This window comes from Halobaculum sp. P14, assembly GCF_051195155.1.
Lineage (GTDB): Archaea > Halobacteriota > Halobacteria > Halobacteriales > Haloferacaceae > JBNTKA01.
The window spans coordinates 1-106966 of record NZ_JBNTKB010000005.1; the positions used below are offsets into that span (position 1 = coordinate 1).

The 106966-nt window shown below is 70.7% G+C and carries 114 protein-coding genes and 6 tRNA genes (1 of these 120 cut by a window edge); 69 read left to right on the forward strand and 51 right to left on the reverse strand.

What is annotated here, in order from left to right:
* Nucleotides 1-231 precede the first annotated feature (231 nt).
* The 3 genes from ACQUS7_RS10245 to ACQUS7_RS10255 all read left to right on the forward strand — a co-directional run bounded on the left by ACQUS7_RS10245 (nucleotide 232) and on the right by ACQUS7_RS10255 (nucleotide 2012).
* Nucleotides 232-693: a cupin domain-containing protein gene (locus ACQUS7_RS10245; RefSeq protein ID WP_435146799.1), complete on the forward strand. Its 462-nt coding sequence runs from the start codon at nucleotides 232-234 to the stop codon at nucleotides 691-693.
* 108 nt (nucleotides 694-801) lie between these two features.
* Nucleotides 802-1152, forward strand: coding sequence for a DUF5827 family protein (locus ACQUS7_RS10250; RefSeq protein WP_435146802.1), 351 nt, complete (start codon nucleotides 802-804; stop codon nucleotides 1150-1152).
* A complete protein-coding gene (locus ACQUS7_RS10255; protein WP_435146805.1) occupies nucleotides 1149-2012 on the forward strand; it encodes an ATPase in 864 nt (287 codons plus the stop codon). The genes ACQUS7_RS10250 and ACQUS7_RS10255 overlap by 4 nt, the downstream gene beginning before the upstream one ends.
* A gap of 27 nt (nucleotides 2013-2039) precedes the next feature.
* Here the strand turns inward: ACQUS7_RS10255 and ACQUS7_RS10260 are convergent, their stop codons facing one another.
* The 3 genes from ACQUS7_RS10260 to ACQUS7_RS10270 all read right to left on the reverse strand — a co-directional run bounded on the left by ACQUS7_RS10260 (nucleotide 2040) and on the right by ACQUS7_RS10270 (nucleotide 5136).
* Nucleotides 2040-2645, reverse strand: coding sequence for a DJ-1/PfpI family protein (locus ACQUS7_RS10260; protein ID WP_435146807.1), 606 nt, complete (start codon nucleotides 2643-2645; stop codon nucleotides 2040-2042).
* Nucleotides 2646-2740: 95 nt separating this feature from the next.
* On the reverse strand, nucleotides 2741-3484 hold the full coding sequence (locus ACQUS7_RS10265) for a sporulation protein (protein WP_435129185.1): 744 nt from the start codon (nucleotides 3482-3484) through the stop codon (nucleotides 2741-2743).
* 56 nt (nucleotides 3485-3540) lie between these two features.
* Nucleotides 3541-5136 carry a cryptochrome/photolyase family protein gene (locus ACQUS7_RS10270; RefSeq protein WP_435146809.1) on the reverse strand — a complete coding sequence of 532 codons (1596 nt, stop codon included), beginning with the start codon at nucleotides 5134-5136 and terminating at the stop codon, nucleotides 3541-3543.
* A gap of 129 nt (nucleotides 5137-5265) precedes the next feature.
* Here ACQUS7_RS10270 and ACQUS7_RS10275 point away from each other — a divergent pair, with 129 nt between their 5' ends.
* Both ACQUS7_RS10275 and ACQUS7_RS10280 read left to right on the forward strand, forming a co-directional pair.
* On the forward strand, nucleotides 5266-6264 hold the full coding sequence (locus ACQUS7_RS10275; protein ID WP_435129190.1) for a TIGR04024 family LLM class F420-dependent oxidoreductase: 999 nt from the start codon (nucleotides 5266-5268) through the stop codon (nucleotides 6262-6264).
* On the forward strand, nucleotides 6261-7307 hold the full coding sequence (locus ACQUS7_RS10280) for a DUF7351 domain-containing protein (RefSeq protein ID WP_435146811.1): 1047 nt from the start codon (nucleotides 6261-6263) through the stop codon (nucleotides 7305-7307). Before ACQUS7_RS10275 ends, ACQUS7_RS10280 begins: the two co-directional genes overlap by 4 nt.
* On the opposite strand, the gene ACQUS7_RS10285 is transcribed toward ACQUS7_RS10280, so the two are convergent.
* From ACQUS7_RS10285 to ACQUS7_RS10295, 3 genes are all read right to left on the reverse strand, one after another.
* Nucleotides 7277-7900 (reverse strand): proteasome subunit beta, encoded by a 624-nt coding sequence (locus ACQUS7_RS10285; protein ID WP_435146813.1) that lies wholly within the window; start codon nucleotides 7898-7900, stop codon nucleotides 7277-7279. The two genes, ACQUS7_RS10280 and ACQUS7_RS10285, sit on opposite strands and share 31 nt — an antisense overlap.
* A 104-nt stretch (nucleotides 7901-8004) precedes the next feature.
* Complete coding sequence (locus ACQUS7_RS10290; protein ID WP_435146816.1) at nucleotides 8005-8685, reverse strand: 6-hydroxymethylpterin diphosphokinase MptE-like protein; 681 nt, start codon at nucleotides 8683-8685, stop codon at nucleotides 8005-8007.
* Nucleotides 8686-8832: 147 nt separating this feature from the next.
* Nucleotides 8833-9990, reverse strand: a complete 1158-nt coding sequence (locus ACQUS7_RS10295; RefSeq protein WP_435146818.1) for a dihydropteroate synthase — start codon at nucleotides 9988-9990, stop codon at nucleotides 8833-8835.
* A 139-nt stretch (nucleotides 9991-10129) separates the two neighbouring features.
* Between ACQUS7_RS10295 and ACQUS7_RS10300 the strand changes: the two genes are divergently transcribed.
* The gene (locus ACQUS7_RS10300) at nucleotides 10130-10717 is read left to right on the forward strand and encodes a hypothetical protein (protein ID WP_435129205.1); all 588 of its coding nucleotides are present in this window, start codon (nucleotides 10130-10132) and stop codon (nucleotides 10715-10717) included.
* A complete protein-coding gene (locus tag ACQUS7_RS10305) occupies nucleotides 10714-11442 on the forward strand; it encodes an RNA methyltransferase (protein ID WP_435129208.1) in 729 nt (242 codons plus the stop codon). Before ACQUS7_RS10300 ends, ACQUS7_RS10305 begins: the two co-directional genes overlap by 4 nt.
* Here the strand turns inward: ACQUS7_RS10305 and ACQUS7_RS10310 are convergent, their stop codons facing one another.
* A complete protein-coding gene (locus ACQUS7_RS10310; protein ID WP_435146821.1) occupies nucleotides 11443-11889 on the reverse strand; it encodes a MaoC family dehydratase in 447 nt (148 codons plus the stop codon).
* A gap of 242 nt (nucleotides 11890-12131) precedes the next feature.
* Here ACQUS7_RS10310 and ACQUS7_RS10315 point away from each other — a divergent pair, with 242 nt between their 5' ends.
* The 15 genes from ACQUS7_RS10315 to rpsB all read left to right on the forward strand — a co-directional run bounded on the left by ACQUS7_RS10315 (nucleotide 12132) and on the right by rpsB (nucleotide 22114).
* Entirely contained in the window at nucleotides 12132-13970 is a 1839-nt protein-coding gene (locus ACQUS7_RS10315; RefSeq protein ID WP_435147162.1) for a glutamate--tRNA ligase, read from the forward strand.
* Nucleotides 13971-14157: 187 nt separating this feature from the next.
* Nucleotides 14158-15630, forward strand: a complete 1473-nt coding sequence (locus ACQUS7_RS10320; RefSeq protein ID WP_435146823.1) for a CoA-acylating methylmalonate-semialdehyde dehydrogenase — start codon at nucleotides 14158-14160, stop codon at nucleotides 15628-15630.
* A 325-nt stretch (nucleotides 15631-15955) separates the two neighbouring features.
* Nucleotides 15956-16039: transfer RNA gene (locus tag ACQUS7_RS10325), tRNA-Ser, on the forward strand.
* Between the two features lie 20 nt (nucleotides 16040-16059).
* Nucleotides 16060-16578 carry a 30S ribosomal protein S13 gene (locus ACQUS7_RS10330; protein WP_435129217.1) on the forward strand — a complete coding sequence of 173 codons (519 nt, stop codon included), beginning with the start codon at nucleotides 16060-16062 and terminating at the stop codon, nucleotides 16576-16578.
* Nucleotides 16575-17099, forward strand: coding sequence for a 30S ribosomal protein S4 (locus ACQUS7_RS10335; RefSeq protein WP_435129220.1), 525 nt, complete (start codon nucleotides 16575-16577; stop codon nucleotides 17097-17099). The genes ACQUS7_RS10330 and ACQUS7_RS10335 overlap by 4 nt, the downstream gene beginning before the upstream one ends.
* A complete protein-coding gene (locus tag ACQUS7_RS10340) occupies nucleotides 17100-17504 on the forward strand; it encodes a 30S ribosomal protein S11 (RefSeq protein WP_435129223.1) in 405 nt (134 codons plus the stop codon).
* A 3-nt stretch (nucleotides 17505-17507) separates the two neighbouring features.
* On the forward strand, nucleotides 17508-18260 hold the full coding sequence (locus tag ACQUS7_RS10345; RefSeq protein WP_435129226.1) for a DNA-directed RNA polymerase subunit D: 753 nt from the start codon (nucleotides 17508-17510) through the stop codon (nucleotides 18258-18260).
* A 139-nt stretch (nucleotides 18261-18399) separates the two neighbouring features.
* Nucleotides 18400-18484 (forward strand) — tRNA-Leu (locus ACQUS7_RS10350).
* A 65-nt stretch (nucleotides 18485-18549) separates the two neighbouring features.
* Complete coding sequence (locus ACQUS7_RS10355) at nucleotides 18550-18906, forward strand: 50S ribosomal protein L18e (RefSeq protein WP_435129229.1); 357 nt, start codon at nucleotides 18550-18552, stop codon at nucleotides 18904-18906.
* Complete coding sequence (locus ACQUS7_RS10360) at nucleotides 18903-19340, forward strand: 50S ribosomal protein L13 (RefSeq protein WP_435129232.1); 438 nt, start codon at nucleotides 18903-18905, stop codon at nucleotides 19338-19340. The genes ACQUS7_RS10355 and ACQUS7_RS10360 overlap by 4 nt, the downstream gene beginning before the upstream one ends.
* Nucleotides 19334-19732 carry a 30S ribosomal protein S9 gene (locus ACQUS7_RS10365; RefSeq protein ID WP_435129235.1) on the forward strand — a complete coding sequence of 133 codons (399 nt, stop codon included), beginning with the start codon at nucleotides 19334-19336 and terminating at the stop codon, nucleotides 19730-19732. Before ACQUS7_RS10360 ends, ACQUS7_RS10365 begins: the two co-directional genes overlap by 7 nt.
* A 12-nt stretch (nucleotides 19733-19744) precedes the next feature.
* Nucleotides 19745-19939: a DNA-directed RNA polymerase subunit N gene (locus ACQUS7_RS10370; RefSeq protein WP_222607868.1), complete on the forward strand. Its 195-nt coding sequence runs from the start codon at nucleotides 19745-19747 to the stop codon at nucleotides 19937-19939.
* On the forward strand, nucleotides 19939-20121 hold the full coding sequence (locus ACQUS7_RS10375) for a DNA-directed RNA polymerase subunit K (protein WP_435129238.1): 183 nt from the start codon (nucleotides 19939-19941) through the stop codon (nucleotides 20119-20121). Before ACQUS7_RS10370 ends, ACQUS7_RS10375 begins: the two co-directional genes overlap by 1 nt.
* The gene (gene eno / locus ACQUS7_RS10380; protein ID WP_435129241.1) at nucleotides 20118-21329 is read left to right on the forward strand and encodes a phosphopyruvate hydratase; all 1212 of its coding nucleotides are present in this window, start codon (nucleotides 20118-20120) and stop codon (nucleotides 21327-21329) included. Before ACQUS7_RS10375 ends, eno begins: the two co-directional genes overlap by 4 nt.
* Nucleotides 21326-22114: a 30S ribosomal protein S2 gene (gene rpsB / locus ACQUS7_RS10385; protein WP_435129244.1), complete on the forward strand. Its 789-nt coding sequence runs from the start codon at nucleotides 21326-21328 to the stop codon at nucleotides 22112-22114. The genes eno and rpsB overlap by 4 nt, the downstream gene beginning before the upstream one ends.
* Nucleotides 22115-22263: 149 nt before the next feature.
* On the opposite strand, the gene ACQUS7_RS10390 is transcribed toward rpsB, so the two are convergent.
* Nucleotides 22264-22611, reverse strand: a complete 348-nt coding sequence (locus tag ACQUS7_RS10390) for a hypothetical protein (RefSeq protein ID WP_435146828.1) — start codon at nucleotides 22609-22611, stop codon at nucleotides 22264-22266.
* 558 nt (nucleotides 22612-23169) lie between these two features.
* Here ACQUS7_RS10390 and mvk point away from each other — a divergent pair.
* Complete coding sequence (gene mvk, locus ACQUS7_RS10395) at nucleotides 23170-24180, forward strand: mevalonate kinase (protein ID WP_435129250.1); 1011 nt, start codon at nucleotides 23170-23172, stop codon at nucleotides 24178-24180.
* A 1-nt stretch (nucleotide 24181) separates the two neighbouring features.
* Nucleotides 24182-24928 (forward strand): isopentenyl phosphate kinase, encoded by a 747-nt coding sequence (locus ACQUS7_RS10400; protein WP_435146830.1) that lies wholly within the window; start codon nucleotides 24182-24184, stop codon nucleotides 24926-24928.
* A 19-nt stretch (nucleotides 24929-24947) separates the two neighbouring features.
* Here the strand turns inward: ACQUS7_RS10400 and ACQUS7_RS10405 are convergent, their stop codons facing one another.
* Nucleotides 24948-25865, reverse strand: coding sequence for a DMT family transporter (locus ACQUS7_RS10405; protein ID WP_435146832.1), 918 nt, complete (start codon nucleotides 25863-25865; stop codon nucleotides 24948-24950).
* Between the two features lie 2 nt (nucleotides 25866-25867).
* Nucleotides 25868-26713, reverse strand: coding sequence for an MBL fold metallo-hydrolase (locus ACQUS7_RS10410; protein WP_435146834.1), 846 nt, complete (start codon nucleotides 26711-26713; stop codon nucleotides 25868-25870).
* Between the two features lie 99 nt (nucleotides 26714-26812).
* Here ACQUS7_RS10410 and ACQUS7_RS10415 point away from each other — a divergent pair, with 99 nt between their 5' ends.
* From ACQUS7_RS10415 to ACQUS7_RS10425, 3 genes are all read left to right on the forward strand, one after another.
* Nucleotides 26813-29587: an ATP-dependent helicase gene (locus ACQUS7_RS10415; protein ID WP_435146836.1), complete on the forward strand. Its 2775-nt coding sequence runs from the start codon at nucleotides 26813-26815 to the stop codon at nucleotides 29585-29587.
* Between the two features lie 99 nt (nucleotides 29588-29686).
* Nucleotides 29687-30154, forward strand: a complete 468-nt coding sequence (locus ACQUS7_RS10420; RefSeq protein WP_435146838.1) for a PH domain-containing protein — start codon at nucleotides 29687-29689, stop codon at nucleotides 30152-30154.
* Nucleotides 30151-31983 carry a PH domain-containing protein gene (locus tag ACQUS7_RS10425; protein ID WP_435146840.1) on the forward strand — a complete coding sequence of 611 codons (1833 nt, stop codon included), beginning with the start codon at nucleotides 30151-30153 and terminating at the stop codon, nucleotides 31981-31983. The genes ACQUS7_RS10420 and ACQUS7_RS10425 overlap by 4 nt, the downstream gene beginning before the upstream one ends.
* Here the strand turns inward: ACQUS7_RS10425 and ACQUS7_RS10430 are convergent.
* The gene (locus ACQUS7_RS10430; protein WP_435146842.1) at nucleotides 31980-34724 is read right to left on the reverse strand and encodes an AAA domain-containing protein; all 2745 of its coding nucleotides are present in this window, start codon (nucleotides 34722-34724) and stop codon (nucleotides 31980-31982) included. The genes ACQUS7_RS10425 and ACQUS7_RS10430 overlap by 4 nt on opposite strands.
* 127 nt (nucleotides 34725-34851) lie before the next feature.
* Here ACQUS7_RS10430 and ACQUS7_RS10435 point away from each other — a divergent pair, with 127 nt between their 5' ends.
* Nucleotides 34852-35532 carry a hypothetical protein gene (locus ACQUS7_RS10435; RefSeq protein WP_435129275.1) on the forward strand — a complete coding sequence of 227 codons (681 nt, stop codon included), beginning with the start codon at nucleotides 34852-34854 and terminating at the stop codon, nucleotides 35530-35532.
* 43 nt (nucleotides 35533-35575) lie between these two features.
* Here ACQUS7_RS10435 and ACQUS7_RS10440 read toward each other — a convergent pair whose 3' ends face one another.
* From ACQUS7_RS10440 to ACQUS7_RS10470, 7 genes are all read right to left on the reverse strand, one after another.
* Nucleotides 35576-36028: a UPF0179 family protein gene (locus ACQUS7_RS10440; protein ID WP_435146844.1), complete on the reverse strand. Its 453-nt coding sequence runs from the start codon at nucleotides 36026-36028 to the stop codon at nucleotides 35576-35578.
* A 294-nt stretch (nucleotides 36029-36322) separates the two neighbouring features.
* Nucleotides 36323-36739 carry a DUF5820 family protein gene (locus ACQUS7_RS10445; protein WP_435146846.1) on the reverse strand — a complete coding sequence of 139 codons (417 nt, stop codon included), beginning with the start codon at nucleotides 36737-36739 and terminating at the stop codon, nucleotides 36323-36325.
* A 50-nt stretch (nucleotides 36740-36789) separates the two neighbouring features.
* Complete coding sequence (locus ACQUS7_RS10450) at nucleotides 36790-37209, reverse strand: disulfide bond formation protein B (RefSeq protein WP_435146848.1); 420 nt, start codon at nucleotides 37207-37209, stop codon at nucleotides 36790-36792.
* A gap of 31 nt (nucleotides 37210-37240) precedes the next feature.
* Complete coding sequence (locus ACQUS7_RS10455) at nucleotides 37241-37408, reverse strand: hypothetical protein (RefSeq protein WP_435146850.1); 168 nt, start codon at nucleotides 37406-37408, stop codon at nucleotides 37241-37243.
* A 78-nt stretch (nucleotides 37409-37486) separates the two neighbouring features.
* A tRNA-Glu gene (locus ACQUS7_RS10460) sits at nucleotides 37487-37561 on the reverse strand.
* A 63-nt stretch (nucleotides 37562-37624) separates the two neighbouring features.
* Nucleotides 37625-38602 (reverse strand): flap endonuclease-1, encoded by a 978-nt coding sequence (fen, locus tag ACQUS7_RS10465; RefSeq protein ID WP_435146852.1) that lies wholly within the window; start codon nucleotides 38600-38602, stop codon nucleotides 37625-37627.
* A gap of 51 nt (nucleotides 38603-38653) precedes the next feature.
* On the reverse strand, nucleotides 38654-39283 hold the full coding sequence (locus ACQUS7_RS10470; RefSeq protein WP_435146854.1) for a GNAT family N-acetyltransferase: 630 nt from the start codon (nucleotides 39281-39283) through the stop codon (nucleotides 38654-38656).
* 66 nt (nucleotides 39284-39349) lie between these two features.
* Between ACQUS7_RS10470 and ACQUS7_RS10475 the strand changes: the two genes are divergently transcribed.
* Both ACQUS7_RS10475 and ACQUS7_RS10480 read left to right on the forward strand, forming a co-directional pair.
* Nucleotides 39350-39952: a class I SAM-dependent methyltransferase gene (locus ACQUS7_RS10475; protein ID WP_435129296.1), complete on the forward strand. Its 603-nt coding sequence runs from the start codon at nucleotides 39350-39352 to the stop codon at nucleotides 39950-39952.
* 90 nt (nucleotides 39953-40042) lie between these two features.
* The gene (locus ACQUS7_RS10480) at nucleotides 40043-40465 is read left to right on the forward strand and encodes a DUF3054 domain-containing protein (RefSeq protein ID WP_435129299.1); all 423 of its coding nucleotides are present in this window, start codon (nucleotides 40043-40045) and stop codon (nucleotides 40463-40465) included.
* Nucleotides 40466-40794: 329 nt separating this feature from the next.
* On the opposite strand, the gene ACQUS7_RS10485 is transcribed toward ACQUS7_RS10480, so the two are convergent.
* Complete coding sequence (locus ACQUS7_RS10485) at nucleotides 40795-41565, reverse strand: helix-turn-helix domain-containing protein (protein WP_435146857.1); 771 nt, start codon at nucleotides 41563-41565, stop codon at nucleotides 40795-40797.
* 87 nt (nucleotides 41566-41652) lie between these two features.
* Between ACQUS7_RS10485 and ACQUS7_RS10490 the strand changes: the two genes are divergently transcribed.
* Nucleotides 41653-41982 (forward strand): DUF5785 family protein, encoded by a 330-nt coding sequence (locus tag ACQUS7_RS10490; RefSeq protein ID WP_435129305.1) that lies wholly within the window; start codon nucleotides 41653-41655, stop codon nucleotides 41980-41982.
* Between the two features lie 78 nt (nucleotides 41983-42060).
* Here ACQUS7_RS10490 and udk read toward each other — a convergent pair whose 3' ends face one another.
* On the reverse strand, nucleotides 42061-42753 hold the full coding sequence (gene udk / locus ACQUS7_RS10495) for a uridine kinase (protein ID WP_435129308.1): 693 nt from the start codon (nucleotides 42751-42753) through the stop codon (nucleotides 42061-42063).
* 218 nt (nucleotides 42754-42971) lie between these two features.
* Here udk and ACQUS7_RS10500 point away from each other — a divergent pair, with 218 nt between their 5' ends.
* The 6 genes from ACQUS7_RS10500 (at nucleotide 42972) to ACQUS7_RS10525 (ending at nucleotide 48521) form a co-directional block, all read left to right on the forward strand.
* Nucleotides 42972-44288 (forward strand): ABC transporter substrate-binding protein, encoded by a 1317-nt coding sequence (locus tag ACQUS7_RS10500; protein WP_435146860.1) that lies wholly within the window; start codon nucleotides 42972-42974, stop codon nucleotides 44286-44288.
* Nucleotides 44289-44411: 123 nt separating this feature from the next.
* The gene (locus ACQUS7_RS10505; protein WP_435146863.1) at nucleotides 44412-44741 is read left to right on the forward strand and encodes a hypothetical protein; all 330 of its coding nucleotides are present in this window, start codon (nucleotides 44412-44414) and stop codon (nucleotides 44739-44741) included.
* Nucleotides 44742-44842: 101 nt separating this feature from the next.
* Nucleotides 44843-45991: an amidohydrolase family protein gene (locus ACQUS7_RS10510; RefSeq protein ID WP_435146865.1), complete on the forward strand. Its 1149-nt coding sequence runs from the start codon at nucleotides 44843-44845 to the stop codon at nucleotides 45989-45991.
* A gap of 78 nt (nucleotides 45992-46069) precedes the next feature.
* Nucleotides 46070-46867 (forward strand): ABC transporter ATP-binding protein, encoded by a 798-nt coding sequence (locus ACQUS7_RS10515; protein WP_435146866.1) that lies wholly within the window; start codon nucleotides 46070-46072, stop codon nucleotides 46865-46867.
* Entirely contained in the window at nucleotides 46864-48297 is a 1434-nt protein-coding gene (locus ACQUS7_RS10520; RefSeq protein ID WP_435146868.1) for a hypothetical protein, read from the forward strand. The genes ACQUS7_RS10515 and ACQUS7_RS10520 overlap by 4 nt, the downstream gene beginning before the upstream one ends.
* 149 nt (nucleotides 48298-48446) lie before the next feature.
* Nucleotides 48447-48521: transfer RNA gene (locus ACQUS7_RS10525), tRNA-Glu, on the forward strand.
* Nucleotides 48522-48654: 133 nt separating this feature from the next.
* On the opposite strand, the gene ACQUS7_RS10530 is transcribed toward ACQUS7_RS10525, so the two are convergent.
* Nucleotides 48655-49056, reverse strand: a complete 402-nt coding sequence (locus ACQUS7_RS10530; protein ID WP_435129326.1) for a DUF2267 domain-containing protein — start codon at nucleotides 49054-49056, stop codon at nucleotides 48655-48657.
* Nucleotides 49057-49328: 272 nt separating this feature from the next.
* Between ACQUS7_RS10530 and ACQUS7_RS10535 the strand changes: the two genes are divergently transcribed.
* Nucleotides 49329-49760, forward strand: coding sequence for a hypothetical protein (locus ACQUS7_RS10535; protein WP_435146870.1), 432 nt, complete (start codon nucleotides 49329-49331; stop codon nucleotides 49758-49760).
* A gap of 68 nt (nucleotides 49761-49828) precedes the next feature.
* Here ACQUS7_RS10535 and ACQUS7_RS10540 read toward each other — a convergent pair whose 3' ends face one another.
* The 3 genes from ACQUS7_RS10540 to ACQUS7_RS10550 all read right to left on the reverse strand — a co-directional run bounded on the left by ACQUS7_RS10540 (nucleotide 49829) and on the right by ACQUS7_RS10550 (nucleotide 52897).
* Nucleotides 49829-50986, reverse strand: a complete 1158-nt coding sequence (locus ACQUS7_RS10540) for a sensor histidine kinase (RefSeq protein WP_435146872.1) — start codon at nucleotides 50984-50986, stop codon at nucleotides 49829-49831.
* A 227-nt stretch (nucleotides 50987-51213) separates the two neighbouring features.
* Complete coding sequence (locus tag ACQUS7_RS10545; protein WP_435146874.1) at nucleotides 51214-52029, reverse strand: cytochrome bc complex cytochrome b subunit; 816 nt, start codon at nucleotides 52027-52029, stop codon at nucleotides 51214-51216.
* Nucleotide 52030: 1 nt separating this feature from the next.
* Nucleotides 52031-52897: a halocyanin domain-containing protein gene (locus tag ACQUS7_RS10550; protein WP_435146876.1), complete on the reverse strand. Its 867-nt coding sequence runs from the start codon at nucleotides 52895-52897 to the stop codon at nucleotides 52031-52033.
* Between the two features lie 268 nt (nucleotides 52898-53165).
* Between ACQUS7_RS10550 and ACQUS7_RS10555 the strand changes: the two genes are divergently transcribed.
* Together ACQUS7_RS10555 and ACQUS7_RS10560 are read left to right on the forward strand one after the other, a co-directional pair.
* Nucleotides 53166-53534: a helix-turn-helix domain-containing protein gene (locus ACQUS7_RS10555; RefSeq protein WP_435129371.1), complete on the forward strand. Its 369-nt coding sequence runs from the start codon at nucleotides 53166-53168 to the stop codon at nucleotides 53532-53534.
* Nucleotides 53535-53536: 2 nt separating this feature from the next.
* Complete coding sequence (locus tag ACQUS7_RS10560) at nucleotides 53537-53842, forward strand: DUF7521 family protein (protein ID WP_435129374.1); 306 nt, start codon at nucleotides 53537-53539, stop codon at nucleotides 53840-53842.
* Nucleotides 53843-53943: 101 nt separating this feature from the next.
* On the opposite strand, the gene ACQUS7_RS10565 is transcribed toward ACQUS7_RS10560, so the two are convergent.
* Nucleotides 53944-54240, reverse strand: coding sequence for a DUF7562 family protein (locus ACQUS7_RS10565; RefSeq protein WP_435129377.1), 297 nt, complete (start codon nucleotides 54238-54240; stop codon nucleotides 53944-53946).
* A 1-nt stretch (nucleotide 54241) separates the two neighbouring features.
* The gene (locus tag ACQUS7_RS10570; RefSeq protein WP_435129380.1) at nucleotides 54242-55900 is read right to left on the reverse strand and encodes an NADH-quinone oxidoreductase subunit D; all 1659 of its coding nucleotides are present in this window, start codon (nucleotides 55898-55900) and stop codon (nucleotides 54242-54244) included.
* Nucleotides 55901-55996: 96 nt separating this feature from the next.
* On the opposite strand from ACQUS7_RS10570, the gene ACQUS7_RS10575 reads away from it, so the two are divergent.
* Nucleotides 55997-56662, forward strand: coding sequence for a helix-turn-helix domain-containing protein (locus ACQUS7_RS10575; protein ID WP_435146879.1), 666 nt, complete (start codon nucleotides 55997-55999; stop codon nucleotides 56660-56662).
* Nucleotides 56663-56687: 25 nt separating this feature from the next.
* Here ACQUS7_RS10575 and ACQUS7_RS10580 read toward each other — a convergent pair whose 3' ends face one another.
* A complete protein-coding gene (locus ACQUS7_RS10580; RefSeq protein WP_435146881.1) occupies nucleotides 56688-58022 on the reverse strand; it encodes an erythromycin esterase family protein in 1335 nt (444 codons plus the stop codon).
* Between the two features lie 150 nt (nucleotides 58023-58172).
* Between ACQUS7_RS10580 and ACQUS7_RS10585 the strand changes: the two genes are divergently transcribed.
* From ACQUS7_RS10585 to ACQUS7_RS10595, 3 genes are all read left to right on the forward strand, one after another.
* Nucleotides 58173-58814, forward strand: coding sequence for a phosphoribosyltransferase (locus ACQUS7_RS10585; RefSeq protein WP_435146884.1), 642 nt, complete (start codon nucleotides 58173-58175; stop codon nucleotides 58812-58814).
* A gap of 102 nt (nucleotides 58815-58916) precedes the next feature.
* Nucleotides 58917-59570, forward strand: coding sequence for a dienelactone hydrolase family protein (locus ACQUS7_RS10590; RefSeq protein ID WP_435146886.1), 654 nt, complete (start codon nucleotides 58917-58919; stop codon nucleotides 59568-59570).
* 125 nt (nucleotides 59571-59695) lie between these two features.
* The gene (locus ACQUS7_RS10595; protein WP_435129393.1) at nucleotides 59696-60484 is read left to right on the forward strand and encodes an N-acyl homoserine lactonase family protein; all 789 of its coding nucleotides are present in this window, start codon (nucleotides 59696-59698) and stop codon (nucleotides 60482-60484) included.
* Nucleotides 60485-60550: 66 nt separating this feature from the next.
* On the opposite strand, the gene ACQUS7_RS10600 is transcribed toward ACQUS7_RS10595, so the two are convergent.
* Nucleotides 60551-61465: a winged helix-turn-helix domain-containing protein gene (locus tag ACQUS7_RS10600; RefSeq protein WP_435146889.1), complete on the reverse strand. Its 915-nt coding sequence runs from the start codon at nucleotides 61463-61465 to the stop codon at nucleotides 60551-60553.
* Nucleotides 61466-61696: 231 nt separating this feature from the next.
* On the opposite strand from ACQUS7_RS10600, the gene ACQUS7_RS10605 reads away from it, so the two are divergent.
* The 4 genes from ACQUS7_RS10605 to ACQUS7_RS10620 all read left to right on the forward strand — a co-directional run bounded on the left by ACQUS7_RS10605 (nucleotide 61697) and on the right by ACQUS7_RS10620 (nucleotide 64064).
* Complete coding sequence (locus tag ACQUS7_RS10605) at nucleotides 61697-62278, forward strand: biotin transporter BioY (RefSeq protein WP_435129399.1); 582 nt, start codon at nucleotides 61697-61699, stop codon at nucleotides 62276-62278.
* A 21-nt stretch (nucleotides 62279-62299) separates the two neighbouring features.
* On the forward strand, nucleotides 62300-63055 hold the full coding sequence (locus ACQUS7_RS10610) for an energy-coupling factor ABC transporter ATP-binding protein (protein ID WP_435146892.1): 756 nt from the start codon (nucleotides 62300-62302) through the stop codon (nucleotides 63053-63055).
* Nucleotides 63055-63801 (forward strand): energy-coupling factor transporter transmembrane component T family protein, encoded by a 747-nt coding sequence (locus ACQUS7_RS10615; protein ID WP_435146894.1) that lies wholly within the window; start codon nucleotides 63055-63057, stop codon nucleotides 63799-63801. Before ACQUS7_RS10610 ends, ACQUS7_RS10615 begins: the two co-directional genes overlap by 1 nt.
* A 68-nt stretch (nucleotides 63802-63869) precedes the next feature.
* The gene (locus tag ACQUS7_RS10620) at nucleotides 63870-64064 is read left to right on the forward strand and encodes a hypothetical protein (RefSeq protein WP_435129408.1); all 195 of its coding nucleotides are present in this window, start codon (nucleotides 63870-63872) and stop codon (nucleotides 64062-64064) included.
* An 82-nt stretch (nucleotides 64065-64146) separates the two neighbouring features.
* Here ACQUS7_RS10620 and ACQUS7_RS10625 read toward each other — a convergent pair whose 3' ends face one another.
* From ACQUS7_RS10625 to ACQUS7_RS10645, 5 genes are all read right to left on the reverse strand, one after another.
* On the reverse strand, nucleotides 64147-65013 hold the full coding sequence (locus ACQUS7_RS10625) for an aldo/keto reductase (RefSeq protein ID WP_435146896.1): 867 nt from the start codon (nucleotides 65011-65013) through the stop codon (nucleotides 64147-64149).
* Nucleotides 65014-65107: 94 nt separating this feature from the next.
* Nucleotides 65108-65980: a DICT sensory domain-containing protein gene (locus ACQUS7_RS10630; protein WP_435146898.1), complete on the reverse strand. Its 873-nt coding sequence runs from the start codon at nucleotides 65978-65980 to the stop codon at nucleotides 65108-65110.
* Nucleotides 65977-67422, reverse strand: coding sequence for a PAS domain-containing protein (locus tag ACQUS7_RS10635; protein ID WP_435146900.1), 1446 nt, complete (start codon nucleotides 67420-67422; stop codon nucleotides 65977-65979). The genes ACQUS7_RS10630 and ACQUS7_RS10635 overlap by 4 nt, the downstream gene beginning before the upstream one ends.
* A gap of 188 nt (nucleotides 67423-67610) precedes the next feature.
* Complete coding sequence (locus ACQUS7_RS10640; RefSeq protein ID WP_435129420.1) at nucleotides 67611-68927, reverse strand: phosphoribosylamine--glycine ligase; 1317 nt, start codon at nucleotides 68925-68927, stop codon at nucleotides 67611-67613.
* An 8-nt stretch (nucleotides 68928-68935) separates the two neighbouring features.
* Nucleotides 68936-69112 (reverse strand): hypothetical protein, encoded by a 177-nt coding sequence (locus ACQUS7_RS10645; protein ID WP_435129422.1) that lies wholly within the window; start codon nucleotides 69110-69112, stop codon nucleotides 68936-68938.
* Between the two features lie 152 nt (nucleotides 69113-69264).
* Between ACQUS7_RS10645 and ACQUS7_RS10650 the strand changes: the two genes are divergently transcribed.
* The 4 genes from ACQUS7_RS10650 (at nucleotide 69265) to ACQUS7_RS10665 (ending at nucleotide 72425) form a co-directional block, all read left to right on the forward strand.
* Nucleotides 69265-69951, forward strand: a complete 687-nt coding sequence (locus ACQUS7_RS10650; protein ID WP_435146903.1) for a TetR/AcrR family transcriptional regulator — start codon at nucleotides 69265-69267, stop codon at nucleotides 69949-69951.
* The gene (locus ACQUS7_RS10655; protein ID WP_435146905.1) at nucleotides 69952-71496 is read left to right on the forward strand and encodes an MATE family efflux transporter; all 1545 of its coding nucleotides are present in this window, start codon (nucleotides 69952-69954) and stop codon (nucleotides 71494-71496) included.
* A gap of 200 nt (nucleotides 71497-71696) precedes the next feature.
* Nucleotides 71697-72005 carry a hypothetical protein gene (locus ACQUS7_RS10660; protein ID WP_435129431.1) on the forward strand — a complete coding sequence of 103 codons (309 nt, stop codon included), beginning with the start codon at nucleotides 71697-71699 and terminating at the stop codon, nucleotides 72003-72005.
* Nucleotides 72006-72101: 96 nt separating this feature from the next.
* Entirely contained in the window at nucleotides 72102-72425 is a 324-nt protein-coding gene (locus tag ACQUS7_RS10665; protein ID WP_435146907.1) for a hypothetical protein, read from the forward strand.
* 21 nt (nucleotides 72426-72446) lie between these two features.
* Here the strand turns inward: ACQUS7_RS10665 and ACQUS7_RS10670 are convergent, their stop codons facing one another.
* On the reverse strand, nucleotides 72447-73328 hold the full coding sequence (locus ACQUS7_RS10670) for a hypothetical protein (RefSeq protein WP_435129437.1): 882 nt from the start codon (nucleotides 73326-73328) through the stop codon (nucleotides 72447-72449).
* Between the two features lie 95 nt (nucleotides 73329-73423).
* Between ACQUS7_RS10670 and ACQUS7_RS10675 the strand changes: the two genes are divergently transcribed.
* The 3 genes from ACQUS7_RS10675 (at nucleotide 73424) to ACQUS7_RS10685 (ending at nucleotide 75472) form a co-directional block, all read left to right on the forward strand.
* Complete coding sequence (locus ACQUS7_RS10675; protein WP_435146910.1) at nucleotides 73424-73897, forward strand: hypothetical protein; 474 nt, start codon at nucleotides 73424-73426, stop codon at nucleotides 73895-73897.
* Between the two features lie 65 nt (nucleotides 73898-73962).
* The gene (locus ACQUS7_RS10680) at nucleotides 73963-74523 is read left to right on the forward strand and encodes a TATA-box-binding protein (RefSeq protein ID WP_435129441.1); all 561 of its coding nucleotides are present in this window, start codon (nucleotides 73963-73965) and stop codon (nucleotides 74521-74523) included.
* Nucleotides 74524-74839: 316 nt separating this feature from the next.
* The gene (locus ACQUS7_RS10685; RefSeq protein ID WP_435129444.1) at nucleotides 74840-75472 is read left to right on the forward strand and encodes a hypothetical protein; all 633 of its coding nucleotides are present in this window, start codon (nucleotides 74840-74842) and stop codon (nucleotides 75470-75472) included.
* Nucleotides 75473-75544: 72 nt separating this feature from the next.
* Here the strand turns inward: ACQUS7_RS10685 and ACQUS7_RS10690 are convergent, their stop codons facing one another.
* From ACQUS7_RS10690 to ACQUS7_RS10700, 3 genes are all read right to left on the reverse strand, one after another.
* Nucleotides 75545-76354, reverse strand: a complete 810-nt coding sequence (locus ACQUS7_RS10690; protein ID WP_435146912.1) for an endonuclease NucS domain-containing protein — start codon at nucleotides 76352-76354, stop codon at nucleotides 75545-75547.
* Nucleotides 76355-76417: 63 nt separating this feature from the next.
* Nucleotides 76418-78070, reverse strand: coding sequence for a hypothetical protein (locus ACQUS7_RS10695; protein ID WP_435146914.1), 1653 nt, complete (start codon nucleotides 78068-78070; stop codon nucleotides 76418-76420).
* Nucleotides 78071-78158: 88 nt separating this feature from the next.
* The gene (locus ACQUS7_RS10700) at nucleotides 78159-79121 is read right to left on the reverse strand and encodes a mechanosensitive ion channel family protein (RefSeq protein WP_435146916.1); all 963 of its coding nucleotides are present in this window, start codon (nucleotides 79119-79121) and stop codon (nucleotides 78159-78161) included.
* A gap of 137 nt (nucleotides 79122-79258) precedes the next feature.
* Here ACQUS7_RS10700 and ACQUS7_RS10705 point away from each other — a divergent pair, with 137 nt between their 5' ends.
* The 4 genes from ACQUS7_RS10705 (at nucleotide 79259) to ACQUS7_RS10720 (ending at nucleotide 82907) form a co-directional block, all read left to right on the forward strand.
* Nucleotides 79259-80572, forward strand: a complete 1314-nt coding sequence (locus tag ACQUS7_RS10705; protein ID WP_435146918.1) for an OFA family MFS transporter — start codon at nucleotides 79259-79261, stop codon at nucleotides 80570-80572.
* Nucleotides 80573-80879: 307 nt separating this feature from the next.
* The gene (locus tag ACQUS7_RS10710; RefSeq protein ID WP_435129457.1) at nucleotides 80880-81113 is read left to right on the forward strand and encodes a hypothetical protein; all 234 of its coding nucleotides are present in this window, start codon (nucleotides 80880-80882) and stop codon (nucleotides 81111-81113) included.
* 215 nt (nucleotides 81114-81328) lie between these two features.
* Nucleotides 81329-82327, forward strand: a complete 999-nt coding sequence (locus ACQUS7_RS10715) for an ornithine cyclodeaminase family protein (protein WP_435146920.1) — start codon at nucleotides 81329-81331, stop codon at nucleotides 82325-82327.
* An 88-nt stretch (nucleotides 82328-82415) separates the two neighbouring features.
* Entirely contained in the window at nucleotides 82416-82907 is a 492-nt protein-coding gene (locus tag ACQUS7_RS10720) for a hypothetical protein (RefSeq protein WP_435146922.1), read from the forward strand.
* A gap of 51 nt (nucleotides 82908-82958) precedes the next feature.
* Here ACQUS7_RS10720 and ACQUS7_RS10725 read toward each other — a convergent pair whose 3' ends face one another.
* The 9 genes from ACQUS7_RS10725 to gatE all read right to left on the reverse strand — a co-directional run bounded on the left by ACQUS7_RS10725 (nucleotide 82959) and on the right by gatE (nucleotide 92960).
* On the reverse strand, nucleotides 82959-84236 hold the full coding sequence (locus ACQUS7_RS10725; RefSeq protein WP_435146924.1) for an MFS transporter: 1278 nt from the start codon (nucleotides 84234-84236) through the stop codon (nucleotides 82959-82961).
* A gap of 160 nt (nucleotides 84237-84396) precedes the next feature.
* Nucleotides 84397-85464, reverse strand: coding sequence for an mRNA surveillance protein pelota (locus ACQUS7_RS10730; protein ID WP_435146926.1), 1068 nt, complete (start codon nucleotides 85462-85464; stop codon nucleotides 84397-84399).
* A 94-nt stretch (nucleotides 85465-85558) separates the two neighbouring features.
* Nucleotides 85559-86260, reverse strand: a complete 702-nt coding sequence (locus ACQUS7_RS10735) for a DUF4013 domain-containing protein (RefSeq protein WP_435146928.1) — start codon at nucleotides 86258-86260, stop codon at nucleotides 85559-85561.
* Between the two features lie 9 nt (nucleotides 86261-86269).
* Nucleotides 86270-86917, reverse strand: coding sequence for a DUF4013 domain-containing protein (locus ACQUS7_RS10740; protein ID WP_435146930.1), 648 nt, complete (start codon nucleotides 86915-86917; stop codon nucleotides 86270-86272).
* Between the two features lie 2 nt (nucleotides 86918-86919).
* A complete protein-coding gene (gene rqcH / locus ACQUS7_RS10745) occupies nucleotides 86920-89025 on the reverse strand; it encodes a ribosome rescue protein RqcH (protein ID WP_435146932.1) in 2106 nt (701 codons plus the stop codon).
* Between the two features lie 335 nt (nucleotides 89026-89360).
* Nucleotides 89361-89442 (reverse strand) — tRNA-Ser (locus ACQUS7_RS10750).
* Nucleotides 89443-89468: 26 nt separating this feature from the next.
* A complete protein-coding gene (locus ACQUS7_RS10755) occupies nucleotides 89469-90218 on the reverse strand; it encodes a hypothetical protein (protein WP_435129480.1) in 750 nt (249 codons plus the stop codon).
* Between the two features lie 137 nt (nucleotides 90219-90355).
* A complete protein-coding gene (locus tag ACQUS7_RS10760; RefSeq protein ID WP_435147164.1) occupies nucleotides 90356-90952 on the reverse strand; it encodes a uracil-DNA glycosylase in 597 nt (198 codons plus the stop codon).
* Nucleotides 90953-91091: 139 nt separating this feature from the next.
* Nucleotides 91092-92960, reverse strand: a complete 1869-nt coding sequence (gene gatE, locus ACQUS7_RS10765; protein ID WP_435146934.1) for a Glu-tRNA(Gln) amidotransferase subunit GatE — start codon at nucleotides 92958-92960, stop codon at nucleotides 91092-91094.
* A gap of 90 nt (nucleotides 92961-93050) precedes the next feature.
* On the opposite strand from gatE, the gene ACQUS7_RS10770 reads away from it, so the two are divergent.
* Nucleotides 93051-93641 (forward strand): AsnC family transcriptional regulator, encoded by a 591-nt coding sequence (locus ACQUS7_RS10770; RefSeq protein ID WP_435146936.1) that lies wholly within the window; start codon nucleotides 93051-93053, stop codon nucleotides 93639-93641.
* A gap of 72 nt (nucleotides 93642-93713) precedes the next feature.
* On the forward strand, nucleotides 93714-94745 hold the full coding sequence (locus ACQUS7_RS10775) for a pyridoxal-phosphate dependent enzyme (RefSeq protein WP_435146938.1): 1032 nt from the start codon (nucleotides 93714-93716) through the stop codon (nucleotides 94743-94745).
* A 24-nt stretch (nucleotides 94746-94769) separates the two neighbouring features.
* On the opposite strand, the gene ACQUS7_RS10780 is transcribed toward ACQUS7_RS10775, so the two are convergent.
* Nucleotides 94770-96188, reverse strand: a complete 1419-nt coding sequence (locus ACQUS7_RS10780) for a class II fumarate hydratase (RefSeq protein WP_435129491.1) — start codon at nucleotides 96186-96188, stop codon at nucleotides 94770-94772.
* 356 nt (nucleotides 96189-96544) lie between these two features.
* Between ACQUS7_RS10780 and ACQUS7_RS10785 the strand changes: the two genes are divergently transcribed.
* The 4 genes from ACQUS7_RS10785 to ACQUS7_RS10800 all read left to right on the forward strand — a co-directional run bounded on the left by ACQUS7_RS10785 (nucleotide 96545) and on the right by ACQUS7_RS10800 (nucleotide 99673).
* Nucleotides 96545-96727: a hypothetical protein gene (locus ACQUS7_RS10785; protein ID WP_435129494.1), complete on the forward strand. Its 183-nt coding sequence runs from the start codon at nucleotides 96545-96547 to the stop codon at nucleotides 96725-96727.
* A 111-nt stretch (nucleotides 96728-96838) separates the two neighbouring features.
* Nucleotides 96839-97987 (forward strand): multicopper oxidase domain-containing protein, encoded by a 1149-nt coding sequence (locus ACQUS7_RS10790; RefSeq protein WP_435146941.1) that lies wholly within the window; start codon nucleotides 96839-96841, stop codon nucleotides 97985-97987.
* A 48-nt stretch (nucleotides 97988-98035) separates the two neighbouring features.
* Nucleotides 98036-99079, forward strand: a complete 1044-nt coding sequence (locus tag ACQUS7_RS10795; RefSeq protein WP_435146943.1) for a halocyanin domain-containing protein — start codon at nucleotides 98036-98038, stop codon at nucleotides 99077-99079.
* Nucleotides 99080-99178: 99 nt separating this feature from the next.
* The gene (locus ACQUS7_RS10800) at nucleotides 99179-99673 is read left to right on the forward strand and encodes an SRPBCC family protein (protein WP_435146945.1); all 495 of its coding nucleotides are present in this window, start codon (nucleotides 99179-99181) and stop codon (nucleotides 99671-99673) included.
* 24 nt (nucleotides 99674-99697) lie between these two features.
* Here ACQUS7_RS10800 and ACQUS7_RS10805 read toward each other — a convergent pair whose 3' ends face one another.
* Nucleotides 99698-100633 carry a DMT family transporter gene (locus ACQUS7_RS10805; RefSeq protein WP_435146947.1) on the reverse strand — a complete coding sequence of 312 codons (936 nt, stop codon included), beginning with the start codon at nucleotides 100631-100633 and terminating at the stop codon, nucleotides 99698-99700.
* A 205-nt stretch (nucleotides 100634-100838) separates the two neighbouring features.
* Nucleotides 100839-101432, reverse strand: a complete 594-nt coding sequence (locus tag ACQUS7_RS10810) for an NAD(P)/FAD-dependent oxidoreductase (RefSeq protein WP_435129509.1) — start codon at nucleotides 101430-101432, stop codon at nucleotides 100839-100841.
* 106 nt (nucleotides 101433-101538) lie between these two features.
* On the opposite strand from ACQUS7_RS10810, the gene ACQUS7_RS10815 reads away from it, so the two are divergent.
* Entirely contained in the window at nucleotides 101539-101955 is a 417-nt protein-coding gene (locus tag ACQUS7_RS10815; RefSeq protein ID WP_435129511.1) for a hypothetical protein, read from the forward strand.
* Nucleotides 101956-102163: 208 nt separating this feature from the next.
* Nucleotides 102164-103321: a glycosyltransferase family 61 protein gene (locus tag ACQUS7_RS10820; protein ID WP_435146950.1), complete on the forward strand. Its 1158-nt coding sequence runs from the start codon at nucleotides 102164-102166 to the stop codon at nucleotides 103319-103321.
* A gap of 115 nt (nucleotides 103322-103436) precedes the next feature.
* Here the strand turns inward: ACQUS7_RS10820 and ACQUS7_RS10825 are convergent.
* Nucleotides 103437-103510: transfer RNA gene (locus tag ACQUS7_RS10825), tRNA-Tyr, on the reverse strand.
* A gap of 114 nt (nucleotides 103511-103624) precedes the next feature.
* Between ACQUS7_RS10825 and ACQUS7_RS10830 the strand changes: the two genes are divergently transcribed.
* The gene (locus ACQUS7_RS10830; protein WP_435146952.1) at nucleotides 103625-104395 is read left to right on the forward strand and encodes a hypothetical protein; all 771 of its coding nucleotides are present in this window, start codon (nucleotides 103625-103627) and stop codon (nucleotides 104393-104395) included.
* A gap of 135 nt (nucleotides 104396-104530) precedes the next feature.
* On the opposite strand, the gene ACQUS7_RS10835 is transcribed toward ACQUS7_RS10830, so the two are convergent.
* On the reverse strand, nucleotides 104531-106474 hold the full coding sequence (locus tag ACQUS7_RS10835) for a DEAD/DEAH box helicase (protein ID WP_435146954.1): 1944 nt from the start codon (nucleotides 106472-106474) through the stop codon (nucleotides 104531-104533).
* A 113-nt stretch (nucleotides 106475-106587) separates the two neighbouring features.
* On the opposite strand from ACQUS7_RS10835, the gene thrS reads away from it, so the two are divergent.
* On the forward strand, nucleotides 106588-106966 hold the 5' end (the start) of the coding sequence (gene thrS / locus ACQUS7_RS10840; RefSeq protein ID WP_435146956.1) for a threonine--tRNA ligase. 1550 nt of this gene lie beyond the right edge of the window; 379 of the gene's 1929 nt are visible here — the first part of the coding sequence; it begins with the start codon at nucleotides 106588-106590; the stop codon falls past the right edge of the window.

The following is a 106966-nucleotide window of genomic DNA, read 5'->3' on the forward strand; positions in this document are numbered from 1 at the left end:
CGACGCGTTCTTCGAGGTCGTCGACTGGGAAGAACCCGCCGACCGCTACGAACACGCCGTCGAACTGTTCGAGTAACGCGGCGGCTTCCCCCCGGACAGCGACGACCGGGCCGACAGGCCCGAGCGGTTTCCACAGTTTTTCGCACGGCGCCGACCCGTGAGCCGCGCGGCTCGGCGGCGGACGGACGTGGCCGGCGCTAGCTTTAGGTCGCGGCCGACACATCGGCCGGCATGGAACACGTCGACATCGACGACGTCGAACCGTCCGTTCCCGGCGGGCGAGACGTCGACTGCCGGGGTCTGACGGCGCCGCTCGACACCGACGGGCTCGCGCTCAACTACTACCGACTCAGTCCCGGCGACAGCTTCTCCGGCGGCCTCCACACGCACCTCGACCAGGAGGAGGTGTTCGTCGTCGTGGAGGGAACCGCGACGTTCGAGACGCCCGACGAGGAGTTCGCGGTCGGGCCGAACGAGGCGGTCCGGTTCGCGCCCGGCGAGTACCAGACCGGCCGGAACGAGGGAGACGACGACGTCGTCGCGTTCGCGCTCGGCGCGCCGCGCGACTCGACGGAGATACGGATACCGCTGGAGTGCCGCGAGTGCGGCCACGACGCGCTCGCCGCGCTCCCCGGCGACGACGGGATGCAGTACGAGTGCCCGGAGTGCGGAACGCCGGCCGACCTCGGGTAGCCGCGGTCGACCGGAGGCAGCCGCAGTGAGCCGCAGTCGTTCGGATGCGCCGCCGGTGCCGGCGGCGCATCCGTCCCTATTTTCCGGCGGCCGCCCGAAGCGGACGCCATGCCCACGCCGAAATCCGAGTTCCCGGAACTGCACCCGTGTGACTTCTACACGCCGAGCGAACTGCTGTCCGCCGATTCGATGTACACGGTGTACGAAATCGCCCGCCTCCTCCAGGGGCTGGAGCCGGACGCGGAGATAGACGAGGGGACGGAGGAAATCCTCCTCGACTGGGCGATTCCGTGGGTGATGCAGAACGCCGACGACCTCGTGGTCGCGGAGCCCCGGACCGACGAGGAACCGGGCTTTTACGGGCTGAAAGAGTCGGCCGAAGAATCCGCGGAGTCAGACGAATCCGCCGATTCCACCGAGTCCGACGAGTCGGCCGCCGACGAGGGCGGCGAGCGGTGAAGGTACTGGTCGCCGGCGGCGACCGCGTCGACGCCGGGAAAACCACGTTCGCCGTCGGCTTCGCGGCGGCCGAGGAGTCGCTCGCCGCGTTCAAGCCCCGCGCCGGCAACGACTACTGGTTCGACCACGACGACGTCCGCGCCGCCACCGACGACGGCAGACTGTACGGTAAGGACGTCTCCCGGCTCGTCGACGCGGCGGCGCCCGTAGTCGCTCCGGAGGCGCGGAACCCGATTCACCGGCTCTGGCGTCCGACTCCGGGCCGAACCGGGATGCTCGGCGAGCAGGGGCGGACGTTCCTCGTCGACCGCGTGTCCGTCGGAGCCGGGAGCGGTGGCGAGGACGGAGCCGACTCCGCCGAGTGGGTCGTGAACGCCGCGGCGGCGGAGGCGGACCTGATTCCGTCGGTCGTCCGCGACAGCCTCCCGCTCGGCGACGCGCGCGAGGTCGACTCGGTTGCCGCGTTCAACGACGCGATGCGCGACCTCCACGTCCCGGCGCTGGAGCGGACGACCGAGGCGGTCCGGGCGGCGGACGAGGCGCTCGTGGAGTCGTACAGCGACATCGCCGACCCGCTCCGCGACGTCGACTACGACGCCGTCGCCGTGGTGGACCCGGGGCGGGCGCGCATCTACGACGGCGACCGCTGGGGCGTCGCCCGCGAAGCCGTCGCCGGAAGCGACCAGCAGGGCCAACTGGAGGAGCGCGTCGGGCCGCTTACCGAACTGGTCGACCCGGTGAGCACCCACCGGCTTCCGGCGCTGACCGCCGAGCAGCGCGCCGACCCCGACGCCGTCGCCGCGGCGAACGCCGACGCCTACGACGCGCTGCGGGAGGCCGCCGCCGCGACGGCCGACTGAGCCTCGCCGCCCGGGCTCTGCGTCGCGTCAGTCCGCGACGTACGGCTCGAACCGGCGGTCGTACTCGATTTCGTCGGCGACCCGGTCAGCGACGTCGGCGCCGGCTTCGCGGGCGACGACGTGGAGCGCGAGGTCGAGCCCGGAGGTGACGCCGCCGGCGGTGAGGACGTCGCCGTCGTCGACGACGCGCTCCTCGCGGACGTCGGCGTCGCTGGCGCGGAGGTCGTCGAGCGCCGACCCGTGCGTCGTCGCCGGCCTGCCGTCGAGGACGCCGGCTTTCGCGAGCAGCATGCCGCCGGTGCAGACGGACGCGACGACGGCGCCGGCGTCGTGGTGCGCCGCGACGGCGTCCGGGATGGCGCCGCGGTCGTACTCCGCGCGGACGCCGACGTCGCGGCCGCTGTTCCAGCCGCCGCCCGGGACGAGAAGCAGGTCGACGTCGCCGGGCGCGGACAGCGCGCCCTCGGCGCCGACGCGCATCCCGTGGCTCGCGGTCACGGTGTCGGCGCCGTCCAGCGTCACGAGCCGCGTGTCGAACGGGGCGCCGAACGCCTCCGCGTTCCGGAAGATCTCGAACGGCGCGACGGCGTCCAGTTCGTCGAATCCGTCGAACAGCAGCACGGCGATGTCCATGCCTCACCCACGGCCCGCGACGCCAAAGTCGTGTCGCGGCGCGGAGCCCGGTTCGGGGGCTTCCGGGCCGCGTCGCCGCGTCGCTTCCGTTGCCGTCAGGAGAGCGCGGCGATTTCGTCTCGGAGCCGCTCGGCGAGCGCGTCGACGTCTGCGTCGCCGTCGCCGACGCTGAACCGGGCGCGCTCCTCGTCGGCCTCCGCGAGTTCGGTGAACACGCCGCCGCGCCGGTCGACCTCGACGAACACGTCCAGTTCGTCGTCGCCGTCCTGCACCAGCAGCTCCACTTCGTCGACGTCGCCGGCGAACTCGCCGCTGGCCGGGACGTACTCGAACTCCTGGGCGAACCGCGAGCCGAAGTAGCGGTCGAACGGGTCGGCGGACACCTCGACGCTGTGCAGCGAGAAGCCGAGTTTCTCCATGGCGTCGAACGTCGCGGCCATCCGCGGCGTCGGCTCCACGTCGAGGTAGTCGACGTCCTCGGGGTCGACCGCCATCGAGATGTCGAGTTCCGTCTCCACCCAGACCTCGGTGCCGCCGACGGTCAGCGGCGTCTCGTACGGGACGTCGAGCTGCGTCCCGATAGTCCGCTCCTCGCCGGGTTCGATGGTGAACCCTTCCGAGAGTGTGTACGTCCGCAGGTCGGCGTCGCGGTAGCCCTCGTCCTCCGTGAGGAACTCTGTCTCCAGTTCGAGCCTGACCGCGCCGACCTCCTGTTCGGCGTCACCGCCGTCGATTTCGATGCGCGCGTCCACGGTGTCGCCCGGCGACACCGAGGTCGTTTCGAGCACTGTGTCCACCGTCGCGTTCCCGATTCCGACGCTCGCGAGGACCTTCTTCATAGGCAACCGGGACTGCGGCGGCCTCCGGTATCAACTTTCGGCCTGGGCTTCGCGGCCTACTCGTCTTCGTCGTCGCCGCGGGCGGCCTCGAACATCGCCAGCGCGGCCTCGCGGGCCTCGCTGTGGTCGACGACCGGGTCGGGGTAGTCCGGGGCGAGCCGGTCGCGCTCGTCGGCGTCGAGCGTCGGCCAGTCGTGGACGTCGGCGGCGTCGACGCCGCGGAGCTCCGGGACGTACTCGCGGACGTACTCGGCGTCCGGGTCGTACCGTTCACACTGCGAGGCGGGGTTGAAGATGCGGAAGTACGGCTGGGCGTCGGTGCCGGTGGAGGCGGCCCACTGCCAGCCGCCGGAGTCGTTGGCGGCGTCGTGGTCCGCGAGCAGTTCGCGGAAGTGCGCGTAGCCGCGCCGCCAGTCAAGCCTGAGGTCTTTCGTCAGGAACGACGCGACGACCATCCGGACGCGGTTGTGCACGTGCGCCTCCTCGCGGAGTTGGCGCATCCCGGCGTCGACGATCGGGTAGCCCGTCTCGCCGTCCTTCCACCGCTGCAGCGCCTCGTCGTCCGCGCGCCATTCGATGCCGTGTTCGTACTCGCGGTAGTTCTCGGCGACGACGCGCGGATTCGCCCACAGCACCTGCGTGTAGAACTCCCGCCACGCCAACTGTGACTGGAACTCCTCGACCGCCGCCGCCCGCTCGTCGGCGACGTCCCCGGATTCGTCTCCGTCCGCGTCGTCCGCATCTGTGTCGTCCCCGTCTGCGTCTTCTTCGTCTGCGTCGTCGGCATCTGCGTCGTCTCCGGCGACCGCGGCTTTCGCGTCGGCCGTCGCCGCGTACACCTCGCGAATCCCGACCGTCCCCCACTTGAGGTCGGCGGACAGCCGGGACGTCGCGCGCTCGGCGGGGTAGTCGCGGGCGTCGTCGTACCGGTAGATGTCGTCGGCGCAGAACGCCGAGAGCCGGTCGCGCGCCGCCTCCGTTCCCGCGGCTTGCACGTCGGCGTCCGGCTCCGAGAAGCCGAGGTCGTCCGTCGACGGAACCGCTCCGGCGTCGTCGACGGCGGCGAGCGAATCGGCGTCCGGCGCCGGAATCGGGCCGTCCTTCGGCCGGTCGCGCCACTTCCGCCAGAAGTACGAGTACACCGCGTACGGGTCGCCGTCGTTCGTCGTGATGCTCCCCGGTTCGTGCAGCACCGCGTCGTGGAAGCAGCGGTGGGCGACGCCGGCGTCGTCGAGGGCGTCGCGGACGGCGTCGTCGCGGCGGCGCGCCAGCCCGGAGTAGTCGCGGTTCCAGTAGACGGCGTCGGCCCCGTGTTCGTCGGCGACGCGCGGGAGTTCGTCGGCCGGGTCGCCGCGAACCACGAGCAGGTCGGCGTCGCGCGCACGGTACCACTCGCGGAGCGACGACAGCGCGTCCAGCATGAACCGGACGCGCGGCGCGCCGGCGTACTCCAGCAGGTCGTCGTCGACGACGAACACCGGCAGCACCGCGTCGCCGTCGCGGTCCACATCGACTTCGCCGTCTGCGTCGCCTCCGGGGTCTGCGTCGGCGTGGTCGTCCGCGTCGCTTCCGTAGTCGCGGCCGGTGGCGGCCGCCGTGAGCCCGCGGTTGTCCGGGCCGCGGAGGTCGCGGCGGTGCCAGAACAGGCGCATGTGACCGTGGTTGGACGCCTCGAACGTAACGGTACTGGCGCGGCGGACGGCACGGCGAACGGCACGGCGGACGGCGCGGGCGGAGCCGCCGCGGGGTAGATTCTTGCCGCTCCGTCACGTCCGTCCGCTATGACCGCTCGCGACATCTCCCTCCCGGTGGCCGCCCAGCCGTCGCTCGACGACCTGGTCGACCTCGCGGTGACCGCCGAGTCGGCCGGCTACGACCGCGCGTGGCTCCCCGAGACGTGGGGTCGGGACGCCGTGACGACGCTCGCACTGGCCGCCGAACGCACCGACGACATCGGCCTCGGCACCTCCATCGTCAACGTCTTCTCGCGGTCGCCGGCGCTCGCCGGGCAGACCGCCGCGACGCTACAGGAGGCAAGCGCCGGCCGGTTCCGGCTCGGCGTCGGGCCGTCCGGCCCCGCGGTCGTCGAGCGGTGGCACGGCGCCGACTTCGACCGGCCGCTCCGCCGCACCCGCGAGTTCGTCGAGGTGACGAAGCGAGCGCTCTCCGGGGAGGCCGTCGAGTACGACGGCGACTACTTCGACCTCGGCGGCTTCCGGCTTCGACAGGGGCCGCCGGAGCCGACGCCGCCGGTCGACGTCGCCGGGATGGGGCCGAAGTCGGTCGAGCTCGCCGGGCGGTTCGGCGACGGCTGGCACGCGCTGATGCTGACGCCCGACGGCCTCCGCGACCGCCTCGACGACTTCCGGCGCGGCGCCGACCTCGGCGACCGCGACGTCGACGACGCGCGCGTCACGCTGTCGCTCACCTGCTGCGCGCTCGAAGACGCCGAGCGCGCCCGGTCGCTCGCCCGCCAGCACGTCGCCTTCTACGTCGGCGGCATGGGGACGTTCTACCGGGACGCGCTCGCCCGGCAGGGCTACGAGGACGTCGCCACCGAGATTCACGACTCGTGGACCGACGGCGACCGCGAGGCGGCAGTCGCGGCGCTCACGGACGACCTGCTCGACGACGTCGTCGCCGCCGGCGCCCCCGACGCCGCCCGCGACCGCCTCGAATCCTTCGCGGCCGTCGACGGCGTCGACGCGGTCGCCGTGTCGTTCCCGCGCGGCGCCGAGGACGCGGACATCCGCGAGACGATGGCGGCGCTGGCGCCGTGAGCGGCAACGACACGGGCGGCGACTCGGAGCCGCCTGCGGAGCCACCGGGAAGCGACGACGCCGCGGGGGCCGACGACGCCTTCGGCGCGCTCGGCAACGAGACGCGGCTCCGGACGCTCCGACGGCTCGCGGCCGCCGACGAGCCCCCGACGTTCACGGAGCTGTTCGAGGCGAGCGGCGAGGACACGTCCGCGGGGTTCGCGTACCACCTCCGCCAGCTCGTCGACCGGTACGTCCGGAAGGACGAAGAGACCGAGCGCTACCACCTGACGTACGCCGGCCGCGAGGTCACGCGGGCGCTCGACGCCGGCACGTACACCGACCGCGTCGACCGCGAGCCGGAGCCCGTCGACGACGACTGCCCGGTGTGCGGCGCGGCGGCGCTCGCGGCCCGCGTCGCGGACAACTACGTCGCCGTTGCCTGCACCGACTGCGGGACCGAACTGCTGTCGCTTCCGTTCCCGCCGAGCGGCGCCCGCGACCGCGACGCCGACGAGGCGCTCGCCGCGTTCGACTCCTATCACCGCAGCCGGCTCCGGCTGCTCGCGGACGGCGTCTGCCCGGACTGCGCCGGCGACGCCACCGGCCGCATCGAGTTCACGGAGCCCGACCCGCTCCCGGGGGACGAACGCCGGCCGGTGCTGGTCGGGCGCTGTTCACAGTGCCAGTTCGGGATTCGGACACCGGTGTCGCTCGCCGTCGTCACGCATCCGGCGGTCGCGGCGTTCTTCAGCGAGCACGGCGAGTCCGTCCGCGACCGGCCGCTGTGGAACCTCGGTCCCGAGTGGAGCGAAGCCGTGCTGTCGACGTCGCCGCCCGCGGTCCGCGTCTCCATCCGTCTCGGCGATGACGCCGTCGACGACAGCGGCGACAGCGGCGAGAGCGACGTGGGCGGCGACGCGGGCGGCGACGCGAGTGGCGACGCGAGTGGCGACGGCGATGGAGAAGTGCTGCGTCTGTTGGTCGGCGACGGCCCGACGGTAGTCGACGTCACTCGGGAGGCCGCGTCGGGTCAGGAGGTGACGGCGTCCGGGTCGTCGTAGGTGTCGACCGCGACGTCGCCGGCGCCGGTGAGGGTCGTGACGGCGAGGCCGTTTCCGGAGGCGAGGTCGCGTTCGCAGGCGGCGGCGACGGCGTCGGCGGCGAGCGACCTCGCGTCGTCGCGGCCGAGTCCGTCGTCGTATCCCGCTTCGAGGACGCCGTACGCGGTCGGGCCGCCGGAGCCGTCCGCGGCGAACGGCTGTGCGAGCGCGCCGCCGGCGGCGTCGAAACTGAACAGGTGCGCGCCGTCGTCGTCGACGCCGCCGAGGATGTGCTGGAGGTGCATGGGCCGTTCGCGCATCAGGCCGGCGGTCCGGGCGGCGAGCGCCTCCACCGACATTCGCGCGTCCCGCCGCAGCTCGTACAGCCGGACTTCCCGCTCCAGCTCCGGGACGAGCGCCTGCGCGGCGCCGACGGACCCCGTGAACGCCAGCGCCGCGCGGTCCGCGACGGAGAAGAGTTTCTGCGCCCGCTTGCTCGACACCATGCCGCCCATGCTCGCCCGCCGGTCGGACGCGAGCACGACGGCGTCGTCGGCGACGAGCCCCACGATTGTCGTTCCGAACTCGGTCGTCGAATCGGCTGGTTCGACCATACGCTCCGTCGGATCCGCCGCCGAATAAGTGTCTGCTAAAATATGTTTTAGCCGCGTCGTTGCACCGAACTCCGGGTCGGCTCGGCCGTCTCTCCCCCGCCGCGCTACGCCCAGACCCGTTCGATTTCGTCGCGGCGGCCGTCGAGCACCGGGAACCGTTCGTCGCGTCGGTGTTCGAGCCACCGCAGGAGCCGCTCCGCCCACCGCAGTTTCCGGGCTTTCAACCCGGAGACGGCGGAGTCGTCGAAGTCCCACCCGGCGAACCGGAGTTCGGCGGCGCCGCAGTGGTCCGCGAGGAACGCGGCGCGGTCGCCGTCCGTGAATCCGCCGACGTTCACGACGTCGTCGACCGGCGCGGCCTGCGTCGTCACCAGCGCGTGGTCGGCGTCGTACCGGGGCAGCCACGTCTCCACGAGTTCGCGGTTGTCTCCGTGCGCGTGCGCGACGACGACGTCGCCGCGAGCGGTGCGGTCCAGGCCGGTCTCGGGGTTCTTGTCGAGGTCGGTCACCATCGCGTCCACGTCGACGCCGGCGTCCGCGAGCCGGTCGGTCGCGGTGGACGCGGCGAACACTCGGTCGGCGTCGCGGGCGACCGAAACTTCGGCTTCCAGCGACGGCCCCGCGCCGCAGACCGCGACGCTCCGACCGGCGCAGTCGAGCCTGTCGAGGTCGAACGGCGCGGCGAAGTCGGCGGCGCGGTCCCGGACCGCCTCGTCGGCGGCGCGGTCGAATCCGAAGTCGGACAGAATCCGCTCGTACACCGGCTCCCACTCCGCGAAGTTCATCGGTGCCTCCGGGCGGTCATGGCTGCGGCTGGTCGGTCGAATCCGCCGAGTAATACGGTATTGGGCCGGAAGCGCACCAGAGTACCCCTACCCGTGGGCCCTTCCGGCTTCCAGTCGCCTCTTCCGGCCGGGATGGTATAAGTTTTCTCACTCGGTCACACCCCGTAACGCCCGTAAGGCCGCATCGAGACCGTCGCTAACGCCACTTGCGGCCGCTGAAATATTCCGGAGTCCGGCGGGCGTCCCGACCACCAGCGCCGTCCCCGCGTCGCCGACGATGAACGCCGACGACTCTGCGACAGCGGCCCGCAGCGCCCCGATTTCCTCCGGGTCGAGCCCGGAGAACTCCACGGTGCGCGTCACCGCCTGCCCGGCCAACGCGGGGTCGCCGCCGACCCGGTCGATGTGGCGCGCGGCCTCGCCGGCGGTCGTCACGTCCAGTTCCTCGACGGAGACCGCTTCGCCCTCGTCGCCGGCGGCGTCGCGGCGGACGCGGTCGCGGGCGAACTCCTTGCCGATGAGCGCGGCGTCCCGGGTCTCGGCGACGTCGTGGGTGCGGACGACGTGCGCGCCGCGTTCGACGGCCATCGACGTCGCCGCCAGCGACACCGGCAGCGCTGCCTCCGTGTCGCGTCCGGCGACCTCCCGGAGGAAGTTCTTCCGGTTGATGGACACCAGAATCGGGTGGCCGTAGCCGCGGAACTCCCGGAGGCGACGGAACGTCTCCCGGTCGTCCTCCAGCGTCTTCTCGTCGGACCAGCCGCCGAACGCCGGGTCGACGATGGTCTTGTCGGTGAAGCCGTTCAGCGCCAGCGCGTCGTAGATGTCGTCGACGTCCTCGACGGCGCCGGGCCGTTGGAGGTCCGGGGGCGACGCCATCTTCACGACCGCCGCGTCGTGGGCCGCACACACCGCCGGCATCTCCGGGTCCGCGAACCCGCAGATGTCGTTCACCATGTCGAAGCCGCGCGAGAGCGCCGCGTCGGCGACCTCGTGGTACCGCGTCTCGATGCTGAACACGGCGTCGCCCGACGACGCCTCCATCGCCGCGACCGCGGTGTCGAGCCGCTCCAGTTCCTCCTCGGCCGACAGCACCTCGAACCGCTTGTTCGCCGACTCCAGGCCGACGTCGACGATGTCGGCGCCCTCGCCGATGAGTTCCTCGTCGACGTACGCCGCGGCGGCCTCCGGGTCGTCGAAGACGGACGGCGAGTACGGCGACTCCTTCGAGACGTTCAGCACCCCCATGATTCGGGGCGGGTGTTCGTCGCCGATCGGCAGTCCGGCGGCGTCCACTGTTCGCATGGCTCCGCGGTCGGGTTCGTCGTGCTTCGGTGTTGCGGTCCACGCGAGCCGGCAGCGGGGAGCGGCCGGACGGACGGCCGTCCGAAGCCGGGCGGCGTGAACGCGCCGTTTATCACCGCGCACCCGCAACGGCCGACAAATGGGTAAGGTGAGCATCGGCCTGCGGGGCTGGCGCTTCGACGAGGACGACCTGTTCACGGACGACGGCGACTGGCGGCCGCTGGAGGAGGTGCCGCACGACCCGCGGCACCGGCTCCTCCGGCTGCAGGTCGTCATCGGGAAGCCGTGTGACGCCTGCTACCTGATTCACGGGGAGGCGGACAAACAGCGCTGCCGCGAAGCGAAAATCGTGTACGGCGAGCCGCTCGACGAGGTGCTGCTGTGTGACGACCACGAGGCTGACTTCCTCTACTGGTTCCGCGAGCGCGGCGGCAGCGACGTCGCCGGCGAGGAGACGTTCCGTGACGCCTTCCACGAGTGGTTCGCCGACGGCGGCCGCGCCCCGGACGGCTACGGCGGCATGGACCACGTCGAAGCGGCGCCGGACGACCTGCCGGACCTGCCGGACCCGGAGGACGTCTACGACCGCGAGCAGGAACTGCTCGAAGACGAACGGCCGGACTTCGACGACTCGGCGGACGGCGCCGCCGGTGACGCCGACGGCTCCGCGCCCGACCTCGACGACGCCGACCTCGACCTCGACCTCGACCGGGAGTATCCGACATGAGCGGCCGCGAGTTCGCCGTCGTCGTCGTGGAGCCGGAGACGCCCGGGAACGTCGGCACCATCGCGCGGGCGATGAAGAACTTCGGCGTCACTGACCTGAAGCTGGTCGACCCGCCCGAGATCAAAGAGGGCGGCGAGGCGTACGGCTTCGCCGGCCACGCCCGCGAGGACGTGCTTCCGAACGCCGACGAAGTGACGTTCGACGAGGTCGTCGAGCGGTACCACACCGTCGGCACCACCGCCATCACCGGCGAGGACGCCAGGCGGCACGTCCGCTTCCCATTCAAGACGCCGGCCGAACTCCGCGAGTCGCTCGCGGCGGTCGACACCGACACGGCGCTCGTGTTCGGCCGCGAGGGCCGCGGCCTCAACAACGAGGAGCTGGCGCGCATCGACGAAGTCGTCTCCATCCCGGCCAGCCCGGACTACCCGGTGTTGAACCTCGGGCAGGCCGCGACCGTGACGCTGTACGAACTCCGCGACCTGTTTCTGGCGGACACGCAGCTCCCGGACACGGAGCGCGAACGCGCCGCGGAGCCGACCATCGAGCGGCTGTACGACCAGTTCTCGGCGTTCCTCGGCGAGGTCGAACACCGCGACCACAAGCGCGACCGCACCGAGCGACTCATACGGCGGCTGGTCGGCCGCGCACACCCGACGGACAAGGAGGTCAGCACGCTCACCGGCGTGTTCCGGAAGGCGACGCGCGACCTCCGCGAGGAGTGACTACGCGGCGTCGCGCCGGCGGTACATCACGTTCCCGACCATCGAGAAGACGCAGTCGCTGTCGCCGTTGTACGTCTCGATTCGCGGCCTGACGACGCCGCGTTCGGGGCGCTCGGGAATCGCCTCCTCGACTTCGACCTCGATGCGGAGCACGTCGCCGGGGCGGACCGGGACGCGCCACCGGAGTTCGTCGACGCCTTTCGCGCCCACGACCGCGGCGTCGTCGAGCACGCCGTCGACGAGCAGCCGCATCGTGACGGACGCCGTGTGCCACCCGGACGCGATGAGGCCGCCGTACGGGGACTCCTCGGCGGCGCGCTCCGGGTCGGTGTGGTACCACTGCGGGTCGTACTGCTCGGCGAACGTCAGGATTTCCTCGCGCGTCACCTCGTAGTCGCCGTGCTCGAAGGTGTCGCCGACGGCGACGTCTTCGAAGTACGTCGTCATGCGTCGGGGCACGCCGCGCCGCCCCATCAACGTTCCGTGCCGACGCGTCCGCGCCCCGTCGCCGTCGGCCGCTTAACTCACGTGAAACGTCGACACGTCTAAGCCCGACACAGCCGTCCGTTCGGACGCCCCTACCCGGGTGTGCCCGTTCACGCCCTCCGCGGCTCTTTCGTTCCGGCGCCGGCACGCCGAATCCGGGTCCGTTTTCACCCCCGCCGGCGAAGCCGGCCGTAATGACCGACATGGACGAGGAGCTGCGAGAGCGGGTCCGCGCCGAGGCGGAGACGGCGGCGCTGTTCAACGCCCTCAAGCACGGCTCCGACCCGGAGGTCGGCGCTATCATGGGGCCGCTGATGGGCGAGAACCCAGAGTTCCGCGAACACGGAGACCAGATTCCGGGCGTCGTCGCGCCCGTCGTACAGGAGGTCGCCGGCATGGACGAACAGGAGCGGCGCGAGCGGCTCAGCGAGCTCGCCCCGGAGCTCGTCGAGGAACTCGAAGCGGAGGACGAGGCGGACGAGCGGGCGCTGCCAGACCTGCCGAACGCCGACGAGTACGACGAGATTCGGATGCGCGCGGCGCCGAATCCGAACGGGCCGTGGCACCTCGGCCACGCCCGGATGCCGTCGGTCATCGGGACGTACAAGCAGCGGTACGACGGCCACTTCATCGTCCGGTTCGACGACACCGACCCGGAGACGAAGCGCCCGGACCTCGACGCGTACGACGCCATCCTCGACGACGTCGACTACCTCGGCTTCGAGCCGGACGAGGTACTGCGCGCCTCGGACCGCGTCGAGACGTACTACGACTACGCCCGCGACCTCATCGACGAGGGCGGCGCGTACACCTGCTCGTGCCCCGCCGAGCAGTTCCGCGAACTGAAGGCCGACGGCGAGCCGTGCCCGCACCGGGACAAGGACGCCGAGACGGTCCGCGCCGAGTTCGAGGAGATGGTCGACGGCGAGTACGACGCCGGCGAGATGGTGCTTCGCGTCCGCACCGACATCACCCACAAGAACCCGGCGCTGCGCGACTTCGTGGCGTTCCGCGTCGTCGACACGCCGCATCCGCGGGAGGAGGCCGCCGACTACCGCGCGTGGCCGATGCTCGACTTCCAGTCCGGCGTCGACGACCACCTGACGGGCGTCACCCACATCATCCGCGGCATCGACCTCCAGGACTCCGCGAAGCGCCAGCGGTTCGTCTACGACTACTTCGGCTGGGAGTACCCCGAGGTGCTCCACTGGGGGCACGTCCAGGTCGACGAGTACGACGTCAAACTGAGCACCTCGACCATCAAGGAGCGAATCGACGCCGGCGACCTCACCGGCTGGGACGACCCGCGCGCGCCGACGCTGAAATCCGTGCGGCGCCGCGGCATCCGCGGCCAGGCAATCGTCGACGCGATGGTCGAACTCGGGCTGTCCACAAGCGACGTCGACCTCGCGATGTCGAGCGTGTACGCGAACAACCGCGACCTCGTCGACGAGGAGACGGACCGGAGCTTCCTGGTCCGCGACACCGACGTCTCCGCGCCCGGCGGCGACGTGGCCGGCGAGGTTGAGCGCGCCCCCGACGGCCCGGCGCAGCGGCTCGCCGTCGCCGGCGACGACCGGCCCGACGCCGGCCACCCGCCGGTCCACCCGAACCACGAGGAGCGCGGCGACCGCGACATCCCCGTCGGCGACGCCGTCCTGCTGGAGGCCGGCGACGTCCCCGCTCACGGCGACCGCGTGTGGCTGAAAGGCTACGGCTGTCTCCGCAACGACGACGGCACGCTCCGCTGGGTCGGCACCGACATCGAGATGGTCCGCGAAGAGGACGTCCCGGTGGTCCACTGGGTGCCCGCCGACGACAACGTCCCCGTCCGGATGCGGACGGTCCACGGCGACGTCCTCGGCTACGCCGAACCCGGCTTCGCCGACTACGAACCTGACGACCTCGTCCAGTTCGAGCGCGTCGGCTTCGTCCGGTACGACCGCGACACCGCCGCGGACGCCGACGCCGATGCCGACGGCGACGCGGAGGCGGACACCGGCGCCGCGGACGAAACAGTCGTCTACTACGCGCACCCCTGAGCGGCCCGACGGCACTCGGACGACGCCGAGCGGCGGTGCAGAGTCGAACGAGCGGCGTTGAATCCGAGGCGACAGGGCGACCGCGGAGGCGACCCAGTTCGGCCTCGTGGACGACCGTCCGCCGCGGCTGTGCGCGAACCGTACTCGGCGCCGGTAGTTCTTTTTGGGGTTACCCTCACCATTGTTCATGGATTCTATCCCGGTCGACGAGACCGTGCGGAACTACGTCGACGGCGAGTGGCGCGCGCCCGGCGGCGACGACCACCAAGAGGTGTTGAACCCGGCGACGAACGAACGCGTCGGCACCGTCCCGTTCTCGTCCGCGGCGGCGCTCGACGAGACGGTCGCGGCGGCCCACGCGGCGTTCCAGGAGTGGCGGTCGACCGCGGTCGAACAGCGCATCCAGCCGCTGTTCCGGCTGAAGTCGCTGCTGGAGGAGAACCAGGAGTCACTGGCGGAGACGCTGGTGACCGAACACGGGAAGACGAAGCGGGAGGCGATGGGCGAGATTCGGCGCGGCATCGAGAACGTCGAGGTGGCCTGCGGCGCGCCGACGATGATGCAGGCGGGCCACCTGCCGCACGCGGCGCCCGACATCGACGAGACGGCGGTGCGTCAGCCGCTCGGGCCGGTCGTCGCGGTGACGCCGTTCAACTTCCCGGCGATGATTCCGCTGTGGTTCCTGCCGTACGCCGTCGCCACCGGCAACACGTTCATCCTGAAGCCGAGCGAACGCGACCCGTTCACGGCGGTCCGCATCGCCGAACTGGTCGAGGAGGCTGGCTTCCCCGACGGCGTCGTCAACGTCGTCCACGGCGGCGTCGACTCCGTGAACCACCTCATCACCCACGACGACGTGGAGGCGGTGTCGTTCGTCGGGTCGACGCCGGTGGCACAGCACGTCTACGAGACCGCGGCGGGCGCGGGCAAGCGCGTGCAGGCACAGGGCGGCGCGAAGAACCACATCGTCGTCTCCGCGACCGCCGACGTCGACTACGCCGTCGAGAAGACGCTGTCGTCCGCGTTCGCGAACGCCGGGCAGCGCTGCCTCGCGAACCCGGTCGCGGTGGTGGAGGACGACGTCTACGACGAGTTCGCCGACGGCCTCGTCGCGGCCGCCGAGGAGATGACGGTCGGTGCGGGCCTCGACGACGGCACCGAGATGGGGCCGCTCATCTCCGGGCCGCACCGCGAGTCCGTCCTGGAGTATATCGAGACGGGCGTCGAGGAGGGCGGAACGCTGCTACTCGACGGCAGGGAGCGGGACGTGCCCGCGGAGGGGAACTACCTCGGGCCGACCCTGTTCGGCGACGTCGACCCGGACGACACCGTCGCCCGCGACGAGATTTTCGGGCCGGTGCTCGCGCTCGTCCGCGCCGACGACTTCGACGACGCCGTCGCGACCGTGAACCGGTCGCGGTTCGGGAACGCGGCGTCGCTGTTCACCAGCGACGGCGGCGAGGCGCGGCAGTTCCGCCTCGACGTCTCCGCCGGCAACCTCGGCGTCAACGTCGGCACCGCGGCGCCGATGGCGTTCTTCCACTTCGGCGGACGCGACGACAGCTTCTTCGGCGACCTGCACGCGCAGGGCGACGACGCGATTCGGTTCTACACGGACGAGACGGTGTACATCGAGCGGTGGCCGGACTCGGACGCGTAACCGTCGCGTCGCTGCTGCGGTGCTGGTGCGTCGCTGTCGCGTCGCTGTTGCGGTCCTTCTGCGGTCCTGCGGGTCGCTGCCGCGGTGCTGCCGCGTCGATGCCGCGTTGCTTCCGCGATTTTAGCGCCTCGCCGCTGAACCGGCCGACCCACTGCTTGCGGGTGGGGAGCGAGACGGACGGGATTCGCCGTGCTACCGCGCCACACGGCGCCTCCGGCGGTTCCCGCACTTCGTGACGTTTAAGTACCGATGCCGAGTTAGTCCGGGTGTAGTCACTGTAGGGGCGTCGGGTCCCGAGTCCGGAAGGGCGACCATACGAATGCAGGTTGCGGTAGCCAAGCCTGGCCCAAGGCGCTGGGTTGCTAACTCAGTGGCGCAAGCCTCCGGGGTTCGAATCCCCGCCGCAACGCTGACCAGCACACCAACAATATGAGCGCAGAAGAACCAGAGGACGCGCCCGAAGACGACGAGGACCTTCAGTACTTCGTCCGAATCGGTCAGACGGACCTTGACGGGACCAAGACCGTCGAGCGCAGCCTCACCGACATGAAAGGTATCGGCCAGCGCACGGCACGGCTGGTCGCCGAGGCAGCCGACGTGGACCGAACAGCCACGATCGGCCGCCTCGACGACGACGCCATCGACGCCGTCGTAGACGTCGTGGAGAACCTCGAAGACCACATTCCCGAGTGGATGGTCAACCGGCAGAAGGACTTCTTCACCGGGGAGACGGCCCACAAGGTGGGCTCCGACCTCAACGAGAAACGTCGCCACGACATCAACCGCATGAAGATGATTAACTCCTACAAGGGGATCCGCCACCAGCGCGGCCAGAAGGTCCGCGGCCAGCGGACGAAGTCCACCGGCCGCACCGAAGGCACCATCGGCGTCAACGTCGAGGAGATCCGCGAGGAGATGGCTGAAGAAGCCGAAGGTGAAGGCGAATGACGACCGGGAACTCGACCAAACTGTACGAGACGCCGAACCACCCGTACCAGGGTGAACGCATCGCCGAGGAGTCCGACCTGCTCGGCCGCTACGGCCTCTCCAACAAGGAGGAGCTGTGGCGCGCGCAGTCGGAACTGCGCGACTACCGACGCGAAGCCCGCAGCCTCATCGGCGAGGCGCAGGGCGACGTCGAGGCGGCCGGCGAGGCCGGCTCCGAGTTCGTCGCGCGGCTCCGCAAGTACGGCATCCTCGGCGACCACGACGACATCACGGAAGTGCTGTCGCTCGACGTCACCGACGTGCTCGAACGCCGCCTGCAGACCGTCGCGTACCGCAAGGGCGTCGGCAACACGCCGAAGCAGGCGCGGCAGTTCATCGTCCACGGCCACGTGGTCGTCGGCGACGCCCGCGTCACGCGGCCGTCCTACCAGGTGCCGACCGCGGAGGAGGACCTCGTCTCGTTCGACGAGCAGTCCCCGCTCGCGGACGAACTTCACCCCGAACGCGCGGAGGGTCAGTAAATGAGCGAATCAGAGAACACACCGGAAGGCGAGAGCCACTGGGCCATCGCCAACGTCTTCGCATCGTTCAACAACACGCTCATCACCGTCACCGACGCGACCGGCGCGGAGACCATCGCGAAGTCGTCCGGCGGTGCGGTCGTGAAGCAGAACCGCGACGAAGCGTCGCCGTACGCCGCGATGCAGATGGCAGAACAGGTCGCCGAAGAGGTGCTCGCACAGGGCGTCGAAGGCGTCCACGTCCGCGTCCGCGGCCCCGGCGGGAACGCACAGAAGTCCCCCGGGCCGGGCGCGCAGGCGACGATTCGTGCGCTGGCTCGCGCCGGCCTCGAAATCGGTCGCATCGAGGACGTCACCCCCATCCCGCACGACGGGACGCGAGCACCGAAGAAGAACCGCCTGTAATCCATGGCTGACGACGACTTCGACGTGGAGGTCATCACGCGGGACGACCGCTCCGCGCGCCTGCTCGTCCGGGGGCTGACGCCCGCGGTCGCGAACGGGCTGCGCCGAGCGGTGCTCTCGGAAGTGCCCACCCTGTCGATCGACACCGTTCGGTTCGTCGAGAACTCGTCGGTGATGTTCGACGAGATGGTCGGGCTCCGCCTGGGACTCGTTCCGCTGACGACGCCGCTGGACGACTACGAGATCGGCGACACCGTCACGCTCGCCCTCGACGTCGAGGGCCCGGCGACGGCGTACTCCGGCGACCTCGAGACGTCCGACGACCTCGTCCAGCCGGCCGACGAAAACATCCCGATTATCGAGCTGAAGGAGGGCCAGCGCCTCGAGTTCGAGGCCGACGCCGTCCTCGACACCGGGAAGGAACACGCGAAACAGCAGGGAGGCGTGGCCGTCGGATACCGGCACCTCCAGCGCGTGAACGTCGTCGGCGACAAGGACGAATTCGACGAGGAGGAACCGAACATCCTCCGCGGCGTCATCGAGACCGAAGACGGCGAGCTCGTCCACACCGACGAGTTCGGCGCCGACCTGACGAACCGGTACCCCGGCAAGGAGCTGGAGGTGTCGGACGTCCCCGGCGCGTTCGTCTTCCACATCGAATCCGACGGCTCCATGCCCGTCGACGAGCTGACGCTCCGCGCCGTCGCGTCGCTTCGCGACCGCGCGGACGAACTGGCAGAGAAAGTCGCAGTATAACCACCAATGTCCGCTGCCTCCGCTCACACGGCGCTCGCCTTCACCGCGAGCGACGGCGCCGGTCGCCGAGACCGCACGCCGTCGCCCCGGTGGAGTATCGAAAGCCGTTTAACCGGGGGCGCGGTACGACGGAGTGCGAGCAGGGATAGCCAAGTCAGGCCAACGGCGCAGCGTTCAGGGCGCTGTCCTGTAGAGGTCCGCAGGTTCAAATCCTGCTCCCTGCACTCCACTCCGTTCTTTCGTGGCTCCGACTCGGAGTCACGGCTCACTCCACTACGGAGGGCTCACTATGAGTAGTAGCAAGACTAATCCGAGACTTCAGAACCTCATCGCCGAACTGAAGTCGGTCGCGCGGCAGTCCGATGCCAACGTCTGGCAGGACGTCGCCGACCGGCTCGAAAAGCCGCGGCGCACGCACGCGGAGGTCAACCTCGGCCGCATCGAGCGGTACGCGAACGAGGACGAGACCGTCGTCGTGCCGGGCAAGGTGCTCGGCTCGGGCGTGCTCCGCAAAGACGTCACCGTCGCCGCCGTCGACTTCTCCGGCACCGCCGAGACGAAGATCGACCAGGCGGGCGACGCCGTGGCGCTCGAAGAACTGCTGTCGAACAACCCCGAAGGGACGAACGTCCGGGTGATCCGATGAGCCTCGCAGAGTTCGAAGCCGACGTCGTCGTCGACGCCCGCGACTGCATCGTCGGTCGCGTCGCGTCGAAGGTCGCTCAGCGCGCGCTCGACGGCGAGCGCGTCGCCGTGGTGAACGCCGAACACGCGGTCATCACCGGCAACGAGGACACCACGGTCGAGAAGTTCCGGACGCGAGCGGAGCTCGGCTCCGACCGCGGCCCGTACTACCCGAAGCGTCCGGACCGCATCTTCAAGCGGTCCATCCGGGGCATGCTGCCGTACAAGAAGCCGCGCGGCCGCGAGGCGTTCGAGAACGTCCGCGTCTACGTCGGCAACCCGTACGACGAGGACGGCGACGTCCTCGACGGCACCTCGCTGGACCGGCTGTCGAACATCAAGTTCACCTCCCTCGGCTCGATCTCCGAGGACCTGGGGGCTAACGTCACATGGTAACCAACACGTCCGGCAAGAAGAAGACGGCCGTCGCCCGCGCCACCGTGCGCGAGGGCGAGGGCCGCGTTCGCATCGACTCCAAGCCCGTCGAACTGACCGAGCCGGAGCAGGCTCGCCTGAAGATGCTGGAGCCGTTCCGCATCGCCGGCGAGGACCTCCGCTCGAACGTCGACATCGACGTCGACGTCACCGGCGGCGGCTTCTCCGGGCAGGCTGACGCCGCCCGGACGGCCATCGCCCGCGGGCTGGTGCAGCACCTCAACGACGCTGAGCTCCGCGACGCCTTCATGGAGTTCGACCGCTCGCTGCTCGTGAACGACTCACGGCAGAGCGAACCGAAGAAGTGGGGCGGCCCCGGCGCTCGTGCCCGCTACCAGAAGTCGTACCGCTGAGGTGGTTCGACCATGATGATTCCCGTCCGGTGTTTCACGTGCGGTAACGTCATCGGTGAACACTGGGAGGAGTTCAAAGCGCGCGCCAAGGAGGGCGACGAGGACCCCGCAGCGGTCCTCGACGAACTCGGCGTGGACCGGCACTGCTGCCGGCGCATGATGGTGAGCCACACCGACCTGGTCGACGTCGTCTCGCCGTACCAATAATGAGCACGAACACCCAGTACAACCGGTACGAGAAGGCCCGCATCCTCGGCGCACGAGCGCTGCAGCTCGCGTACGGCGCGCCGGTGCTCATCGACACCGACCAGTCCGAGCCCATCCTCATCGCGGCCGAGGAGTACGACGCCGGCGTGCTGCCGTTCACCGTCCGGCGGGAGGGAAAATGACGCTCGTCGCCTCGGTGTCGCTGCGACGCGTCCTGGACTCCCGCGGCAACGCGACCGTCGAAGCCGACGTGCTGACGGAGTCCGGCGGCTTCGGCCGCGCCGCGGCCCCCTCGGGGGCGTCCACCGGCGAGTACGAGGCCATCGAACTGCCGCCGCGTGAAGCCATCGCGGCCGCGCGGCAGCACGCCGTGCCGCGGCTCGAAGGCGAGGTGCACACCGGCAATCAGCGCGACGTCGACGCCGCGCTGCGCGCCGCCGACGGCACCGACGACTTCTCCGAAATCGGCGCGAACAGCGCCGTCGCCATCTCGATGGCGGCCGCGAAGGCGGGCGCCGACGTGCTGGGCGCGCCGCTGTTCCAGCACCTCGGCGGCTCGTTCCGCGACGCCGGCACGTCGTTCCCGACGCCGCTCGGAAACGTCGTCGGCGGCGGGGAGCACGCCAAGGAGGCGACGCACATCCAGGAGTTCCTCGCCGCGCCGGTCGGCGCGCCGTCCGTCTCGGAGGCCGTCTTCGCGAACGCGAAGGTGCACGGCGCCGTCGGGGACGTCCTCGACGAGCGCGGCGTCGCCGCCGCGAAAGGCGACGAGGGCGCGTGGGCGCCCGCCGTCTCCGACGCCGAGGCGTTCGAGATCGTCGCGGAGGCGACCGAGCGCGTCGAAGACGAGGTCGGGTTCGACATCACGTTCGGGCTCGACGTCGCCGCCGCGGAGCTGTACGACGCCGACGCCGGCGTCTACCGCTACGGCGACGAGGAGCGCAGCCCGGCCGAGCAGGTGGAGTACGTCGCCGGGCTGGTCGACGAGTACGACCTGGCGTACGTCGAGGACCCGCTCGACGAGGACGACTACGACGGCTTCGCCGACCTCACCGAGCGGGTCGGCGACCGGACGCTCGTCTGCGGCGACGACCTGTTCGTCACGAACGTCGACCGGCTGGAGCGCGGCATCGACGTCGGCGCCGCCAACAGCATCCTCATCAAGCCGAACCAGATCGGGACGCTGACGGAGGCGTTCGACGCCGTGGAACTCGCCCACCGGAACGGGATGGACGCGGTCGTCTCCCACCGGTCGGGCGAGACGGAGGACACGACCATCGCACACCTCGCCGTCGCCACGGACGCCTCGTTCATCAAGACGGGGACCGTGGGCGGCGAGCGCACCGCCAAGCTGAACGAACTCATCCGCATCGCGGAGGAAGCCGTATGAGCGAATCAGAAAACGACGCAGACGAGGCGCCCGACGCCGAGGAGGAGGTCGCGGAGACCGAGACCGAGGCCGAGGAGGCGCCCGATACGACAGAGGAACAGCCCGCCGACGCCGAGGAGGAGGTCGCGGAGACCGACGCCGAGGCCGACGAGGAAGCCGAAGAGAGCGGTCCGCGCTTCGACGAGGACGTCATGCCGGACGAGGAGGCCGACCTCCTCATCCCGGTCGAGGACTACCTGTCCGCCGGCGTCCACATCGGGACCCAGCAGAAGACGAAGGACATGGAGCGGTTCATCCACCGCGTCCGCGACGACGGCCTGTACGTGCTCGACGTGAGCCGGACGGACAGCCGCATCCGGACCGCGGCGGACTTCCTCGCCGGCTACGACCCCGAGCAGGTGCTCGTCACCTCCTCGCGGCAGTACGGCCGCTTCCCGGCCGAGAAGTTCGCGGACGCCATCGGCGCCCGCGCCCGCACCGGCCGCTTCATCCCGGGGACGCTGACGAACCCGAAGTACGCCGGCTACATCGAGCCGGACGTCGTCGTCGTCACCGACCCGATCGGTGACGCGCAGGCCGTCAAGGAGGCCATCACGGTCGGCATCCCGGTCATCGCGATGTGCGACTCGAACAACCAGCTCAGCAACGTCGACCTCGTCATCCCGACGAACAACAAGGGTCGCCGCGCGCTGTCGGTCGTCTACTGGCTGCTCGCCAACGAGACGCTCGACCGGCGCGGCGCCGAACCCGGCTACGCCCTCGAGGACTTCGAGGCGGAGCTGTAAGTCGGCGTTTCGATTTCACTGGATTCCTTTCGCGGCGACGACCCACACTTCGAGCGGCCGCTCCGACCTGCGCTTCGAATCGGAGAGCGGTTCGGCAGTTTGAGGAGCGGCGACGCTGCCGGGCGGAGCAGCGACGAACGAACCGTGAGCTACGTCGAGAGCAGTTGGGCGGCGGCTTCGGGGTCGGACGCGGCGACTGCGGCGTTCTCGACGGCGCGGCCGGTGCCGACGCGGACGACCTCGCAGGCGCCGGCGCGTCGGAGGACGGCCTCCCACTCGGCGAGCGCGTCGAGCGCGCCGTCGCCCCACGAGCAGTCGCGGACGTCGACGACGACGCCGAAGCCGGGGCGGCAGCGTTCGACGACGTGCCGCGCGCGCGCCATCGCTTCGACGACGTCTGCGGCGCCGAACGACCCAGTGAGCGTGAGCGACACGCGGTTGTCGTCGGCGTCACGGTCGACCACACGGGTGGCCGGCTTGGAGGTCGTCGAACTCATCGGGCGGACCTGCGCCGGTGACCAGCATAATTCCACCGAATAGAGTATCGAATTTGATACTAGTCCTGTCGGCTGGAGCGGTCCAGGGCAGGGCGGGGATACTGCGGGCCGATTCGTCGGGGCGTTTCGGGACGGGTACGGCTCCGCGGAAAATCGGACGTGAAAACTCGGCGGGGAGCGGGCGACTCCCCGCCGCGTCGGACGGCCGACCGGGCGCGGTGGGCGGGTGAATGCCGGGCGTGCACTCACTTGGTGTGGGTGGTGGCCGCGGTCGGTCGCCGTCACGCCGTGCTGTTGTGTCTCCGGCGGTCGAGTCTGCACGGCGGGACGTCACGTCAACGCGTTCCCTCTTCCCCCTCGACTCGGCGCCGGCGTTGGGACGTGATGCACAGCCGGTCAAGCCGCGTGACGGCTGAACTGCACCACAGTAGCCGCAGAGACCGAATTGTGCATAAAACTTTCGCCGCGTGTATCGCGGAGAATAACTGGAGCGTATCGGACGCCGACGGTCCGCGCCGAGTCGGAACATCTGTTACCCCGCGACGCTGAACGGGCCGTATGACCACCTGCAGCGCGCCGGGGAAGGTGTACCTCTTCGGCGAGCACGCCGTCGTGTACGGCGAACCGGCGGTGCCGTGCGCCGTCGAACGCCGCGCCCGCGTCACCGTCGAACCGCGCGACGACCGGAAGGTGCAGGTCGACGCCGCGGACCTGTCGCTCGACGGCTTCACCGTCACCTGGGGCGGCTCCACCGACGACCGGCCGGACGTCGACGTTCCGACGCCGCTGCTCGAAGCCGCGATGGGCTACATCGACGAAGCGGTCGCACAGGCCCGCGACGCCGCGGACGCGCCCGACGCCGGCTTCGACGTCACCATCGAATCCGACATCCCGCTCGGCGCCGGCCTCGGCTCGTCGGCCGCCGTCACCGTCGCCGCCATCGACGCGGCGACCCGGTCGCTCGGCACCGAACTCGCCGCCGAGGACGTCGCGGACCGCGCCTACCGCGCCGAGTACGACGTCCAGGACGGCCAGGCGTCGCGCGCCGACACCTACTGCTCGGCGATGGGCGGCGCCGTCCGCGTCGAGGGCGACGACCGGCGCCGCATCGACGCGCCGAACCTCCCGCTCGTCATCGGCTACGACGGCGGCGCCGGCGACACCGGGAAACTGGTCGCCGGCGTCCGCGCGCTCCGCGACGAGTACGACTTCGCCGCCGACACCGTCGCCGCCATCGGCGACATCACGCGGGAGGGAACCGAACTGCTCCGCGACGCGCCCGAGACGCCCGACGAGGCGTTCCTCGCGGCGCTCGGCGACCTCATGGACTTCAACCACGGGCTGCTCGCCGCGCTCGGCGTCTCCTCGCGGTCGCTCGACGACATGGTGTGGGCGGGCCGCGACGCCGGCGCGTACGGCGCGAAACTCACCGGCGCCGGCGGCGGGGGCTGCATCGTCGCGCTCGACCCGTCGCCGGAGACGAAGACGGCGCTCGAGTTCACGCGGGGCTGTGAGGACGCCTTCCGGGCGGAACTCGCGACCGACGGCGTCCGCGTGGAGGAGGCCTGAGATGGTCACCGTCCTCAAACTCGGCGGCTCCGTCATCACCGACAAGGACCGCCCGGAGACGCTCGACGGCGAGGCGCTCGCCGCGGCCGCGGACGCGATTGCGGCGGCGCTCGCCGACGGCGCCGTCGACGACCTCGTCGTCGTCCACGGCGGCGGCAGCTTCGGCCACCACCACGCGGACGAACACGGCGTCACCACCGACACCGGCAGCCGCGACGCCGGCGAAGTGATGGCGGTCCACGGCGCCGTGAAGACGCTGAACCGGTTCGTGCTGTCTCGGCTCCACGACCGCGACGTCCCGGCGCTCCCGGTGCATCCGCTCTCGGCGGCGAGCCGCGACGCCGACGCCGCGCTGTCGATGCCGACCGACCAGGTCGCGACGATGCTCGACGAGGGGTTCGTGCCGGTGCTCCACGGCGACGGCGTCGTCCACGCCGGCGAGGGCGTCACGGTCGTCTCCGGCGACGAACTCGTCACGCACCTCGCCCGCCGGCTCGCCGCCGACCGCGTCGGGCTCTGCTCGACCGTCCCGGGCGTCCTCGACGCCGACGGCGACGTCATCCCCGAAATCCGGGCGTTCGAGGACGCCGCCGACGCGCTCGGCGCGAGCGACTCCACCGACGTGACCGGCGGGATGGCGGCGAAGGTCCGCGAACTCCTCGCGCTCGGCGCGCCGTCGTACGTGTTCGGTCCGGACGCGCTCGCGGACTTCCTCGCCGGCGACGACGTCGGCACGAGAATCGAGTAGCCGCGCCCGCCGCCCCGGGTCAGTCGAACCGTCGGCGCAGCGCGGCGCGGACCGCGTCGCGTTTCACCAGCACGAACGCGACGAAGATGAGCGCGAAGCCGCCGACGGTCGTCGGCGCCAGCGTCTCTTCGAGCACGAGAAAGCCGAACAGCGCCGCGAACGGCGGCACCGCGTACTCCAGCAGCCCGGTCTGAATCGGGCCGAGCCGGTCGAGCAGCCGGAAGTACAGCAGGAAGCCGCCGGCGCCCGGGACGACGGCGAGGTACACGAGCCAGCCGTAGCCCGCCGGCCCGGCCGTGACGTCCGCCATCCCCTGACCGAGCGCCGCCGCGGTGACGTGCAGCATGACGGCGCCGGTGAGCGCCATCCACGACTGCAGCGCGAGCGGGCCGAGCGTCGCGTCGTCCTCCCGTGTCGTCACGGCGCCGACGACCCACGCGATGGCGGAGCCGAACACGTACAGGGCGCCGGTGTTCACTGCGAGGTTCGACGGGTCGGGCCGGGCGATGACCGCGAGGCCGGCGAAGCCGACCGCCAGGCCGACGGCGCCGGTGGCGTCGATGCGCTCGGACGGCATGACGAGCCGCGTCGCCATCGGCGTCAACACCGGAATCAGGCCGAGCAGCGTCGCGGCGACGGCGCTGGAGACGTAGTCCTGCCCGGTGAACAGGAAGGCGTGGTGCGCGCCGATGCTGAACGCCCCGCCCGTCAGAATCGGGGCGACGTCGCCGCGGGTCCGCGGGACGACGTTGCGCCCCGCAGCGGCGGCGACGAGGAACAGCAGCGCGGCGGCGAGGCTGAACCGGAGCGCCGCGAGGAACACGGGCGGGAAGCCGTCGAGCGCCGCCTTCGTCGCGACGAACGCGGTCCCCCAGACCGCCGAGAGCGCCACGAACCCGGCCACGTCGCGGTTCACGCCGCGGAGCGTCGCCAGCACCGTCAGACCTCGAACCGCAGGCCGTCCTTCGCGAACCGGACGTCACCGTCGAAGCGCCGGCCGACGCTCTCGAGCATCTCGTCGTGCCGGCCGTCCGTGTGCGGATACAGGTGCGTCAGGTAGACGCGGCCGACGTCGGTGCCGGCGAGCGCCTCGCCGAGCTGCGTCGGCGTCGGGTGGTTGTCGACGTCGACCTCGTCGGGGAACGAGCAGTCGTGTGCGAGCACCTTCGCGCCGTCGGCGAACGACGCCAGCCCGGCGAACGCCTCGGAGTCGCCGGAGAACACGAAGCCGTCGCGGCCGCTTCCGTCTCCGCCCGATTCGTCGCCGGCCGTCCCACCCGACTCATCGCCGGTCGTCCCGCCGGGGCCGTCCTCGTCGCCGCCGCGGTCGCTGAATCGGTAGGCGAACCCGCGCTTCGAGTGCCGCGTCCCCTTCGCTTGGACGTCGAGGCCGGCGACCTCGAAGTCGGCGCCGTCGTGGACTTCGCGGACCCGGAGGTCGACGCGGCCGTCGAGGTACTCGTAGGCGCCGACGTCGAGCAGGTCGTCGACGAGCGCCTTCGTTCCGGGCGGCCCGACGACTTCGAGGTGGTCTTCGCCGGCGAGCCACCGCGCTTTCACCAGCGGGAGCAGGTCGGCGACGTGGTCGAGGTGGTGGTGGGTGAGAAGCACCGTCGACGCCGCCTCGTAGCCGGGGTCGGTCTGGCTGAGCCGGTGGAGGACGCCGGCGCCGCAGTCGACGAGCAGCGGGGCGCGGTCGCCGGGCGCCGCTTCGACCAGCAGCCCGGTCTGCACCCGGTCGGCGACCGGCATCGCCGACCCGGTTCCGAGAAACGTGACGCGCATACAGCGGCTCCGCGGCCGCCGCCGAAATGGGTGACGATTCCACCGCCGACCGCCGCCGGCGACACAACCCACTTACCTGTTCGCGCCCTGCCTCGGACAATGACTGGTCGGGAACTGCTCGCCGCCGGGGACGAGCAGTACGGCTTCGACCCGGACTCGGTCGACATCGCCGACGAGGACGTCCTGCGCCGGCTGGAGCCGGCGGTCCGCGAGTGGTGGGTCGAGCAGTTCGGCGAGTACGTCCCGGCGAACGGCGGCTTCTTCACGCCGCCTCAGCGGGAGGCGATTCCGCTCATCGACGACGGCACGAACAGCCTCGTGTGCGCGCCGACCGGCTCCGGGAAGACGCTCGCGAGCTTCACCGCCATCCTGAACGACCTGTTCCGGCGCGAACGCGACGGCGACGGCCTCGACAACGAAGTGTACTGCCTGTACGTCTCGCCGCTGAAGTCGCTCGCGAACGACATCGCGCGGAACCTCGAAGCGCCGCTCGACGGCATCGCGGAGCGGCTCGCCGACCGCGGCCACGACACGGACCTGCGGCAGGCGATTCGACACGGCGACACCGGCGACTACGAGCGCCAGCGGATGCTGGAGGAGACGCCGCACATCCTGAACACGACGCCGGAGACGCTCGCCATCCTGCTGAACTCCCCGAAGTTCCGCGAGAAGCTCCGGAGCGTCGAGTACGTCGTCGTCGACGAGATTCACTCGCTCGCCGCGAACAAACGCGGCACCCACCTGTCCGTGTCGCTCGAACGGCTCGAACGGCTCTGTGAGCGGTCGCCGACCCGCGTCGGGTGTTCGGCGACCGTCGAGCCGCTCGACGCGATGGCGGAGTTCCTCGTCGGCACCGTCCCGGACGGCGACGGCGGCCGCGAGCCCCGCGAGTACGAACTGGTCGACACCCGGTTCGTCCGCGAGTTCGACCTGCGGCTGGAGTGCCCGACGGACGACCTCATCGCGACGCCGCGCGGCGTCGTCCGCGAGCGGTTCCACGACCGACTCCACGAACTCGTGCAGTCGCACGAGAACACGCTCGTGTTCACGAACACCCGGTCCGGCGCCGAGCGCGTGCTCGCGACGCTCCGCGACCGGTACGACGCCTACGACGAGTCGAACTCGGGCTGTCACCACGGCTCCATGTCGAAGGAGACCCGCGAGGACGTCGAGGAGAAACTGAAGTCCGGCGACGTCGACGTCGTCACCTCCTCGACGTCGCTGGAACTCGGCATCGACATGCCGCACCTCGACCTCGTCGTACAGGTCGGATCGCCGAAGTCGGTGGCGTCGCTGCTCCAGCGCGTCGGCCGCGCCGGCCACCAGCTCGGCGAAACCGTCGAGGGCCGCGTCGTCGCGCTCGACCGCGACGAACTCGTCGAGTGCGCCGTGATGCTCGACCAGGCGGAACGCGGGTTCGTCGACCGCGTGTTCGTCCCGGAGAACGCCCACGACGTCGCCGCCCAGCACGTCTACGGCATGGCCATCAACGCCGTCCGGCGGGAGGCGGACGTCCTGGAGACGCTCCGGTCGGCGTACCCGTACCGGAATTACGGCGACGACGACTGGGAGCGGCTGATGCAGTACCTTACCGCCGGCTACGCCGGCATGGAGGACCGCAGCGTCTACGCGAAAATCTGGCGCGACACCAACGACCCGCCGAGCGGCGAGCACCACTACGAGGAGTTCCCGGTCGGCGAGCCGCTCGTCGGGAAGCGCGGCCGGCTCGCCCGCGTCATCTACATGACGAACCTCGGCACCATCCCGGACTCGTTCACCTGCGACGTGCTGCTCCGCGGCACCGACGACTGGGTCGGCCAGTTGGACGAGGACTACCTCGACACGCTCGACGCCGGCGACGTCTTCCAGCTCGGCGGCGCCACCTACGAGTACCGGTACCGCCGCGGGTCGAAGGTGTACGTCGACCACAGCGCCGACCGGCCGACGGTGCCGTCGTGGTACTCGGAGCGCCTCCCGCTGAGCTACGACCTCGGCCGGAAGGTGCTGGCGTTCCAGCGCGACCTCCTGGAGCGGCTGGACGACGGCGGCACCGCGGCCGCGCGGCGCTGGCTCCGGCGCTTCCCGCTCGACGAGAACTCGGTGCGCGCCATCACGCGGATGTACGACGAGCAGCGCCGGTACGCCGGCGCGGACTCGGTGTCGACGCCGACGCGGCTCGTCGTCGAGGCGGAGCGGGACCGCGAGGAGTACCAGCGGCGCTACTACGTCCACAGCAACTACGGCCGGCAGTTCAACGACGGCCTGTCGCGGCTCGTCGCGTACCGCTGCGCGCAGCGCGCCACCGCGAACGTGAACGTCGCCGTCGCTGACAACGGCTTCACCGTGACGATGCCGCTGAACCGAAAAGTCGACGTCGCCGGCGTCATCCGCGACCTCGACCCGGACGCCGTCACCGCCGAGCTGCGCGCCGCCCTCGACGGCACAGACCTGCTGAAACGCTACTTCCGCATCAACGCCACGCGGTCGCTGATGATACTGAAACGCTACAAGGGACACGAGAAGTCCGCCGCCCAACAGCAGGTGTCCTCGGAGATGCTGCTGTCGTTCGCGCAGGGCCTCGACGAGTTCGCCGTGATGGAGGAGACGTACCGGGAACTCACCGAGGACAAACTGAACGTCGCCGGCATCCGCGAGGTCCTCCGCGGGGTGCAGGCCGGCGACGTCGAGGTCGTCCAGCGCGACGTGGAGTCGCCGTCTCCGCGGGCGTTCGGGCTGGCGACGCTGCTCGCCAGCGACGTCGTGCTCGCCGACGACGAGTCGGCGGTGCTCCAGGAGTTCCACAGCCGCGTCCACGACGCCCTCGACGACGACGTCGACGCGGAGCCGCTGACCGAGGCGGACTCAGACGACTGAGCGGCGACCCAATACGGAACGGCCGGGACCGCGACACAGCACGGAACGGCCGAGGCCGCGACCCCGCACGGTTTTGTCCCCCGAGTAACACCGGGCCGTATGGAGACGCTTCATCCCCGCGTCAGGCTCGTCTGGGCTGTCGGCGCCGTCGTCGCCGCCGCGGTCGTCGGCGTCGCGGCGGCGGTCGTCGGCCGACTCGACCTCCCGGTTCCGCCGTGGCTCCCCGCGGCGCTCACAGTACTCGCGGTCGTCGTCGCCGTCGGCGGCGTCGCGCTCGCCGTGCTTCGCTACCGCGTGTGGCGCTTCGAGGTCCGCGACGACTCGCTGTACCTCGTCCGCGGCGTCCTGACGCGGACGGACACGTCGGTGCCGTTCGTCCGCGTTCAGCACGTCGACACGCGCCGCGGCCCGGTCGAGCGCGCCGTCGGCCTCGCGTCGGTCGTCGTCTACACGGCCGGGACCCGCGGCGCCGACATCACGGTGCCGGGGCTCACGCCGGAGCGCGCCGCCGACCTCCGCGAACGGCTCCGCGACCTCGCGACCGAGAGCGAGTTCGACGCCGTATGACCGGAGCCGCAGACGCCGACGACGGATTCAGCCGGCTGCACCCGCTCTCCGGGGCGACGTGGGCGGTCAGCAGCGCCGTCCAGGTCGGCTCGTTCGGCTTCTTCGTCGGGGCGATGCTGTCGGGCGTCGCGGACTTCCCGATTTCGCTGGTGTTCGTCCTCGGGCCGCTCGGCGTCCTCGCCGGCGCGGGGTGGGCGGTCGCGCGCTGGTTCCGGTTCGAGTACCGGCTCGGCGAGACGCACCTCGTCGTCAACTCCGGCGTCGTCAGCCGGCAGGAACGCGAGATTCCGCTGCGACGCATCCAGAACGTCGACGTCTCCCGGTCGGTCGTCCAGCGCGTGCTCGGACTGGCGACCGTGAAGTTCGAGACGGCGGGCGGCGGCAGCACCGAGGCGACGCTGAACGCCGTCGGCGCCGACGACGCCGAGTGGCTCCGCGAGCAGGTCGGCATCCGCGCCAGCCGCGACCGCGACGGCCGGCGGAGCGACCGCGGCGCCGCAGCGGAGCGGGACTCCGAGCCGCTCGGAGGCGGTGCCGCGGGCGGCGGAGCGGGCGCCGAGTCCGAGGGACGGAGGCGGGAGACGCTGTACGAGCTGTCGACCCGGGAGCTGCTGGTGTTGAGCGCCGTGTCGTTCCGGCCCGGCGCGCTCGCGGCGCCGTTCCTCGGCGCCGGCGTGTTCGACGACGTGTTCGTCGGCCTGCTCCAGTCGCTGCTGCGGGCGGTCGGCCTCCCGGTGGAGCCGGGGACGGCGGAGATTCCGACGCTGTCGCCGGTCGTGCTCGGCGTCACCGTCGTCACCGGCGTCGCGCTGGTCGCGGCGACGACGTGGGTCGCCAGCGCGGCGCTCACCATGATTCGGTACTACGACTTCCGGCTGGAGCGCGTCGGCGACGAACTCCGGTACGAGCGCGGCCTGCTCGGCCGGTACAGCGGCACCGTCCCGCTCGACAAGCTCCAGACCGTCACGGTCGCCGAGAACGTCGCGATGCGCCGGCTCGGCTACGCGAGCCTCACCGTCGAGACGGCCGGCTACGCCCCCGGAGCGGAAAGCGGCGGCGCGGGCGGCGCCGAGACGACGGTGCCGCTGGCGGCCCGCGACCGCGTGTACGAACTCGCCCGCGACGTCCACCCGTTCGGCGAGCCGTCGTTCGAGCGGCCGCCGACCCGCGCCCGGCGGCGCTACACGGGCCGATACGTCCTGCTGACGCTCGCCGTCACCGCGGCGGTCGTCGTCGCCGACGCGGTCCTCCCGGTGGTGGCGCTCGGCCCGGCGGCGTTCGCCCCGCTCGTCGGCCTCGCGCTCGCGCCGGTCGCGGCGCGGCTCAAACACCGCCACCGCGGCCACGACGAACTCCCTGAGGGGTTCGTCACCCGGAGCGGCTTCTGGCGGCGCGCCACCCGCGTCGTCCCGTACTACCGGCTCCAGACCGTGTTCGTCACCCGGACCGTCTTCCAGCGGCGCTTCGAAATCGCGTCCGTCACCGGCGACACCGCCAGCACCGCGAGCCTGCTCGGCGGCGACGCGACGGCGCACGACGTCGACGCGGACGCGGCGGACGCGCTCCGTGAATCCCTGCTCAACCGGCTCGACGCGGACCTCGCCGAGCGCCGGGACCGCCGCAGAAGCAGGGCGGTGGCGGACGAGGCGGAAGAATCAGACCGCGGAAGCGACTCGGGCGGCGGGGCGGACCGCGGCAGCAACGCCGACGGCAACGCTGACGCAGACGCCGGCGGTGACACCGATGCCGATACCGACGCGGACGCCGGCGCAGACACCGACGCGGGCGCCGACGCGGCGGACGACTCGGGGTTCGAGTTCGGCGGCTAGCGTCGCGCCCACTCCAGCATCCGGCCGTAGAACGGCTCGGACGCGAGGGCGTCGGCGTCGCCGACGAGACACAGCGCCTTCTTCGCTCGCGTCAGCGCGACGTTGACGCGGCGGTAGTCGTCGAATATCGGCGACTCCATGTCGTCGGTGGCGACGAACGAGACGACGATGACCTCCTCGCTCGACCCCTGGAACCGGTCGACGGTGTCGACGGTGACGTCGGTCCGCCGGCCGATTTCGGCGACCTGCGCGCGGAACGGCGCGATGACGCCGACGTCGTCCGGGTCGACGCCGGCGGCGACGTAGCTGTCGACGATTTCGGCGACCCGTTCGGCCTCGCGCGGATTCGCGTTGCCGTCGCGGCTGCCGTCCGGGTCGACGAAGCTCACCGGCTCGCGGAGTTCGGCGGGGAGGTCGGCGACGTCGACGCCGAGGTCCGCGAGCGTCTGCCCGGCGACGTCGGGCGTCGCCGGCCGCAGGTCGCCGCCGTAGAACTCCGCGGAGCTGAACGACTGAATCCGCTGGCTCATCCGGTACTGCCGGTCGAGCATCACGCCGGCGTCCGGGTTCTGCTCGATGAGCCGCTGGAACAGCGACGTCGACAGGTCGGCGCGGCCGTCCGACCCCTCGGCGCCGGCGGAGCGGGCGGCGGCGTCGCCGGCGCGGTCCGTGGGGTCGACAGCGTCGCTGCCGGCGTCGTCGTGGTCGGCCTGGACGACCGGCGGGAGCTGCTGGTGGTCGCCGACCAGCACGAACCGGTCGGCGAGGTTCGTCGCGGCGAGCGTCGACGGCTCGGTGAGCTGTGACGCCTCGTCGACGACGGCGACGTCGAACGACTGCTCGCGGAGTTCCCGCGAGCCGCAGGCCGCCGTCGTCGCCGCGACCACCGGGGCGGACGACAGCGCCGCGGCGCGGTCGTTCGGCTCGCCGCGTTTCACCAGCCGGACGTCCTGCATGTCGCCGCGGACGCCGTTTTCGGTGCCGACGCGCACCACGTCGTCGAACCCCTGGTCGCGGAGCGCTTCGAGGGCGTTGTCGACGGCGCGGTTCGTGAACGCCGACAGCAGCACGCGGTCGCCGCGGGCCGCCAGCGCCCGGATGATGCGGGCGATGGTGTACGTCTTGCCGGTGCCGGGCGGGCCGTGGACGAGCGCGAAGTCGTCGGCGTTGACGGCGCGGTTCACCGCGCGGTTCTGCGCGTCGTTGTTGCCGATGTACTCGCGGTGCTCGTCGCGGAACTCGGGGTCGCGCCGGCCGAACAGGACGTCCTTCCGGTCGGGGCTGCCCTTCAGGACGGCGTCGTGGAGCGCGGTCAGCATCCGGTCGACCGATATCTCGGACGGGTAGACGTCGAGCCGTCGGAGTTCGACCGGCTCGTCGGTTTCGACGACGACGGTCTCGCCGAGTTCGCGGATGCGGCCGAGTTCGGCGTGGCCCGACACCGGGTCGCCGTCGGAGGCGAGCGCGACGTCGCCCTCGCGGAGCTTCGAGACGGTTTCGGGGTCTTTGCGGGCCGTGAGCCGCCACTTCCCGCCCGGCAGTTCCGTCTGGTCGACCGGGTCGAGGTCGACGAGCGCGCGGTCGGCGGCGGCGCGTTCGTCCGGCGTCTGCTCCCAGAGCTTGCGGTACTCGGCGTGGGTCGCGCGCCGTTCGGCCTCGATAGCGCGGTAGAATCGGTCGAAGTAGTCGCGCTCCTCGTCGGGGAGCGGCGTCCCGACCTGGCCGGCCTTCGACTCCTGGTCGAGGCGGCCGGAGACGACCATGCAGGTGTCCTGTTCGAAGCAGTACTCGCAGGTCGCGTCGGCCTCGAACCCGGTCGGGACGGAGACGTCGAACTCCATCGCCGCGATTTCGTTGCGGGTGCGCACCACGAAGTCGAGCAGTCCCTTGCCGACCGAGAACTCCTTCGCCGGCGAGAGGTCGCCGGTGGCCTCAGACCGGTCGAGCGCAGTGTTCTTCGTGTACAGCAGCGTCCCGGTGTCGGCGTCGACGCCGCGTTCGCGGAGCAGCAGCGCGTAGCACGCCGCCTGAATCTTGTCCTGGAACCGCGGGTCGCGGTTCGTGTTCTTCCCGGTCTTCAGCTCGACCGGCATCCCGCGGCGGAGCGCGTCGGCGCGGCCCTTCACGCCGAACGTCGGCGAGATGAGCGTGTACTCCGAGCGCCAGTCGTCCTCCTCGGGCGTCAGCGTCCCCTGGTTCAGCCAGCCCTCGATGGCGGCGGCGTTCCGGCGGACCTCGTCGCGGACCTCGTCGCGCTCCCGGCCGAGCAGCCCGAGTTCGAGGCCGGCGTCGGCGACGCGGTCGTCGATGGACTGTTCGAGGTCGACGCCGCGCAGCAGGTCGCCGAACACCTCGTGGACGATGGTCCCCTTCACGACCGGGTAGTTCAGCGGGACGCCGGACAGCTTGTTCAGGTAGTACATCCGCGGGCACTGCACCCACGATCGGACGTCGGTCACGTCGACGAGGAAGTCCGGCTCCAGCACCACGTAACTCCCCTTCGACGTCGTGTAGCCGACGTCGCCGCCGTAGTCGTCGCGCTCCGCGTCCGTGACGAGCAGCTCCATCCCCGGCTCGGCGTGCTCGGCGGTGTGCGTCCACTTCCCCCACAGCGTCACCGTCACGGGGTCGTCCGCGCCGCCGTTCGGCCGCACCGTGAGCTCGGTCACCTCGCGGTCGCCGTACGTCGTGTCCACCGACCGGACGTCGCCCACTTCGAGAATCGGTCCGCGAACGTTCACTACCCTATCCGGGTCGCTGCGGGCGAAAAACGGTGTCGGTACCCGAGCCGCCGCGGCGGCAATCAGGGCGTCTCTCCGCCCCGTCGGCTCCGGTGGAGTTTAGCCGCGGGCGGTTCGACGGCGAGTGATGGAGTACTTCGCGGTCGCCGTTCGCTGGCTCGACCTGGTCGACGACGGCCTCGCCGGGAAGCACCGGGCGCTGTGCGGCTACGTCGCGCCGGCGTGCCGGGCGGCCGAGTCGGACGGCGACATCGACCGGTGGATGCACTCGTACTGGGACGCGAGCGGCCGGTTCGACGCGCCGACGCTCCGGGTCGTCGTGGGCGTCGACGGCGACCCGGCTGCCGGCGCCGCCGCGGTGGCGGACGCGCTGGACGCGGTCGGCGTGCCCGCGGAGTCGTTCGACGTCGACGAGGCGTACGACGCCGAGCGGCTCCGGCGGTTCTGGGGCGACCGCGTCGACGACTGGACCGCCGCGAAGGCCGCGCTGTCCGGGCTCGCGGTCGACGCCGTCGAGGGGCAGCTCGGCGAGTCGTACGCGTTCCACCGCACCGTGAACCGGCCGGGACACGTCTGGGCGAACATGCTCGGCTGCACGTACCTCGACGAGGCGGCGATGTACGTCGCGCTCGCCCGCGGCTACCTGCGGCTGTTGAACCACGGCGACGGGCCGAGCGGCGGCCCGGTCGCGCAGGCGCTCGCCGACCTCGACGAGGCGGCCGCGCGGCTCCCTGACCCGATGCGGGAACTCGACACGACCGAACTCGGCTCCGCGAACGCCAGCGGGACGCGGACGCCGCGGCGCTGACACGCCACCGGCTCGTCGGCGCCACGCGGCCCGCCGGGCAGAATTAGTCGTCGGCGCCGGGCTCGATTTCGACCATCGTCAGGTCGCGGTCGAGCGCGCAGACGTCGTGCGGCGGGTCGCCGTGCACCTCGTCGATGCGGTACTCCATGTCGAAGTCGGCACCGAGCGGGACGCAGTACTCGTGGCTCGGGCACTCCACGTGCGGACACGGCCCTGCGAGACTGGTTTTGCTGCCGGCGTACGCGCCCTTCGACGGGACGTTCACCGTCACCGACGCCGGCTCCACCTCGACGGCACGCACCCCCTCGTCGTGCACCGCGCAGTCGAGCAGCTGCGTGTTCTCGCGAACCCCGGTCACCTCGTACCGGCGCCCCTCCGCGAGATTCAGACACTGCCCCCGGTACGGACAGCCCGCGCAGGCGTCCGACTCGCCGCCGTAGACGAACTCCGTCCCCTCCTCGGCGAGCCGCGACCCGATGAGCGTGACCGTCGTCATGCGCGTTGCTTCCCGCGGCCCGCGGTTACGCTTTTCGGGGCGATTCGACGACGTTCTTCTCGTCGGGACTCGACCGGGTTCGACGAGCGGAGAGCAGCGTGAGCACCGCGAACAGTCGCGCGGACCGCAGAGTCAGTACGACGACCGCGAAAGCCCCCTCGCGCTCGCGGGCTGCGACCGCACTGCGCGCCTCGCGCTCGCTGCGCTCGCGCTGCGGTGCTCGGGCGGTCTCGCTCCGCGAGCGCTCGGCCCCTTTCAGTCCCGCCTGAGGCTCGGCCGGGTGGTCGCCGAGAGTCAGGCGTCGGCGTCAGGGTCGGGGTCGGGGTCGCGGCCGGTGAGGTCGTCGAGTTCGGCGAAGTAGTCCTCGCGCGGCACCTGGTAGACGGCGCGGTAGTCGACGTCGCCGGCGGCGAACCGGGCGGCGACGTCGACGGCGGCGTCGACGGCGGCGTCGCGGTCGTCGTACGTCGTCGACTCGGCCTCGATTTCGGGCTCCAAGAACAGGGTGACGTGCCACTCGTCGGTGCGGTACTGGCCGGCGCCGGGCCGCTGGTTCCGCGCGCCGTTCGTCAGGTAGATGGTCGGGAGACACGGCGCCGGATACTGCTCGGAGTCGAAGACGTCCGGCCGGTAGACGAGGATGCTGCGGCCGTCGTCGTCGTCGGTCCACACGCGCCAGCCGTCGGGCAGGTCGGCGTCCGCGAAGCTCATACCGGCCGTTGGCCGCCGACGGACAAAGACCGCTCGCTTGCCTGGCCGGGCTACGCCGACCGGACGTCGCGCCGCGCGAGCGACGCCAGAAGCACCGTGACGAGGACGAACGCGACGAGCGAGAGCCGCGGAATCGTGAGCAGGCCGCCGAGCATCGGGTACAGAATCGCGGTGCAGCCGTGCGCGCCGGAGCAGGTCCCGCCGGTCGACGGCGCGATCTGGATGTAGGTGTGGTAGCCGGCGACGACGACGCCGAGCGAACTCAGCGGCAGCGCCGTCCGCCACACGTCGCTTCGGCCGTCCGCGGCCGCGACGCCGATGACGACGACGAGCGGATACATCAGGATTCGCTGGTACCAACAGAGCGTACACGGAATCAGCCCGAGCACCTCGCTGAAGTACAGGCTTCCGGCCGTCGCGACGGCGGCGACGGCCGCGGCGGCCGCGAGCATCCGGTTCGACCCGTCCATGTCCGTACTGGGCCGGCACCGAACCAAGAAGCTACTGGGACCGCGGCGGCCCGCCGGCCGCGACGCCGACGAGTCCCGCGAGAAGCCCGACGACGACGGCGAGCATCCCGACGTCGGCGAACAGCCCGGTGCTGTTCGTCGCGAGGAAGCCACCGAAAACCAGGACCAGCAGGCCGAGTTCGTACAGCCAGTTCGACATGGCTCGGCGTCGTCGGCCGGCGAGAAAACGGTTCGGATGCGCGGCTCGCCGGGGCTGTCGGTTCGGTCCGCGCGAGAATGCTCGGTCAGGGATTTGAACCCTGGTCGTCGGCTCGAAAGGCCAACATGATTGGCCGGACTACACCAACCGAGCGTACCTCATCGTATCCGGCGGGGTATGTTAATCCCATCGAATCGCGGCGGCCCCGTCGGGCGTTCACATCCAGTCGTCGAGCCCGGTCTGCGTCAGCGCGTCGTCGATTCGCTCGAAGCCGCGCTCGACCTCGTCGGCCGGCACCTCCCACTCGTCGGTGACGTACGCGCGGGCCGCCTCAACGTCTGGGGTCAGCGTCGTGTCGAACTCGTAGTCGTCGGTGACCGGCGGGTCGAAGAACAGGTCGCGGATGCGGTCGGCGTGCTCGATGTGCGCGTCGCGAGCGTCGAGCACCGCGAACAGGTCGCCGTGCTCCTTCACGGCGTCCAGCGCCGTCTTCGGGCCGACGCCGGAGACGCCTTCGTTGAAGTCCGTGCCGCACAGCATCGCGATGTCGACGAGCTGCTCGTAAGTGATGTCGTGGTCGTCGAGCGTCGCCTCCAGGTCCATCAGTTCGGGGTTCCCCTTCGAGGTGAGCTGGCGGAGCGTCAGCGGCCCGCCGAACAGCATTGTGTCGTAGTCCTCGCTGCCGGAGTAGTCGGCGTCGCCGACGCGGTTCATGTACGCGCACTGCGCTTCGCCCTCCGCTGGCGCCTCGACGACCGGGACGTCCAGCAGCCCGAGGAGTTCGCGGCTCGTCTCGTGGATGACGTCCGTGATTCGCTGCGTCCGCGCTTCGAGCCGCGCCGCCTCGACCGCGTCGCCGCGCTCCTCGGCCGCCTCCCGCTTCGCTTCTGCCTCCTCCTTCCGCTCGCGTCGCTGTTCGACCTCGGCGGACTTCAGTTCGGTGACGCCGCCGTCGAAGACGAACACCGGAACCAGGTCGTGTTCGAAGAACTTCGGCAGCCCCTGGACGAGCCCGACGAGGTTCGCGACCTCCTCGCCCTCGCTCGTCGTGTAGACGGACTCGTTCGTGAACTTCACCGTCGTCGTCAGGTACCGGTAGAGCCAGTTGTGCGCGTCCACCGCGACGACGCCGGAGACGTCGTCGAACGACACCTCCTCGATGTGCGCCAGCGACCGGAGGTCAGCGTTTCCCATTACGTCACCGTTGGGCGCTCCGCGATTTCAAACCCCCGTGTCGGCGCCGACTCACCGACTCGGCGGTTCGCCACCTTGTCGGCTCGACCGGTCCGCGTCGCCGACCGCCGGCGGCCCGGCGCCGAGTTTCCGGTCGACGAATCCGCGTTCGTCGTCGCCGACGTCGTCGCGGCCGCGGAACTCGCGGAGGCCGGCGCGGTACCGCTCCGGGTCGACGGCCGCGGGGGCGTCGGCGGGGCGTTCGAGCACCAGTTCGGCGAGGCCGGTGTCGCGGCCGGTCCACGCGAACCCGGCTTTGTGGAGCGCCTCGTACGAGTAGGCGTTGTTGACGCCGATGCGGACCGTCCGGTAGCCGCGGTCGGCGGCGCGGTCGGCGACGAATCTGCACAGCGCCGCGCCGACCCCGTCGCCGCGGCGGTCCGCGCGGACCGTGACGTACCGAATCCAGAGCGCCGCGTCGTCGGTCCGGTCGTCGTTGAACGCCGCCGCGCCGACCGGGTCGACGTACTCCGTCTTCGGCCGCTCGGGGACCGGGAACCGTCCGTCGTCGAGGGAGTCGGGGTCCGCGGCGACGGCTTTCCCGGTCGAGGTCATCACGAACTTCCCGGCGTAGGCGAACCGCTCGTGGTTCAGCCGGAGCGGGACGCCGTCGGCGGGCCAGCCGAGCAGCCGATACTCCATGCGCCACCTCGGCCGCCGAGCCGTATGAGCACCACGGCTTTGTCGCTGCGGCGCGACTCCCCGCCCATGTTCGGCCGCGGCGACGTCCGCTTTTTCGACCGGGTCGCTCCGCTGTACGACGCCGTCATGCCGCCCGCGAGCGCCGACCGGCTCCGCGCCGGCCTCGCGTTCGCGCACCGGCCCGTCGAGCGGGCGGTCGACCTCGGCGGCGGCACCGGCCGAGTCGCGCTCCGGCTCCGCGAACTCGGCGTCGACGCCGCCGTCGTCGACGCGTCGCCCGGGATGCTCCGCCGCGCCCGCGACCGGGGGCTTCCAGCGGTTCGGGCTGACGCCGGCCGCCTCCCGGTCCCTGACCGCGGCGTCGACGCGGTCGTCGTCGCAGACGCGCTCCACCACTTCCCCGACCCGGACGCGGCGCTCCGAGCGGCCGCCCGCGTCGTCGCGCCCGGCGGCGTCGTCGTCGTCCGCGACTTCGACCCGGACACCGCGCCGGGCCGCCTGCTCGCCGCCGGCGAACGGCTGCTCGGCATGGACTCGTCGTTCCGGACCGCCGAGGCCGTCGCCGACGCGCTCACCGACGCCGGCCTCCGCGGCCGCGTCGTCGCCCCCGGATTCGACTACACCGTCGCCGGCGTCAAGCCGACCGAGGACGGCCCCGAATCCGGGTGACTGCGCGTCGCCGAACCGCCCGACGGTGAGCCGCGTCGGCGCGAGTCGAGAACCCGGAGCGTTAAGCGGGTCGGCGCGAACCGGTGAGACATGGCAGCCGCCGAGTTCCTGGAGCAGCGAATCGACCGACGGGCGCTCCCGCTCGCAGTCGGAGACCTGCTGGTCATCGTCGCGTTCATCTACGTCGGAACGGTCACACACGGTGAAACGTCGTTCCCGCCGGCCGGCGCGCAGACGGTCGGGACAGTCCTCGCCGTCGCCGCACCGTTCCTGGTCGGCTGGGTCGTCTGCGCACCGCTCATCGGCGCGTACTCGGCGGGCGCCGCCGAGTCACCGAAGGCGTCGGTGCCGCTGGCGGTCCGGTCGTGGATTCCGGCGGCCGTCGTCGGCCTCGCGCTGCGAGCCACGCCGTGGGTCGGCGGCGGCGTCGCCGTGACCTTCGCGGTCGTGATGCTCGTCGTCGGCTCCGTGTCGCTGGGCGTCTGGCGGTTCGTCGCCGGCCAACTCCGCTGACCCCGGACGAATCAGCCGTTCCTGTCGCTTCTCGGTCTGACTGTTCATCGAGATGCCGCGTCGGGGAGCGCCGCCGAAAAGCGCCCGCGGTACTGTGGGGCGGCGACCCGGAATGCCGGGTCGACCCGAGCCGGGCAGCGACGGGCCCCCTGTGGCCGGGGACCGTCCGCTGCGTCGACCGACGTCAGTGGGCCGCCGCGTCGCGGGCTTCCGGCGGACTCGTTGCTCGTCCGCCGGCGCTTGAATCAACCGGCGGCATCCGGGTAAGCGACCGCCTTCGAGCGTCAACTCGTTTTTCCCGGACCGGTCGAGGATCCGTGAGTCCCCCGTCAGGAGTCCGGTCCCTGACGCCGTTCGTGGTGTTCGACGACGAGGTTCCCGACGCCGCGCCGGAGCCGCTGTGAGACCGCCTGCGTCGACACGTCGAACTCGTCGGCGAGGTCCCGGAGCGCGCAGCCGCGCGGCGTCTCGAAGTACCCGCGGCTGTACGCCTCCCGCAGCGTCGCCCACTGCTTCGACGAGACGACATCGTCGTCGGACCGCCGCTCCCGCGTGACGAGCTTCTCGACCGACAGCGAGGCGTCGCGGTCGGCGGCGGACTCCTGGAACCGCTGGGCGTCGTCGGGGCCGTCGAACCGGACGCGCAGCGACCACGTCCAGTCGTCGAGCGTCGCCTCCAGCACCGCCGCGTTGGTCTCGGCGAGCGCCGAAAGCACGGGGCGCTCCGCGATCCGAGCGGCGTCCGTGTCTCCATCCGCGTCTGTGTCCGCGTCCGGCTCCGCCACCGCCTCCGAATCCGCGTCGCGCTCGGTGTCCGCATCTCCGGTCCAGTCGAACCGATACAGCGTCGTGCCGTCGCTGTCCGCGTCGACCGGGCTGACTCGCGCGGCGGGGAGCAGCGAGTCGAGCGCGTCGGCGACGGACTCGGCGGCCGCAGGGCCCCCGTCTGCGGCGACGGAGGCGTACGGCGGCAGCGGCTGGGCGGCCGGAACGACCGGGTCCAGCGTGAGCGTCACCTCCCTGACGTCGCCCGGCGGCGGGTGGCCGTCAGGGAACAGGAGGCCGCCGCCGGGCAGCCGACAGTCGAGGAACACCGCCATGGACGGACAGACAGGGGAGCGACCGGAAAGCGTGGCGGCCGCAGAGCGAAACGGCTAACAGACCACCCTCACAACCCGGGGACACAGATGAGCAGCCGAGACTGGCCGCACGACCCCGACGGGGAGGAGGGTAGCGAGGGCCGCCGGAAGTACGGACACGCAGTCCTCGTGAAGAAGGTGGACGAGGAGGACGACTTCCCGCTGCGTGCGGGCGACTACCGCGAGGAGTTCGGCGACCACCCGGTGCGACTGGACAGCGACACCGTCGTCTCCGTCGACGACATCTTCCAGCACATCGACGACGACGAGGAGTTCGACGACATCGTCGCGTTCCACAAGCGCGTCGGCACCGCGATGCGGAACCACGACATGTGGACCTACGAGGGAGCGGACCAGTTCACGCGGACGCGCGGCTGACCGGCGCGGTTTCGCGAGCGAGGACTGTTCGGCTGACCGTCATCAGCCGTTCGAGGTACTGAGACTCGACAGCGCCGGCTAGTTCTCCGCGTCGCTGCGGCGGTTCTCGGTGATTCGCTGTTCGAGTTCCGAGCGCTCCCACGTCCGGGCGCCGTCGCCGTTCACTTCGTTCTGCAGTTTCTCTTCGAGGAGGTTCACCGCCATCGAGTTCGCGCCCTCCGGGATGATGAGGTCTGCGTGCTTCTTCGTCGGCTCGATGAACTGCTCGTGCATCGGCTTCACCGTCGAGAGGTACTGGTCGATGACGCCTTCGAGGTCGCGGCCGCGGTCGACGACGTCGCGTTCGATGCGCCGAAGGATGCGGACGTCGGCGTCCGTCTCGACGTACAGCCGCAGGTCCAGCATGTCGTTGATCTCGTCGTCGTACAGCGCCAGAATCCCCTCGACGACGATGACGTCGGTCGGGTCGACCGGCGTCGTCTCCTCCTTCCGGTTGTGAATCTCGAAGTCGTACTGCGGCATCTCGACGCGCTGGCCCGACAGCAGCGCTTCGAGGTGTTCGCGGAGCAGCTCCCACTCGAACGCGTCGGGGTGGTCGTAGTTCACCTGCTGGCGCTCCTCCAAGTCGAGATGCGAGAGGTCCTTGTAGTAGTTGTCCAGCGGGATACGGGTCACCGAGTCCTCCACGTTCTCGGTGATGAGCCGCGACACCGTCGTCTTGCCCGCGCCGGTCCCACCGGCGATGCCGACGACGAACGAGGGATACGTCATCTGCTCGTAGCTGCCGCGCTCCGCGCCTATCAGCGCATCGGACCGCGTCCGCGACCGCGACACGTCTACCCTCTACCGCGACGCGACCGCAACATCACGGCGACGCAGCCAGCCGCAGCATCGCAGTCGGCGGCGCCCGGGGCCACGTGCGTCGCGGGGACGCCGCAAGAGTAGATGCAGTGGTGAGGTTTAAGACCGGGTACGCTAACCCGTACCACATGGCACGTGAAATTCAGCGTCGCGACGTCCTGAAGGGCGTCGGCGGCGTCAGCGCCATCGGACTCGCAGGCTGCATCACCCAGGACAGCGGGGGCGGCTCGACCCCGACCGACGACGGCTCCGGCGAGGGGACGTCGACGGCGACGGACGAACCGAGCGAATCGAAGCGGACCATCAAGCACTCCGTGCTGATGCCGATCACCGGCGACCTCGCGTCGCTCGGGAAGATTATCCGCGACGGCGGCACGCTCCCGGTGAAACAGCTCCGGGCGGCCGGCGACATGCCGGTGAAGTTCGACCAGACCGTCGAGGACACCCAGACCGACCCGCAGGCCGGGATTCAGGCGGCGAACGCGCTCGCCAGCGCCGGCTACCCGTCCGTCACCGGTCCGGCGTCGTCGGGCGTGAATCTGCAGGTGACCCAGCAGGTGCTCATCCCGAACCAGATGGTGGGCTGCTCGCCGTCGTCGACGTCGCCGGCGGTGACGGACCTCCAGGACAACGGCTTCATCTTCCGGACGGCGCCGTCGGACGCGCTGCAGGGGCAGGTGATGGCGCAGGTCGCCTCCGAGAACCTCGGCAACTCCTCGGCGTCGGTCATGTACGTCAACAACGACTACGGCCAGGCGCTCGCGGACTCGTTCGCCACCTCCTTCGAGAACAACCACGGCGGCTCCGTCCAGACGCAGGTGGCGTTCACGAAGGAGAAGTCGAGTTACACGTCGGAGCTGTCGTCTGCGATGAGCGACTCGCCGGACATGCTCGTCGTCATCGGCTACCCGGCGTCGGGCATCCAGATTTTCCGCGACTACTACGCGGACTACAGCGACCAGACCGACATCATGGTGACCGACGGCCTGAAGGACTCCTCGCTGCCGGGCGAGGTCGGCAACGACATGTCGAACGTCTACGGTACCGCGCCGCAGGCGTCCGGGCCGGGCGTCGACGCCTTCAACACGCTGTACCAGGAGGAGTACGGCCGGGCACCCGGCGTGTTCAACTCCCACGCGTACGACGCCTCCGCGGTGTGTCTGCTGGCGAACGCGATGGCCGGCTCGAACGACGGCGCGGCGGTCCGTGACAACATGCGGACCGTCGCGAACCCGAACGACGGCATGAAGGTGACGCCGGCGAACCTGCCGGAGGGCCTCCGCGCCGCCGCGAACGGCGAGTCCGTCTTCTACCAGGGCGCCTCGTCCGCGGTGGACTTCGACCAGAACGGCGACATGAAGGCGGTGACGTACTCGTACTTCAAGTTCAACACGGACGTCGAGGGCAACATCGAAACCCTCGACACCGTCAACTTCAGCAAGTAACGCCGCGCCGCCGGAGTCGACGCCCCGCTTCCGCTTTTTCTGCCCGACCGAGCCCGCAGCGCCCGCTCCGCGACGCCGCACGGACTCGGCGGAGTTATGCGTCGAGTCGACAGACCGACAGGCGTGACTGCGCTGGACCTCCTCTTCGTCGTCCTCGTTGCCCCCGTCGTCGCGCTCGCGGTGGCGCTTCACGCGGCCAGCGGTGCGTCCGCGCGCGCCGCGCTCGCGGTGGGCGTCGGCGTCGGAGCGGTATCCGTCTCAGGGTTCGCCGCGATGCACCTGTTCGGCGACGCGCTCGTCCGGGCGTACCTCCGGCTGCTCAAGCCGTCACCGGTCGTCTCGTCGCCGCTCGAACTCGTGGTCGTCCACCTCGTCGCCGGGTTCGCAGTCGCCGCGTCGGCGGTGGCGGCGTATCTGGTCGGGAGTCGCAGCGGCCGCTTCACGGCCGAGTGACGGAGAGATATCTGTCTCTCAGGGCCGGCGCGCCGCGGCCTGTGTGCTGCCCGGGCCGCCGGGACCCGGACCTTTACGCCGCCGCTCCACCAGCATCGGCTATGCACGTCCTTCGAAACGGAACGGTAGTCGACACCGACGGCGCCCGCGAGGCCGACGTCGCAATCGAAGCCGGTGAAATCGTCGCGGTCGGCGACGTCGGCCGCGGAGACACCGAAACCGACGTCACCGGGCAGTTCGTCGCGCCGGGGCTCGTCGACACGCACGTCCACCTGATGATGGACGGCCGGCCGGACGTCGCCACCGCGCAGTCGGAGTCGCGCTACGACCACGCCTACATCGCGGCGGAGAACCTCCGCGCGGCGGTCGAAGCCGGCGTCACCACGGTCCGCGACCTCGGCGGCCCGGAGTCGATGGCGCTCGACGCCGCCGCCGCGGTCGAAGACGGCCGTATCCCGGGGCCGCGGGTGCTCGCCGCCTGCGAGAACGTCGTGATGACCGGCGGGCACGGCCACTGGTTCGGCCGGGAGGCCGACGGCCCCGACGAGGTCCGGAAGGCGGTCCGCGAACAGCTGAAACGCGGCGCCGACGTCGTCAAGTGCATGGCCACGGGCGGCGTGCTCACCGAGGGCGCCGTCACCGGCGCGCCCGAACTCACTCGCGAGGAGATCGAGGCGCTCGTCGACGCCGCGGCTGCCAAGGGCGTCCCGACGGCGGCGCACGCCCACGGGAAGGAGGGCCTGTTGAACGCCGTCGAGGCCGGCATCTCCAGCATCGAACACGGGACGTTCATGGACCGTGAGGCGGCCGCCGCGATGGCCGACGCCGGGACGTACTGGGTGCCGACCGCCGCCGCGCTCCGCAACATCGTGGAGAACCCCGACGCGGGCATTCCGGAGTCGACGATGGCGAAGGCGCGGGACGCCGCCGAGTCGTTCGACTCGTCGTTCGACCACACCGCCGCCGAGGGCGTCTCGGTGGCGATGGGGACGGACGCCGGCACGCCGTTCAACCACTTCGAGAACATCCCGGACGAGATGGAGTACATGGTCGAAGGCGGCATGAGCGAGCGGGAGGCGCTCGAGGCGGCGACCGTGAACGCCGCCGACCTCTGCGGGCTCGACGACGTCGGCCGCGTCGCAGACGGCTACCGGGCGGACCTCGTCGTGCTCGACGACGACCCGCTGAGCGACGCCGCCGCCTGGCAGGACCCGGTCCACGTGTTCAGCGGCGGCGACCAGGTCGTCTGACCGGCCGAACTCGACGCTCCGAGCAGTTTCGTTTGTCCCGCCCGAACGCTTTACCGCGGCGTCGACGAACCGTGCGGCATGACGGCGATTTCGGCGGACGGCCTCGTGAAGACGTACGGGGAGCTCCGCGCGCTCGACGGCCTCTCCGTCTCCGTCGAGCGCGGCGAGTGCTACGGCTTCCTCGGGCCGAACGGCGCGGGGAAGACGACGACGATACGGGTCCTGACGGGGCAGACGACGCCGGACGACGGGTCCGCGTCGGTGCTCGGCGTCGACCCGGCGGCCGAGCCGGTCGAGGTGCGTCGGCGCGTCGGCGTGCTCCCCGAGCAGGAGTCCCCGCCGAGTTTCCTGACGCCGCGCGAGTACTTCGGGTTCGTCGGCCGCGTCCGCGGCCTCGACGACGACGCGGTCGAGTCGCGCGCCGCGGAGTGGGCCGAGCGGCTCGGGTTCACCGGGAAGCTCGACACGCTCCACACCGACCTCTCGCGGGGGCAACAGCAGAAGGTGATGCTGACGCAGGCGTTCCTCCACGAGCCGGCGCTGGTCGTCATCGACGAGCCGCTCGCGAACCTCGACCCCATCGTTCAGGAGACCGTGAAGTCGGCGCTCGTCGAGTACGCCGACGCCGGCAACGCCGTGTTCGTCTCGACGCACAACATCGAGGTCGCCGCGGACGTCTGCGACCGCGTCGGCATCGTCGCCGACGGCCGCGTCGTCGCCGAGCGCTCGGCGGCCGACGAGGCGTTCACGGCCGACTCGCTGCTCGACGTGTTCCTCGACCGCGTCGGCGCCGCCGACGCCCGCGACGTCCCCGACCTCGGCGGTGCGGGCGCCGAACGGACGGCCGCGGGAGGCGACCGCGGCGGCGACCGATGAGCCGCGGCAGCGGGACGTGGCCGGTGTTCCGCGAACTGGTCCGCGAGGAGTGGCGGCTGCACGCCGAACTGTTCGGCGGCCGACGGTTCGCGCCGTTCCCGGTCGTCGTCGCCGTCCTCACGGCGCTGGCGGTCGGCGGCGCGGCGTTCGGCGGCACCGACGCGGCGACGCTCGTCGTCTCGGTGCACCTGCTGGTGCTCGGCTTCGGCGCGTACACCGGGACCGCCGGCCTCGTCGGCACCGACATGCTGGAGCACGTCCTCGGCGACGTGACGCTGCTGCTGTCGTCCGCACGGGTGCTGCCGGTGTCGCGCCGGCGCCTCCTCGGGCTGTTCCTGCTGAAGGACGAACTGTACTACGCCGGCCTGTTTCTCGCGCCGATGGCGCTCGGGTTCGCGCCGCTCGTCGCCGCCGGGGGGCTGGCCGCGTCGACGCTGCCGGCGCTGTGGCTGTCGTTGACGCTGACGTTCTCGGCCGGGCTGGCGTCGTCGTTCAGCGGCGTCGCGCTCCTCACGCGCGGCGTCCGCGGCCGGTGGCTCGCCGCCGCCGCAGGGCTCGCCGGAGTCGCAGCGTGGCGAGCCGGGCTGCTGCCCGCGGTCGTCGCCGTCGCGGTTCCGATTCGAGCCGGGGTTCCGGCGGCGGTCTCGCTCGCGGTCGCCGCGCTCGTCGTCGGCGCCGCCGCGCTCGCCGTCTACGACCCGACGTATCGGCCGCCGGCGCGGACCGCCGACGACCGGTTCCGGCCGCTGCAGCGCCGCCTCCCGGACCCGCAGGGGCTCGTCGCCAAGTCGGTGCTGGACGTCGCTCGCAGCACCGGCGGCCTCTGGAAGCCCGTGGTCTCCGTCGGGATTCTGCTCGGCGTCGCCGCCGGCCTCGCGGCGCTCTCGGCGGTCATCACCGGGCTGCGCCCGGCGCCGGGCGTCTTCTACGGCGGCATCGTCGGCCTGTCGGCGTTCACGTCGTACAACTGGCTCACCCAGTTCGACGACGTCGAGTCGTACCTCGCGTACCCGGTGTCGGTGGCCGCGCTGTTCCGCGCGAAACGCACGGCGTTCCTCGCGGTCGGCGGTCCGGTCGCGCTGGCCGGCTACGCCGTCGCCGTGGCCGCGACCGGGACGGCGCTCCTCGACGCCGCCGTCGGCGCGGTGCTCGCGGCGGGCCTGTCGCTGTACTTCTTCGGCCTGACGGTGGCGCTCGCCGGCTTCGACCCGAACGCGTTCCTGTTCGACCCGGCGCGGTTCGCCGCGTTCTTCGTCGGCGTCGCGGTGCCGCTCGTCCCGGTGCTGCTCGCCGGGTTCGCCGTCGCCGCCGGCCGGTCGTCGGCGCTGCTCGGCGCCGTCGCGGTCGTGGGCGTCGTCGCCGGCGGCGTCGGGGCGTGGCTCTCCGAGTACGCCGCCCGTCGGTGGACGCGCCACTACGCCGCCGGCTGACGCTCTGAGTCGTCACTCCCCCCGCGGTCGCCCCGACGGTCACCCGCGGTTTCCCGCCTCGCCAACACGCCGCACGGCGATTCCGAAACGACACCGTTTTAATCCGCAGTCGCCTACCCGTGAATGCGCACGACGGACGTGCGACGCACGCTCTGGTGGTGTAGTCCGGCCAATCATATCACCCTCTCACGGTGATGACCAGGGTTCGAATCCCTGCCGGAGCACTTCTTCCGACGCTACTCGACTACTCGCGAACCCGTCGGTTTCGACGAACGGACGACTGACCGGGTAGCGACGGCCGACGGCAAAAGCGTGTTCGCGAGAACCGGTGCGGCGAAACGGTGGCTGCGGGCCGCCCTACCAGGGCGTCTCGTCTTCGTCCAGCGACGTGAACTCGAAGAGGTCCTGGAACTCGTCGGGCAGGCCGTCTTCGACGTCCTCGATTTCGCCTGCCGGGTCGAGGTCGGCGACGAGCGCCGTCACCGCCTTCGCGCGGTAGGCGGCCTCTGACTCCTCGACGTCAGCGCGGTCGGCGACCCGGTTCACGAACTCGTCGTAGCCGAACCGCTGGCCGGAGTCCGCCTCCGTCAGGAACCGGTCGATCTCCATCGGGAGCGGCCCCGCCAGGTCCGCCGCCTCGTCCGTCTGCACGCGCTCGCCGAGGGACGAGAGCACTGCGCGGGTCGTCTTGACCGCCTGCGCCTGCGTTCCGACGTCGATTCGGTGCTGTACTTCGCCGGTGAATTCGCTGTAGTCCATTGTTTCGGGGGAGTTCGGTCGTGTCTGCTGCGCTGTACGGTCGTCGCGGAACCGGCCGGCTGGCTCGGCCGCGGCCGGTCGCGTCGTCAGTCGCTCGTCGTCGTCCACAGGTCGATGCCCAGCGGGCATCGCGTCACCTCGGCCCACTCCCGCGTCCCTGAAAAGCGCTGTCGCCGATTCGTCGCCGACGGCCGCCGAAGTGGGCGACACCCGCCGGGCAGCCTCGGTCACCCGCGCCATTCAAGACCGCTCCGGGTGACCTGCGGACACCCGTGACCCCTCCGCTCGCGCTGTCGGTCGGCTTCGCCGTCGCCGGACTGTTCACCGTCGTGCTGGGTGCCGTGCACGTCGCGATGCCGTGGCTGCTCGACTTCGACGGCGCGATACCGACCGACGGCGAGCCGCTGAAGCCGCTGAATCTGCTGGTGGTGACGTACCAGACGAAGCGCTCGGACGTCCGCGGAGTCGCGCAGATCATGAATCACGCCGTCTCGTACACGCTGCTCACCATCGGCGTCGTCGACCTGTTCGCGGCGACGTGGCTCTCGGCGCCGTTCGCCCCGCTCGTCCTGACGTGGATTTCGGGGTGGTGGTTCCTCCGCGCGGCGACGCAGCGACACATGGGGTCGCGTCCGGGGGACTGGGTCGTCGCCGCCGGCTTCTCGCTGCTCGGGCTGTTCCACCTCGCCGTCGCGCTCCGCTAGCCCGCCGTCGGCCGCTGACCGCTGCCGTCCCGCTCGGCCGTCCGTCCCCAGGGCCGTCGAGGGGTGACTCAGTCGCCGTCGGCGTCGACCGCGGGGAGCGTGAACGAGAACGTCGCGCCCTCGCCGGGCGTCGACTCGACGTCGAGTTCGCCGCCGTGGCGCTCGACGACGCGCTGGCACAGCGCGAGCCCCATCCCCGCCGTCCCGGACTCCGCGTCGCCGGCGTCGACCTGCTCGAACAGTTCGAAGATTCGGTCGTGGTGTTCCGGCGGAATACCGACGCCGTCGTCGCTGACCGAGAACTCCCACCGGTCCCCGGCTCGCTCCGCGCCGACGTGAATCCGCGGCGGGTCGTCGCCGCTGTGCCGGATGGCGTTCGAGACGAGGTTCCTGAACACCTGCGCGAGCTGCTCGGCGTCCGCCTCCACGGTCGGGAGGTCGTCCGACGTGATTTCGGCGTCGGTCTCCTCGGTCCGCAGGCGGAGGTCGTCGAGCACCCCGTCGAGCACCGCGTCGGCGTCGGTCGGTTCCAGCGGCTCCTCGTCGGCGGTGACGCGCGCGTACTCGAGGAGGCTCGTCACCATCGTCTGCATCCGGTCCGCGCCGTCGACCGCGTAGTCGATGAACTCCCGCGCGTCGTCGTCGAGTTCGTCGCCGTAGCGGCGGTCGAGCAGTTCGAGGTAGCTCGACACCATCCGCAGCGGCTCCTGCAGGTCGTGCGAGAGCGCGTACGCGAACCGTTCGAGCCGCTCGTTCGACGCCTCCAGATCCCGGTTCACGTCGGCCAACTGCTCGCTGGCGGTCTCCGCCCGTTCGGCTTCCTGCCAGGCTAACACGTTGTTGTATCCGGCGAGACACCCGGCGAGCGCGCCCGCGGCCGTCGACACGAGCAGCGGGAACTCCGGTTCGGTGACGACGCGCCCCTCGAACACCCGGATGAGCAGCGTCGAACCGATGACGACGAAGAACACGGCGCTCCCGCCGAGACTCCACGCGCAGACGCGCCACCGCTGGTCCGTCGACAGGTCGGACGCCGACAGCCGGCGCCCGGCGTAGACGACGCCGAGCGCGAGAGTGGCGTCCAGAAGCACGGCGGCGAGCGGCCCGACGCTCCGGTGTAAGGCGAGCACCTCGCGCCAGTGGTGGACGGCGGCCGCGAACGCGAGCGCCACGCCCACAGCGACCATGACCGTGCCCGGGTCCGGGAGCCACCGGCTGTCCGTCATGGCTCCGGCTAACGGGGTGACCGGCATAACCGTTGTGCGTATTCCTGACAGTTCGGGAGTGGCCCTCGACTCGTTCGGGTGTCTCCGGGGACGAAACACCGTCGCGCGTCGATTCGGCTCCGGTCTGCAGCCACTCGTGCTCCGTCGTCCACGACGATGGTGCGTGCCCGCCGGGTAGCCACCGACGGGCAGTCGAGTCCGCACCTGCCGAATCCGAACGTACCGGACTACTTCGGCGGTCGGAGCCGGTAGTAGCGACGGTTGAGGTCGTACATGTAGCCTTCGCGCATCGTCTTCAGCGCCGCGTACGCGACGCAGCCGGCGATCGGCGGCACGAGGAACGTCAGGTCGAACAGCAGGTGGACGTCCATCGGCACGAGGTTCTTCGCGGAGTAGACGCTCAGCGTGAAGGCGAACGTGACGCCCGCGACGCCGACGGCGGCCCAGAACGGCTGCTCGACGGGGCGGCGCGCGCTCCCCTTGTTCACGAACGGGACGACGGCGATGGCGCCGACGACGACGAGGTTCGCGAGGACGCCGAACGTGCGGTCCGCCATCAGTTTGGGTCCGTTCAGAATCGCGAGTTCGGGGTTGAGCGGGCCGAGTTTGAGCAGGCCGAACGACCAGTAGAGGTACCAGTCGGGGAGGATGATCGCCGGCGTCACGTTCGGGTTCGCCGGGTCGGCGATGTGCGGCGGCATCGTCGACGCCAAAAACAGGATCATGCCGACGAAGAAGCTCGTCAGCGCGAGGTTCCGCACGATCTCGTGCGGCCACGTCGGGAACGCCAGCACGTCCCGCTCCACGTAGTCGGATTCCCGCCGCAGGTCCTCGTCTTCGCGGCGCGCCCGCTCGAAGTACTCGTACGTCAGCCGGGACAGCCCCTGTGAACGCTCCTTCCGCTCGCGCCACGTCGGAGTCTCGTCGTCCGGCGCCACGATACCCGTTCCGCCGTCCGTCGCGGCTGTGGGCTCAGAGCGGTTTTCCGAGTTGCTCGCGGCGTCGTCGGTCCCGTCGGGTGCCGAGTCGGTGTCCCCGGGCATCCTATTCGACGATGAGGGCGCCTTTCATGCCGAGCGAGCGGTGCGGGCCGCAGGCGTACCGGTACGTCCCCGGTTCGTGGAAGGTGTGGCTGAGGTGAACGCCGGGTTCGGTGAACACCGCGTCGGTCCCGACGTCGTGTTCCGGGAACTGGACGCTGTGCGGGGCTGCCGGCTCGGTCCAGCGCCAGCGGACCGTGGTTCCGGTCGACACCTTCAGGACCGGCGGTGCGAACGCGAACCGGCCGCCGTTCCCGGGCGCCCCGACGCGGATGGTCGCCGCGTCGAAGCCCGTCTCGTCGACGACGGTTCCGTCGAAGTTGCTCGCGTCGACGACCCAGTCGTCGACCGACGGATACCCGGTTTTCGGCGGCTCCCTCACCAGGACGGCGCCTTTCATGCCGTCGGAGCGGTGGGGTTCGGACACGTAGCGGTGCTCGCCCGGTTCGTCGAAGTAGTAGTGGTAGCCGGTTCCGGGCTGGGCGTTCGTCCGGCCGCTGTCGAACGTCCCGTCGAGCGCGACGACGTTGTGCTGGCCGCCGTGGCCCGTCCAGTCCCAGTGGACGACCGTCTCGGGCGGCACCTCGATGACCGGCGGTGCAAACGCCAGTCCGTCGTCGAGCGGTTCGCCGACCGCAATTCGCGGCCGGGACCCGGGACCGTACCGTCTCGGCGTGCCGTCGTAGCCGTTCGCGTCCGCGAGCCAGTCTTCGAGGGGGGTGTCCGTCGCGGCGCCGGAGCGTTCCTGCTCCGTCTCGTTTTCGTCGCTGAACCGCGGCGTCGCGGTCGCGGAGACACAGCCCGCGGCCGCGGTGAGGGTGGCGGCACCGATTCCCTGGAGCGCTCGCCGTCTGGATGGGGACCAGTTCATCACAGGAGGGCGGTGACACGCCGCTTCAAACAAACGACTGGATGCTTTCCAGACCCTGGAAAGCGTCACAGCGTCATTTATATAGTCGGCCCCAGGAACAGACGCGCAGGCAGCGTCCCGCACGGCTGCTCCAGACCACCGATGTCCCCGACAGCCCTCCCCCGTCGAAGCGGTCCGGCGCCCTCCCGGACGAACCGCCGGTTCACCGCGGCGACCATCGCCGCCACGGACAACGGACTCCCGCCGACGACGCGCCGGTGACACACCGATGAGTGAGGACTCCGAAGCTGACACCGCGGTCCAGCCGGTGCTCGAAACGATGGCCGACCCCGACTGCCGGGCGATTCTCGAGACGCTCGACACCGCCAAGAGCGCGAAGGCGGTGGCCGAGGAGTGCGGGCTGGCCCAGACCACGGCGTACCGGAAACTCGAAGCGCTCGCCGACGCCGGCCTCGTCGAGACCGGAACGGAGCTCCGCGCGGACGGACATCACGTCACCACGTATCAGCGCGACGTTCAGGGCGTCATGGTGCTGCTCGCGGAGGACGGCGGCTTCGACTGCGAATTCGTGCGCGAACCGAAACAGCCAGACCAGCGGCTCGCGCAGTTCTGGTCACGCATGAGTGAGGAACTGTGAGCATGTCCGGAAACGTCCCGCTCATCGTCGTCGCCTTCAAGACCGTGACGCTCGTCATCGGCGGCTTCATCACCTACACGGCATCCACCGCCGCCCGCAAAACCGGCTGGAGCGGCCTGAGGTACCTCGCGGTCGGCTTCGGCGTCGTCACGTTCGGCTCGCTGCTCGCCGGCGTCGCAGACCAGGCGCTGCTCGTGAACACCACCGACGCGCTCATCATCGAAAACGCGCTGTCCGCCGTCGGCTTCTCGATCATCGGCTACTCGCTGTACAAAACCCAGCGCTCCGGCGGCGAAGGCGACGACTGAACCGGAAATCCCGCAGTCGCTTCGGGTTCAACCGCGGTGACTCGGGCCGTCAGCAGCCCGGTTGACCGTGGACGGGAGGACCGAGAGTGAACGGGTCTCGGTCAGTCTTCCGTGGGTGGGCCGTCGCCGTCGGTCAGCCGAACGAAGCGGCTGAGGAACTCCGCTGTGGGCACGCGGCCCGCGCCGGCGTCGACGAGCGTCGATTCGAGTCCGGACCGCGGCTGCCGTGAACGCTCCCGGTCGCAGGGCTTACAGAGGTACTCGAACCGCTTGCCGTCTCGCGTGAACCGGTCGCCGTGTTTGTCGTACTCCCGTGCGTCCCCGCGCGGCACAGTCTCCCCGCAGGCGATGCACGTCACGTCATCGGCGTCGTCACGGAACAGTGCCGACCCGCTCATCTCACCGGTCCACCTCCCCCATGATGGTGTCGAGGCTACCGAGCGACGCGATTAGGTCCGGGACGTACTCGCCTTCAGCCATCTCCGGGAGCGCCTGCAAGTTCGAAAAGGACGGGCCGCGAATCTTGAACCGCGCCGGCTCGTCCGTCCCGTCCGACCGGATGTAGATGCCGAGTTCGCCCTTGGCGGCCTCCACGGCAGTGTACACTTCGGCGTCGTCGTCCGGGCGGAGCGTCCGCGGGACGTTCGACTGGATTGTTCGGTCCGCCTCCGGCCAGTCTTCGAGCAGGTCGGCGCACTGCTCGACGATTCTGCCGGACTCTTCGATCTCGCGGAGCCGGACGAGCAGCCGGGCGAAGTTGTCACAGCCGTCTCTCACGGCGACATCCCAGTCGAGTTCGTCGTAGTAGCCGTACGGGTCGTCGCGGCGCAGGTCGTAGTCGATGCCGGAGCCGCGAGCGACCGGCCCGGTGCAGCCGTACGATTTCGCGACCTCCGGCGCGATCTCGCCCGTGTCGACGGTCCGCTTCTGGAACAGTTCGTTCGCCGACAGCAGGTCGTGGAACTCGGCGACGCGTTCGGGGAGGCGGTCGACGAACTCGCGGACGTCGTCGAGCCACTGGTCGCGCGGCTCCGGGAGATCCCAGACGACGCCGCCGAGCCGGAAGTAGTTGAACATGAGCCGCTGGCCGGTCAGGTCCTCCAGCAGGTTCTGGACCTCTTCGCGCTCGCGGATGCCGTACATGAACGTCGCCGTGAAGTCGCCGATGACGTCGAGCGCGTAGGCTGCGACGGCGAGCATGTGCGAGAGAATCCGCGACAGTTCGGCGCTCAGCGTCCGGATGACCTGCGCGTACTCCGGTACCTCGATGTCCGCGAGCGTTTCGGCGGCGCGGGCGTACGCCCACTCGTTCAGCAGCCCGCCGCCGCCCCAATCCCACCGGTCGGGGTACGGCATGATCTGGTGTCGGTACGTGCCCGACTGGCACATCTGCTCTTCACATCGGTGGATGTAGCCGATGTCGGGGGTGACGTCCGCGACGGTTTCGCCGTCGAGGACGGCTTCCAGGTGGAGGACGCCGTGCGTGGCAGGGTGGTGCGGACCGACGTTGATGAGCATCGCGTCGCCGTCGCGCGCGTCGTCAGCGATCGGGTTCGCGTTCTCCGCGAACGGAACGACCTGCGGCCTGTTCTGGTCGTAGTCCAGCGAGAGCGGATGGCCCTGCCACGTCTCCGGGAGGAGGAGCCGTTCGAGGTTCGGGTGGTCCTCGTACTCGATGCCGACGAGGTCGTACGCCTCCCGTTCGTGCCAGTCCGCCGTTCGGAAGACCGGTTCGGCGCTCTCGGAGACCGGGTCGGACTTCGCGGTCGGGACGACGACGCTCACCTCGGTCGTCGGGTCGTCGTACTGTTTCAGGTGGTAGATGGTCTCGTATCGGTCCTCGTACTCCTGCGCCGTGACGCACGAACAGTGGTCGAACCCCGCCTCGTCGCGCAGCGTCCGCAGCGTCTCCTGAACCGCGTCGGGGCGAACCGTCACCGCCGGGGCGTGCACGTGGTCGTCGCGGCCGACGGCGACCTGTTCGAGGAGGTCGTCGAGCGTCGCCTCGAGGGACTCGGTCTGCGGCGGCTGCGTCTCGCGGTGGTGCTGTGAGCTCATAGTCGGCGTCTCTCCTCAGGTTTCCTCGCCAGCAGCGAGGGCGTGGTGCCGCACAAACGCGGCGCCTTTAAGTCGGAACCGAAGCCAGGAATCCGCGTGCGGTCACTCTCAGTCCGGCTGCGGTTCGAGGACGCGGCCATCCACCCGATGCACGCGTTCGTCTCCGAGGACGACCGGTACGGGCCGACGCGGCTGCTGCAGTGGAACGTCACGTCGCGCGGAACCGGGCTGATGGTGTTTCAGGTGACTGGGCCCCGCGACCCGTACACGGCGACGCTGGACGCGACGCCGAACGTCGAGTCGTACGAAACGGTGTCGATGGCGGGCGGCTCCGGCCAGTTCGCGGTGCTGGTCGAAGACGCGGTGGCGGAGGCGGCCGGCGGGATATTCGACGTCTACGACGGCGAAGACGTCGTCACGGTGCCGCCCGTCGTCTTCCGAACCGACCGGTCGGCCGACCTGCAGCTGGTCGGGCGGACCGGAGCGCTGCAGGAGTTACTCGACCGACTTCCGAACGGCGTCGACGCGGAGGTCCGTCGAGTCACGGCGGGGAGCGGCGCCAGGCTCTCGGCCACGGAGCGACTGACGGCCCAACAGCGCCGCGTCGTCTCGGCCGCCCTGGAGGCCGGGTACTACGACGAGCCGCGGAGCGCGACGCTCGGAGACGTCGCCGAACGGCTGGGGCTCGCGACTGGAACCGTCGCGGAACACGTCCGGAAGGCGGAGGCGAGGCTGGTGGCTGACGCGGTTCGAGAGCAGTGAATCGAACGTCGGCGGCCGCGGGCGGTCAGAGGCCGGTGGGGTAGAGTTCGGGGACGCGCTCCCGGTCCGGGTGGAGTTCGAGCGGGTGGAGCGCCTGCGACTCGTCGACGTGGATGAACGCGTCGTAGCGCCGGCGGAGGTCGGTCGGGACGTAGTTGCCGGACTCCCACTGCGGGTGGTAGACGACGCCGATGGCGCGGTGGCCGCGCGGCTCCGAGAGCGCGTCGTCGTCCGCGATTCGGTCGGTGTACAGCAGGCGGTCGTCGCCGCCGGCGCGGTGGAACACGTCCTCGTAGCTGCCGTCTTTCGCGGCCGGGACGTCCATCGTCTCCATCGGCGCGCCCCACTCGTCGCCGGCGACGACGCTGCCCTCGTACGAGCCGAACCCGACCAGTTTCACGTCGTCGTCGCCGAAGCGTTCGCGGGCGAGCTGGCCGATGTTGAGCCGTCCTTTCCCCTCCATGTCCGTCGCGCGGGCGTCGCCGACGTGCGTGTTGTGCGCCCAGACGACCGCCTGCGCGTCGCCGCCGTGGTGTTCGACGAGCCGGTCGAGCGTGTCGGCCATGTGCTCGTCGCGGACGTTCCACGAGTCCGTGTCGCCCGAGACGAGCGCCCGGTAGTACGCCTCGGCGTTCTTCGCGACGAGCGCGTTCTGCTCGGCGCTGAACGCGTCCTCGTCGTGGGTCGGCTCCGCGGCGGCGGCCTCCTCGCGCAGCTCCGTCAGGACGTCAACGACGTCCTCCTCGCACGACGCCGGGACCATGCGGAGCGACCGCGCGTACTCCTGCGCGTCGGTGCCGTACGGCTCGAAACACCGGTAGGCTTCCCGGGCGTGCTCGGCGGCCTCCGGGTTCGTCTCCTCCAGGTACTCCACGACGGCGTCCATCGACTCGAACAGGCTGTACACGTCGAGGCCGTAGAAGCCGACGTCGTCGGAGGCGAACTCGCGGTTGTGGAGTTCGAGCCACTCGAAGAACTCGACCATCTCCCAGTTCGCCCACATCCACGTCGGCCACCGGCCGAAGGCGTCCATCACCTCCCGGACCGTCTCGCCGGAGTCGGGCAGCCCCTTCACGAACCGGTTCGCCTCGTAGCAGCTCGTCCAGTCGCCCTCGACGGCGACGAAGTCGAAGCCGTGTTCGCGGATGAGCCGCGCGGTCAGGTGAGCGCGCCACCGGTAGAACTCGGAGGTGCCGTGCGACGCTTCGCCGATGAGCACGACGTCCTCGTCGGCGAGGCGGCGGGCGAGGCCGTCGAGGTCCGCCGGGCCGGACAGCGTCTCGCTCAGCGCGGCGACGTTTCTGGCGGCGCGGTCCACTTCGGCCGGTTCCTCCCACGTCGAGCGGCCGCTCAGAGACATCGGTGTCGCCGGCGTTTCGCCGCCGCGACGGATAGTGCTACTGGCTGTCACGGCGGTAGTCACGTCGGCTGGCATGGCGGCAGACAGGGCGGGTGGGGTCCGGGCGGCGAACAGACTTTTTCGTCCGTTCGCGGATAGTTCTCCCGAGGGATGTTCAAGAATCGGACCGACGCGGGCGAGCAGCTCGCGGACAGGCTGCAGAGTGAGGGCGTCACCGCCGACATCGTCCTCGGGATTCCGCGCGGGGCGCTCCCGGTCGCCCGGCCCGTCGCGGACGCGCTCGGCGTCCCGCTCGACATCGCCGTCGCGAAGAAGATGGGCGCGCCGAACAACCCCGAGTACGCCATCGGTGCGGCGGCGGTCGACGGCAGCGTCTGGCGGAACGACGAGGCCATCGACCGGCTCGGCCTCGACGAGGAGGAGGTCGAAATCGAGCGCGACCGCGCCGCCGAGACCGCGCGCGAAAAGGCCGAGACGTACCGGACCGGCTCGGCGCCCGACCTGACCGGACAGACCGTGGTGCTCGTCGACGACGGCGTCGCGACCGGCGCCACCGTGACGGCGTGTCTCCGGATGCTGCGCGACTCCGGCGCGGCGCGCGTCGTCCTCGCGGTCCCGGTCGGCCCGCCGGACACGCTCGACCGACTCGAGCGCGAAGCCGACGAGGTCATCGCGCTGCAGCGGCCGACGAACTTCCGCGCCGTCGGCCAGTTCTACGACGAATTCGGGCAGGTGAGCGACGAGGAGGCCATCGAGTACCTCCACGGCGAGCCGCCCGAACAGTCCGGCTGACCGGCGACGGAGCCGGCGAGCGCCGCTGTTTCCGAGCCCCGACGTCGACGGGCCGCCGAATCGGCCACGGCGCTTTTCCACGCCCCCGGAGCAGACTCCCCCATGAGTCACAGCGACCCCGGAATCGTCGGCGAACTCGTCGAAATCCCCATCGAGGAAGTGACGCTCGACGGAACCCTGTCGGTCCCGGACGACCCGCAGGGGCTCGTCGTGTTCGCACACGGCAGCGGCAGCAGTCGGAAGAGCCCGCGGAACAACGCCGTCGCGGCCCAACTGAACGACGCCGGGCACGCGACGCTGCTGTTCGACCTGCTCACCGAGGAGGAGGACGTCGTCCACGAGAACCGCTTCGACGTCTCGCTGCTCGTCCAGCGGCTCGTCTCCGCCACCGACTGGGTGCGCGGAGAGCCCGCAGTCGCGGACCTGCCAGTCGGCTACTTCGGCGCGAGCACCGGAGCGGCGGCCGCACTCCGCGCCGCCGTCGAGGCCGACGCGCCGGTGGACGCCGTCGTCTCACGCGGCGGCCGCGTCGACCTCGCCTCGCCCGTCGCCGACGACGTGACCGCGGCGTGCCTGTTCATCGTCGGCGGCGACGACCCCGACGTGCTGGAGTTGAACCGCGACGTGTACGACGAACTCGGCTGCGAGAAGCGGCTCGAAGTCATCGAGGGCGCCGGCCACCTGTTCGAGGGCCCCGGCGAACTCGACCAGGTCGCCGAGTACGCGGCCGAGTGGTTCACCGAGCACCTCGGCTGAACCGCGGCGCCTGCGCGGGCCGTCGCGGCGCCGCCGAACGAATCACTGGACGCGGCCGTCCGTCGGCTCTCCCGACGCCGACACGGCCGCCTCGTTTTAAGTCCGTTCCGGACGGAGCCGAACGCATGCCCGACGTGACGCTCGTCGACCGTGGCCGGGTCCGCGCCGACCGCGGATTCGTCGTCGACGGCGACGCCATGGCGACGGCGGCCGACCCGGAACCGGAACACGAACGCATCGACTTCGTCGTCTGGAACGCCGTCGTCGAAACCGCGGAGGCGACGTACCTGTGGGACACCGGCTGCCCCGTCGACGCCGCAGAGTCGTGGCCGGAGCCGCTGTACGCGACCTTCGAGGCGTACGACGCCGACGACCACGGCCTGGAGGCCGACCTCGCGGCGGCCGGCTACGACTTCGGCGACATCGACGCGGTCGTGATGAGCCACCTCCACATGGACCACGCCGGCGGCCTCTCCGCGTTCGAGGGGACCGGAACGCCGGTGTACGTCCACGAGGACGAACTGAAGTACGCCTTCTACTCGGCGAAGACCGCCGAGGGCTCCGTGGCGTACCTCGCCGACGACTTCGACGGCGACATCGACTGGCAGGTCGTCAAGCGCGACCGCCACACGCTCGCCGACGGCTTCGAACTCGTCCACCTCCCCGGCCACACGCCGGGCGTCCTCGGCGCGAAAATCGAGACGGACGACGGGACGCTGCTCGTCGCCGGAGACGAGTGTTACGTCCACGCCAACTACGCGGAGTCCGTCTCGCTCGGCCCGGGGCTGGTGTGGAGCGAACCGGCGTGGCGCGACAGCCTCGAGACGCTCCGCGAACTGGAGCGCCGACACGACGCCGACGTGCTGTACGGCCACGACCTCGAACGGTTCGAGACGCTGGCGGAGACGTACTGACGAACGCACCGAACCACGTCCAGCCCTCCTCACGCGTCGCTGCGGCTTCCTGTTCGGTCGCCGGCGTCACAGTTTCGCGAGCGTCGCCGAGGCGTCGACGCCGATTCGGTAGTCGACGGCGTCGGGGTCGTAGACGACGCGGTTGGCGTCCGGGTCGTACGAGTCGCTCCACGCCATTCCCTCGGCGAACAGCGGCCAGCCGGCGCCGTCGACGCCCGCTTCCCGGAGCGCGGCGGCGACCGGGTCGCGGTCGGACCGGCCGACGACCGGCGGAATCAGGCCGCTCTGGCCGCACACCGAACACTGACAGTCGAAGTACGCCGCCATCGACGTCGAGCAGTTCGGACACGGCCCGTCGCTTCCGTCGTGGTCGGCGCAGCCGACGAGGTCGCGGTCCATCTCGCCGCCGCAGCGCGGGCAGGCGCCGTCGACGTAGGTCCGGGCGCGGTGACAGAACCGGGCGTGAATGCGTTCGAGCAGCCGGTTCTGGTCGGTGTCGGCGATGCCGCCGGGCTGTACCGGGACGGCGCTGAGCGTCCCGTCTGGCGTGTAGTCGAGGTCGAACGCCCCGGGGCAGTCCGCACACCGCGTCATGAGCCGCTCGCCGTTGTACTCGACGACGACGTCGCCGCCGCAGCGGAAGCAGGCGGCGTCGACCTCGGTTGGCCCGAACGACGACTCCTCGACGCCGTAGCTCGCGAGCGCCGCGCGGACGAGGTTCTTGCCGGCGTACTGAATCGCGTAGCCGCCCGGGCGCTTCTCCACGAAGTGGTCCGTCAGCCGGCTCAGGTGGTAGTTGAACTTCCCGCTGTCGTCCTCGCCGACGGCGCTCTGGAGTTCGGAGTACGGCACCGCGTCGTCGCTGCGGCTCCAGCCGGACGCGCGGTCGTGCAGCGTGAACAGGATTTCGAGCCGCGTCTCGTTGCCCAGCGCGGAAAACACCGTCTCGGGGGGCGGCTGGCCCCCGCCGTCGTCTGTCATGCGACGAGGTGCGTCCCCATCACTGATAATACTGTTCAGTTGATTACTTCGCGCGACGTCGACGGCGTGCGCCGGTAGGCGACCGCGACGTGGTCGCGCTACCGACGCGGACGCGTCGGCGACGAAAACGCGTCGGCGACACGGACGTACTGCGTGCCAGTCTCGGGAAGCGTCCGGTCCGACGGCGAGTCCGTAAACCTCTTTGTGAATGTTGGTTTACGGGCTGTCGAGATGAGCACGTCAACGGAGGACGTCGACCTCGTCGGCGACGAAGTCGTCGGCAACCTCGCCCGCGCGGCGCTGTTCGCGGCGCTGACGGGCGTGTTCGCGTACGTATCGTTCCAGCTCCCGGTGACCTCGGTGCCGTTCACGCTGCAGGTGCTCGGCGTGTTCCTCGCGGGCGCCTACCTCGGCCCGAGATGGGGGTACGTGTCGCTGGCGCTGTACGTCGTCGCCGGCGCGGTCGGCGCCCCGGTGTTCGCGTACGGCACCGCCGGCTTCGACTCGCTGTTCGGTCAGTGGGGCGGCTACCTCTGGTCGTACCCGTTCGCCGCCGCCATCGTCGGCGCCGCGGTCCACGGCGTCGGCGACCTGAAGAATCCGGCCGACGCGTCGCTCGCGCGCCTCGTCGGCGGGATGACGGTCGCGACCGTCGTCATCTACGCGTTCGGCACGGTCGGCTACGCCGTCGTCGGCAACGTCGGGCTCGTCCCGGCGCTGCTCGCCGCCGCCGTCCCGTTCATCCCGGCGGAGGCGCTGAAGGTGGCGGCCACCGTCGCCGTCGTCAGGAGCGACGCCGTCGCGGCGCGGTAACCGAACGGGGCACCGACGCAGATGCTCTCCGTTCGCGGCCTCACGCACCGCTACGGCGACGCGGTCGCCGTGGACGACGTCTCGCTCGACATCCCGGACGGCGAGTTCGTCGTGCTCGCCGGCGCGAACGGCTCCGGGAAGACGACGCTCGTCCGCCACTTCAACGGCCTCCTCACCCCGGACGGCGGCGAGGTGCGCGTCGACGGGACGCCGGTGACGGACGACCTGGTCGCGGCGCGGACCGCCGTCGGCATGGTGTTTCAGGAGCCGCGCGACTGCTTCGTCGCGGCGACCGTCGCCGCGGACGTCGCGTTCGGCCCCGAGAACCTCGGGCTGCCCCGGGAGGAGGTGGACGCTCGCGTCGGCGACGCGCTGGACGCAGTGAACATGGCGGGCCGCGGCGACGAGCGCATCGACCGGCTCTCCGGCGGCGAACGGGAGCGCGCCGCAATCGCCGGGGCGCTCGCGATGCGGCCGACCCACCTCGTGCTCGACGAGCCGTTCACCGGGCTCGACGAGCCGGCGCGCCGCTCCGTCCTCGACCGGCTCGCCGCGCTGAACCGCGACGGCACCGGCGTCGTCGTCGTCACCCACGACCTGCGTGACGTCGCGTCGCTCGCGGACCGCGTCGTCGTCATGGACGGCGGGAGCGTCGCCGTCGACGCGCCGCCGGCGGACGCGCTGAACCGACTGGACGGCCTCGGCGTCAGGCGGCCGGCAGCGACGACGCCGGCGGAGCCGGACGGGGACACGTCGCCGCCGCAGGAGCAGGACTGATGCTGAGTTACGACCCCGGCGACTCGGTCGGTCACCGGCTCGACCCGCGGACGAAACTGGTCGCGCAGAGCTGCGTCGTCGTCGCGGCGTTCGCGCACACGACGCCGCGCGGACTCGCCGCGCTCACCGTCGTCGTCGCGGCGGCGCTCGCAGCGTGCCGGCTCTCGCCGCCGGACGCGCTCGCGGAGTTCCGCGCCGTGTTGCCGTTTCTGCTCGTCGGCCCGGCGCTGGAGTCGCTGCGGCTGTCGGCGCCGTGGGTCGTCCCCGCTGACGCCGTGCCGCCGCTGCTCGCGAGCTACCGGACCGTGTTGCTGCTGGCGCTCGCGGCGGCGTACGTCCGCACGACCCCGGTCCGCGACTCGGAGGCGGCCGTCGCGTGGCTCGTCCCGGGGCGGCCCGGCCGGTTCCTCGCGGTCGGCGTGAGCCTCGTGTTCAGGTTCCTGCCGGTGTTGCAGGCGGACGTCAGGCGGGTACGGTCGGCGATGCAGGCGCGGCTCGGGACGGAGCGACCGGTCCGCGACCGGGTCCGCATCGTCGGCGTCGCGGGGCTCCGCCGGGCGCTCGGCCGCGCGGACTCGCTCGCGCTCGCGCTGCGGGCGCGCTGCCTGTCGTGGAACCCGACGCCGCCGCCGCTCCGGCTGCGCCGCGCGGACTACGTCGCGCTGGCCGCGTCGGCGACGCTGCTGCTGTGGGGACTGCTGCCGACCGCCGGGTCGCTCGCGTCGTCGCTGCCGGCGCCGCTGTGACCGGCGCGGCGACGCTCGGCTCGGCTGATGCCGACGCGCTTTTTATGCCCGACGCGGGAGAGTCGAACATGGCCGAACGCGAAGCGGAAGACTGGCTGCTCCGGTACCTGGTCGTGATGGTCGTCGCCGCCACGGCGCTGCTCGCACTGATATACGGTGTCGCGCTCGACCCGTCGATGTCCGTCACGGCCGTCGCCGTGCTGGCGCTGGCCGCGACCGTCGTCGTCGTCAGCCGCGACCTCAGCCGCTGGCGGTCGCTCTGAACGGCGAGCGCCGCATCGAGTAGCAGACCGGCCGACCGGCCGACTGAACCACCCGTTTCCAGCCGCCCGGTTCCGGGCGGAGTTACGCGGCGTCGGTGAGCCGCGCGACCTGCTCGTCGGTCAGCGACAGCGACGCGGCGGCGACGTTCTCCGCGAGGTGCTCCGGCGACGACGTCCCCGGAATCGGCACCGTCACGTCCGAGTGGTGGAGGAGCCACGCGAGCGCGACCTGCCGCGGCGTCGCGTCGGTCTCGGCGGCGACGTCGTCGAGGGCGTCGGCGGCGTCGCCGAGGTCTCCGCCGGCCATCGGGAACCACGGGATGAAGCCGATACCGGCGTCCTCGCAGGCTTGCAGCACCGCTTCGTCCTCGCGGTTCGCGACGTTGTACTGGTTCTGGACGGTCGCGACGTCGACCTGTTCGCGCGCCTCGTCCAGCTGGTCGACGGTGACGTTCGACAGGCCGACGTGGTCGACGTGGCCCTCGTCTTTGAGCGCCGCGAACGCCGCGACGCTGTCGGCGAACGGCGTCTCCGGGTCGGGCCGGTGGAACTGGTAGAGGTCGATGGTGTCGACGCCGAGCCGGTCCTTCGAGACGAGCACCTGGTTCCGGACGTAGTCGGGGTCGCCGTGCGGCAGCCACTCGCCGCCGCTCTCGCGGAGCAGCCCGGCTTTGGTCGCGACGACCGCGTCGTCGACGACGCCGGACTCGCGGAGGAGGCGTTCGCTGACGCCGGGGCCGTACGAGTCGGCCGTGTCGACGAAGTTCACGCCGTAGTCGACGGCCTGCCGCGCGACCTCCCGCGCCGTCTCCTCGTCGTCGGGCGCGCCGATGACGTCGTCGCCGCAGAGCCGCATCGCGCCGAACCCGAGCCTGTTCACCGTCGTTTCGCCGTCCAGGTCGACCGTACCCGCGTCAGCCGCGTCCGGGGCGTCGAGAAAGTCACTCATGCGTTCGTCCCTCCGTCTCCCGCCGCTTCGGCGTTTCGGCCGCGGTCGACGACGCGTCCCGTCTCGAAGCCGGCGGGCTGCGTCGCCGCCCCGCTCACAGTTCCCGCTGGACGTACCGGTCGATGTCCGCGACCAGCGACTCGTCGAACGTCCAGAAGCCGCGCCACCGCCGCGGCTCGACTTCGAGCGCCACCAGCGCCGCGTCGCCGCCGGCGCCGGGTTTCCCCGCTCGCTTCCCGTCGCTGCCGACAGTGTTGCCCAGGTCGTCGCCGGCGGCGTTGTGAGCGGCGTTGCCGTTCCGGGCTTCGTCTCCGTTCCGGGCCTCGCCTCGGTCCGGGGCCGTGCGGTGAACGACGAACCACGAGTCGCGGAAGTCCTCGTCGTAGCCGCCGTGCATCGTCACGCCGAGTTCGGGCGGCGGCGTCCAGTCCGGCACCCCGTACAGGTGGACGTCCACCGGCGAGTCGGCGATCTGGTCGTAGACGGTTCGGGTGCCGCGTTCGTCGTTGATTCGGGAGAGCCGCTGGAACGACGACCGGAGTTTCCCGGCGCCGGACTCCCACGCCAGCCGCTCGATGTACCGCGAAATCAGGACCAACAGCAGCTTCTCCTTGTTCGACTCCGGGTAGCCGCGGAGCGTGAACGGGATGTCGTCGAGCCCCGCGAGCACCTCCGGGAGTTCGAACCGGTCGAGCGACTTCGTCCCGGTGATGTACAGGTCCGAGTTCACCAGCAGCAGCGAGTTCTGGAGCTCGGTCAGCGTCGAACTCGCGAGCACCTCGCCGTCCTCGACGAGCACCACCACGTCGTCGTCGGCGTCCGGGACGGCGGACTCGGAGACGGAGACCGGCGTCCCCTCGAAGGCGTTCGCGAGCATCGTCTGAATCGGGTCGGGCGCCGCCCGGTTCAGGACGACGAGCGACCGCGCCGGGCCGTCGGGCTCGTCGACGAACTGTTCGAGCGTCATGCGGCCCCTCCGTCGGCACGACGAAGTTCGATGCAGAACACCGCGCCCGTCGGCTCGTTGTCGACGACCCAGATGGAGCCGCCGTACGTCTCGACGAGGTTGTCGGCGAGGTACAGCCCGAGTCCGCTGCCGGCGCTTTCGAGGCCCTTCTCGCCGCGGCCGAACACGTCCCGTTTCCGGTCGTCGGGGATTCCGGGGCCGTTGTCCGCGATTCTGACCACCACGGTCTCGGGCCGCTCCTCGACGGACACGTCGATGTGGACGTCGTCGGAGTCGTTGTGGAACACGGCGTTGTCGAGGACGTTCCCGAGCACCGACGACAGCAGCGCGGTCGCTTCGACGTCGACGTCCGGGACGTCGCCGACGTCGACGGTGAGCGGGCCGGCGCGGTAGTCGAAGTTCGACCGGACGCGCGTCACCTCGCTGTCGATGGTGTCCCGGAGCGACACCTCGGTGAGTTCCGGGTCGTCCGCGCCGAGAATCTCCGCGAGGTCGCCGACGGCTCCGGTCAGGTTCTTCGTGTGGGTCGCGGCGTTCAACACCCGTTCGAGCGCGTCTTCGGCCTCGCCGTCGTCGACGTGCGACCCGAGAATCTCGCCCCAGCCGAGCGCCACCGACATGTCGTTGCGGATGTCGTGCCGGACGATCTGATTCAGGACGGCGAGCCGGTCGCGTTCCCGCTCAAGTTCCCGCTCGGCGGCGACCCGGTCGGTGACGTCCTTCTGGAAGCCGACGAAGTGCGTCGTGTTCCCGTCGCCGTCGTTCAGCGGCGAGACGGTGACTTCGTTCCAGAACGGTTCGCCGCTCCGCGTGTAGTTGCGGACGACCACCGTCACCGAGCGGCGCTCGTCGACGGCCGCCCGCATCTCCGCGACGGGGGCCTCGTCGGTGCCCTCCCCCTGTAGAAACCGGCAGTTCCGCCCGAGGACCTCGTCGAGCGGGTAGCCGGTGATGCGCTCGAAGGCGGCGTTGGCGTAGATGACGGGGTTGTCCGGGAGCCGCGGGTTCGAAATCGTGATTCCGACCGGGGCCTCGTCCATGGCCCGCTGTTTCAATCGGAGGTCGACCGCGACGCGGGACTCGCTCTGCCCCGCCGACTCCAGGACGGTGACGTACCGCGCTCCGTCGTGGGTGAACGGCACGACCGCGAACGGGACCGCGTCGACCTCGACGCGGACGTCCCGGTCGTCGTCGCTTCCGAGGAGGTCGTCGATTCTGTCGGCGAGCGACCGCACGTCGGGGTCGGCGGCGTCGCCGATGCTGTCGAGGTAGGGTGCGCCGCCCGGTTCCGGAACCGGGATTCCCGAGTCGATAGCCGCGTTCTCCCACGCCTCGTTCGAGTCGTACAGCGACCCGTCGGCGCTGAACGTCGCGAAGCCGCACGGGAGCGCGTCGACGACGGCCCGCGGGAGGAACGGCTCCCGGTTCCGTGACCCGGTCACTGACCCCTCCGCCGGCCGCGCCGAGTTCCGCTCTGAGCTGCAACCATCACTATACGGGGTCGGTACGAGTCGAACCATCCTGTTCGTTTCGATGAAACCTACCGCCGCCTCCGGCGAAAACTGTGGCGTCGAGCCGAACGGTCCGGCCACCGACCCGGTCCGGCCACCGAGCGGGTTCTGAATCGCCGCTACAACTGCGGTCCGAGGTACCCCCACGCCTGGAGGCGGTCGCCGTCGCCGTCGACCCAGCGCTCCCCGATGTCGTCCCGGTAGTACATGTTCGGCATGACGATGTCGTCGATTCGGCCGTACGCCTCCTCGCGCGCCGCCTGCATCGTGTCGCCCTTGCCGGTGACGACGATGGGCATCCCGTTGTCGCCGGCCACGCGCCACTGGCCGTCCACCTTCTTCGCGTCCTCGAGGTGGATTCCCTCTCGGCTGTCCGTCTCGAACACGACGGCCGCGTTCCGCGAGTTCTCGTCGTACGTCTTCTCGTCGTCGAACGGGAACGGCGGCAGGACGATCCGTACGCCGATCTGGTAGCCGTTGTGCACCTCCAGGTCAGGGTCGTTACCGTGGGCGAGGTCGTAAAAGAACTCGCCAGTGGATGACTCGATGGACTCTTCCTGCAGCGCAATCGTCGGGTACCCGAACCGCGGCGTGAACTCCAGCGGGTAGATGCCGTTTTCGTTCACGATGCAGTTGATGTCGATGCTCCCGACGTAGCCCTCGTTCGCGAGCCAGTCTTCCAGTTTGCCGAAGGTCTCCTTGAATAACTTGTTCTGGCCGGCCCAGAACATCGACGTCCCCATCTCGCCGGTCTGGGGCCCGATGTTCCCTGGGAATAATTTCTTATGCTCAAAATTAAAATTGACCTGGTCAATGAACTCGTTGCCGTTGAAGAACCCGCAGATAGCGACTTCAACGCCCTCAACTTTCCGCTGCAGTTGGAATCCCTTCATTCGGTGCCCCCATGCCTTCTTGTAGGCTTTCAGCACCTCAACAACGTCACTACCGTCATCCTCATTCCCGACGTAAAGGAGCCGCTTGACGTTCTGAACCTCTCCAAGCGGCTTGATGACGTACGGTGCCGGGTTCTCCTGGACGTGCTGGATGCCGGCGTCGAAGTCGTGGAAGATGTGGTGTTCGACGGTGTTGACGCCGTGCTCTTCGAGAACCTCCATCGCGTATCCGCGGTCCTCTTCGAGGTGATCGGTGTTCGGCGTCCCCCCGACGACGGCCGTCCCCTCCTCGCGGAGTTCCTGGGCGAGCGCTCCGGTACCGATGTCGGAGCCGACCCAGATGTCGTCGAAGATGACGACGTCGGCCCACTCGACCTCCGCGCGCCAGTCGTCGACCTTGGGCACGAAGCCGTCGCCGATCTCCTCGTCGCTCTCGGCTTCGATGTAGTATTTCACGTCGTGGCCTTCCTTGTGGACTTGCCACGCGAGGTCGGTGATCAGTGCGGCGTCGGCTGAGACGAACAGGAAGTGCCTGGATTCCATCGGGTGTGTCACGCGGCGGTGGTTCCGGTCTGTCGCTCGGCCCGGCGCGCCGAGGTGTGCAGTCGGGCGAAAAGACGGGAGGCGGACTCGGCCGGGTCGTCGTGGTACTCCGACCGGACGTGTAGGTCGGCGTCGCCGATGGGTGCGGCACCCAGCGAGCCGGGGGGGACGGTTGTCAGGTCCATACGTCCGATTCAGCCCGGGCGATTATATAGCCGATGGCGACTCGCCGCTCCCGCGTGCGGTACCGACTCCCGTGCCCGTTTCGATGCGAAACACTTGACTGACCGGCCAGTCAAGCTTCGGTAACGCGGCCCCGAGTCGCAGCCCCCATTCGATGAGCCAGGATTCAGAGACAGAGTCGGCGTTCATGGAGGCGACGTACCGCGCGCTCTGCGAGCACGGGTACGCCGACCTCACGATGCAGGACATCGCCGACGAGACGGACAAGAGCAAAGCGACGCTCCACTACCACTTCGACGGGAAGGCGGAGCTGTTCCGAGAGTTCCTCGCGTACCTCAACGAGGACTTCACGGACAGCGTCGCCGACCCGGGGGGCGACACGCCGGCCGAGCGGCTGATTCGGCTGCTCGAGACGGTGCTCGAAACCCCGGCGGACGGGACGGACCAGCAGTTCAACACGGCGTTCCTCGAAATCAAGGCGCAGGCGCCGTACCGCGACGGCTACCGCGAGGCGCTCGACAGTTTCGACGGCCACCTCCACAGCGAGGTGCGCTCGCTCGTCGCCGCCGGCGTCGACGCCGGGCAGTTCCCCGACGACACCGACCCGGACCACGTCGCGAACCACGTCCTCACGTACATCCACGGCACGTGGACCAGGTCGGCAGCCGTCGGGTCCGAGGTGGACGCGCTCCGCGACGGCCTCGTCGACTACGTCGAGTCGCTGCTCGCAGACGACGTTGAGGTTCCAGTCGCAGACCACGGCGGGACTGAATCCGGTACGGACGACGACGCGAACGACGGCGACGAAGGCGGTCAGGGCACCGACGAGGTGACTGCCTGAATGGGGCTTCGCAGTCGTCTCTCGTCGGTGTTCAAGGGGCGAGAGGAGTTCGAACTGACCGAAGGCAGCATCGGGAAGCCGCTGTTTTACCTGTCGCTCCCCATCGTCATCACGAACCTGCTGCAGACCGCCTACAACCTCGCAGACACGTTCTGGCTCGGCCAGTACAGCACCGAGGCGCTCGCCGCGATTTCGTTCGCGTTCCCGATGGTGTTCCTGCTCATCTCGCTCGGCATGGGCGTCTCCGTCGCCGGCAGCGTCCTCGTCGCCCAGCACACCGGCGCCGAAGAGGAGGCGGAAGCCGAATACGCGGCGTCACAGACAGTCACGTTCGCCGCGATTGCCGCGCTGCTGCTCGGCGGCGTCGGCTACGTCTTCGTCGGCGAGTTCCTCGGGCTGCTCGGCGCGTCGCCGGACGTGCTGCCGCTCGCGACGTCCTACATGGAGATCATCGCGGCCGGGCTGGTGTTCATGTTCGGCTTCTTCGTGTTCATCTCGCTGATGCGCGGCTACGGCGACACCATCACGCCGATGCTCGTCATGCTCGGCACGGTCGTCCTCAACATCATCCTCGACCCGTTCCTCATCTTCGGGTTCCAGGGGAACCCGCTGTTCACGATGCTCGGCCTCGGCGGCCTCGAAGCCACGCTGTTGTCGCTCACCGGGTACACCGGCTCCGGCGTCGGCGGCGCGGCGTACGCGACCATCTTCTCGCGGGCGGTCGCGTTCGTCGTCGGCCTCGCCATCATGTTCCGCGGGGAGCGCGGCGTCGAAATCCATCTCGACGACATGGTGCCGAACCTCTCGTACGCCCGCCGAATCGTCCGAATCGGCGTCCCGGCGTCCATCGAAGGGACGGGCCGGTCGCTGTCGGTGAACCTGATGCTCGTCATCGTCGGGTTCTTCTCGACGACGGTCGTCGCCGGCTACGGCATCGGCGTCCGCGTGTTCTCCGTCATCTTCCTGCCCGCCATCGCCGTGGCTCGCGGCGTCGAAACGATGACCGGGCAGAACCTCGGCGCCGGGAAACCCGACCGGGCCGCCGAGGCCGCGCGGCTCGCCGGACTGGTGACGTTCGGCGTCCTCTCGGCGGTCGGCGTCGTCGTCTGGGTCGCCGCCGCGCCGATTGCGGCGGTCTTCACCGACGACCCGGAGGTCGTCGAGGTGACGACGCAGTTCCTCAGGTACGTGGCGCCGACGTTCGGCTTCATCGGCGTCATGCGAGCGTACACCGGGAGTTTCCGCGGGGCGAGCAAGACGCTCACCGCGGCCGCGATTTCGGTGCTGATGCTCGGCTTCATCCGAATCCCGGTGGCGTACGCGCTGGTCCGACCCGGCAACGTCGGACTGCCGTTCGCCCCGATGAACTACACCGGCATCTGGATCGGGTTCGCTGTGTCGAACGTCATCGGCGCGGTCCTCGCGTACCTCTGGTACCAGCGCGGCACCTGGCGGGACGCCGACGTGACCGGCGGCCCGAGCGCCGCTGACGGCGCCGAGGGCGACGCTGAGGAGGAACTGTCGGCGTCGATGGTGGACGACTGAGTGGGCTGACAGGCGACAGAGACCGCCCGCGGAGCGCCGTGTCGCACGACCGCTGGACGCTCCGCGGCGACGTTCACATACCCCGGCTGGCTCGTCACCGAATTTGAAACTACGCAGGACTCGTCCCGCCGGCGCGGCTCATCGAGCCGTGTTACCACGCCGTCCGACGCCTCTTTCAGCCCGGCCGACTACCCGCAACTATGAGTACAGCAGACGATACGGGCGGGAAACCGACGAGGCAGGACGAGACGCGGCTCTGGCTGGTCGAACGGACCTACGGGGACGACGAACTGAACCTGATCATCCTCGTGTACGCGACGACCGACGGCGAACGGTACTTCCGGAAGGAGCGGGCGCTCACGAGCTTCGCGGACGACCGGCCGACGCGGGCTTCAGTCGTCGTCCCCGACGCGGAACTCGGCAGCGTCGACGACGAGGAGCAGCGCGCGCGGTACGAGACTGAGGCGACCCGGATGGCGGCCACGCACGACCCAGATGAGTCGCTCTGAGCAGAACGGGTACCGCCCGCTACGTTCGGTCAGACCGCTCCCGACTCGAGGACAGATGCGGCATCGGGGCGGAGCCGAAGAGCGTCAGGGGGGAGGATGACGAGCGACGGGGACGCCGCTGACGGTGGCTCGGCGGGCGACACGTTCGGAGTCGGCGTACAGGTGACGGACGAGGAGTTACGGTTCGTCGTCCACGTCCCGTCCGACATCGACTCCGGGTGGAGCGACCCGGACTCGTTCCAGCAGCGCATCGAAGCCGTGACCTGGGACGTGCTGGACCGGCGAGAGACGCTGGGCCGAATTGACGCGGTGGCGGAGGCCGGCGACACCGTGACGCTCGGGACGGTGACGATGCAGCCCGGTGGCGACGTCACGGGGCACACGCTGTCGGCGCCGAGGGTCGACGGAGAACGGGACTGACGGACCGGCCTGACGGGGCGTCTATTCGGGGTGCGCGTCGAGTGCGTCGCCGATGGCGTTCGCGCGGACCGGGTCGTAGGCGGTGAGGTCGTACCGGTTCGCGGCGACCGTGTCGCCCCAGACGTCGAGCGCGCCGAGCGTGACGAACGCCTGAAGCGCGGCGCCGAGGGTCCGGGGCGTCGTCTCCGGGTCGGGAATCGCGGCGTGCACCTGCTTCGCCTGCGGGTAGCTCATTTCGACCGCTTCGAGCCCTCTACGCGCCTCCCGCCAGTGCCGGCGGAGGTAGCCGAAGTTGGTGGGGTCGACGCTGCGGAGGTGTTCGAGCGCGGCCGCAGACACCGCCCGTTCGGCGTCGTCGTCGCTCGGCGAGAGGTGCCGAGAGAGCAGCGCTGCCGCCCAGTCGTCGCTCGGAACTCCCGTGTGAACTTCGGCGCCGAGGTCGGCCGCTGCGGTCAGGAGCGTTTCGAGCGCGGCGTCGGGGTTGGCTGTCTCGCCGAGCACCGCGCCGACGTCGTCGACGACGAGCGACCCGGCGTCCTGGCTGGCGTGCTCGAACGCTCCTCGGACGAACGAAGCGAGGTCGGCGGCGGACTCCGTCGGGGTTTCCACGGCGGAGAGGAACACGCCGCCGGCGAGGCGCTGTGCGCCCCGCATCCCGGCCTGTCCGTCCGCTCCGACTTCCGCTCCCCCGGCGGTGGCGCCGCGGACGACGTCGTCGACGCTCACCAGATGCCTGTAGGCGGGTGGGTTCGGCGTCGACGCGAGCGCGTGGTGCCACTCGTCGACGGCGTCGGCTGCGAGGATCGCGACGTGCGCGCCGCCGGCGGCCCCGGCCGCAGCCGCGAGACCGGACGTATCCCCGTGGATGAATCCCTCCGCCCGGTCGGACCCGTCGGTGCCCATTCTATATTGAGTACCGGTCCGTCGATGATAAAAGTATGGATGGCCGCGACATCTGGTGACGTGGACTTTTCCGTGCAGCGGCCGCATCGCCGGTGATGACGTCCGAACGGAGTGCGGTCGAGGCGACGGAGGCGCTCGAAACCGTCCAGGAGGCGGCCGTCGAGCACGCGCTCGCTGCCGGCGACGCGCGCCGGGCGCTGGCGCTCGCAGGGGCGCTCGAACCGCTTCGCCGTCGGACGTCCCGAGCGGACGACAGCGACCCGGACCCCGTGGTGACCGCGCTGTACACGACGCTCAGCGCGTGGGTCGCGCTGCGCGAGCGGTTCGGGTCGGTCGGGACCGAGTCGCCGCCGGCGCCGCCGGAGCCGGGGGACTTCGGGCTTCCGGAGGGTGAAGCCGAGAGCGCGGCGGTCCGGGGCGCGGCAGTGGCGTGCGCCCGGTTCGACGTGCCGGTGGCGCGCGCGGCGTCGCTGGCGGGGTGTTCGCGCTCCGAACTGGAGCGTCAGGTGGCGTCGCTGGCTGACGAGCCGGCCGGTGACCGGTCGGAGCCGGCAACCGACGGCGGGTAGCCGTCACCGGAGCACCCGGCTTTATAAACCATCGGTTTATAAGCAGAGGTGAGGAAAGACGACGCATGACGGACCCTGCAGACTCAATCGAGATTCAGAACGTGGTGGCATCGACCGGGATCGGGCAGGAGCTCGACCTCGAAGCGCTCGCGGAGGACCTCCCCGGCGCCGACTTCAACCCCGACAACTTCCCGGGGCTCGTCTACCGGACGCAGGACCCGAAGGCCGCCGCGCTCATCTTCCGCTCCGGCAAGATCGTCTGCACCGGCGCGAAGAGCATCGACGACGTCCACGACGCGCTCGGCATCATCTTCGAGAAGCTCCGGGGCCTGTCGATTCCGGTCGAGGAGGACCCCGACATCACGGTGCAGAACATCGTCTCCTCCGCCGACCTCGGCCACCAGTTGAACCTGAACGCGCTCGCCATCGGCCTCGGCCTCGAGGACGTCGAGTACGAACCCGAGCAGTTCCCGGGGCTCGTCTACCGGATGGACGAACCGGACGTCGTGATTCTGCTGTTCGGCTCCGGGAAAATCGTCATCACGGGCGGCAAGCGCACCGACGACGCCGAGGAGGCCGTCGAGGAAATCGTCGAACGCATCGAGTCGCTCGGCCTGCTCGGCTAACTCACGCCGCCCGACCGCCGCTCCGCCGCGAGCAGACACGGCCCTCCGCGCTCACCGACGGTTCGCGTTCGTGAATAGGCGGTGAGCACGCCCGGAAACCGGTCGAGGGCGTTCTTCGGCAGATTCCGCTCCGTTTTCTCCAGAGACCTCGCAGTCCGTATCCGTGCAGCGGGCCGTGATTCGACGCGTCTGGGCCCGTCGACGACCGAGTCGGCGTCGGGCCACCGAGAAACTGGAAACCGGTCGTCGCTGACGCGGAACACGGCGCACGAACGGGGGTAAAGGGTTTATACGAGAACTGCTAATCCCCGGTATAGTGGCTTCCCGACAGGGCGGTCCCGACGCGAGCGCGTCGGAGCAAACCGGTCGCGGCGTGTCGTTCACGGACGCACCCTCCCGCACCCGGACCCCGGATTCTCCCGCGGGCGGCGTTCGCGACGTCTCCACTCCCCCGACGCGTGACCCGGGGGCGTACGCGCAGACGGACCACTTCCGCGAGCGGCTGCGCCAGCCCGGCCGGTACATCTCGCTCCCGGTGGTCGGCGAGACCATCCGGCGGGGGCAGCTCCGGTGGAACAGCACCGACGGCTGGCGGTTCGCGCTCGTCAAGTCCGGCGTGCGGTTCGTCGTCGTCGTCAGCGACACCGAGACGGCGTCGCCGGTGCTCGTCACCGGCTGGACCGAGGTGGCGGACTGGGACGCCGCCGTCGCCGCCGACCGGTGGAGCGACGCGGACGTGGAGACGATTCGGCTCCGCGCCGACCTCTCGGCGCACAGCGACCGGCAGATACCGGGCCGCATCCGGCCGCGGACCGTCACCCGGCCCTTCGACCTCGGTGGGCACAGCGTGACGACGGACGCCGGCGAGAGCGCGGTGACGTGCGTCGACTGCGGCGGCCGGTTCCGGTCGAAGCGCGCGCTCGTCGAGTGCCGCTGCCGGCGCTCCTGAACCAGGTGAAAGAGCGGACAGTAGAGACGACCCGCCCGGCCCGCTCGGACGCTCGGCGCCGAGTGGCCGTTTTCAGAGGAACTCGTCGAGCGTGGCGGTGTCGCGGCTGATCTGTCTGGGCGGGTCGCGTTCGACGAAGTCGTAGCCGTAGTCGTCCGCGAGCGCCGCGGCGTCGTCGCTGATTCCGGGGCCGACGACGATGCCGCGGACCGAGTCGGTGGCGCCGTCGGGCGTGTCCGCCTCGCAGTACCGGCGGAGTTGGTGGACGGCCTCCGGGTCGATGGCGCGCTGTTTCAGTTCGACGAGCGTCCGCGTGCCGTCGGCGTCGCGGCCGACGATGTCGACCGGGCCGGCGCCGGTGTCGTACTCGTCCTCCTCGACGCGGAACCCCGGCTCGATGTCGTCGGGGTCCGCGAGCAGCGCCGCTTTCAGGTCGGCTTCGACGCCGGAGATGTCCTTCGCGCCGTGGTCCGCGAGCCGCCGCGCGTCGAGGTGGTACACCGTCGAGACGTACACGTCGAGTTCGTCGACGCTGCCGCCGGAGCCGTCGCGGCCGCGGAGCAGCAGCCGCGGTTCGTCGTTGTCGCCGGGGTGTTCGGCGCCGGCGACGACGCGCGTCGAGAGGGTCGCGCCGCTGCCGAGCCAGTTCTGCGGCTTCGTCCCGGTCGGGGCGTGCACGGTCAGCCCGCCGTCCTGTTTCACGATGACGTCGCGGTCGCCGGCGGTGAGTTCCGCGACCGCCTTCCCGTCGTACTCGGTTTCGCACTCGGCGGTCAGCAGGACGCGCTCGCCGCGCACCCGCGCCGCAGTGATGCGGTCTGCGACCGACTCGAACCCCGCGGTCGACGCCACCGGATACGTCACGTCGTCGCCTTCGGTCACGGCGCCGAGTTCAGCGGCCCGGGAGAAATCCGTGTCGCTTCCGGCGGCTCGGGAGTCTGTCGGTCACCGCGGCTCGCCGGTGCCGTCGGCGCCGCCCGAGTCGGCACCGACGGCCGCGTCGGTGTCTGCCTCGGCAGCCGAGTCGCTGTCCTCGTCGGGGTCCGCACCGGTGTCGGCTCCGCCGGGGGCGGCACGGAGCGGCGGGAGGTCGACGCCGCCGGCGTCGCGGTAGTCGTCGAGGACGAACGTCGCGACGACGCCGACGAACTCCCAGACGGCGAACCAGAGCGCGACGGTGACGGCGGTGTCGGCGACGAGTTCGAAGTCGAACTGCGCGAGCGTGACGCTGTGGAGTGTCCGGCCGAGCGTCGTCGCCGGGTCGAGCGTGAGCGCGGCGACGAACAGCCAGCCGGCGACCGGGACCGCGACGGCCCCCAGTCCGACGTGTCGACGTCGCGACCGAAGCCACGGCACGGCGGGTAGTCGGTCCGGGCGGAGCCACGGAAGCGCGGCCGCGGTCACTGCGACGGCGAGCGCCGCGACGGCGATTCCGGGAACCGCCAGGTACAGCGCCGCACCGGTCACGTCGACGAGACAGAGCGCGGCGGCGACGGCGTACACGACCCCGAGCGAGACGACCGGCGGATCGCTCGGGCCGCGACCGAGCGGCGGATACAGCTCCGCGTACCCGGCGAGCGTCCGGCCCGCGGGGACGCTGAGCGCGACGACGCCGGCCCCGGCCGCGAGGACGCTCACGGCGCCGGTCAGCGCGACCGGGTCGACCGGGAGGTACGCCGCCATCGCGTCCGCCGCGGGGACGTCCGCGAGCGTGAGTCGGACCCACGGAATCACGCCGAGCGCCACCGTCGCGGTCAGCGTGACCACGACCGCGACGACGCCAGCGGCGGCGACGACGCCCGTAGCGGCCGTCCCCGTGGTCGCGCCGCCGGCCGGATTCCCATCGGTAGCCTCCGGGGTGGCGGTGACTGCCGCCGCCGCGTGGGCGGCCGCTTCGACGCCGACGAACGCGAACACAGCGGCGCCGGCGCCGGCGACGAGCCGCCCGACCGGGTCGGCTCTGAGGTCGGCGGTCGGCAGCACCGGCTCGAAGCTGCGCAGCGTGAACTCCCCGACGCCGGGGACGAACGCGGCGAGCAGCCCGAGCGTCAGCGCCGCGACGACGCCGACCGCGACCGCGGCGACGACGGAGACGGCGCGGCGACGACCGACCGCGTGCGCGAGCCAGCCGGCGACGCAGACCGCGACGGCGACGCCGTCGGCGAGCGCGGGCGTCGGCGCGACGCCGAGCAGGTCGACGAGCACCGGCGGGACGGCCATCGACTCGTAGAGGTACGACCCGGCGGTCGCCGGGAGCGGCGCGAGGTGGCCGAGCCAGTCGGCGAGCAGCGCCACGAGCGCGACGTACGCCGCCAGCGACGGCCACGACGCGAGCACCCCGAGTCGGCGTGACCCCCACGTCCGTGAGACGGCGCGGTAGACGACGCCGTCCCCGGGGAACGCGGCGGCGAGCACGGCGTACGCGGCGGCGACAGCGACGGCGGCGGCGCCGGCGAGCAGGTACGACAGCGGCGAGAGCGGCCCCGCGGTCTCCGCGACGCCGCGCGGCACGTACAGGAGGCCGCCGCCGACGCACGCCGCGACGCCGACGCCGAGGACGCGGAGCCGCCTCAGCACCGCCGTCGTGTCCCGAGCCATGGCTTCGGTGTGTTACGGAGTGACAAAAGCGTGCGGCGGACGTGCGCGCCGGTCCCGCCGTGACGGCCTCGACGAATCGGCGGTCCCGTCAGCGGTTCCGGCCGAGCGGGAAGCTCACGCGGTCGGGGTTGTCGTTGAACTCGTCGAGGATTCGCTCGTACAGTTCGTTGCGGACGTTCGTGGCGCCGCGCGGCCGCGTGAGGTAGCGCAGCCGAAGTTCGACCCACGACTCCGTCTGGACGACGTTGACTGACGGCCGCTCGGCGACTTCGAGTTCCACCGCGGTCTCCGAGAGCCGGCGGCGGTAGTGTTCGATGGCGGCCGCCATCTCGTCGCCGAGGTAGTCGTCGGCGACGCCGACCATGGTCTCGCGGGCGAACGCCAGGTCGGTCTCGTAGGCGACCTGCACCGCGAGTTCGTTCCAGACGTACGGGAAGCCGGCGCCGCCGAAGTTCACGATGTCGGAGCTCAGCACCTTGCTGTTCGGGACCGTGACCACGCGGCCGGACGGCTGGTTCGTGGAGACGAGCGAGCCGTTGATCTCCCACAGCGTCGTGACGAGGAAGTCGACCTCGATGACGTCGCCTTTCTCGCCGTCGATTTCGACGCGGTCGCCGATCCGGTACGGCCGCTTCACCGTGATGTAGAACCACGCCACCAGCGACAGGAGCGGCTGCTGGAGCGCGAACGTGACGGCGAACCCGACGACGCCGAGCGACACCAGCACGCCGACCCACTGGTCGGTGAGCACGCCGAGCACGCCGAGCAGCGCGAGCGCGCCGAACGCGAGCCGCAGCGCGTTCCGGAGTTCGTGCCGCCGGCGGGTGCTGGCTCCCCGCGTCGCGACGGTGGACACGAGGAAGTTCGCGCCGTTCGTCGCCAGCACGACCGCGGCGGCGAGAAGCAGCGTCGCCGCCGCCGAATCGGGGGCCACGCCGGCGACGGCGGGCAGCCCGAGCGACGCCAGCGGCGTCGTCGCCCGAATCCCGACCGACGCGAGCGTCGCCGCGACGGCGAGGACGAACGACGCGTATCCGAGTGGTCGTCGCACACGACGAAGCACCGGCCGCCGGGACAAAACCGTTCGGATACCCGGACTCCGGCCAGCTAGCACCGTGCTCTGGTATCTGACGGGTCGCGTCCGGCGTGAGACGGAACGCTGAATTGGCTCTCCACGAACCGGAAGGCATGGGCACGGACTCGTCGGTCGACCACGCGGCCCGGGCGCGCGAGATTCTCGGCTTCTCGCGGTGGTGGCAGGTCGTCGCCGCCGCGGTGATGATGGCGCTCGTCAGCCCGTACCAGTACGTGTGGTCGTCCATTCAGTCGCCGCTCGCGGAGTCGCTGAACATTTCGCCGGAGGCCATCGGGCTGGTGTTCACGCTGTTCGTCGTGTTCCAGTCCGGGTCGCAGTTCCCGGTCGGCTGGATCCGCGACCGGTCGGGGCCGCGGCGGCTGACGCTGCTCGCGGGAGTCCTCGCCGGCGGCGGCTACCTCGGCCTCTCCGTCGCCACCGAGGTCTGGCAGCTCTACCTGTTTTACATCCTCGGGGCGGTCGGCGTCGGCATCGTCTACACGGTCGCCGTCAACACGGCGCTGAAGTGGTTCCCGGACCGCCGCGGCCTCACGACCGGCGTCGGCACGATGGCGTTCGCGGGCGGGTCGGCGCTCGTCGTCCCGTACGTCCGCGCGAACGCGGACGTCGGGTCGTACGCGGACGTGCTGTTCAACCTCGGACTCGTCATCGGCGTCGGCGTCCTTGTCGGCGCGCTCGTGCTTCGCGACCCGCCGACCGACTGGCTCGAAGCCACCGACGCCGGGGAGCGTGACAGTGACAGCGACGTTGACGTCGACAGCGACGCCGACGGCGACGCGGATACGGACGCGGACGCTGACGACGCCACCGCTTCGGCGACCGGCGAGCAGTTCACGTCGACGGAGATGCTCCGGACGTGGCAGTTCTGGGTGATGTACGCCATGTTCATCGGCGTCTCCGCCGCGGGACTGATGCTGACCGCGCAGGTCGTCTCGTTCGCGGACGCGCTCGGACTGAACGCGATTACGGCGACCGCGGGCGCGACGGTGCTTCCCATCGCCGGCGGCATCGGGCGGCTGGTCGTCGGCGACCTCTCCGACCGCGTCGACCGCGAACGGGCGATGGCGGCGTCGTTCACGCTGTGCGGGCTCGGCGTGTTCGGCGTCGTCTACTTCGCCCAGCGCGGCGCGGCGCTCCCGTTCGTCGCCGCCGTCGTCGTCGCGACGTTCTTCTGGTCGCCGCAGTACACGCTGTTCCCGAGCGTCGTCGGCGACTACTACGGCCACGAGCACTCCTCGGCGAACTACGCGCTGCTGTACTCCGGGAAGATGTGGGGCGGCGTCTTCGGCGGCGCGCTCGTCGGCTGGCTCGTCGGCGTCACCTCCTGGACGGCGGCGTTCTCCGTCGGCGGCGCGGCCGCGGTGCTCGCCGGCGTCGCCGCGCTCGCGCTCTCGTCGCCGCGGTAGCGTCGGACCGAGCCGCAAACCCTCTTTCGACCGCATTCGCTGTTTTCGCTGTTCTCACCACCGAAAGCCGTGGATAGCGACCCGTCCCGGGGGCGGTTCGCGTCGTTCTGTCGCACTAGTTCCGACGCGGGATTTTGTGATTCACAAAATCGTCGCGTCTGAGCGGTCGGCGTATCGCCTGTTTCGAGCCTCCGCGGAGCCGTACCTCCTCATAACTTATGAGAATCCATTTCGTCATTCGCAGAGGACGTACCAGGCGGGTATGGGAAACTATTATATTACCGGGGGTAGTAGAACTACATGGATTATGACTGGATACCACGACTACGTTCTCGGCCTCATCCCCGCCGCGCTTCTCGGAATCACCGCAGTTCTGGCGCTCGCGGGGCTGCCTGTCCGGGCGGCCGTGCCCGTGGGCGGCGCCGCGTCCGCGCTGCTCATCGGTCACGCCATGTTCGTTCGTGGCCCAGTCGCGTCGACCGGGTCGACCGCGTCGGGCACCACGAACGCCGCCTCCGGCCCGGCACCCAACGCGGACTGAACGGCCAGCAGACCACCGACTCGACGACCGCTGCATTTCTTCGCCGACCGCTCACCCGACCAGCCCCGGCTCCGTCGTTCGGTCGACCGCGGCCGCGCCGCCCGAGTCGGGGCCTCAGTCGGCCGCGGAGCCGGTCCAGGGTCGACTCCGCACCGCGTCGAGCCGCCGTCTCCGTCGGCGTCCCGCTTTTATCCCTCCCGGGCGAACGTCGACGCGTGACTGAAACGCTGTACTTATCGAGCGACGACGTCGACGGGCTGGCGACGCCCGCGGAGTACGTCGACGCGGTCCGCGACGCGTACCGACAGGTCGGCGAGGGCGCGCCGGCGGAGCCGCGGACGAAGCTGGTGAACGACGAGCCGCCGGGGATGCTGACGACGTACGCGGCCGTGCTGCCCGACACCGGGGCGATGGGCGGATACATGTACTCCGCGGGGTTCGGCGCCCGCGACGCCTGGTTCATGTCGCCGCTGTTCGACGCCGACTCCGGCGAGCCGCTGGCGCTGCTCGACGGCGCCTCGATGAATCCGTACAAGACCGGCGCCGCCGGGGCGGTCGGCGTCGACGCGCTGGCCCGCGAGGACGCGACGTCGCTCGCGCTGTTCGGCAGCGGCGCGCAGGCGCGCGGCCAACTGAAGGCGACCGCCGAGGTCCGCAACCTCGAAACGGTCTGGGTGTACTCGCCGACGAAAGAGCACCGCGAGGAGTTCGCCGGCGAACTCAACACGGAACTGGACGCCGCGGTCGCTGCGGTCGCGTCGCCGGCCGCCGCCGTCGAGGACGCCGACATCGTGGTCACGGCGACGAACGCCGACGAACCGGTGTTCGACGGCGACCTGCTCGACCCGGGGACGCACGTCACCGCGATGGGGCAGTACGACCCCGACAAGCGCGAACTCGACCACACCACCATCGAGCGCGCCACGTACGTCCCGGACCTCCGCGCCCGCGCGACCCACGACGCCGGGTCGTTCCTGTCCGCGCTGGACGCCGGCGTCGTCGACGAGGACCACGTGCACGCGGAACTCGGCGAGGTCGTCGCCGGCGTCCAACCGGGCCGCACGAGCGACGACGAAATCACGGTGTTCGACTCCGGCGGCACCGGCGTCGAAACCGCGGCCGCAGCGTACCTGCTGTACGAGAAAGCCGTCGACGAAGGGCTGGGCTCCACGATCGACGTTTCGCCGGCGAGCCAGGCGCTCACCGGCCAGTAGTCGACGGGCCGAACCGACAGGCCGAGTCGACCGCGGCGTGGCGCCGGGCGGCAAGAACACACTTCACTGCGGCCGCCGAGACGCCACTGTGCCTTCGACGCTCTCGACGCGGGTCGGCGCCGCCGCCCGCGAAAAGCCGCTGTTGGCAGCGTCCGGCGCCGTCGCGGCCGCCGTCCTCGTTGCCGCCGCGGTCGGCTACGTCGGCGTGTTCGACCCCGGCGCGACGGCGCCCGGTTCGGCGGTCGGCGCCGCGCTGTTCGCGCTGCTCGGCGGCGAAGCGGTGCTCGCCGGACTCGTCCTCCTCCGCGCGGTCCACGGCCTCGTGACGTACTACGACACCGGGAGTCGCCCGTCAGCGGTCGAACTGGTGCTGGCCGGCGCGGAGGTGTTCGTCGTCGGCGTCGGCGTCGTTCTGGGCTCCGCGGCGGCCGTGCTCGCCGACGGCGCCGACCCGGAGGTCGGCGGTGAAATCCTCGCGGCCACGCTCGGCGTCGCCGTCGCGCTCGGCGTCGTCCTCGCTGTCGCGTCGGCCGTGCGCGCCGCGGTTGGGCTGTCGGGGCTCGGCGACTCGGCCACGTAGCCGGCGGAGGGCGCGGCGGCATCGAACCCGTGCCGCGCCCGCAGAGGCAGGTCAGGAGCGGCGTCGCTCCCGGACGTGGAGCGCGAGCGCGCAGGCGACCGCCAGGACGCCGCCGGCGGTGACGATGCCGAAGGCGACGCGGTAGCCGGTGACGGAGTAGATGCGGGCGCCGTCGACGACCTTCCCGGTCCAGTAGGCGTCGAGCGCGGCGCCGAGGACGCCGGGGAACACGGCGGCGCCGGCGTACGCCAGTCCGTTCACGGTTCCGGTCGCGGCGCCGCTGTCGTCGGCGTGCCGCTCTTTCGCGACCGTGTAGGCGACCATGGCGCCGCCGGAGACGAACATGGCGACGAACAGCACCGCGGCGACGACGACCAGCGGCGGGGTCCCGGTGACGAACACGACGCCGTAGGCGGCGAGGAAGACCACGCAGGAGGCCAGTATCACGCCGGTCCGGCTGCCGATTCGGTCAGAGAGCGCGCCGAACGCCGGCGAGCCGAGCGCGAAGCCGACGTTGGCGGCGAGCACCGCCGTCGCCGCCGTCGCCACCGAGGCGTCGTACACGTGGACGATGTACGGGACGCCCCACAGCCCGACGACCGTGAAGTTCAGCCCGATGACGAGGAACAGCATGACGCCCATCAGCCACGTGTCGAGGTCGGAGAGCACGCGCCGGGCGCCCGCGAGCACCTCACTGAGCCCCGCCGCGGTTCGGTCGTCGCCCGCGACCTGCCCGCCGGCGACGGCGTCCGCGGCCTCCGGCCGGTCCTCGACGCCGACGAACACGGCGACCGCGACGAGCAGCATCGTCGCGGCGGCGGCGAACAGCACCGACCGCCACCCGGCCATCCCGGCGGCGACCGCGAGCGGCGTCGTCGCCAGGACGCCGCCGAGCCCCGCCGCGGCGATGGTGAAGCCGGTCATCGTCGCGAACTCTTCGGGCGCGAACCAGTTCGCGCAGAACCGGAGGACGGCGACGTAGATGACGCTGCCGCCGAGCCCCGCGAGGAAGCGGCCGAGGAAGCCGACCGCCAGCGAGTCGCTCGCGGCGAACACGCCGACGCCGACCGCCATGCCGACCAGTCCCGCACCGACGACGCGCCGCGGCCCGTAGCGGTCCGCGACGAGCCCCGCGGGGAGCTGTGCGGCGGCGTAGATGTAGTAGAACGACGAGTGCAACAGCCCGAGTTCGGCCGCCGTCGCGTCGAACGTCGCGGCGAGGTCGCCGGTCAGCACCGCCGTCGAGTTCCGGAAGAAGTTGACGAACAGGAACCCGAACGCCAGCACCGCCCACATCAGGTGCCGACGCTCCAGCCGCTGGTAGAACATGGTCGTTCCTTATAGACGGGCCGCTTGTAGGTTTGGGACGCGGCGAACGGCGACGGCCGCGCGGACGACGCCGAGACATCGCTGGACGCGAAGCATCGACGGGCCGAGACGCCCGGAACGTGAGGAATCCTGGTGTCGGCTGCCGGCCGTGGCCCTACGGCTACTGGAGCCGGTAGCGGAGGAGCGCGGCGACGCCGCCGAGGTTCGACAGCTGCTGGCCGGGCGCGAAGTCCGCGGAGAACACGACGACGTCGCCGCCTTTCTGTTCGACCTCCTCGATGAGGTCGTTGGCGTCGACGTCCCAGTCGCCCTCCCCCTGCCGTTCGGCGCGGAGGCGCTCGTCGAGGATGAGCAGCGTCTCGACGGCGCCGAACTCGGCGGCCTCCATCGTCTCCTCGACGCCGTACGTCGCCTTCGCGCCCTCCGCGATGCGTTCGGTGAGTTCGTCGATGAGTTCGGCCTCGCGGGCGATGCGCGTCTCCTCTTGGACGTCGGCGACGGCGCCGCGCTTCAGGACCTCGTGGACGCCGCGGTCGCCGGCGGCGGAGGTGTCGACGACCGTGATTCGGTCGTCGAGGTCGCGGAACTCCTCGGCGACGTAGTCGCGGGCGTCGTTCTTCGTGAACCCCGGGCCGGCGAGGATGATGGCGTCGGGGTCGAGGTGGGACAGCGCCTCGCCGAGCTCCTCGAACAGCTCCTCGCGTGGCCGGGCGTAGTCGCCCTTCCCGGTCGGCTTCGTGAAGCTGGCGTACTCCTCGGTGCCGTACTGCTGGACGGTGTGGATGTAGGCTGCGCCCTCCTCGACGGTGGCGATGGCAACGTCCGGGGCGCCCGTGGCCTCCTCGGCCTCCTGGACGCGTTCGAGCTGGTCGGGCTTGAACTCCTTTTCGATGGTGAGCTCCTTCCGCTCTTCGACGTTGATGGTGTGGTGGTGGCCGAGCTGGTCCTCGCGGGAGGCGTCGACGATGACGCCGCCGACGCGGAGCCGGTTCGCGAACCGGGCGAACTCGACGTCCTCGACCTCGATGGTGACGTGGATGTGTTCGCGTTCGCCGCCGGTGTCCCGGAGCGCCTCGTCGTCGCGCTGGATCCGGCGCGTGGTGTCCGCCTCGACGAGGTCGCCGGGTTCGAGGACGTGCGAGAGGTGCCAGAGGTCGTCGGTCGTCTCCGGGACGACCGTGAGGCGCGTGCGGCCCTCCTCGCCGCGTCCGCGGCCTTCGATGCGCATGCGGAACCCTCCGGCGGGCGGCTACAAAGGCCTTCTCAGACGCCCGCCGAACACGGCGCCTGCGACGTGGAACCCCGGAAGAATGCCCGACCGTTCAGTACGCGTCGCGCTGCGCGTCCGCCACCGGGCCGCCTGCGGCACCGGCGCCGGCCCCGCCGCGGGCGTCGGCGAAGCCGCGGCCGAAGCAGTAGTACGTGACCACCTGCCCGTAGAACAGCAGCGGGATGCCGACGAGGAGGAACACGAGCGGCGACGCGATGGTTCCGATGACGCCGCCGAGGACGACGCCGAGCAGCACGCCGACGAAGTAGTCGCCGGTGAGCGCGACCTGCTTGATTGTGTCGACGTCGAAGGCGGCGCTCAGCGAGCCGTCGAGCGCGAAGTTGGTGAGCGCCGCGGGGATGACGTACGAGATGACGAGCGCGACGAGTGCGACGAGCGCGAACAGCAGCACTGTCACGGCGCTGAGTGCGGCGACGCCGCCGAATCCCTCCGTGAATGCGGCGCCGCCGATTCCGACGACGCCGACCAGGACGAACGGCACCATGATGGCGATTCCGTAGACGAGGTTGATGACGAGCAGCTTCAGGCCGTCGACGAACAGGTCGCCCCAGTCGGTGAACGACGGCGCCGCCTCCTCGCCGGTCGCGGCCGCCCGAAGCACCCGGATGAGGTAGCCCTGCACGATGAACGCCGGGATGATGAGTACGCTCAGCAGAGTGAGCACGCCGCCGATGATGAGCGTCGACACCCGGTCCTCGCTTTCGAGGGGGAACTTGACAGCGTCTTCGAACATACGTCTCCGTCAACAGGAGCCGAGAAAACGCTTTCCCCCGACGGCGTCGCGGACCGCGGCCGCGGCGACGACCTCGGCGTAAAACAGCAGGAAGTAGCCGACGAGCGCGACCGGGCGCGCCGGCGACGTCGCGAACGCAGCCGCGACGCCGAGCGCGCCGACGCCGATGCTCCAGCCGTAGAAGTACCGGGCGTTCGTTACGACGCCGAGCAGCGCCCGGACGTCGAAGGCGGTGCGGAGGCCGCTGCGGGCCGCCGCGGCGAGCGCCGCGGGGAGCGGGTAGGTGAAACAGCAGACGAACAGGATGGTGGCGGCGCCGCCGACGATGACGCCGAGCCGGCCGACGCCGGCGCCCGGGCCGCCGAGGAACAGTCCGCGGGCGGTGATGGCGAGGCCGACGACCGGAACCGCGAGGTACGCGGCGGCGACGACGGCGGCGACGACGCCGTCGCGGAGCAGCGACGGGACGTCGGTGAACCGCGGCGGCGCGTCGACCGCGTCGGGCCGGAGCACCCGGAGCAGGTAGCCGAGCACAGGGACGAGCGGCAGCACCGGCACCCACACGGAGACCAGGTGGAGCCCGAACCCGACGGCGAGCGTTTCGGCGGCGTCGCCGCGGTCGCCGCCGAACGGGTAGCGGAGCGCCTCGGACAGCACGGCTACACTCCGAGGAGGTCGCTGCCGCCCGGCGGCAGGAACTCCTGAATCAGGTCGGCCGACGCGACTTTCCGGACGAACGAGTCGTCGGCGAACCGGGACTTGAACGCCCGGTAGCACTTCATCGCCGCGTCGTTCTGCGCGAACTGCCCGGGCTGCAGTTCGATGGTGGTCTCCGCCTCCGGTTCGATGGCGGACGGCGGGCCGCCGATGACGCGCGTCTCCGGCTCCACCTGGATGCCGACGGCGACCCGCGCCGGGACGTCGCGGTAGTAGTCGCGGTCGCCGCGGATGACGAATCCGCCCTTCTCGATGTACTCGCCGGACTCGGGGGTCTTCGACACCTGGTCGGGCGTCACGAGGTAGGCGTCGCCGGCGCCGCGGCCGTCCTTCCACACCGACGAGTACGACACGGCGAACTGCGCGGCCTCCTCGCGGCTCCGCTCCGGGATGGTGACGTCCTGCGCCGGCTCCGAGGGCGCGGTCGCCTTGACGAGCGTGACGGGGCCGCCGTGCGCCTGCGTGTGCAAGAACAGGTCGTCGGCGTCCATGTAGTTCTTCACGAGCTCCTCGTTCTGGTCGGCGTTCCGGCCGCCGAGCACGAGGAAGCCGTCGGAGGTCCTGAACCACCGGAACCGGTCGTACCAGTGGTCCTGCTTCCGGACCGGGACCGACGACCGCGACAGCCAGTCGACGGCTTCTTCCTCCGCTTCGCCCTCCTCCGCCTGCGCCTCCGCCTCGGATTCTTCCTCCTCGGCCTCCCACGCTTCGCGGCGCTGCTTGACGGCTTCGAGCTCCTCGCGGGTGTTCTCGATAGCCTGCTTCGCGCCCTCCATCTTCTCTTCGATGCGCTTCGCCTCCTGATACAGCCTGTCGGCGTTCTTCTCGGGGCCGTTCGCGGCGTCGAGCGTCACGGCCGTGTCGTCGAGCCGGAGCGTCACGGTGCCGTTCGCGCCGTCGACGTCTTCGACGGCCTCGGCCTCCGGGATGCCGCGTTCGGCGCCCGTTTCGAACGTCTCCGCGATGTCGTCCCACGGCCGGCCGTCCTCGCGCGCCCGCTGGACCGTCGAGAGCACGTCGTCGACGAGGTCGTAGTGAGCGTACACCAACTCGGCTTTCTCGCGCTCGCGTTCGGCCTGCTCGCGGAAGTCCTCGATGGCGTTCTCCTGCTGTTCGATGATGCGGTTCTGCTTCGCGATCTCGGCTTCGAACTCCGGGGACTCGTCGACGTCCTCGTCTTCGGTGAGGTCGAGCCGGTGGAAGTAGGCGTCGAGCGCGGCGTTGAAGTCGTCGTACGCCTCGGACTCCAGGCCGTCGCGCTCCTCCAGCGGCAGCGGCGTCACGTCGACGACGTCGCCGTCCTCCAGGTAGACGCGCGGGTCGAGGTCGCCCGAGCGGAGCCGCTCTGCGAGCCGCTCCATCGCGTCGTGGATGGCGCGCAGTTCCTCGTCGGTGACGTCGTCGATGTCGGTCGTCTTGTCGACGCCGGCGCGCGTACAGAACTCCTCGCCGTAGAGCCCGCCGAGGTTGAGCTGGGTCGCGAGCGTCCGCACGACGTCGGTGTCTGATTCGCGCATCTTCGCTTCGAACGCCTCGAAGCGGACGTCGAGCGGGTTCAGCCGGCTCCCGGGGTACTCGTACTGGCTACCCGGCGCGACCGTCCGGGATTTCAGCCGGACGGTTTCGAGGCTGCGCTGCACCTCGTTGTTCTCGTCGAGCACCGCGACGTTCCCCTCCCCGAACAGCTCCGCGACCACCGTCGTATCCTGGTCGGGCCGCTCGAACTCGAAAGTGAGGATGCGGTCGAACTCGTACTGGGAGACGTCGACGAAGTCGCCGCCGCCGATCTGTGCGCGCAGCGTCTTCGCGAACTCCGGTGGGCGGCCCGGCGCGTCCGGGACGTGCTCCGCCGCCGCGACGTGACACCGCTTCACTTCGCCAGTCTCCACCAGCAGCTCCACGCGGCCGCGGTCGAAGTCACGGAGCTTGAACCGCACCAAATCGTCGCCGTAGAGGTAGACCTTGTCGACCTTCGCGCCCTCGTAGCGCTGCAGCTCGCCGACGAGCGCGGTGAGGTCGACCGACGTCATCTCGCGTTTCGGCTCCATTCTTCTCTGGACGTACACGGGGCGGCCGTTTGGGCGTTGCGGGATTGCGCTGCGGGAGTGCTCTGCGGGAGCGCTCCGCGGACCGCCGTGACTCGGCGCGTGTCCGTCCGGTCCGCGCCGCGGCCGCTCGCGCTCGCGGTGCTCGCGCGGCCTCCCCAGCCGATTCGCCCGTCGCTCGCGGTGCTCGCTCCGGGCTCATCCCTCGCGCGCACCGCTCGCGACGCAGCGCGAGCGACGCGCGCCACGCACGGACCCGCCACTGACCGATTCGTTCCGTGCCTGCCGGTCGGTTCGCGGCGGACTCCGCCTCGGTGGGCGGCGTCGAAAACGCGGGTCGGTGGGACTGGGATTCGAACCCAGGAGGCTTGCGCCACCTGCTTTCAAGGCAGGCGCAATGGGCCACTCTGCCATCCCACCGCGTCGCTGCCTTCGAGGCTCCCCACCTAAGGAGTGTCGATGACGACTTCGCCGTCCCGCACCCGGAGTCCGAGGTCGTGGACGACCGTCGCGGTGTGTTCGGGGACGGCGCGCTCGGCGTCGAGGCGGCTCCACAGCACCGGGAGGAGGTCGCGGAGGTCGGCCGCGTCGGCGACGCCGACCTGCAGCGGGAGGTACTCGACGTCGTTGCCGGCGTCGGCGCTGCGCGCCGTCAGCGTCTCCAGTTCGTCCTCGCCCAGGGCGTCCTCGAAGTCGACCGGCTCGGTGAACCCGGCGAAGTAGACGCGGCCGCGCGTCGCCGGGCCGAGGACGGTCTCGTTCGTCCGGAGCTTCATCGCCGCCGAGTCGACGAGCGACCGGGTGAGAAGCGGCGCGGTGCCGCGGACGACCGCGACGGACCTGACGTCCTCCTCCCGCAGCAGGTGGGTCGCGGTGTTGCCGGCGCGCGCCGACTCCGTGGAGCCGACCTGCGGTTCGAACCGGGCGTCCGTGATGTCGTCGAGGGCGTCGCCGGCGAGCGTCCGGAGCGCCGCCTCGCTCGCCGTCTCCGCGACGTGCTCGTCGGGGAGCAGGTCGTCCGGCCGGAAGTTGACGAGCAGGTCGCCGCCGCTGCGCTCGACGGCGCGGAACGTGTCCTTCAGCATCGCGCCGTACAGCGACGCGGCCTGTTCTGCGGACAGCGGCGACGAGTCGACGAGGCCGTCGAGCACGAGTCCGGGCCGCGGCGGGTCCGCGAGCACGGCGACAACAGTCATACCGGAGGCAACGTCGGCGGCCGCCTAAGGGTTTCTCAAATCGCGGCGAGCGAACGGGCCACGACTCCTCGGTGGTCGGGCGCCGACAGTGCAGCGGTTCGCGGCTCGGTACCTCGGCGGCTCGGCGGTCCCGCGGCTCAGCGGCTCCGACGCCCCTTCGTCTGCCGGTAGTCGCGCGAGAAGACGTTCTCCGTGACGTGTTCGACGAACGCGTCGGCGTCCGCGTCGGTGAGGTCGCCGAGCGCCTTCATCGGGAGCAGTTCGAAGCCGCGGCCGCGCACCGTCGTCGCGTGCTCCGCCTCGGCGTCGAAGTCCGACGGCGCCCGCGTCGTGTACTCGACGGCGAGCGCCTCCAGCGCCCGCTGCCCGACCGGCACGATGAGTTCGGGGTTTATCATGCGGAGCTCCGCGTTCAGGTACGGCTCGCAGGCGCGCTCCTCCTCCGTCGTCGCCGCCCGGTCCGGGTGGCGACACCGCGTCAGGTACGTCAGGTAGACGTTCTGCAGGTCCGGCTCCGCGGCGTCCGGCGGCGAGCGCGACAGCCCGAGGTCGCCGAGAATCCGCTGGAGCCGCCGGCCCTCGCCGTCGCCCGTGAACGGGACGCCGCGCGCTTCCGCCGCCGCCGTCGGTGCCTCGCCGACGACGACGACGTCGCCGCCGGCGTCGCCGTAGCCGTGGACGACGTCGTCGCGGCACGACGCGAGTTCCGGGCAGTTCTCACAGCCCTCGTCCATCCCGAACGGGTTCGCCAGTTCCTCTTGGACGCGCACACCGACCCTGGACGGGTCGCGAATAAAACGGTACGGGTTCACAGAGCGCCGAGGCGGCGACGCACCGACCGAGTTGCTCGGCGAAGCCGGTGGAGAGAGCGGTTCAGAGCCGGCGCTGAATCTCGTCGCGGAGCGCGTCGGAGACGACTTCGCCGTCGGCCTTCCCGCGGAGCGCGCCCATCGCCTCGCCCATCAGCGCGGAGAAGGCGGCCATCCCCTCGGATTCGACCTGTTCGGCGTTCCGGTCGACGACTTCGGCGACGGCTTCGCGCACCTCCTCCTCCGTGACGCCGCCGAGACCGGCCTCCTCGATGGCCTCCTCGGCGGTCAGCGCCGGCTGCTCGGCGAGCGTCGTCAGCACCTCGTTGACGCCTTCCTTCGCGAGCGTGTCCTCCTCGACGAGCCGGAACACGTCGAGGAAGTGCTCGTCGGTCAGTTCGCCGACCGGGACGTCGTCGCGGCGGAGCTCCGTCACGGTGGACTCCAGCGTCGTCGCGGCGAACGTCGGGTCGACGCCCTCGGCGACGGCCTCCTCGAACAGCGGCATCCGGCGGCCGTACGCGACCTGCTCGGCGAGGCCGGCGTCGAGCCCGTGCTCCTCCTGGTAGCGGTCGACCTTCTCGGTGAGCAGCTCCGGCGTCTCGACCTCGGAGGGGTCCGGTTCGACCGGCGGGACGTCGGTCTCCGGGTAGAGCCGCGCCGCGCCGGGCAGCGGGCGCATGTACCGCGTCGTGCCGTCGTCGTTCGCGGCGCGCGTCTCCTCCGGGACGCCGTCGATGGCGGCGGCGGCGCGCTCGGCGGCGGCGTCGATGGCGAGCTCGGCGGTTTCGGGGTCGTCGGCGACCAGCACGACCGCGTCCCGGGTGTCGGCGTCGACGGCGTCCCGGAGCGCCACGACCTCGTCGGCGGTGACGCCGTACGCCGGCAGTTCGTCGGTGTGGAACACGCCGCCGGCGCCGTGCCGCTTCGCGTGGTCCGACAGCTCCGTGCCGAGCCGGCGGTCCGGTTGAATCTCGCGGCCGACGAGGCCGTCGAAGCCGTCGAGCCGCACTGCTTTCACGACGCCGCCGTCGTCGAGCGCGCCGGCGATGACGCCGGAGTCGGTGTCGGCGAAGACGTCCGTGACGTCGACTGGGTCGGCGACGGCGGCGCCCCGGTCGCGGAGCTCCTCGGCGACGTCGACCAGTTCGACCTGCCGGTCGACCTCCAGTTCGACGAGGTCGCGGATCTGGTCGAGCGCCTGCACGCCCTTGATTTCGACGCGGGCGCCGTCGGCGATGGAGACGTTCACGTCCTGCCGAATCGTGCCGAGGCCGCGCTTGACGGCGCCGGTCGACCGGAGCAGCATTCCGATGCGCTGGGCGGCGGCGTGCGCCTGCGCCGGCGACGAGATGTCCGGCTTCGTCCCGATTTCGACCAGCGGAATCCCGAGCCGGTCGAGCGAGTAGCGGACGCCGTCGTCGGTCTCCTCGACGCGTTTGGCGGACTCCTCTTCGAGCATCATGTCCTCGACGCCGACGGGGCCGTACTCGGTGTCGAGTTCGCCGTCGCGCGCCAGCAGCATCGACCGCTGGAACCCGGAGGTGTTCGACCCGTCGATGACGATTTTCCGCATCACGTGCGCCTGGTCGACGACAGTCGCGTCGAGCAGGTCCGCGATCTGCATCGCGACGTCGAGCGCCTCCCCGTCGACCTCCCGCGGCGGCTCGTCGTCCTCCTCGACGAGGCAGGTCGTGTCGTACGCGAGGTACTCGAACTCGCGGTCGACCTGTGACTCTTCGAGCGCCGCCTCGTCGATTTCGCCGAGTTCGGACTTCGTCGGGTGCAGGTAGCGCGTGATGGTCCGGTCGGCCTCCTCCGGTTCCCGCAGCGTCGTCGGCGACTCGCAGAACAGCTTCGTCGCCGTGTCGAGCTGCTGGTGGATCTCCAGCCCGGCGACCAGCCCCAGCGAGTCGTAGTCGCGGTCGGTCATTAGCGGTGCTGCGGCGGCCGGGGGCAAAAAGGGTGTGAGTCGCGGCGCCCGCGACGGAACGCATTTCCGCGGCTCCGCCGAACCGTCGGTATGCGCGACCTCGACGAGACAGACGCCCGGATTCTCCGGCTGCTCGCGGAGGACAGCCGGCGGCCGTACAGCGAAATCGGCGACGCGGTCGACCTGTCGCCGCCCGCCGTCTCCGACCGCGTCTCCCGGCTCCGGGAGGCCGGCGTAATCCGCGGATTCACCATCGACGTCGACCGGTCGACGCTCCGCGGCGGCGTCCCGATGCTGCTCCGATTCGACCTGCGACCCGACCGCGTCGACGACGCCGCCGACGCGCTGCGGGACGCCGACGAGGTGGAGCACCTGTTCACGACCGCCGACGGCGACGTCGTCGCGTTCGTCCGCCTCGACCACGACGCGGTCCACGAGTGGGTGGAGTCGGTCGTTGGCGATGACGGCGTCCGCGACTACGAGGTCGACCTCGTCTCCGACGTCGACTGGACGCCGAGCGTCGACGCCACTGGGTTCGAACTGAGTTGCGCCGAGTGCGGCAACACCGTCACCAGCGAGGGCGTCACCGCCCGAATCGGCGGCGACCTCCGGCAGTTCTGCTGCCCCACCTGCAAGGCCCGGTACGAAGAGCGGTACGAACGGCTCGAAGACGGTGTCTGACGGGGCGCCGCGGCGACCGCGGGGGAGTCGGCGGCCCACACCGATTTCCGGGTCGACGCCGATGCGGGAGCCATGAGCGGCCCGGCGCAGTACGACGTGTCGGCGGTCGGTGACACGCCGCTCGTCGAACTGGACCTCGGCGTCGCGCCGACGGTGTACGGGAAGGTGGAGTGGCTGAACTTCCCGGACGCGCCGCTCGGCGGCACCGTCAAGTCCCGAATCGCCGTGTCGATGCTGAACCGGGCGGAGCGCCGCGGCGACCTCGACGGCGACGCGACGGTCATCGAGCCGTCGAGCGGAAACACCGGGTCCGCGGTGGCGCGCGTCGCCGCCGCCCGCGGCTACGACGCCGAAATCGTCGCCCGGTCTGACGTCGGCGCCGGGAAGGTCGCCGCGATCCGCGACGCCGGCGCGACCGTCCGGTTCGTCGACCCGTCGCTGCCGTACTTCGCGAAGATATCGCGGACCCGCGAACTGTGCGACCGGCACGGAGAACGCTACTACTTCCCGAACCAGTACGTCAACCCGGCGAACCCGGCCGCCCACGAGCGGACGGGACAGGAAATCGTCGCGCAGACCGACGGCGACGTCACCGCCGCGGTGCTCGGCGTCGGCACCGGCGGGACCGCCACCGGCGTCGCCCGCGTGCTCCCGGACGGGGCTCGCGCCGTCGGCTTCGAACCGGCGGCGGTCCACGGCATCGAGGGGCTCCGCCACCGCCCCGGCGCGCACGGCGAGCCGACCGAGGCGTTCGAGCGCGCGCTGCTCGACGACGAGTACACGGTCAGCGGCGACGACGCCCACGACTGGGGGCGGCGGCTCCGCGACCGCTACGCCGACGAGGACCCGCGAATCCACCGCACCGGCCGACACGACGAGGCGACGGTTCGCGACCGGCTCCGCGTCGACGGCGACTTCCTCGTCGGCGAGTCGTCGGGCGCAGCAGCCGCGCTCACGGCCCGGCTCGCCGAGCGCGGCGAACTCGACGCGGACGACGTCGTCGTGATTCTGCTCGCCGACCGCGGCGACCGCTACCCGGAGACGATGTGGCGAGACGCCGTCGACGCGGACGAGCAGTTCGGTGACGAGAACAGCGACGACTGACCGGAAAACGGGCCGCGGTGAGCGTTACTCCTCGTCGCCGAGGATGCCGCGGTGGGTCATCTTCTCGGGGTCGAGCACCTCGTCGGCCTCCTCCTCGGTCAGGTAGCCCTTCTCGAGGACGACCTCGCGGATGGTCTTCCCGGACTTCATCGCCGTCTTCGCGACCTCGCTGGCCTTGTCGTAGCCGATGGCGGGGTTGAGCGCGGTGGCGAGCGCCATCGACTGCTCGACGCGCGTCTCGCAGTGCTCCTCGTTGGCCTCCAGTTTCGCGACGAACCGGTCGGCGAAGACGCCGCTGGCGTTCGCGAGCAGCGCCGCGGACTCGAGGAAGTTGTGCGCCAACACCGGCTTGTAGAGGTTCAGGTCGATCTGGCCCTCCGCGGCGCCGGCGGAGACGGCGGCGTCGTTCCCGACGACCTGCTTGTGGACCTGATTCACCGCCTCGGCGACGACCGGATTGATTTTCCCGGGCATGATGCTGCTGCCGGGCTGGTTCTCGGGCTGCTCGATTTCGCCGAGCCCGTTGCGCGGCCCGGAGGCGAGCAGCCGCAGGTCGTTCGCGATCTTGTTGAGGCTGCCGGCGACCGTGCGGAGCGCGCCGTGCGCCTCCGACATGGCGTCGTGGGCGGCCTGCGCCTCGAAGTGGTTGTCCGCCTCGCGGAACTGCGTGTTCGTCTCCTCGGAGATGTACTCCGCCGCGAGCTCCGGGAACTCGGGGTCCGTGTTCAGGCCGGTGCCGACGGCGGTGCCGCCGAGCGCGAGTTCGCGGAGGTGGTACCGGACGTCGTTGACGCGCTTGATGCCCTTCTGGACCTGCGCGCGGTAGCCGCCGAACTCCTGGCCGAGCCGGACCGGCGTCGCGTCCTGCAGGTGGGTTCGGCCGGTCTTGACGACGCCGTCGAACTCCGACTCCTTCTCCTCCAGGGCGGCGTGGAGTTCTTCGAGCGCCGGCAGCAGGTCCTTCTCGACGGCTTCGAGCGCGGCGACGTGCATCGCGGTCGGGATGACGTCGTTGCTCGACTGCCCGAAGTTCACGTGGTCGTTCGGGTGGACGACGCGGTCGCCGACCGCCTCGCCCATGAGTTCGGCGGCGCGGTTCGCGATGACCTCGTTCGCGTTCATGTTCGACGACGTGCCGGAGCCGGTCTGGAAGACGTCGACCGGGAACTGGTCGTCGTGGTCGCCGGCGATGACTTCGTCCGCGGCGTCCGTGATGGCCGCGGCGACGTCGTCGTCGAGGTGGCCCAGGTCGTTGTTGGCGCGCGCGGCCGCCTTCTTGACGACGCCGAGTGCGCGGACGAACCGCCGCGGGAACGTGATGCCCGAGATGGGGAAGTTCTCCAGCGCTCGCTGCGTCTGTGCGCCCCAGTAGGCGTCCGCCGGCACCTGCATCTCGCCGAGACTGTCCGATTCCGTCCGGAACTCGTCGGAGTCCTCGCTCATACCCGGGGGGTCGGTGTCATCGCTCCTAAAAGGGTGTGGTCCGCCGTCGAACCCGGGTTCGGCCAGTGGCGTCCCGTCCGCTCGCACCGCACCGCGCCGCACGAGCGACGCCCGTGTTCCTCGTTACCGTGGTATACTCACGTTGAAGTGACGGGGCGCTGACGACTGAAGCGGAGGTGACGACGACGTGCACACCACGATTCCGTTGTTCGCTGGCTGGCGCCGGCTCGCCCGCTCCATCCCGGACGGGCGGCCGGACCGGACCAGCAGTGCGCGCGTCGCACCACTCGCCCGCTGAGTGACGGCGCGCCACCCCTGTTGTACCGCCGTCGACCGACCCCATCTCCCCAGAGACGATGCTCCGATACACCCCCGCGTTCAGCAGCACCGACGCAGACACCGCTCGCCCCTCGACGAACCTGACGGTCGCCGTCGCCGTCACCGCCGCGTTCCCCGTCGCGATGGTCCTCGCGACCTACCCCGCGTTCACCCTCGGCGCCGCCGTCGGCGTCGTCGGATCGACGGCCCTCCGGCGATAACCTCGCCGCCCCCTTCCCGGGGCAGCAGGCGAACATGTTCGGTTGCCTTCTCACGCCGCAGGAACTGGCCCGACCCGCTATTTCAGTCGGTAGTGTAGACCCACCTGTCCCATGAGAGAGCGCATCGGCGCACCCGGAACAGGTCTATCTCGACGCGAATTCGTTGCGGCAACTGGCGGCGCCGGCGCGGCGGCGCTCGCCGGCTGTCAGGCGCCCACGAGCCGCGCGAGCACAAAGACGAGCGACTCGCCGACCGCCGCCCAGACGTCGGCGGACCTGCCGACGACCGCGCCGCCAGAGGTCGTCAACGTCGACGAACAGGGGAACAAGGTGACGCTGAAAACCCAGCCCGCGGTCCACGAGGCGCATCCGCTCGACTCGATGGGCGGCCCCGTGAAGCTGCCCCGGGTGTGGGCGTTCCAGGCGGACGACCGCGACCCGAGCGTCCCCGGGCCGATTCTCCGAACGACGGAGGGGAACGACATCGAGGTCACGCTCGACAACACGGACGGGAAGCGGCCGCACACGGTCCACTTCCACGGCGTCCAGAAGGCGTGGAAGGACGACGGCGTCCCGACCACCACCGGCATCAGCGTCGCCCCCGGTGAGAAACACACGTACACGGTGCCCGCGAACGTCCCCGGCACCCACTTCTACCACTGCCACTTCCAGACCCACCGCCACATCGACATGGGGATGTACGGCATCTTCCGCGTCGACCCGAAGGGGTACGAGGAGGCCGACAAGGAGTACTTCATGACGGTCAAGGAGTGGGACTCGCGGCTCAACCGGATGATGGCCGGCGAGAGCGTCTCCTACAGTCCGCGGAACCGCAACCCCGACGTGTTCACCGTCAACGGCAAGGTGGCGCCGCGGACGCTCCACCCCGAGAAGGGGTCGCCGATTCTGGTCGAACAGGGCGACACCGTCCGAGTGCACTGGGTCAACGGCGGCTACATGAGCCACCCGCTGCACATCCACAACCACCGGTTCCGCCGGGTCGAGAAGGACGGCGGTCAGATTCCGGAGGCCGCCCAGCACGAGATGGACGTCTCCAACGTCGCCCCGGCGGAGCGGCACACCATCGAGTTCACCGCCGACGCCGACCCCGGCATCTACCTCATGCACTGCCACAAGGTGAACCACGTCATGAACGGGAACTCCTACCCGGGCGGGATGCTCTCCGGCGTCGTCTACAAGGAGGCGATGAAGACCGACATCTTCAGCAAACTGATGGAGTACGCCGGCTACCAGCAGTAGTCGAATCACCGGACAGCTGCCACCGACGACAACACTAATTTCGAGACAATGACGACCTCACAGACCCGACCCGTCACGCGGCGCACAGTCCTCCGCGGCGCAGCCGGCGCCGCGACCGCCGGCGTCCTCACCGGCGCAGCCGGCACCGCAGCGGCACAGAGCCAAAGCGGCCCCGACTACGGCGGCTGGTTCGACAACGTCAGCAACTTCGACGGCACCGTCGACAAGACCGGCCAGAAAACCGTGACCATCACCGTCGGCGCCGCCGGAAACGGCGGGAACTTCGCGTTCGCTCCGGCGGCCGTCCGCGTCGACCCAGGGACGAAAATCGTCTGGAAGTGGACCGGGAAGGGAAGCCCGCACAACGTCGTCGACGAAGCCGGGGCGTTCGAGAGCGACCTGCTCAGCGAAGCCGGCGCGACGTTCTCGTACACCGTCGAGTCGGAGGGCATCATCAAGTACGCCTGCGTCCCGCACAAGGCGATGGGGATGAAGGGCGCCGTCGTCGTCGGCAACCCGGACTCCGGCGGCAGCGCGGCCACCACGACGGCCGACTCGACCGCAGAGGCGACCGGGCAGACGACCGAACAGCAGGTCGCCGCAGAGTACGGGGACTGGTTCAGCAACGTCAGCAACTTCGACGGCACCGTCGACAAGACCGGCCAGCGGCGCGTGACGATTTCGGTCGGTGCCGCCGGAAACGGCGGGAACTTCGCGTTCAGTCCGGCGGCCGTCCGCGTCGACCCCGGAACAACGGTCGTCTGGGAGTGGACCGGGAAGGGCAGCAGCCACAACGTCGCCGCGGCCGACGGGAGCTTCGAGAGCAAACTCACGGGCGAGTCGGGGTTCACGTTCGAGCATACGTTCGAGTCACGGGGCGTCCACAAGTACGCCTGCGTCCCGCACAAGGCGATGGGGATGAAAGGCGCCGTCGTGGTCGGCGGAAGCGGAGGGTCGGCGAGCGGCTCCGGCTCCGACCTCCGAGACCTGCTTACGCTCGCCGGCGGCATCGGCCTCGCGGGGGCGCTCCTCGGCGTCTTCGCCTTCGGCGCGCGCGACGCGGCGACCGACGCCGGCCGCCGGCGAGACTGACCCGGCACGACGGCTGCACCCGGCGCGTCCACCGCCGGTGACTGTTTCTATCCGGCCCGCGAACACCTTCCCGTGAACACGTACCGTCGCGCCACGCGCGTGGCCGCGCCGCTGGACGAGGTGTGGGCGTTTCACTCCCGGATAGAGGGTCTCGAAGCGCTGACTCCGTCGTTCATGAACCTCCGGGTGCACGGCGTCGAGCGGCCGAACGCCGACGAATCGGCCGACGACGAGTCGCCCAAGGTGAACGATTCCGACGGGTCCGAGTCGGTGCTGGACGCCGGAACGCGGGTCGAACTCAGCATCCGACCGTTCGGCGTCGGTCCCCGGCAGCACTGGGAAACCGAAATCGTCGAACGTGAGCGGGACGACGACGCTGCCTACTTCGTCGACGAGATGAACGGCGGCCCGTTCCCGTACTGGCGACACGCCCACCGGTTCTTCGGCGTCGACGGCGAGACCATCATCGTCGACGAAGTGACGTACGCGCTTCCCGGAGGCCCGGTCGGCGACGCGGTGAGCCCGCTCGCTGTCGTCGGATTCGAACCGATGTTCCGGGACCGGCACAGACGGACGAAGCAGCTGCTCGAATAGCGCACATCCGCCCGGTGAACCCGGTCACTCCGCGGACGCATCCGCACTTCGTCGAGCCGACGCCGTCAGCCAGACGCCCAAGAGGACGACCGCGCCGCCGAGCAGCGTCACCGGCGTCGGATACTCCGCGAGCAGCAGCGCCGCGAGCAGCGTGCTACCGACCGGCTCCCCAAGGAGAGAGACGGAAACGACGCTCGATTCGACGTGCGCGAGCACCCAGTTCAGGACGGTGTGGCCGAACAGCCCGGGACCCGCGGCCATGGCGAGAAACAGCAGCCACTCCCGGGGCGGATACGCGAACAGCGGATACCCACGGGTCAGCGTCGCCGCGAGCAGCGCCGCGGCGCAGGTGACGTAGACCACGGTGACGTACGGCAGCAGCGGGAGTCGCTGTCGGAGCGACCGGCCGGCGAGCACGTAGCCCGCCGCGGTGACGGCGCCGAGCACCGCGAGCGCGTTCCCGTACAGCGGCCGCTTCCCGGTCAACGCGGCGCCGGCGAGTAGATCACCGCCGCTCATGACGAGCATCCCGACGACTGCGACCGCGATGCCCGCCGCGGTGCGGCGCGTCACGCGCTCGTCGAGCCACGCCCACGCGCCGGCCGCGACGAACAGCGGCTGGGCTTGGACGAGCGTGACGCTCGCGGCGACGCTGGTCCACCGCAGGCTCTCGAACCACGACGCGAAGTGAATCGCGAGTGCGACCCCGGACGCGACGGCGACGGCCAGGTCGCGCGGCCGAATCTCGGTGAACGCCGCGCGGTCCGTCGGCCGATACAGCGCGACCGGGAGGAGGAACGCGGTCGTGAACACGACGCGGTACAGCGCCTTCACCAGGCTCGGGGCGCGGCTCCACTCGACGAGGACGGCGCTCGTCGAAACCGCCAGTATCGCGACGACGAGCGCGACGTGCGGCGGGACGCGCTCTTCGAGGCGACCGGCGGCGACGAGGCGGGACACAGGCGCTGCTATCCCGGTTCCTCGGTAGGCTTTGCGGTAGCGGACAGGCGGCAGGGGCTGCTCGGTCGGGGCAGTGCCGCACAACCGCGGAGCGCCGACCGTCGAACCGTCAGGTCACACCGGCGACTGGACGCCCCATCTGATTTGAACGTTCGCGAGAACGAGCCGACGGTCGATGCCGTGCGACCGACGGCTGGCGACCGGCTTAGTCGTCGAGTTCGTTCGTCAGTGACTCGGCGACCGCGTCCGCGTCGGCCGGCACGTCGAAGTCGTGGTAGTGCTCGCCCTTCTCCTTCGTCAGGACGTTGAGCGCGGCGGCAGCCCCGTCGCCGGCGGAGATGACCGCCTGCCACTCCTCGGCCCGGACCATCGCGCCGGTGGCGTAAGCGTCGTCGACGCTGGTCTCCATCGTCACGTCGACGTCCACGACGCCGTCGTCGGTGGTCTCACAGCCGAGGTCCTCGGCGAGGTCACGGTTCGCGCCGGTCGCGAGCACGACGTAGTCAGCGTCGAGTTCTTCGTCGCCGGCGGCGACCGAGAATCCGCCGTCGGCCGTCGACACGTCGGTGACCTCGGTCCCCTGCTTCAGGTCGGCACCGAACCGTTCGGCCTGCTTCCGCGCGACGTCGATGTAGCTGCTCCCGTCGATGGAGTCCACGCCGAGGTAGTTGAACAGGTGCGCCTTGTGCATCCACGTCTCGTCGGTGTCGAACACCGTCACGTCGAGGCCGTTCTTCGCCGCGAACAGTGCTGCCGACAGCCCAGCGGGGCCGCCACCGACAACTGCTACGTGTACCATATGTATAGGTCGCGTCGCCGCCGGTATAAAATTGGTCGCAGCGGCGATGCGCACGGTCGGACACCGGATTGCGTACGTTGATGACGGAGTCGTCCGTAGCGCCGACATGTCAGTGGCGGACGACGCCGAGTCGGAGGTCGAAGCGCTCCACGACTTCATCGAAGACTGGTTCGCGGGCCGCCTCCCCGAGACCGCGTTCGACCACCCGGAAGCCGCGCTCGCCGACGACTTTCGGTTGATTACGCCGCGCAGCGAGCGCCGCGACAAGGACTCCGTGCTCTCCACGCTCCGCAGCGCGCACGCGTCGAAGTCTGGGTCCGTTCCCCCGTTCGAAATCAGCATCGAGCGGCTCACCGTCCGCGACGACGGCGACGACCACTGCCTCCTCACCTACGAGGAGTGGCAGCGCGACGACGGCGACCGGACCGGCCGGCGCTCCACCGCGCTGTTCCGGCCCGCCGAAGCCGCACCGAACGGCGTCGAGTGGGTGCATCTCCACGAGTCCTGGATACCGGCGGAGTGACGGGCGCCGACCGCTCGTCCGCGGCTTCGCCGCCCCGCCACTCTACCCTCCACCGCTCCGCTGCCCCGCCCACTCGTCTCTCGACCCACCTCGCGTCACCCTGCGCGAACTCCGAATTATCCGGCGCCCTCCCCCGGGCGAGACGCGTAGAGCGCGTCCACGGCTGCGGGTGAAAAGCTATAATCGGGGCTCGTCCAACTGAGCGACAATGAGCGAACTGCTCCGATATTACGCCGCACGCTCCGTCGACAGGGTCGTCGGGAGCGGGCCGGCCACCGCAGCCATCGGTGCTTTGGCGGTCACACGGGACGACCACGAGGAGGTAGCGCAACGGGTGTGGCGGTTCGGGGACGCGGAGGCGTTCACGTTCGACGACCCGATTTCTCCGGACGACCCTCCCGAAAAGATGGCTCAAAAGCTCGGCCGAATCCGGATCAGCCGCCCGTTCGTGGCGGAGTTCAGCGACGTCCAACTGGTCGGGCCGGACGCGATGGCGCTGACCGGCGACGGCCCGCTGCTGGAGAACTCGGTCGGGTCGCCCGAGCAGTTCTCGCTCAGCGTCCTCAGAGCGGCCACGAACGGGGTACTTCCGGTGCGGCGGACGGCCGAGCGGCGGCTCGACACCGTCGTGTCACTCGTCGGTCCCTGGACGCACGGATACTATCACTGGTACTCGGACTACCTCCTCCGACTCGAAGGGCTCCGCCGATACGAGGCGGAGTTCGACGTCGAACCCGACGTACTCGTTCCGCCGGACATGTCCACGTGGATGCGTCAGTCCCTGGAACTTGCAGGCGTCGACGAGGACCGGTGGCGGCAGTGGCGCGGCGGCCGGGTCGACGTCGACCGCCTCGTCGTCCCGTCACTCCGCAGGGAGACGTCGCTGACGGCCGACGAGACAGGATTCGTCTTCTCGCCCGAGGCGTATCGCTGGCTCGCCACGCAGATTACGAGGCGGGTGTCGCCGGATACGGACCAGCGGAACCGGATATTCATCTCGCGCGAACAGGCGGATGCTCGCCGCGTCACGAACCGACCGGCGCTCATGGAGGTCCTGTCCGAACGCGGGTTCGAAAAGTACGTTCTGGAGGAGCTGTCGGTCGAAGAGCAGGTGCAGCTGTTCGCGAACGCGGAGTACATCGTCGCGCCGATGGGCGCGGGGCTGACGAACATGATTTACGCCACGGACGCCACGGTCGTGACGCTGTACGGGTCGGACATCAACACGTGCTACACCGTCCTCGCGGACGCGCTCGGGTTCACGAACGCGTTCCTGCTGTGCGAACCCGACGGGCTCGACATGCGCGTCGACCTCGACAAACTCGAATCGCTCCTGAATCGGCTTGAGAGCGAGCATCACTGCTGACCGACAGCCGACCCGACCGGGGTCCTCGAAGCGTCGCTAAACGGGGGACATGAATCAGTTCAGACAGAAGCCAATACTGGGCCGTGGTCGACGACGTCTTCGGGGAGAAGGGGAGTCCGGCCTCCCCGAATTGAACGGGGGACAAGCCGATCTACAGTCGGCTGCTCTACCAGGCTGAGCTAAGGCCGGTCTGTCTCCAACTGCGCCGCTGCTGGACTTAAGGATTCTCATTCACCACCGGTTCGGTACGGCGAACCACGCTGCCGTCGCGGGGTTTATCGGCGCGGCCGTGAACGGTCTGCCATGACGGACGACGAGAGCCGGCAGGTCACGTTCGGGGCGGACGGCGAGCTCTCGGACCGTGAGCCGGACGCCGACGGGACGAACGACTTCGGGGAGCCGAAAGACAGCGACGAGACGGACGGCGGCTACAACCGGTTCGCGGTGTCGAGTCTGCTGCAGAAGGCGGTGCGTCGGAGCGACGAGCAGGTCGCGGCGTGGGCGGCGTGGGAACTGGCGCGCTCCGGGTTCGGCTGGAACCTCTGGGACCGGCTGAACCTCTACGTCGTGGAGGACTTGCGCGCCGGCGACGACGTGGCGCTGCTGGTGGAGCGGTACGAAGAACTGGCGACGGAGCGCTGGGAGCCGAGCGAGTGGCGCGGCCGAATCTGCGCGGTGCACGCGGCGCTGGCGTGCGCGCGAGCCCGGTCGTCGCGGGAGTCGCCGAACGCCGACGAGTTCTTCCGAAACGCCGCGGCGGAGCGCGCCGAAGCCCGCGAGGAGGGACGCGAGCCCGCACAGGACTTTCCGGTCGGCGACTTCGAGCCGGGCGGCGAGTACGACGTCGCGTTCGACAAACACACCGGCGAAGGCAGCAGGCTCGGACGCGACGCCCGGTTCTTCAAGACGCACGGCGCCCGCGTCGGACCGGAGGGCGAGGACGAACAGAGCCGGCGGTGGCAGCGGCTCAACATGCTGCTGCACGACGCGGAGTTCTCCGAGGCCGAAATCGAGCACGCGCTCTCCGCCGTCGACCCGGACGAGCGGTGGGACGAGCCGACGTTCGAGGAGTGACGCCGTTCGGATGCGGTCGGTTCGGGCCGCGTCCGGTGGCGTAGCAGTCGACGGGCCGATGGAAGCGCGCGTCGGACGTGGAAGTGGCCGATGGAAGCGCGCGTCGGACGTGGAAGTGGCCGATGGAAGCGCGCGTCAGTCGACGGTTCGTTCGCGGACGCGGACGCCCTTCTCGGCGAGGTGGTTCATCTGTCGCTGCGCGAAGTCTTCCTCGCTGGTGCCGCGGGTCGCGAGAACGTACACCATCGCCGAGCCGGCGGGCCGCATCGTCCGGCCGGCGCGCTGGGCGCCCTGCCGGCGGCTCCCGCCGAGCCCGGACGCGACGACGGCGAGTTCGGCGTTCGGCAGGTCGATGCCTTCGTCGGCGATGCGCGAGACGATGAGCGTCCGCCGGTCGCCCTGCCGGAACTCCTCGAACAGCCGCTGGCGGACGTGGTGGGGCGTCTCGCCGGAGACGAACGGGACGCCGAGCACCTCCGAGAGCCGCTCGCCCTGATCGAGGTAGTCGACGAACACGAGCGCTTTGGCGTCGGCGTGCTGGGCGCGGAGCGCCCTGACCTCGTCGGCCTTCGCCGGGTTCTGCGCGGCGACGCGGTGCTTTTCGCGCCGGTCGGCGCTCCGCCACTCGTTTTCGGCGTCGTCGTGCCGCCACGGGACGTACCGAATCTCGACTTCCGGCTCCTGGACGAAGCCGGCGTCGAACAGCGCGCCCCAGTCCGTGCCGATGGGCGGGCCGATGAGCGTGAATATCTCCTGTTCGCGGTCGTCCTCACGGACCGGCGTGGCGCTGAGGCCGAGTCGGTGTTTCGTCTGGAGGTCCGCCGAGCGCCGGTAGACGTCCGACGGGATGTGCTGCACTTCGTCGTAGACGATGAGCCCCCACTCCCGGGAGTCGAACAGCGACCGGTGGCGGTCCATTCCGGCGGTCTGGTAGGTGGCGACCGTCACCGGCCGAATCGACTTCTCGCCGCCGTGGTACTCGCCGACCTGCGACTCGTCGAGGTCGGTGTGTTCGAGCAGTTCGGCCTTCCACTGCCCGGCGAGTTCGCGCGACGGCACCAGAATCAGGGTTTCGCCGCCGACAGCCGCGAGCACCGAGATGGCCGCGATGGTCTTCCCGGAGCCGGGCGGGCCGACGAAGACGCCGGCGCGCTGCTCCAGGAATCGGTCGCGCCAGTCGCGCTGGTACGCCCGGAGGTCGACGTCGAGGTCGACGTCGAGCGGGTCGCCGGTTTCGAGGTCGCGCTCGTCGCTGACCGGGTAGCCGGCCTCGTAGAGGATGCGTTTGACCGCGCCGAGTTCCTCGCGGTTCACCCACGATTCGGTGTCGGAGATGTCCGCGCGGAGGTGGTCGTCGCCGAGTTTCTGCCGCGCGACGTTCCCCATCAGTTCCTCGCGGGCGGCCTCGAGGACGACGTAGCCGTCCTCGTGGGTGCGGAGCGTGAACTGCCGGGCGCGCTTCCACTGGTCTTCCACCCACGATTCGAGGTGCGGGCTCCGCCGCGGGAGCACCGACCGCATCCGCGCCAGCAACTCGGTGAGGTCGTCGAACGGCGCCGCCCAGACGTCCTCCTGCCGAATCCTGTAGAGGTAGCCGCGCGTCCCCGGGTCCGTCCCGGTGGAGTCGACGAGGTGGGCGAACTGCGAGAGCCGCGCACGGGTGTACTGGGTCGGCTGGTCGACGACGATTTCGCGGCGGTCCGGAAACAGGATGACGCGCTCGCGTTCGGCGAGGTCGCCCCACGTCGACGGGTAGAACACGACCGGGTCGGTCTCGACGTCGACGCGGTCGACGACGCCGTCGCCGGAGAGGCTGTCGAGCGCGTCGCGCGCCTCCGCCTGCGTCATCTCGGCACGGCGGGCCACCTGCGACGCCGTCAGGACGGGTCGCTCGGCGTCCTCGACGGCGTCGTAGAACTCGTCGATCGTGAACGCCGACGCGGCGTCCGCGGACGCGGATTCGGCGTCCGCTCCGGCCGGCCCGTCCGCGTCGCTCCCCGGCTCCTCGTCCGCGGTCGAGTCCGCGTCCCGGGGAAGCGAGTCGGCGCGTTCGGAGCGCGAATCGGCGTCGTCAGTCATCACCGCCGCGTACGGCGCGGCGGCCTAAAGGCGTCGCGCTCCGGCGAGCCCGCACTGGTGCTCTGTCACGCAGTTCGACAAGACTTATTCGCGCTCTCCGACTCGGGGTTCGTATGAGCGATAACGCGGTCATCCTGCCGGACGGCTCGGAGCTCTCCGTTCCGGCGGATGCGACGGTGGAGGACGTCGCCTACGAAATCGGCCCGGGGCTCGGGTCGGACACGATTGCGGGCGTCGTCGACGGCGAACTCGTCGACAAGACGGCGCCGGTCCACGACGGCGCGCGGATAGAGATCGTCACGGACCAGTCCGACGAGTACCTGCAGGTGCTGCGTCACTCCGCGGCGCACGTGTTCGCACAGGCGCTTCAGCGGCTCTACCCGGACGCCAAACTGGCCATCGGGCCGCCGACCGAGGACGGCTTCTACTACGACGTCGCCGGCGTCGACCTCGACGAGTCGGACTTCCCGGCCATCGAGGCGGAGATGCGTG

Excerpts from the sequence above, each read along its gene's own strand:
- ACQUS7_RS10245 (WP_435146799.1), top strand. The coding sequence starts at position 232 with ATGGAACACGTCGACATCGACGACGTCGAACCGTCCGTTCCCGGCGGG.
- ACQUS7_RS10250 (WP_435146802.1), top strand. The coding sequence starts at position 802 with ATGCCCACGCCGAAATCCGAGTTCCCGGAACTGCACCCGTGTGACTTC.
- ACQUS7_RS10260 (WP_435146807.1), bottom strand. The coding sequence starts at position 2,645 with ATGGACATCGCCGTGCTGCTGTTCGACGGATTCGACGAACTGGACGCC.
- ACQUS7_RS10265 (WP_435129185.1), bottom strand. The coding sequence starts at position 3,484 with ATGAAGAAGGTCCTCGCGAGCGTCGGAATCGGGAACGCGACGGTGGAC.
- ACQUS7_RS10270 (WP_435146809.1), bottom strand. The coding sequence starts at position 5,136 with ATGCGCCTGTTCTGGCACCGCCGCGACCTCCGCGGCCCGGACAACCGC.
- ACQUS7_RS10275 (WP_435129190.1), top strand. The coding sequence starts at position 5,266 with ATGACCGCTCGCGACATCTCCCTCCCGGTGGCCGCCCAGCCGTCGCTC.
- ACQUS7_RS10285 (WP_435146813.1), bottom strand. The coding sequence starts at position 7,900 with ATGGTCGAACCAGCCGATTCGACGACCGAGTTCGGAACGACAATCGTG.
- ACQUS7_RS10290 (WP_435146816.1), bottom strand. The coding sequence starts at position 8,685 with ATGAACTTCGCGGAGTGGGAGCCGGTGTACGAGCGGATTCTGTCCGAC.
- ACQUS7_RS10295 (WP_435146818.1), bottom strand. The coding sequence starts at position 9,990 with ATGCGAACAGTGGACGCCGCCGGACTGCCGATCGGCGACGAACACCCG.
- ACQUS7_RS10300 (WP_435129205.1), top strand. The coding sequence starts at position 10,130 with ATGGGTAAGGTGAGCATCGGCCTGCGGGGCTGGCGCTTCGACGAGGAC.
- ACQUS7_RS10305 (WP_435129208.1), top strand. The coding sequence starts at position 10,714 with ATGAGCGGCCGCGAGTTCGCCGTCGTCGTCGTGGAGCCGGAGACGCCC.
- ACQUS7_RS10310 (WP_435146821.1), bottom strand. The coding sequence starts at position 11,889 with ATGACGACGTACTTCGAAGACGTCGCCGTCGGCGACACCTTCGAGCAC.
- ACQUS7_RS10315 (WP_435147162.1), top strand. The coding sequence starts at position 12,132 with ATGGACGAGGAGCTGCGAGAGCGGGTCCGCGCCGAGGCGGAGACGGCG.
- ACQUS7_RS10320 (WP_435146823.1), top strand. The coding sequence starts at position 14,158 with ATGGATTCTATCCCGGTCGACGAGACCGTGCGGAACTACGTCGACGGC.
- ACQUS7_RS10330 (WP_435129217.1), top strand. The coding sequence starts at position 16,060 with ATGAGCGCAGAAGAACCAGAGGACGCGCCCGAAGACGACGAGGACCTT.
- ACQUS7_RS10335 (WP_435129220.1), top strand. The coding sequence starts at position 16,575 with ATGACGACCGGGAACTCGACCAAACTGTACGAGACGCCGAACCACCCG.
- ACQUS7_RS10340 (WP_435129223.1), top strand. The coding sequence starts at position 17,100 with ATGAGCGAATCAGAGAACACACCGGAAGGCGAGAGCCACTGGGCCATC.
- ACQUS7_RS10345 (WP_435129226.1), top strand. The coding sequence starts at position 17,508 with ATGGCTGACGACGACTTCGACGTGGAGGTCATCACGCGGGACGACCGC.
- ACQUS7_RS10355 (WP_435129229.1), top strand. The coding sequence starts at position 18,550 with ATGAGTAGTAGCAAGACTAATCCGAGACTTCAGAACCTCATCGCCGAA.
- ACQUS7_RS10360 (WP_435129232.1), top strand. The coding sequence starts at position 18,903 with ATGAGCCTCGCAGAGTTCGAAGCCGACGTCGTCGTCGACGCCCGCGAC.
- ACQUS7_RS10365 (WP_435129235.1), top strand. The coding sequence starts at position 19,334 with ATGGTAACCAACACGTCCGGCAAGAAGAAGACGGCCGTCGCCCGCGCC.
- ACQUS7_RS10370 (WP_222607868.1), top strand. The coding sequence starts at position 19,745 with ATGATGATTCCCGTCCGGTGTTTCACGTGCGGTAACGTCATCGGTGAA.
- ACQUS7_RS10375 (WP_435129238.1), top strand. The coding sequence starts at position 19,939 with ATGAGCACGAACACCCAGTACAACCGGTACGAGAAGGCCCGCATCCTC.
- eno (WP_435129241.1), top strand. The coding sequence starts at position 20,118 with ATGACGCTCGTCGCCTCGGTGTCGCTGCGACGCGTCCTGGACTCCCGC.
- rpsB (WP_435129244.1), top strand. The coding sequence starts at position 21,326 with ATGAGCGAATCAGAAAACGACGCAGACGAGGCGCCCGACGCCGAGGAG.
- ACQUS7_RS10390 (WP_435146828.1), bottom strand. The coding sequence starts at position 22,611 with ATGAGTTCGACGACCTCCAAGCCGGCCACCCGTGTGGTCGACCGTGAC.
- mvk (WP_435129250.1), top strand. The coding sequence starts at position 23,170 with ATGACCACCTGCAGCGCGCCGGGGAAGGTGTACCTCTTCGGCGAGCAC.
- ACQUS7_RS10400 (WP_435146830.1), top strand. The coding sequence starts at position 24,182 with ATGGTCACCGTCCTCAAACTCGGCGGCTCCGTCATCACCGACAAGGAC.
- ACQUS7_RS10410 (WP_435146834.1), bottom strand. The coding sequence starts at position 26,713 with ATGCGCGTCACGTTTCTCGGAACCGGGTCGGCGATGCCGGTCGCCGAC.
- ACQUS7_RS10415 (WP_435146836.1), top strand. The coding sequence starts at position 26,813 with ATGACTGGTCGGGAACTGCTCGCCGCCGGGGACGAGCAGTACGGCTTC.
- ACQUS7_RS10420 (WP_435146838.1), top strand. The coding sequence starts at position 29,687 with ATGGAGACGCTTCATCCCCGCGTCAGGCTCGTCTGGGCTGTCGGCGCC.
- ACQUS7_RS10425 (WP_435146840.1), top strand. The coding sequence starts at position 30,151 with ATGACCGGAGCCGCAGACGCCGACGACGGATTCAGCCGGCTGCACCCG.
- ACQUS7_RS10435 (WP_435129275.1), top strand. The coding sequence starts at position 34,852 with ATGGAGTACTTCGCGGTCGCCGTTCGCTGGCTCGACCTGGTCGACGAC.
- ACQUS7_RS10440 (WP_435146844.1), bottom strand. The coding sequence starts at position 36,028 with ATGACGACGGTCACGCTCATCGGGTCGCGGCTCGCCGAGGAGGGGACG.
- ACQUS7_RS10445 (WP_435146846.1), bottom strand. The coding sequence starts at position 36,739 with ATGAGCTTCGCGGACGCCGACCTGCCCGACGGCTGGCGCGTGTGGACC.
- ACQUS7_RS10450 (WP_435146848.1), bottom strand. The coding sequence starts at position 37,209 with ATGGACGGGTCGAACCGGATGCTCGCGGCCGCCGCGGCCGTCGCCGCC.
- ACQUS7_RS10455 (WP_435146850.1), bottom strand. The coding sequence starts at position 37,408 with ATGTCGAACTGGCTGTACGAACTCGGCCTGCTGGTCCTGGTTTTCGGT.
- fen (WP_435146852.1), bottom strand. The coding sequence starts at position 38,602 with ATGGGAAACGCTGACCTCCGGTCGCTGGCGCACATCGAGGAGGTGTCG.
- ACQUS7_RS10470 (WP_435146854.1), bottom strand. The coding sequence starts at position 39,283 with ATGGAGTATCGGCTGCTCGGCTGGCCCGCCGACGGCGTCCCGCTCCGG.
- ACQUS7_RS10475 (WP_435129296.1), top strand. The coding sequence starts at position 39,350 with ATGTTCGGCCGCGGCGACGTCCGCTTTTTCGACCGGGTCGCTCCGCTG.
- ACQUS7_RS10480 (WP_435129299.1), top strand. The coding sequence starts at position 40,043 with ATGGCAGCCGCCGAGTTCCTGGAGCAGCGAATCGACCGACGGGCGCTC.
- ACQUS7_RS10485 (WP_435146857.1), bottom strand. The coding sequence starts at position 41,565 with ATGGCGGTGTTCCTCGACTGTCGGCTGCCCGGCGGCGGCCTCCTGTTC.
- ACQUS7_RS10490 (WP_435129305.1), top strand. The coding sequence starts at position 41,653 with ATGAGCAGCCGAGACTGGCCGCACGACCCCGACGGGGAGGAGGGTAGC.
- udk (WP_435129308.1), bottom strand. The coding sequence starts at position 42,753 with ATGACGTATCCCTCGTTCGTCGTCGGCATCGCCGGTGGGACCGGCGCG.
- ACQUS7_RS10500 (WP_435146860.1), top strand. The coding sequence starts at position 42,972 with ATGGCACGTGAAATTCAGCGTCGCGACGTCCTGAAGGGCGTCGGCGGC.
- ACQUS7_RS10510 (WP_435146865.1), top strand. The coding sequence starts at position 44,843 with ATGCACGTCCTTCGAAACGGAACGGTAGTCGACACCGACGGCGCCCGC.
- ACQUS7_RS10515 (WP_435146866.1), top strand. The coding sequence starts at position 46,070 with ATGACGGCGATTTCGGCGGACGGCCTCGTGAAGACGTACGGGGAGCTC.
- ACQUS7_RS10520 (WP_435146868.1), top strand. The coding sequence starts at position 46,864 with ATGAGCCGCGGCAGCGGGACGTGGCCGGTGTTCCGCGAACTGGTCCGC.
- ACQUS7_RS10530 (WP_435129326.1), bottom strand. The coding sequence starts at position 49,056 with ATGGACTACAGCGAATTCACCGGCGAAGTACAGCACCGAATCGACGTC.
- ACQUS7_RS10540 (WP_435146872.1), bottom strand. The coding sequence starts at position 50,986 with ATGACGGACAGCCGGTGGCTCCCGGACCCGGGCACGGTCATGGTCGCT.
- ACQUS7_RS10545 (WP_435146874.1), bottom strand. The coding sequence starts at position 52,029 with ATGCCCGGGGACACCGACTCGGCACCCGACGGGACCGACGACGCCGCG.
- ACQUS7_RS10550 (WP_435146876.1), bottom strand. The coding sequence starts at position 52,897 with ATGAACTGGTCCCCATCCAGACGGCGAGCGCTCCAGGGAATCGGTGCC.
- ACQUS7_RS10555 (WP_435129371.1), top strand. The coding sequence starts at position 53,166 with ATGAGTGAGGACTCCGAAGCTGACACCGCGGTCCAGCCGGTGCTCGAA.
- ACQUS7_RS10560 (WP_435129374.1), top strand. The coding sequence starts at position 53,537 with ATGTCCGGAAACGTCCCGCTCATCGTCGTCGCCTTCAAGACCGTGACG.
- ACQUS7_RS10565 (WP_435129377.1), bottom strand. The coding sequence starts at position 54,240 with ATGAGCGGGTCGGCACTGTTCCGTGACGACGCCGATGACGTGACGTGC.
- ACQUS7_RS10570 (WP_435129380.1), bottom strand. The coding sequence starts at position 55,900 with ATGAGCTCACAGCACCACCGCGAGACGCAGCCGCCGCAGACCGAGTCC.
- ACQUS7_RS10580 (WP_435146881.1), bottom strand. The coding sequence starts at position 58,022 with ATGTCTCTGAGCGGCCGCTCGACGTGGGAGGAACCGGCCGAAGTGGAC.
- ACQUS7_RS10585 (WP_435146884.1), top strand. The coding sequence starts at position 58,173 with ATGTTCAAGAATCGGACCGACGCGGGCGAGCAGCTCGCGGACAGGCTG.
- ACQUS7_RS10590 (WP_435146886.1), top strand. The coding sequence starts at position 58,917 with ATGAGTCACAGCGACCCCGGAATCGTCGGCGAACTCGTCGAAATCCCC.
- ACQUS7_RS10595 (WP_435129393.1), top strand. The coding sequence starts at position 59,696 with ATGCCCGACGTGACGCTCGTCGACCGTGGCCGGGTCCGCGCCGACCGC.
- ACQUS7_RS10600 (WP_435146889.1), bottom strand. The coding sequence starts at position 61,465 with ATGACAGACGACGGCGGGGGCCAGCCGCCCCCCGAGACGGTGTTTTCC.
- ACQUS7_RS10605 (WP_435129399.1), top strand. The coding sequence starts at position 61,697 with ATGAGCACGTCAACGGAGGACGTCGACCTCGTCGGCGACGAAGTCGTC.
- ACQUS7_RS10610 (WP_435146892.1), top strand. The coding sequence starts at position 62,300 with ATGCTCTCCGTTCGCGGCCTCACGCACCGCTACGGCGACGCGGTCGCC.
- ACQUS7_RS10615 (WP_435146894.1), top strand. The coding sequence starts at position 63,055 with ATGCTGAGTTACGACCCCGGCGACTCGGTCGGTCACCGGCTCGACCCG.
- ACQUS7_RS10620 (WP_435129408.1), top strand. The coding sequence starts at position 63,870 with ATGGCCGAACGCGAAGCGGAAGACTGGCTGCTCCGGTACCTGGTCGTG.
- ACQUS7_RS10625 (WP_435146896.1), bottom strand. The coding sequence starts at position 65,013 with ATGAGTGACTTTCTCGACGCCCCGGACGCGGCTGACGCGGGTACGGTC.
- ACQUS7_RS10630 (WP_435146898.1), bottom strand. The coding sequence starts at position 65,980 with ATGACGCTCGAACAGTTCGTCGACGAGCCCGACGGCCCGGCGCGGTCG.
- ACQUS7_RS10640 (WP_435129420.1), bottom strand. The coding sequence starts at position 68,927 with ATGGAATCCAGGCACTTCCTGTTCGTCTCAGCCGACGCCGCACTGATC.
- ACQUS7_RS10645 (WP_435129422.1), bottom strand. The coding sequence starts at position 69,112 with ATGGACCTGACAACCGTCCCCCCCGGCTCGCTGGGTGCCGCACCCATC.
- ACQUS7_RS10650 (WP_435146903.1), top strand. The coding sequence starts at position 69,265 with ATGAGCCAGGATTCAGAGACAGAGTCGGCGTTCATGGAGGCGACGTAC.
- ACQUS7_RS10655 (WP_435146905.1), top strand. The coding sequence starts at position 69,952 with ATGGGGCTTCGCAGTCGTCTCTCGTCGGTGTTCAAGGGGCGAGAGGAG.
- ACQUS7_RS10660 (WP_435129431.1), top strand. The coding sequence starts at position 71,697 with ATGAGTACAGCAGACGATACGGGCGGGAAACCGACGAGGCAGGACGAG.
- ACQUS7_RS10665 (WP_435146907.1), top strand. The coding sequence starts at position 72,102 with ATGACGAGCGACGGGGACGCCGCTGACGGTGGCTCGGCGGGCGACACG.
- ACQUS7_RS10670 (WP_435129437.1), bottom strand. The coding sequence starts at position 73,328 with ATGGGCACCGACGGGTCCGACCGGGCGGAGGGATTCATCCACGGGGAT.
- ACQUS7_RS10675 (WP_435146910.1), top strand. The coding sequence starts at position 73,424 with ATGACGTCCGAACGGAGTGCGGTCGAGGCGACGGAGGCGCTCGAAACC.
- ACQUS7_RS10680 (WP_435129441.1), top strand. The coding sequence starts at position 73,963 with ATGACGGACCCTGCAGACTCAATCGAGATTCAGAACGTGGTGGCATCG.
- ACQUS7_RS10695 (WP_435146914.1), bottom strand. The coding sequence starts at position 78,070 with ATGGCTCGGGACACGACGGCGGTGCTGAGGCGGCTCCGCGTCCTCGGC.
- ACQUS7_RS10705 (WP_435146918.1), top strand. The coding sequence starts at position 79,259 with ATGGGCACGGACTCGTCGGTCGACCACGCGGCCCGGGCGCGCGAGATT.
- ACQUS7_RS10710 (WP_435129457.1), top strand. The coding sequence starts at position 80,880 with ATGACTGGATACCACGACTACGTTCTCGGCCTCATCCCCGCCGCGCTT.
- ACQUS7_RS10725 (WP_435146924.1), bottom strand. The coding sequence starts at position 84,236 with ATGTTCTACCAGCGGCTGGAGCGTCGGCACCTGATGTGGGCGGTGCTG.
- ACQUS7_RS10730 (WP_435146926.1), bottom strand. The coding sequence starts at position 85,464 with ATGCGCATCGAAGGCCGCGGACGCGGCGAGGAGGGCCGCACGCGCCTC.
- ACQUS7_RS10735 (WP_435146928.1), bottom strand. The coding sequence starts at position 86,260 with ATGTTCGAAGACGCTGTCAAGTTCCCCCTCGAAAGCGAGGACCGGGTG.
- rqcH (WP_435146932.1), bottom strand. The coding sequence starts at position 89,025 with ATGGAGCCGAAACGCGAGATGACGTCGGTCGACCTCACCGCGCTCGTC.
- ACQUS7_RS10755 (WP_435129480.1), bottom strand. The coding sequence starts at position 90,218 with ATGACTGTTGTCGCCGTGCTCGCGGACCCGCCGCGGCCCGGACTCGTG.
- ACQUS7_RS10760 (WP_435147164.1), bottom strand. The coding sequence starts at position 90,952 with ATGGACGAGGGCTGTGAGAACTGCCCGGAACTCGCGTCGTGCCGCGAC.
- gatE (WP_435146934.1), bottom strand. The coding sequence starts at position 92,960 with ATGACCGACCGCGACTACGACTCGCTGGGGCTGGTCGCCGGGCTGGAG.
- ACQUS7_RS10770 (WP_435146936.1), top strand. The coding sequence starts at position 93,051 with ATGCGCGACCTCGACGAGACAGACGCCCGGATTCTCCGGCTGCTCGCG.
- ACQUS7_RS10775 (WP_435146938.1), top strand. The coding sequence starts at position 93,714 with ATGAGCGGCCCGGCGCAGTACGACGTGTCGGCGGTCGGTGACACGCCG.
- ACQUS7_RS10780 (WP_435129491.1), bottom strand. The coding sequence starts at position 96,188 with ATGAGCGAGGACTCCGACGAGTTCCGGACGGAATCGGACAGTCTCGGC.
- ACQUS7_RS10785 (WP_435129494.1), top strand. The coding sequence starts at position 96,545 with ATGCTCCGATACACCCCCGCGTTCAGCAGCACCGACGCAGACACCGCT.
- ACQUS7_RS10790 (WP_435146941.1), top strand. The coding sequence starts at position 96,839 with ATGAGAGAGCGCATCGGCGCACCCGGAACAGGTCTATCTCGACGCGAA.
- ACQUS7_RS10795 (WP_435146943.1), top strand. The coding sequence starts at position 98,036 with ATGACGACCTCACAGACCCGACCCGTCACGCGGCGCACAGTCCTCCGC.
- ACQUS7_RS10810 (WP_435129509.1), bottom strand. The coding sequence starts at position 101,432 with ATGGTACACGTAGCAGTTGTCGGTGGCGGCCCCGCTGGGCTGTCGGCA.
- ACQUS7_RS10815 (WP_435129511.1), top strand. The coding sequence starts at position 101,539 with ATGTCAGTGGCGGACGACGCCGAGTCGGAGGTCGAAGCGCTCCACGAC.
- ACQUS7_RS10820 (WP_435146950.1), top strand. The coding sequence starts at position 102,164 with ATGAGCGAACTGCTCCGATATTACGCCGCACGCTCCGTCGACAGGGTC.
- ACQUS7_RS10830 (WP_435146952.1), top strand. The coding sequence starts at position 103,625 with ATGACGGACGACGAGAGCCGGCAGGTCACGTTCGGGGCGGACGGCGAG.
- ACQUS7_RS10835 (WP_435146954.1), bottom strand. The coding sequence starts at position 106,474 with ATGACTGACGACGCCGATTCGCGCTCCGAACGCGCCGACTCGCTTCCC.